Source organism: Intestinibacillus sp. Marseille-P6563 (genome assembly GCF_900604335.1).
Taxonomy (GTDB): Bacteria; Bacillota; Clostridia; order Oscillospirales; family Butyricicoccaceae; genus Butyricicoccus_B.
This window is the reverse complement of record NZ_UWOD01000001.1, coordinates 1,270,836-1,386,178: the sequence shown is the minus strand read 5'-3', so window position 1 is coordinate 1,386,178 and position 115,343 is coordinate 1,270,836. Positions and strand designations below refer to the sequence as shown.

The following is a 115,343-nucleotide window of genomic DNA, read 5'->3' as shown; positions in this document are numbered from 1 at the left end:
TAGCGATTCATTGACCGCCAATACTCATGAACGGCTTGTAATTCTTCTAAAGAATAATCAAAAAGATTTACACGTTTTGCAAGCTTTAATTGGTTTAATAAATTGACTTCCAATAATTGAGAGTCATTTTTATTTAATTCATGATTCAAAACATAGTTTAATACTCGATTATAAACGCTTGCCGATAATTCGTTAATGATCTCTATTTCAAATGTTTTTTCATAAGTAACTGCCATTTCATTTTCACTCCTTTTAAAGTTTGTCAGGTAAATATTTCCGAATATATTCTTCTAAGGCTTTATCCATAACTTCTTTTACGTTTCCGCCATTCTTTGCTGTTTCGATTTTTATAATATGGTGCAAGTCAGCACGAACACGAACCGTCTTATCCCCCATAATATCTTTTTTTGCACTGATTGGTGTATCATTTCGTTTTGCTTTTTGTGCGCCTAAATTTCCCACAACCACTCACTTCTTTCTATTTCTTCTTACTCTTATTTTATCATCAACAATCACAAATCACAAGTGATTTGTGATTAATCACTTGTGATTTGTGATTCTATTCTTTTTCGTTTTCTAATTGAATGATTCGCTCAAGCATTTCAAAAAATACGTTCTCATACATAGATAAAACTTTTTTGTCATAGCCTTTGTGTTCTGTAATGCCGTTTTTAGACCAGGTACTTACTTTATTACTTCGCTTGATAATATTTTGGAAAACCAAGTTATCTTCTTTATGTTGCTTGTACAGTTCTTCCAGGTTTGATTTTATCGTTGTGCTGTCCGTATCAACTAAATAAGGAACAAAACCGATCATATCTAGTCCAGGGTTAAACTGTTCTTGTAAATCAATCAAATAGGAAATATAGTTTTGAATGTTGTTTGTACTTTCTTCTTCTGCTTGTAAAGGGATCATGACGTAATCACTTGCCACGATTGCATTATTTGTATAAACGCTTGGCGTTGGTACAGTATCAATAATAATGAGATCATAGTCACTTTTTAAAGGTGCTAAAAGAGTAGCAAGCAATCTACTTTCATTTTCAAAAGTCCATGAGCGAGTTAATTTTGGCAGTAACATCAAATCAAACGTGCCAGGGATCAAGTCTAAATTATCAGTCAAATGAACAATAGAAGAAGCCAAGTTTCCATTTTTCAGTCCTTCATAAAAATTAACACGTGGCAATTCTACCTTAAATGTTTTTGCTAAGTCTTTTGTCAATGTTGCTTGTAAGTCCTTATCGATCATTAAAACTTTTAAATTAAATTTGTCTGTCAAGTAAGCAAACATAGTCGATAATTTTGACTTTCCAACACCACCTTTAAAATAATTGTTTAAGATAACAATCGCTTCATTTTTACTGTTTAAAATACGTCTTAATTCTTCAAGTATTTTGAGTTCTTCCTTCTCCATAACTACGCCCCATTCTTTTTTTGTATAGTAATATTGTATCATTAGGAATCACAAATCACAAGTGATTTGTGATTAATCACTTGTGATTTGTGATAAGTGATTTGTGATTAATATATAAAAGCCCTCTTTAAAGGGCTTTTATGCTTATTTTGAAAAAGAGATAAAATCAATATATCCCTTTTCTCCGATTTTTACAACGGCATTGTAGGACTTTCTATCTTTCGTTTTGATTCCTTTTACCAGGGTTTCTTTTCCCTCTAGTAATTCTTTTACATTTGTTTTGGTGAGTTTTTTCTTTCTAAAATGTTCAGCTAAAGTGAAGGTACATTCAGGATAATTTGAACAACCATAAAACGATTTTTTTAATACAATATTGTTGCCACACTTAGGACATTTTCCTACAAGGGGTCCCGAGCGCTTAGTGGGAATTTGTACCCCTTATCGATACAAATTCCCCGTAGGCGCTAGGGACCTCTTTAGCTCCTTGGAAGCTGTCAGTAGTATACCTAATAATTTATCTACATTCCCTTTAGTAACGTGTAACTTTCCAAATTTACAAAAGCGACTCATAGAATTATTTCCTCCCGTTAAATAATAGATAACTATTAAAAATAGACAATACTTGCTCATAAGTAACGGTACTTAAATTGTTTACTTTGGCGTGTTTCATTGCTTGATGAAACTGATTTTTAGTAAACAGTTGACGATATTCTCGATTGACCCATTTTGAAACAAAGTACGTATATAGCTTCCAATATTTATCTGGAACATCTGTGGTATGGCGGGTAAGTTTTATTAAGACACTGTTTACTTTTGGTTTAGGATGAAAGCATTCCGCTGGCAGCTTAAGCAATTGCTGAATCGAGACTTGAGTGTGCAAGAGCAACCCTAGTGTTCGGTGAATATCCAAGGTACGCTTGTAGAATCCTTCTTCAACAATCAGATAGATGTCAGACGCATGGCTTTCAAAAACCACTTTTTTAATAATTTGTGTGCTTAAATGGTAAGGAATACTCCCAACAATTTTATACCTCTGTTTGTTAGGGAATTGAAACTGTAGAATATCTTGGTGAATTAAAGTGACACGAGTATTCAGTTTTAATTTTTCTGACGATAAGTTGAATAGATGACTGTCTAATTCAATAGACGTTACCTGTTTACTTATTTTAGCCAGTTTCGTCGTTAAATGCCCTTTACCTGTTCCAATTTCGTAAACGGTATCGGTTTCTTTTAAATTCAATTGTTTTATTATTTGGTTGAGTACTTTTTCACTCGTTAAAAAGTTTTGAGAATATTTTATATTTTTGTTCATGTAATCACTCCTTCTTAATTACAAATTTTTAGCATCTAATTTAACTTCAATTCCTATTATACAAAATTTTAAGATACTGCACTATCAACACACTCTTAAGTTTGCTTCTAAGTCTTATTTCCATAACTTCTTTTACGTTTCCGCCATTCTTTGCTGTTTCGATTTTTATGATATGGTGCAAGTCAGCACGAACACGAACCGTCTTATCTCCCATTATATCTTTTTTTGCACTGATTGGTGTATCATTTCGTTTTTCTTTTTGTGCGCCTAAATTTCCCACAATCACTCACTTCTTTCTATTTCTTCTTATTCTTATTTTATCATCAACAATCACAAATCACTTGTGATTTGTGATAAGTGATTTGTGATTAATATATAAAAGCCCTCTTTAAAGGGCTTTTATGTTTATTTTGAGAAAGATATAAAATCAATATATCCCTTTTCTCCGATTTTTACAACGGCATTGTAGGACTTTCTATCTTTCGTTTTGATTCCTTTTACCAGGGTTTCTTTTCCCTCTAGTAATTCTTTTACATTTGTTTTGGTGAGTTTTTTCTTTCTAAAATGTTCAGCTAAAGTAAACTTACATTCAGGATAATTTGAACAACCATAAAACGATTTTTTTAATACAATATTGTTGCCACACTTAGGACATTTTCCTACAATACTTTTTTCTGCTTCTTTTTCTTTCTGTTCCTGGTAATCAGAAAAATTTAGTTTTTCTATATCGTTAGGTACAGCTTCCAGTAAATGAACAATGAATTTTTTGATATTCGTAATAAAGTTCTCTTGATTGCCTTCTCTTTTACCGATTTTTTTTAAATACGTTTCCCATTTAGCCGTCATTTCAGCACTCGTTAAAAGGTGCTGACTTTCAACTGCCTGGCACAATAATTTTCCTTTTTCAGTTACAACAAGCTTATTCTTAATCACTTGGATATATTCTTTTTGTTTCAAGGCTTCAATAATGCTTGCTCTTGTCGCTTCTGTTCCAATCCCCTCAACTTCTTGTAAAATCTTGATTGCTTCTTCATCATCAACCGTTTTATTCGCCGTTTTCATAGCAGTTAATAATGTACCCTCTGTAAAAGCTTTCGGTGGTTGTGTTTCTTTTTCGGCACTCTTAACGTCAACCTCGGCATGTTCTCCAATGATAACCAAGGGTAACGTTTGAACGTCCTCTTCTTCTTCTTTGGTTTGTTGTTTGAAAAGAATTTTCCAACCTTCTTGCTTTGGTGTCTTGCCTATTGATTGAAAAAGTAAGTCGGCTACTTTGGTTTGTATCTTAGTTTCTTCATACAAATAATCAGGTAGAAACATGGCAACGGTCGTTTTAACGACTAAAGCATATATTTTTCGTTGTAAATCGTCCATTTTCGCTAATGCAGATTCGGTAGGTACTTGTTTTGTTGGGATAATGGCGTGGTGTTCCTGTACCTTACTACCGTCCACATAACGCTTTCTAGGCTCTGTTTGAACCATTTCAAGATCAAGTCCTAAAAAACCGCTATATTTGCCAAAATTCGCTTTTAAATAAGCAAATTCGTTCTCTGTAATAAATGGTGTATCTGTTCTTGGATAACTCAATAATTTTGCTTCATACAGTCCTTGCATAGCTTTTAAAGTTTGGCTCGCTGTCGCTTTATAAAGCTGATTAACTTTTGATTGCAAACTACTTAAAGAAAACAAACTCGGACTATTCGTTTTCTTCTCTTTGGTTTGAACATCAGCAATTATCCCCTCTTGATTGCCTATTTTAGCTTGTTCAGAAGAAACAAAAGCTAAAAGCTCCTCTTGGGTTTTAAAGCGCTGTGTGGGGCTTATAACGCCCTTAAATGACCCTTGGTTTACTTTTATACTAGCTTCCACCTCGAAAAAAGGTTCTTTTCTAAAGTTTTCTATGGCTTCCTGGCGCTGAAAAATAAGATATAAGGTGGGCGTTTGAACACGTCCTAGTGAAAATGTACCTTGTACGCCCTTCTGCTGTAAATTTAACGTATACAAAGGGCTTGCATTCATGCCGATCAACCAATCGGCAATTTGGCGTGTTTGCGCTTCTTGATAAAAGGGATAGTAATTCATTCCTGGTTGCAAATTTTGAAAACCGCTACGGATCACATCTTTTTCTAAACTATTGATCCATAGTCTTTTATACGTTTTATCTTTAGAAAAGGCATTTGCTTTATGAATGATCGACCAGGCAATGTTTTCGCCTTCTCTGTCGCTATCTGTTGCGACAATGATTGTATTTGCTTGTTTTAAAAGTTCAGCAACAATTTTAAACTGCTTTTTTTTATCTGTTGCCACTTCAAAATCGTATCGATCAGGAAAAATCGGCAATGATTTATGTATGTTAGTGTATCACAAAGACACAAGCAAGTCAAGGAAAAGGGCAATGATGATAATGAGTATAAGGCAGGGTACTTTCTGTTTTTGCTTCTCTGCGGGATATGAGATTTCGTAAAATCCGATTTAGATGTTAAGGCTCATGTATAAAAGCGGATAAGGATTGCCCTGTTCGTCAAGGTCTGTCCTTTTATAAACCTGAAAGCCCATGTGTTCATAAAAGCCCTTGGCCTGTGGGTTTTGCTCATTCACAGCCACCCGCTCTACGGCATAGGTTTTAATCCCATATTGGAGCAGGCGCTTTCCGAGCCCCTTTCCTCTTTCTTCCGGGGAAATGAACAGCATTTCCAAGGTGCCGTCCTTGATCCCCATAAAAGCCCCGGGGCAGCCCCTATCATCTTCTGCGATCATCAAATGCGCAATTCCAGCGAGCGCCTGCGGTACATATTCTTTTATCTTTTTGATTTCACTGTCCGACAGAAACAGGTGTGTTGCTCTTACAGAACTTTCCCATACCGTCAGCAGCCGATTTATGAAATCCGCCGTCCTGTTTTTGGTTTCTACTTCAATGAATCTCATTTTTCCTTTTTGCATATCTAATTTCTCATTTTCTTCCCCGCTGCGGGTTTGGATTTTTCAGCAAGTCCGACTTCTGTGCAATCCTTTTCAGCCATTTCTTTTCCTCCTCCGACAGCTTCCCATAGTTCAGTTTGAGCCGCTTGCAGATAAAGGCCATCGCAGCCTGTTCCGGGTCGCTGTTTGGGCTGGCGGCTTCTTCGGCGGTCTGCAAGAAATCTTCCAGAGGATTGTCCTCCGGGACACTGAAAAAATCGTCCTTGTGGGCTTTCCGCAGGTCAAGGGCTATCTTGTTTATATCCTGCTGTATCACATGGCGGCAAAAGCTGTCATCGTCAATGTGGGCGGCGATCAGCTGCCTTAACTGCGGGTCGGTCAGACCGGGATTGTGCTGCTTCATAATAGTTGCGCTCACAGCGTCCACAATGGCGTTTGCCCCCTGTACCTGCTTTGCCGCTATGCCGTTTACATAGATTTCAAGGTCAGCCATGAGCCGGGGAAAATCCGGGTGCGTCGCCAGTTCACACAGGAGGGCATTATCCACCAGCCTGCTTTTCAAAAATTCAATCATATCATCACTCAAACGCAGGTCTGCAAGATCGGCGTTTGGGTGATTTTTTGTTTCAGAACGGCACAGCAGATAATCAACGGACACTTCGTAAAACTTTGCCAGCTGGATAAGGGCATAGTGGCTGATGTCCTTGAACTTGTCCCCCTCATAGCTGCCTAACGCAGACTTGGAGAGATGGGTTTCTTCCGCAAGCTGCTCCAGCGTCAGGCCACGCTCCACACGCAGGTCTTTCAGGCGTTCTTGTATGGATAGTTCCATGTTCTCCCTCCTTGTCTGCTCGACAAACTGGAATTGCCTAAAGCAGTAAAGCAGTACCCCTTACAATTTTTTCTTTTACTGCTGATACAGTATCTTTGACTGAGTGCGTAGTTGTATCAATAACATTTGATTCATAGATTCCTAAATTGGAAAATTGTTCCCACATCGTTTCAACTAATTCAATATTTGTTTCTCTGTCTAACTTTGAGCGTTTGATAGCTCTCTTCATAGTTTCTTCTTTACTTGCTCTTAAAACGATATAGTGTACTTCATAATGCTCTTGAACAATGTTGAGCCACGGCTCTAAAAACCACGGTCCTACAATACCATCTACAATTACATCATATCCACCACGAGCATATCGCTTCGCGGCTTCTAAAAATGCTTCAATGACAATCAAATTTTGCTCATTTGATTCTGGCAAATATGGTGGTATTGCCCCTTTACTCAAATAATGATAAAAGTCATCTGTGTGCATATGCACAGATTTTTCCAAATCCGATTCTTTTGCAACAGTAGATGCCGTTGTAGTTTTCCCCGTCCCCGGCGAACCTGTGATTACAATAATTCTACCTTGATCCATCTATGTGTTACCTCCACAACTTCAAATTTACTGTTCAGTTTCTTCCATTCTACCACAATTCCGAGAGCGTGGAAATGGGGGGATTTTCAGGCAGATTTCCCACCTTTCGGATATACGGGACGGGCGGTCATTTCGGTGTAGACTTAGGTTAGTTCATCGATGGACAGCACCTTGAAAACCGAATGACCGTCCGAAAAGGAATACCCCCGGCTGGGGAAGCACCGCAAGGAGCCGACTTCTGGACACTTTGTCCAGAGGTCACTTTGGGACAAGTTGTCCCGAAGTTATGGTGAGCGTGCCAACGCCGGAACACGCCGCAGGAATGGGGCAGGAAGCCTTTTCGGGGAGAACGGCAGCGGAAAGCAAAACGGAGGGAACGCATGAAAAATAATCCCTACAAAGACTTGCCGCCGCTGGAATGCAGGCCGGACGGTTCCCTTTACCGCATGACCCCGGCGCAGCGGAAACGGGCAAGCGCCCTGATACGCCGGGAGTGCTGTTGCTGTGAGGACGGCAACTGCATTGCCCTTGACGATGGGGACACCTGCACCTGCCCGCAGACGATTTCTTTCTCGGTCTGCTGTAAGTGGTTCCGCTGGGCGGTCTTGCCGCTGGACGGGACGCTGGAAGCGGAAATTTTCCGGGATAAGGACTTGAAACGCTGTGCGGTCTGCGGCGGTGTGTTCGTCCCCAAATCCAACCGGGCAAAATACTGCCCCGGCTGTGCCGCCAGAGTTCACAGGCGGCAGAAAACAGAAAGTGAACGGAAAAGGAGGTCTGCTGTGGACAGTTAGGAGCGAAAAAAGCCTTGATTTATCAGGCTTTGCAAGCCCCAAACCGGGGCAGGTGGTATAAAGTATCGCCCGCCCCGGAAAACGGGCTTCTAACCGTCCACAAAACGAACTATGACAAATACCATCTATATCCACCAGCCGGAAAAGGCGTTCAGCTTCACCCGGCTCCCGAATTTTCTCTTTGAAGCCCCCACATTCAAGCCCCTGTCCAACGAGGCAAAGGTTCTGTACGCCTTTATCCTGCGCCGGACAGAGTTATCCCGCAAGAATGGGTGGGCGGATGACTGCGGACGGATTTTCCTGTATTACCCTATCTGTGAAGTGGTCACACTGCTCCATTGTGGGCGGCAGAAAGCGGTGAATACCCTGCGGGAACTGCAATACGCCGGACTGGTGGAGATCCAGAAGCAGGGCTGTGGAAAACCCAACCGCATTTTCCCAAAATCCTATGAAGCGGTTCCAAACACCGACTTTAAGAAATCCCGTTCTGGTACACCGGAGGACTGAAAACCGTACCCATGAAGTACGGAAATCACTCCTGAGACGTACGAAAACCGGACGGTATATAGAAATACAAAGATAAAAAGACTGATTTATATTCTATCCATTCCAATCCTATCCGAGCTATTTTCTGCGGGATTTTCCCTGTGGAAAACCCCGGATAGGAAAGGAATGGGGAAAGGAGCAGAATGGCACAACACGCAATTTTACGGTTTGAGAAGCACAAGGGCAACCCGGCAAGGCCGCTGGAAGCCCATCACGAAAGACAGAAAGAACAGTATGCCAGCAATCCCGACATTGACACAAGCCGGAGCAAATACAACTTCCATATCGTCAAGCCGGAGGGACGCTATTACCACTTCATTCAGAGCCGGATTGAGCAGGCCGGGTGCCGAACCCGCAAGGACAGCACACGGTTTGTCGATACGCTGGTAACTGCCAGCCCGGAGTTTTTCAAGGGGAAATCCCCAAAGGAGATACAGGCGTTTTTCCAGAGGGCGGCGGACTTCCTCATTGGCCGGGTAGGACGGGAAAATATCGTGTCGGCGGTGGTACACATGGACGAGAAAACGCCCCACCTGCATTTGACCTTTGTTCCGCTGACAAAGGACAACCGCCTGTGTGCAAAGGAGATTATCGGCAACCGGGCAAACCTGACGAAGTGGCAGGACGATTTTCACGCCTATATGGTGGAGAAATATCCTGACTTGGAGCGTGGGGAGAGCGCCAGCAGGACAGGCCGGAAGCATATCCCCACCCGGCTTTTCAAACAGGCGGTTTCCCTCTCCCGGCAGGCAAGAGCCATTGAAGCCACACTGGACGGCATTAACCCGCTGAACGCCGGAAAGAAAAAAGAGGAAGCCCTCTCCATGCTGAAAAAGTGGTTCCCGCAGATGGAGAATTTCTCCGGGCAGTTGAAAAAGTACAAGGTCACAATCAATGACCTGCTGGCGGAGAATGAGAAGTTGGAAGCAAGGGCAAAGGCCAGCGAAAAAGGAAAGATGAAAGATACGATGGAACGGGCAAAGCTGAAAAGCGAACTGGACAATTTACAGCGGCTGGTTGACCGTATCCCGCCGGAAGTGCTGGCGGAGCTGAAACGGCAGCAGCGAACAAGAGGGAGGTAAACGCTATGAACAGAAATTCAAGCTGCATGATGAAAAATAATCATACGGAGGACACTGGATGGTAAAAAGCGAAAGCGACATTATTGATACAATACACACCGGGCAGGTCATTACTGACGAGAACGGCACACAGTATTTTGTATGTGGGAAAAACCGTATCAAAATCTCCGAACATTTTGCCGCTGGCGGTCGTCCGATTGGCGATCTGATTGTGGATGTCGTCCGGCACACGGCGGCAAGGGCAGCTTCTTCGTGACCCATCGTTGATACACGCCCACGCTTATGATATAATTGCCATAGAGCAAAAGTATTGTAAGCGTGGGTTGTTTCTTTAGAAGGAGGATTTTTACGGTGAAACAACCTTACAATACTACCATTTACAACACGGCTCTTTATATGCGGTTAAGCCGTGACGATGAAAGCTATGGTGACAGCGTAAGCATTGAAACGCAGCGGACAATCCTGCAACAGTACGCAAGGGAGCAGGGGCTTCATGTGGTCGGGGAATATGTGGACGATGGGTGGAGTGGGACAAACTTCGAGCGTCCGAGTTTCCAGCGCATGATGGACGATGTGGAAGCCGGAAAAGTAAACTGCATTGTCACCAAAGACCTGTCCCGTTTCGGGCGGGAGCATGTGATGATGGACTACTATCTGGAATTTCTGTTCCCGGAAAAACGGGTGCGGTACATCGCCGTTGCGGAGAATGAGGACACAGAAAAGGGACTGTCCGATTTTGTGCCATTCAAAAACCTGTTCAACGAATGGTTCGCAAAGGACACCAGCCGCAAGGTAAAAACTGCTTTCAAGGCAAAGTTTGCCGCCGGACAGCGTATCAGCGCCTATGCTCCCCTCGGGTACAAGAAGCACCCGGAAATCAAGAACAAGCTGATAATCGACGAGGAAACCCGCTGGATCGTGGAGAAGATTTTTGACCTTGCTATTCACGGCAAAGGGGCGGCCAGCATTACAAGGATATTGATTGCGGAAAAAGTACCGACGCCGGGATTTATCAACTTCCAGCGTGACGGGACTTTCGCCAATATCTATGCTGGCGCACCAGAGGAAAAAGGCTACGCATGGACGATAGCGCAGGTCAAAAGCATTATGAAAGATGAAACCTACATCGGCCATACCATCCACTACCGGGAGACCAATATTTCCTTTAAGAACAAGCGGAGGATACGCAAGCCCCAAAGCGAATGGGTGCGGGTGGAGAACACGCAGGAGCCGATTATCAGCGAACAGGTTTTCCGGCAGGTACAGGAGCAGATCGCAAGCCGCCGGAGGGAGCGCAAGAATGGCACGACACAGATTTTTGCGGGGCTGATAAAGTGTGCGGACTGCGGCTGGTCGCTGGCCTACGGGGAGAACAGACAGAACAGCAAGCCCTATGGCTACTACCATTGTAGCAAGAACGGGCAAGGCACACGCCAATGCTCCATGCACTACATCCGCTATGATGTGCTTTACGCCTATGTCCTCTCCCGTCTGCAATACTGGTCGGCGCTGGTACAGCACGATGAAGAACAGCTTTTGAAACGGCTGCTGAACGCCAATGACAAAGGACAGGCCGCCGCAAGAAAAAAACAGGCTGCTGAACTGAAAAAAGCGGAGAAGCGGAAAGCCGAGGTCGATACCCTGTTTGCCCGGATGTATGAGGACTGGGCGGCGGGGCGTATCACAGAATACAACTTCAATATGCTGTCCGGGAAGTACCAAAGCGAACAGGCGGAACTGGAAGAAAAGATTGAACAGCTTCAATCTGCTATTGCCGCTGAAAGCCAGAGTGCCGCAGACGCAGAAAAATGGATTGCCTTGATGAAAGAGTGCGTCAATCCCACGGAACTCACCGCTGAACTCTTGAACACGCTGATTGAAAAAATCCTTGTCCATGAGGCGGTCAAGAACGAGGACGGAAGCCGGGAACAGGAGGTAGAAATCTTCTACCGCTTCATCGGCAAAATTGATTGAATGACACCAATATCTTTAAGTATGTGATACCGGCAAGGGTTACCCTAACATTGAGTCGCTCAAGTGTATTTCTAAATTCTTTTCTGTGACCATAGATGAACTGCTATCGGGCGAAGAACTGATTACACTTGCCGAAACTGAAAATCGTTCCAACTTGAAAAAAATTTACAGTTTCATTTATGGAATATTAGATATGATGGCGGTTACTTTTATACTTTTGCCGTTGTATGGTAACGGTAACCTTGTTGACGGATATATTTATTCTGTCAATCTACTTTCATTTACAGACACTACCCCAATATATCTTGCAATCTATTGGATTGTTTTTATTGTTTTGATTGCACTTGGGATAGCGAAACTGATGTGTGTTTGTTTTGAAAAGGAATCATGGAGCAACATAATCACAAAATGCTCTCTCGTGCTGAGTACGCTTTTTATCTGCTTCTTCGCTGCGGCAAGACAACCCTATGTAACCGCCCTTATGTTTCTGCTATTTGTTGCTAAAATATTTGTCTGGATAAAGCAAACCCAAACAAAGTAAAATGCCATAAACCCTTTAAAATAGGCTCTGACACGATAAGTGTCGGAGCTTTTTTCGTGCTGACATCTATTGTGTCGGCATTGTGACGGTAGATTTCTTGGCTTCTATGCAATACTCGTGGATAATAAGATTGTGGTCAGCGAAAACAAGAACAGCAACCCACGGAAAGGAGAATCAAATATGGATTATATCATTGAAACAGAAAATCTTACGAAGCGATACGGAACAGCCACCGTTGTCGATAAGGTAAATCTTCATGTGCCAAAGGGCAAAATTTATGGTTTGCTCGGCAGAAACGGAGCAGGCAAAACCACAGCAATGAAAATGATGTTGCAGCTTGCTTTCCCAACGGAGGGAACGGTACGCTTGTTTGGCACAAACTATAAGGAAAATATCCATACCCTTTATAGCAAAGTAGGCTCTATTATCGAAACACCGGGATTTTACAGTAATTTAACAGGGTATGAGAATTTGCAAATTCTCGCTAAACTGCGAGGGGGAGTATCTAAAAGTGGAGTAGAAAAAGCTCTTGAAGTTGTGGGGCTGCATAAGGAGAAAAGAAAAGTCTTTTCCGATTATTCCCTCGGAATGAAGCAACGGCTTGGTATTGCCGCCGCCATTATGCACGAGCCGGAGCTTTTAATACTTGACGAACCGATTAACGGACTTGACCCCATTGGAATAGTTGAAATACGCTCATTTTTATCTGAACTTAGTCACAATCATGGCATTACCATTTTTATCTCAAGCCATGTTTTAAGCGAGATTGAACAGATAGCAGATATTATCGGCGTTATGCACGAGGGGCATTTAGTAGAGGAAGTGAATATATCCGAGCTTCACAAAAGGAATCGAAAATACATTCAATTTGATTTATCTGACAGTGAGATAGCCGGAAAGATTTTAGAAAACCACTACCACATGACGGATTTTACAGTGCAGGACGGTACGGTGAGAATTTATGACTTTAGCCAAAGTGTTGGAGAAATCAATCGAGAATTTGCACGAAATGGACTGCTCGTGACAAGGATAAATGATAGTGAGGAAAACTTAGAGGACTACTTTTCTAAACTGATTGGAGGTGGCGGTATTGCTTAATCTTATTTCTTGTGAATTATTAAAACTAAAGCGTTCAAAAATGGTGCTAATTAGTGTGGCAGGGGTATTATCTACCCCACTTTTGATGTTAATAGAAGCCTTGCAAACACATTTTGATAAGCCGGAGATTATCTTTACCTTGTCTGACATATACAGCGACAGTGTACTGTATATCATGCTGCTGGTAAACATTATGATATATGTGGCAATTGCAGCTTACTTGTTTAGCAGAGAGTACACAGAAAGCACCCTCAAAACCATATTGCCCATACCCATTTCAAGGACAAAACTATTAATTGGAAAATTTTGCACCCTGCTTCTTTGGATTGTTATGCTAACCCTTGTAACATGGGCAGGTATATTTATCGTTTGTGGGCTATATGACGCTGTCTTTACATTGGAGGGATATAGCTTACTAGTGGCAATAGTATGGCTCCCCAAGTTTTTGTTTGGCAGTATCCTATCATCTCCATGTGGTCTATGTTCCGGTTGTGGAGAAGCAGATCCTCTGGTCCAAGAGGTGCAAAGACAAATCACTTGTGGGAACTGTCAAGGAAACGATTATGCAGGTGAGCAGCAGTAAAAAATGGATGTCTAAACCGGCATTGGACGAGCAGGGAGCACCTATTCTCCAGAAGAATGGCAAGCCGGTGCTGCGGAAGTCTTACAGCGTCCTCCAGGATGATTTCTTCCAGGCCATGCGCAATGCCGGATATACGGATGTTGAACGTGGAGAACGGGGCAGTTCCGAGGAGAATTTGACCGTGACACAGTTCAAGGTGGAACGGGAACAGGAGCGATTGGAACAACTCACCGCACAAACGCAACAAAAAGAGCAGCAGGCAACCTCTCTGGAAAAGAAGATTGAGAAAATTCAAAAGCAACAGGTTGCCGTTCAGGAAGTGGAGCAAATAGAACCCCGTACGGTTCCGTTTTCCTCAAAAGTCATGCTAGATCGTTCTGAATATGAAAATCTGGCAGCTGCGGCAAAGAAGTTTTATGTCCAGGAGTGCAAGGAATCCAAGCTGCAAGAAGCTCTGGATGTAGCGATAAAAATGATAAGCGAGTTAAAAGCAAAGGTCGCTGCACTGACCGCAGAGTTGGCAGAGTACAAGTCTATTCGTGGCCAGCTCAACACCGCAGGTTTAGAGCAGCAAAATGAACTGTTGAGGAATAAGCTCCATCGGTACGAAACGGTGATAGAGCGAAATAGCTTGTGGAATTTGTTTCGACCCAATAGAAAAATAGATCACATGAGACAAGAAGAACACCGATAATCTTTTCATTTTCCTTATCTGTATTTTGCATACAGATAAGGAAAATTTTGTTGTAGACAGCGCAGAAAAAAGGTGAATTTTGTTGATTTATCAATGCTGGATTGCTATAATTGTTCTATGTTATAGAACGTAGAACAATTATAGGGAAGGAGGTGCCGAATTGCCCCCAAAAGTGGTCGCTGATAAAGCATCCGAGAGAGCCAAACAGAACCTTGGAACTCTAATTATGAGATGCCGTGGAACGCTCAGCCAATCCCAATTAGCAAAAAGGGTTGGCCTGCCCCGTTCCAACATGAAATATATAGAAGACGGTGTCAATGCCCCGACAGCAGAAGTCTATGAAAAGCTGATTAAGGAGCTGAAGCCGGATTTGCAGACACGCCGGCGTATGGATCGCCTGTATATGGCAATTCGGAAAGTGCCTCCGCCGGATATTTGCCGAACTATCACACAAAACAAGGATTTGGTAGATGCAATGCGGAAGTTGGAAGGTTGTAATCTAACTCCCGACCAGATTGAAAGTGTTGCCACATTGTTTGCGTCTTTTCAAGAGAATAGAGAAGGAGAACCCATAAAATGAGAGATAAGTATTTTTACGAAGTTATGTTTGATGATACGTCCATTGACGTAAGCAAAGAAGTGGGATTGGTCTGGTCCATTGCCAATTCGCTCCGTGGTGCTTATACCTCGGATAAATATAAGGACGTTATTATCCCCATGGTCATCATCCGTCGATTTGAGTGCGCTCTGGAGGCTACCAAAGATGCAGTTGCAGCAAAGCACAAGCAGAACCCCAACTTGCCTGCTGCGCTCCTTTGCCAGGTTTCCAAATATCCTTTTTACAACTATAGTGAATACAACCTCAAACGCCTTCTGGATGACAGCGACAACATTGCATCAAATCTCAAGTCTTACATTGAAGGCTTTTCCGCCAACATCCAGCTAATTCTGGAAAAGCTGCTGAAATTCAGCACCCAGATCGACAAAATGGATAAGAGCAACCGTCTTTACAGCGTGGTGAAAAAGTTCTCTGAACTGGATTTGTACCCCACCCATGTAGACAGCATGAAGATGGGCTACATTTTCGAGGATATTATCCGTCGTTTTTCTGAAAACGCTGAGGCCGGTGATCACTACACGCCCCGTGAAGTAATTCGTCTGATGGTCAATGTACTGCTGGCAGAGGGCTGCAACGACCTGCTGACGGATGAGGGTAAAATTGCCACCGTACTGGATGCTGCCTGTGGTTCGGGCGGTATGCTGTCCACTACCTATGATTTCCTGCGCCGCAAAAATCCCTATGTGGATGTGCGTTTGTTTGGACAGGAAATCAACCCCGAATCCTACGCCATTTGTCTGGCGGATATGCTCATCAAAGGCCAAGATGTGAAAAACATCATGGGTGATGAGGAAGCCAATACCTTGAAAACGGACTGCTTCCCGGATCAGAAGATGCGGCTGGTGATTATGAATCCTCCGTTTGGTACACCCTGGGGCGGCAAAGATGCGCCGGAAGGACAGGAGAAGAAAGTCCGTGAGGAAAACAAGAAGGGCGGACGGTTTGAGCACGGCCTTCCCGGAACCGGTGACGCCCAGCTGCTGTTCATGCAGCACGCCATCAATAAACTGGACGAGAAAAACGGACGTGCAGCGATCATTACCAATGGCTCGCCTCTTTTCTCCGGCGGAACGACCAGCGGTGAAAGTCAAATCCGGCGCTGGATGCTGGAAGAAGATTTGATTGAGGCTATTATTGCCCTGCCTACCCAGCTTTTCTATAACACTGACATCGGCATTTATATCTTTATTCTGTCCCGCAATAAGCGCCCTGACCGCCGTGGAAAGGTGCAGCTGATCAATGCGGTGGATATGTGGAAGCCCCTGCGCAAATCTTTGGGCAAAAAGCGCCGTGAAATCGACCGGGATAGCATGGCAAAAATCACCGAGCTGTACTCCAACTTTGAGGAAAACCAATACTGCAAGATTTTCCCCAACGAGGAGTTTATGTACAAGGAGTATGCGGTTTATCAGCCGTTGCAGCGCCGGGGTGTGCTGGATGCAGAGAGCATCGAGCGGCTGCGGACCAGCAGTTACTTCACCAGTAACTCCAGTATTTTCAATGAGACGGATTTTGAACAGTTGAAAGAGATGAACCCCCGCAGTGCTGCTGACGAAAAGAAATATCAGAAATATCTGGCGGGGCAGCAGTTTGTGGCAGATGTACTGACTATTCTGGAAGCCAACTGCTCTGACCGTGTATTTATGGACTACAGCGAGTTTGAAAAGTATCTGAAATCACTGCTGGGTAAGGTTGAGGGGATGTCTGCCAGCCGTTTGACCGGCATTGCCATGGTGCTGGCGGTGATGGACAAAACCGCCGTGGTACAGAAAGACCGCAAGGGAGAAATTATCAAGGATACTACTACCAAGGACACCGAGATTATCAAGCTCACACAGGAGCCGGAGGAATATTTTCAGCGGGAAGTTTATCCTCACGTGCCAGATGCCATCTGGGCCTATGAATTTGACCCGGAGAAAAAGGAGAGCGCCACAAACAAGGAAAAACTGGGTGCAGAGTTTCCGTTTACTCGATTCTTCTACGAGTACAAGGAGCCGGAAAAGGCAGATGATTTGCTGGCCCAGTTTATGGAACTGGAAAAATCCCTCTCCGAAAAAATTGCAGCCTTGCAAGAAAGTGAGGGAGTGTAATGGCAGAGCAGATGAAACCCAGCAAAATTGATTGGGTTGGAAATATTCCTGTAAGTTGGAACTGTAGCAAAGTCAAATTTTGCTTTTGTTTAGTTAATGGTTCAACTCCGGAAAGCAGTGATTATGATTGCTGGGATGGCGATATAAAATGGATAACACCAGCAGATATGAGTGACACTGGCACAATTTCACACGGAGAACGCTTTTTAACAAAGTATGGATATAATTCCTGCGGCACAACGCTACTACCAGCAGGAAGTATCGTTATTTCATCAAGAGCTCCAATTGGTAAGATAAACCTTACTACCGCAGAGTTATGTACAAATCAAGGTTGCAAATCATTAACACGAACTGGAGATAATAGATACTTCTATTATTTGTTTCTTGCGGGGCAACATGAATTATCCTTGCTTGGTCGTGGTACTACATTTCTTGAATTATCAACATACGATCTCAACGAATTTGGTATTGTGATGCCCGCCGAAGATGAACAGCAAGCTATCGCAGACTATCTTGACAAAGAATGTGCTCAGATTGACAGCATTGCCGCAGATTTGGGAAGGCAGATTGCGCTTTTGCAGCAATACAAAAAATCCCTGATTACCGAAACAGTAACCAAGGGGCTGGACAAGTCTATGCCGATGAAGGATAGTGGGATTGAGTGGCTTGGGAAAATTCCGGCACATTGGAATTTTAAAAGGCTGAAATTTATGCTGGAAAATAGCTCAGATAGTATGAAAGTAGGTCCTTTTGGAAGTGCACTCTCAGGTAGTGATTTCACAGATGAGGGTAAATGGGTATATAATCAACGAGTTGTTCTCGACAATAATTTTTCGGAAAATACTACCTTTGTTTCTGAAGAGAAATTTCAGAAAATGCAAAGCTTTGCTGTATATCCCGGCGATATCCTTATTACCACAAGAGGCACGATTGGAAAAGTTGCTATTGTTCCAGAAGGGGCTAATGAAGGTATCTTGCACCCATGTATTATTAAATTTAGAGTAGACAAAGAAATGATTATACCTGAACTGTTACAGCTTATTTTTAATGAATCAGACTTTGTTAAAGACCAATTTACCCTTATGAGCAATGCAACTACGATAGAAGTCATTTATTCTTATTCATTGAAAGATATTCTTCTACCGGTTATTCCAGCTGATGAGCAGAAGAAGATTTACGGCTATTTATCGAAGAAATGTATAGCAATTGACGGTATAATAGCAGAAAAGCAGAAGACTCTTGCTACAATTACCCAGCACAAAAAATCCCTTATCTACGAATATGTAACAGGCAAAAAACGAGTAAAGGAGGTGCAGTGAGATGGCCATCAAAGCAGGACAATTAAAGGAACGGGCAGATTATCAGGCATACATTCTGGAAATGCTGCGGGAGGAAAACGGCTATCAGGTCCGCCCCTCTACAGCTTACGATCCCGGCTACGGCATGGATGTGGAGCTGCTGTTCTCCTTTTTGCAAGCCACCCAGCCGGATGCATTGACCCGGCTGGAAAAACTCTATGGCGACAAGACCCGCCAGACCATCCTCAACTACATCAACAATGAGGTCAATAAGAAAAGCCGCAGCCTGCTGGATGTACTGAAGCACGGCGTGGAGTTTGATAACGGTGTATCACTGACCCTCATGTATCGCAAGCCTGCCACCACCTTCAACCAAAAGGCTGAGGCGCTGTATCAGCAGAATGTCCTCTCGGTGATGGAGGAGGTCTGGCACAAAGAGGGCGAGCGCATTGACCTTGTGATTTTCCTCAATGGCATTGCCATTTTTACCTTTGAGCTGAAATGCAACACCAGCGGACAGAACTATGAGGATGCGATCCGTCAGTATAAGTTCGAGCGGGATTACAAGACCCGTTTGCTGAAATTCAAGGCGGGCTGTCTGGCTCACTTTGCCATGGACTTGAACGAAGTCTATATGTGCGCCAATCTAAAAGGAAAATCTTCTTTCTTTCTGCCGTTCAACAAAGGCTGCGGCGTTGGGATTCACTCCGGCAAGGGCAACCCACACAACGAAAACGGCATCAATGTTTCTTATATGTGGGAAGACATTCTCAAAAAAGATACGGTGCTGTATCTGATTGATAAAATCATATTCCTGCAAAAGGAGACCAAGAAAGATCCGGATACCGGTAAGCGTGTCACCAAGGAAACGCTGATTTTCCCCCGGTATCACCAATTCAATGCCGTGCGCAAACTGGTGGCAGATGTCGTAGAACACCACAGTGAGAAAAACTATCTGATTGAGCACTCGGCAGGCAGCGGCAAAACCAATACCATTGCATGGTTGGCCCACCGTCTCGCCTCGTTGCACGACAGGGAAGACAAAGTCATTTTTGATACGGTCTGCATTATCACTGACCGTATCGTGGTAGACCGTCAGCTTCAGAATGCCGTACTGTCACTGGAGCACAAGGCCGGTCTGATTAAGGTCATGGATGAAAAATGCACTTCCAAAGATCTTGCGGATGCCCTCAACGGTAACACCAAAATCATTGTAACTACCATCCACAAGTTCATGTACATTCAGGAACTGGTCCAGGAGCTGAAAAGCAAGACTTTTGCCGTAATCATCGACGAGGCCCATTCCTCTACCGCCGGAACTGCCATGGAAGCAGTGACGTATGCTCTTTCGGAGAGCCGCAAACTGAGCGAGGCCACCCCTGTTGATGTGTCGGAAGAAGAAAAATCCATGGGCGATATTATCGAGGACGAAATTGCCCGTAGCGGAAAGCAGCCCAATGTTTCCATGATCGCCTTTACCGCAACCCCGAAGCCGACCACTTTGCAACTGTTCGGCTGTCTGAACGAAGAAGGAAAAAAGGTTGCTTTTGACCTGTATTCCATGAAGCAAGCAATTGAGGAAGGTTTCATTCTGGATGTGCTGCAAAATTATGTGACCTACAAGACCTATTTTGAAATTAATAAGGCCATTGAGGACGATCCAGAATTAGAGACGATTGCCGCAAAACGCAAGATTGCCAAGTATATTGAACTGCATGATACCAACATTGCTCAGAAAGTAGAAATCATTATTGAGCACTTCAAAAACAGAATCATGCAGGAATTGGGCGGAAAAGCAAAGGCCATGGTTATTACTTCGTCACGGCAGGCAGCAGTCAAATACCGGAACGAGTTTGAAACCTATATTTCCAAGCATGGGTACACTGGTATTCGTGCGCTGGTGGCGTTTTCAGGCAAGGTCTCTCTGGACGGCCACGAATACACCGAAGCGGTGATGAACGGTATTAAGGAAGAAGATTTGCCGGAAGTGTTTGACAGCAACAGCTATCAGGTGTTGTTGGTGGCGAATAAGTATCAAACCGGCTTTGACCAGCCAAAGCTATGCGCCATGTATGTGGACAAGCGACTGCGGGGAGTCAATGCTGTGCAGACCCTTTCTCGCTTGAACCGTATTTGTGCACCCTATGATAAGAAAACCTTTGTGCTGGATTTCAAAAATGAATATGAGGATATTCAAGCGTCCTTTGCCCCATTCTATACTGAGACAATTCTAAACGAGACGATCACCCCTTCGGATATCAGAACGGTGGAAGCTCAGGTGGATCAGTATAATTTCCTGGATATTGACGATATTGAGGAATTTAACGGATACCTGTATCAGGATAAACGAACCTCTAAAGAAAAGGCTCGGATGTGGGCTCTGCTAGATAAATCCCTGCAAATCATCAATCACCACCTGGAACTGGAAAAGTTGGAAATTCGCGCAACTATCAAGCGTTTCTTGCGGTTTTACAGTTTCCTGATTCAGGCAACCTGCTTTGAAAGCGTGGATCTGCACAAGAAGTACAATTTCCTTTCATACCTAGTTAAGGAGATCGAAGTGGGCAGCGGTGGAAATGATTTTGACATTGCGGACAAAATCACTGCCTCTAATTTCCGTCAGAAAAAGACTAGGGAAAACACGTACGAGATTGAATCCAAGCCGGAGGTCAGCTTGCCGACACCCAATGAGGTCTTTATGGATGAGGCCGTGAAAAAGAAACTATCCGAGATCATCGACGAGATCAATGCAGCATATAACAAGAACTTTGATGTTGACGTGGCTTCCAAGTCTGCTCTGCAGATGAGAGATATCCTGCTGAAGAACGGACATCTGCGGGATAGTGCACGGAATAACTCGCTAAAAGATTTCCGCTTTGCATATTTTGACGCCGTACAGGACGCCCTGATTGCTGGATATGAGCAGAACCAGGACTTCTTTGCGCTTCTGCTTGATAACGACGAAAAAAAGCGAGAACTGATGCAGGTGTTCTTGGAGGATGTGTATAAGAATTTGAGGGGCTGAAAGATAAAGTACTGACAAAATAAAAAGGTGGGGAGAATAAACTGTAGTAAAGCAGGTATGATTCTTTTGGTAAGAGGAAATATAACTGGTAAAGAAATCACAAGACGCAGACAATGTCGAAACGTTTAAGTTGAATATTTGCAAGAAAATTGCAAATTCGATTGATAAACGGTGTATTTTGTGATATAATTTTTTCAGGGAGGAGGATGTGTGATGTTATTGGAGTTCAGATGTTCTAACCACAAATCAATTAGAGCTGAAGTTCTATTTTCTGCAATAGCAGGCTCAGACAAAACTCATGCAGAAAACATAGAAAAAGTAGCAGATGTTGAGGTTCTGAAGTCGGCTGTTATCTATGGTGCAAATGGTTCTGGCAAAAGCAACTTTATCGATGCCATCGCATTTGTAAGAGGTCTTGTTATCAATAGTATTCATCATCAGCCTGGGCAAGGAATCCGGCAAGTCCCACACAAATTGTCTGGACATGACCAAGAAAGCACCTATAAAATTCAGTTTATTGTAGACAATATTAGGTACGCTTTTGGATTTTCACTAAAAAATATGCTTGTCACAGAAGAATACCTTTATTATTTCCCCAATGGTCGTCAAACCAAAATTTTTGAACGTGTTGGTGAAAAATACACGGCAGGTCGTAGTTTCCTCAACAAATTTAATACTTGCAAAGATGTCCTCAAGCCAAATCGCTTAATGTTGTCCTGCGCTGCAAATTTTAGTTCGGTTGAAGAAGTAACTGTTGCATATCGCTTTTTCAATGACGAGTTGGTAATTTACAGTTCGGTTAACCAAGACAATTGGATGAATTATTCACTGCACCAAATTAATGTTAACGAACAAATAAAGGCAATTGTTCTGAAGCTTTTGGACGCACTTGGCACTGGAATTAAAGATATTCATGTTGATATTAAGAAAGAGGATCTAGATGTTGCGAATCTTCCTCCCTTTTTATCAGACGAATTCAAAAAAATTCTTTTACAGGAAAAAATAGATGCAATTTCTGCTAAGGTTCTGTATGAAGGATTTGAAACGGATTTGATTTCAGAGGAATCCACAGGAATAAAAAAACTTTTTGGAATACTGTGTCCATTTATTGATATTATGGTCAATGGAAAAGTATTGGTTTGCGATGAGCTTGAATCCAACTTGCACGAATCACTTCTTTTTGGACTGGTAAAACAGTTTGTGAATACACGTGGAAGTAAACCTGCACAGTTGATTTTTACGACTCATGAAACCGGGTTGTTGAACTTGGATTTGTTCAGACGAGATCAAATTTGGTTTACAGAAATAAAAACAGAAGACCGTTCTACAGATTTATTTTCACTTACAGAGATTAAAAATGTCCGAAAAGATGAGAACTTTGGAAAAGGTTACATTGCAGGAAAATATGGAGCGATTCCGATGCTAAATCTGAATTTTGCCAGTATAATTTCTTCTGATATGTAAGTGGAGGTGGTGATATGGTATCTAGAGATATTTCACTAACTCCACGTGCGGAAGACACGCGCGATGCACACCCTGTTGTGGTACCTATCCAGTTTTCGTTGTCTGAGATTAAGCAACATTTTATAGAAAGTATGGATGAGGTTAAGGCACAGTTTGATGTCGCAGATGAATTAAATGCTGACGGAAATGAAATTGCTTGTAAAATGGTTTGGCGATCACAAGTCGTTTTGGCTGAGGGATTGCTAGACTTTTACATTCATGAAGTTAGTAAGTATTGTTTGGTTAGAATGTTCTCGGGAGCCTGGCCAAAATCAGAAAAGTACAAATCGTTTCAGATTCCTATGGAAAGAGTAGAGAATGCTATAGCTGCTTTGGAATCAAATGACTGGCTTTTTGAATATTTGAATGAGCGATTTAGCAGAGATGTGTTTTTATCGTGTGAAAGCATGAGAGATCAGTTAAACCTTATCGGTATACCGTTTAATAAAGTGATGGAAGTAGCTTTTCCTAGCGGAAATGAGCAAGAAGCAATAAAGACCGGAAAAGAAGCTATAGCGATGCTATTTCAGCGAAGAAATGAAATAGCACATCAAAATGACAGAAGTCATGCCTCTGCTGAACAAACAGACATTACTAAAGAATTTGTTGAAGATTATATATCAAAGATAGAATCCATCGTCAACGCTATACAGGTAATTGCAGAGGAAACAGATACATAGAGGAATAAGTTGGGCTTAACCGTAGACACGCAAGCATGAGTGGTGCAACATTTTAGCACCACTCATGCTTGCGTGTTATAGGTATGTTCTTTGAAAGTTTGAGGTGACTCCAAGAACAGCAACCAAGTTTCTTTCCCTACTGTTGTCCTGCGTTGCCCTGGGCAGCGATACGCAAGGCACACATAAGGAGCAAAACCTGCTTTTGGTGCGTGATGCACGAGGATAAAATTAGAATCTGGTGTGCAGAAAAACCGCAGTATTAAGCCAAAAACCAGGCGGAAAGCGAAGAAATCACCGGATGTTTGGAAGGGCCAGTACAGAGCTCTTGAAGTTTACCAAGCGCTAATTTTATTCCGGCAATACAAAATCCCTGGAACCGTATGGTTCCAGGGATTTTTTTATATGGAGTCAGAAAGCGAGAGGCTTCTTCAAATTATGTGTAAACCTCCTGAGTGGTGTAGAATAGAAGCATCACACAGGAGGTTATACATATGGCCAGAAAGAATCGCACGCCGGAAGAAAAGGCCCGGCGGGAGAAAATCCGCGAACTGCTGCAGATGGCGAATATCGGCAGCATGGATGACATTCAAAACCTGTTCAAAGAGACCATAGCCGAATTCATGGAGAACGGCCTGGAGGCGGAACTGGATGACGAGCTGGGCTACAGCAAATACGACTACAAGAACAAGAACACAGACAACAGCCGTAATGGCCACAGCAGCAAAAGGCTGCGTACCAGCTTTGGCGAGGTGGATGTGTCGGTTCCTCGGGACCGGAAAGGCGAGTTTGAGCCGCAGGTGCTGAAAAAGAACCAGACCAGCATCAGCCAGGATATCGAGGAAAAGATCCTGTCGATGTATGCCAAGGGGATGACCACCGGAGATATTGAGACCCATATTCAGGATATCTACGGTATTTCGGTCTCGGACAGCACGGTCAGCCGGATCACGGACAAGATCCTGCCTGTGGCCAAAGAGTGGCAGCAGCGGCCTTTGGAGTCCATCTACGCCGTGGTATTTTTGGATGCCATCCACTACCATGTCCGCAGCGAGGGGCAGATCGTAAAGAAAGCGGTGTATATTGCCATAGGCATTGATCTGGATGGCCGGAAAGATGTACTTGGCATGTGGGTAGGCGAAAATGAGAGCGCCAAGTTCTGGGCGACCGTGCTTAACGGCCTGCGGAACCGTGGTGTGGAGGATATTTTCATCGCCTGCACGGATAACCTTGCCGGATTTGATGCGGCCATCCATGCCACCTTTCCTCAAACCGAAATTCAGAACTGCATCATCCATCAGCTGCGCAATTCCAGTAAATATGTGTCCTACAAGGACTTAAAGGCGCTTATGGCTGATCTGAAGGCAGTTTATGCCGCCGTAGATGAGCAGGCAGCACTGGATGCCCTGGATACCTTCGGGGAGCACTGGGACCGGAAATATCCGAAAATCTCCCAGTCCTGGCGGGACAACTGGGCAAACCTGAGCACCTATTTCAAGTACCCTCAGGAGGTGCGGCGGCTGATTTACACCACCAATGCTATTGAGGGCTTCAACCGCCAGCTGCGTAAGGTGACCAAAGCCAAATCCGTCTTTCCCACCGATGACAGCCTGCTGAAAATGCTGTATCTGGCCATGATGGATATCACGAAAAAGTGGACCGGCCGGCGGCAGGACTGGAGTGTGATCCACGCCCAGATGGCTGTCTACTTCGCTGAGCGCATGCCTGAGTAATGCCCGTTCAGATCGATGGCTGAGGGGATATGAATGCCTTCGTCTTGACATCCCCTCTCGCTGGCGTTATGTTGTTAACAAGGCGGCAGCCGTTTTACCCGTCTGCCGCCCATGATAAATTTCGCTCTATTTGCACCACAAATGACCTTTACACAGAATTTGGGATTGCCCTGAATGCGAAGCCTTTTGCTGCAATTTTTCAATTTTTTTGCGGGCACGCAGCGCACGGAAAAATTCCCGCAGCACTTCGGCGCATTCGGCTTCCAAAAGGCCGGGGATGACCTCCGGCTTGTGGTTGTAATCCAGGTCAAACAGATTGGTCAGCGTGCCACAAGAGCCGGCTTTGGGGTCGGGGGCGCCAAAGTATAGGGTTTTGATGCGGCTGTTGATGATCGCCCCCGTGCACATCGGGCAGGGTTCGAGCGTCACATACAAATCACACCGGTGCAGCCGCCAGCCCCCCAATTTCTTGCAAGCCTTGTGGATGGCTTCGAGCTCGGCGTGGCATAGGGCGTCCTTTTTGGTTTCCCGCCGGTTGCGGCCCCGGCCGACGATCTTTCCGTCGCACACGACCACCGCCCCGACCGGCACTTCTCCTTCTGCGGCAGCCTTGTGCGCCAGCCGCAGCGCGGCTTTCATATATTTTTCCTGTTCGGTCATCGGCCGAGCCTCCTCCTGTTGATTGGTTCAGTATAGCATACCCCGTCCGCGAAAACAAGCCGCCCCGCATATCTTCCGGCTTTGGGACATACACAACAATAGACAGGAGGATTGCCATGGAATTGCTCACCCACATCCGCTATGCCCTTTGGGGCCCGTTTACTGTGCTGCTCATCCTGGGCACAGGCGTCTATTTGACCATCCAGACCCGCTTGGTACAGGTTTGGTGTTTGCCGCGCCTGCTGCGCGGACGGACGCAGAGCAAAAGCGGCGGACTCTCGCCCTTACAGGCGCTTTGCACCTCGCTGGGCGGTACGCTGGGGGTGGGCAATCTGGCAGGCGTCGCGATTGCGATCACCCTCGGCGGGCCGGGGGCGGTGTTTTACATGCTGCTGGCCGCCTTTTTCGGCATGGCGACCAAATACGCCGAACTGCTGCTTGCGGTGCGCTTTCAAATATCGGACGGCGCGCCGCTCGGCGGGCCGATGGTCTATCTGACACGCGGCGCCGGTCTGCCACGGCTGGCCAAAGTGTTTGCCGTATGTTGTATCTTTTCCGCGCTGGGGAGCGGTGCGGCCGCCCAGGGCGGCGCGATCGCTGAGGCGGTGGAGGCTGTCTGTCCTGCGCCGCCAGTGCTGATCGGGATTTTGACCGGCATCCTGCTGTTGCCGGTCCTGTATGGGGGCGGGGAACGCATCGCGCGGGCATCCTCGGTCTTGGTACCCGTGATGACGGTCGCCTATCTGACGGCGGGCGCGGCGATTTTATGGATGCACCGCGACCGGCTGCCGGCCGCGTTTGCGGCTATTTTGTCCGGGGCGCTCGAACCGCTGGCCGCAGGCGGTGGGGTACTCGGTCTGCTGACCGCCCATGCCGTATCCGACGGCTTTGCCAAGGGCGTCTTTTCCAACGAAGCCGGGATGGGTTCGGCACCTATTGCACACGGCTGCACCACAGGCGCCAAACCCTGTGAAGAAGGGATGCTGGGTGCGGTGGAAGTGTTTTTGGACACCTTTGTGGTGTGTCTGATGACCGCGCTGGTCATTCTGGTCACGGGTGCAAACGAAAGCGGCCGCATGGGGCTTTCCATGACGGCCGCGGCCTTTTCTGAGCTGTTCGGCCCGCTGGCGGAAGGGTTCATTGCTGTGACCGTGTTATTTTTGGCTGTGTCGACCGTGCTGGGGTGGAGTTTCTACGGACTGGCCTGTCTGCGCTTTCTGCGGGTGCGGCGGGCGCTACGGGCGCTGTATCCGCTGGGCGTTGCCCTTTCAGTGGCTGCGGCTGCCCACTTTCCCTTGACCGATTTGCTCTATCTGTGCGACATTTCGGCAGCCCTGATGGCGTTCCCCAACCTGTATGGCCTGTGGGTGCTGGCGCCGGTCGTGCGGCGGGAAACGAAGGCATTTTTAAAAAAGCCCTAGAGCCGTGCCAGCAGTCTGGCCTTGGCGGCGTCGAATTCTTCCCGGGTCAGGTAACCGCGATCGCACACATTGGCCAGGATTTCAATTTGCTCTGCAATGGTGGGTTCGCGCAGTCCGGGCATGTTTTCAAAGGACTTTTCCGGAATCAGGGTTTGCAGCGCTTGCAGCGAGGCATAGGAGAATTTCATGAGACCGCGGCGGCCTTCCAGCCGCACGAGCAGTTCGATATAGCGGTTATCGTGTTCCACACGTTCGGTGCGGATGGGTTCCGAGCTGACGGCCGCTTCGATGGCCCGGCCATGGGGATTGAGCGAAAACGGATGCTGCCATCCGGCCCAATAGGCCGCGCTGCGGTCCACCGTGACCCCGCCGCCGGACACCTTGGTTTCATAGTCGATGTCGCCCTTGGGCTCAAAGCATTCGATGGCCGAAACCGGCAGCACGCCATAGCGGACCTCGGTCACGCTGGTGTAATAGGCATTGCGGATCTGCTGCAAAAAATGCAGATTGTCGTCTGCCCGCCACACCGAAAGCGGACATTTGTTAGGCAGCAATCCGCCGCCCTGCTCGCAAAACAGCTCGCACGCATCCGCGGGTTCTTCCAAGATGTCATATACGCTGCGCAGCCGGCAAGCAGGCAGATATTTTTGCAAAAAGGCTGCCGTATGCGGCCGGTTGGCGACCGTGAAGCGTACAGGCGTCCCGCCGTCCACGGTCATCGTGAGTGCCACCGGCTGGATGGCATACACGGCAAGCAGCCCTTCCTGCCGGATGGGCTCGCGCTGGGGCTCCTCTTTGCCAAACTGCACCCGGTCCGCGGCGTACGACTGGATAGACGCCTGCCCCAGCGCGTCATCGGGCGCATGGTAATCCAGATCGGGCAGCAGCAGCCAGGCGTCCTCCTGTTTGGCCAGAAGATAGGTTTGCCGCGGAAATTCGGCTGTCGGTTGGTCGATTTGCAGCCGCAGCGTATCCGAAGGCATGCTTTCTTGCAGGCTTTTATAGTGTGCCACCGCGATTTCATAGGCGGTTGGCTCCTCCCGCTCCGGCTCGCGTCCAAACCCAAAGATCATCTTGGATCACCCCTTTTCAAATTTTCTTTATTCTACCATATTTTCGGTAAGTTTTTGAGCGCTTGCTTGAAAAAATATAGAAAAAACCAGGGCCGAAGCCCTGACTTTTTTTAAGTCATCATTTGCCGCCGGCGGGACAGATTCATGGTGCCGTCCTGCATGGTGGCCAGGTGCTCGAGGCACGAGCCGGTACCCAGCGCAACGCACGAGATCGCCTCGTCGGCCACGCGGGTGGGGATGCCGGTCTTGGACGCGATCAGCTTATCAAAGCCCCAGACCATGGCGCCGCCACCGGTCATCACAATGCCGTTGGTCGAAATATCGCCGGTCAGTTCGGGGGGCGTGCGCTCCAAAACCGCGTGGATGGCTTCCACGATGGTCGAGGATACTTCCTCGAACGCGCCCAGAATCTCGTTCGATTCGACCGTAAAGGTGCGCGGCAGGCCGGTCATCAGACAGCGGCCCTTGATCTCCATCGAGGTTTCCTCCGGACGGGGGAACACACAGCCGATCTCTTTTTTGATATCCTCCGCCGTGCGCTCACCGATGAGCACATTGTGCTTGCGGCGGATGTATTTGATGATTGCCTCGTCAAATTTATCGCCTGCGACCTTGATGGAAGTGGATTCCACGATGCCGCCCAGCGAGATCACCGCAATATCGGTCGTGCCGCCGCCAATGTCTACGATCATGTTGCCGTTGGGCTTGGCAATGTCGATGCCTGCGCCGATGGCAGCAGCCACCGGTTCTTCGACCAGAAAGACGCGCTTGGCGCCTGCCTGAGAGCCGGCATCGATCACGGCGCGTTCTTCTACTTCGGTGATGACCGAAGGTACACACATGACCACATTGGGCTTGAACAGGCGGAAGCCCAGCACTTTGCGGATGAATTCTTTAATCATGCGCTCGGTCATTTCGTAGTCGGAAATGACGCCTTCGCGCAGCGGCCGGATGGCGACGATATTGCCCGGTGTGCGGCCGAGCATTTTTTGCGCGTCCTCGCCGACCGAAAGGATCTTACCGGTGGTCTTATCCACCGCGACGACCGAGGGCTCATTTAAAACGATGCCCTTGCCCTTGACATAGACGAGCACCGAGGCAGTGCCCAGGTCAATGCCGACATCACTTGTAAAAAATCGAAACGTACTCATCATCCTTTTCATGCGGCAAGGCACACCGTGATGGCCGCGCCTGCCTTCCAGAAACCTTTCCTTGTTATACGAATCTATTATACCGTATTTACGAACTATTGCAATGGTGAAAAGATAAAAATTCGCTTACAATTTGCATATTTGAAAATCATTTTCTGCGAACAGGCGGAGTTTTTGTCATACTAACCAAAAAGATTGCCTCTGCGCCCGCATCACGCAGAGCCTCGGCACAGGCAGCTGCCGTGGCACCCGTGGTGACGACATCGTCGATCAGCAGGACCCGCCGGCCAGCGACGGTCGCCGCATCCCGTACGGCAAATGCCCCGCGGACATTTTCCATCCGCTTCTCATGCGGCAGCGAGGACTGCACCCGGGTGCGCTTACATTTGCGTAGCGTCCGCACACAGGGCAGACCAAACGATTGGGCAACCAGCCGCGCCACCAGAGCCGACTGATTGTAGCCGCGCCGCATCCACCGGAAAAAGGAAACCGGCACAAACGTGATGCAGTCGGGTTTCCAACCGTCCAGATACCCGTCCAAGCAGTCGCTTACCATGCGGGCAAACCAATCGGCATAGGCGCGTCGGTACTGGAACTTGTACGCGTGCATGGCTTCGCGCACGAAATCTTTATAGACCAGCGGCGCGTCGGCTTCGTCCACACCGAGCACCGAAAAACTCTGATAAAAGTAATATTCGCCATCCTCCAGGCATTGGTCGCACAGAATGTGCTGATGTTCGCGCAAGCTGGCGCCGCAGCGTTTGCACCGTTTGGGGTAGAGCAGGGAAAGCAAACTCATCGGCCATCCTCCAGCAGCATGCGCGCCTTGAGGGCGCTGTACCGGCGGCCGCGCGTGTTGGTATTCACCATGGTTTCCAGCGTTTCCTGCGCGCCGACAATGACCAGCAGCTTCTTAGCCCGCGTGATGGCGGTATAGAGGATGTTGCGCGTGAGCAGACGCCGCGGTACCCCGGCCGACAGCGCGACGATGACGGCTTCAAATTCGCTGCCCTGCGCCTTGTGGACGGTCATCGCATAGGCCAGCTCGAGCTCGTCCAGCATATCGAAGGTATAGGTCGCCAACTTGTCGTCGAATTTGACGATCAGGCATTCCTGGCCGGGGAAAATTTGCAAAATCTCCCCGACGTCGCCATTGAACATCCCGGTGCCTTGTTCGTGGTTGTCCATCCGCTCCCAGACGATGTCATAGTTGTTGCGAATCTGCATGACCCGGTCGCCTTCGCGGAATACGGTATCGCCAAACCGTTTTTCGTTCTTTTCCGGGGTCGCGGGGTTGAGTGCCTCCTGCAACCGGCGGTTGAGTTGAGCGGTCCCGGCGCCCTGCCGCCGGGAGGGGGTCAGCACCTGAATCTGGCTGGGACTGAGCCCATAATACCGGGGCAGACGGTCGCGGCACAGTTCGGTGACCGTTTGCAGAGCTGCTGCCGGGTCGGCCTTTTTCATCATGAAGAAATCGCCGTCCTTGCCCGATGGCACCGGCATCCGCCCCTCGTTGATGGCGTGCGCGTTCATAACAATGTCGCTTTTCTGCGCCTGGCGGAAAATTTCGGTGAGCTGCGTGACGGGCACACAGCCGGAGGTGATGAGGTCGCGCAAAAAGTTGCCCGGCCCGACCGGCGGGAGCTGGTCGGCGTCGCCCACGAGCACCAGCCGCGCCCCGGTGGGCATGGCGGCAAGAAGGGCCTGCATGAGCGAGATATCCACCATGGACACCTCATCGAGTACGACCACGCCGCAATCCAGCGGATTGGTCAAGCAGCGCTGGAAGGCCAGCTTGCCGCCCGGACCATAGCCGGCTTCGAGCAGCCGGTGGATGGTCTTGGCCTCCATGCCGCATAGTTCACTCAGGCGCTTGGCTGCCCGCCCGGTGGGCGCGGCCAGCACGGTTTCCAGCCCCAGCGCTTCGAATACGCGCAGCATGCCGCGCACGGCGGTCGTTTTGCCGGTGCCCGGCCCGCCGGTCAGGATGGACACGCCGCATTTGGCCGCGGTAGCGATGGCCTTTTTTTGCAAGGGCGCATAGGCTACATCGGCATCCTGCTCGAGGGCGTTCAGTAGCTCGTCCAAGTCAAAGTCATAGGTATAGGTCTGGGCGGCCAGTTGCTTTAAACACCCGGCCAGGAAATCTTCGGCTTCGTACATCTGCCGCAGATAGACCGCATCCCGTCCGGCAATGATCTCGCGCACGACCTGACCCCGGGCAGCTAAGCGTTCGATGCTTTCCATGGCGCGCGGCTCCTCGAACACCACATCGTCATCGGACAATAGTGTGCACGCTGCGCCGACCAGCTTTTCCACCGGGATAAAGGTATGCCCGTTATTGAGGTTAAACGTCATGGTATACAGGATGCCCGCGTCCGCGCGCTCCTCGCTCAGGCGCGGCAACCCCAGATTGAGCGCCAGCGCATCGGCCAGTCCAAAATCGATCTCATAATACTCGTCGCACAGAAGATAGGGGTTTTCGGTCAGGGCGTCCATGGCCGCGACGCCAAGCCGCTTGTAAAGTCGGGGCGTCAGCCAGACAGGCAGACCGTTTTCGGTCAGGAAATCCATCAAAAGGCGCATCTCGCTCATCTCGGTGAACTGCCGGCCGATGTCCTGTGCCTTTTTGGTCGTGATGCCGCGGATTTCGGTCAGCTGCGCCGGGTCGTTTTGCAGGATGTCAAAGGTATCCTCTCCGAATTTCTCGGCGATCTTGACCGCCAGCCGCGGGCCGATGCCCTTAATGAGTCCCGACCCCAAATAATCGGCAATGCCGCGCACCGAAACCGGCAGGCGGCGCTCAAACGATTCGGCCGTGAACTGCTCGCCATAGGACGGGTGAGTCGTCCAGCGCCCGCCTAGCGTCAGTTCTTCGCCCAGCCCCAGGCCGGGGATGTAGCCGGTCGCTGTGATCTCCTCGCCATCCGGGGCAATCAGGCGCAGGACGGCATAGCCATTTTCCTCATTCTGAAAAACGATCTGCGACACTGTGCCGCAGACCATTTGATATTCCTGTTGTGCTTCCTGCATAGCCGTCCTCGTCCTTTTTATTTGATGTAGGTCGCCTGGCAGCGTGCGGCCGTGCGTTCGGCCAGATTCGGCCCTTCGCCGTCGCGGGCTTGCTCGAGAAAAAGAATCTCCAGTCCGGGCAGATACAGCCGCCGCGCCTCGCGCGCCGCCAGCAGCAGCCGTTCGCTCTCGGGCAGGCTGCCATCGCCCTTGAGCACCAGCGTAGCGCTCCCTTCTGCGCGCGTATAAGTCGCCATTATTATATCATACACGGCTTTTAAAATGCAAATCAGTCCCACTGCCGCCAGCGTGCCGACGACGCATTCGAGTACATAAGGCATACTGCGTCCCTCCTTGTGTCATGCTATGTCGGAGCCGCAAAAGGGGTGCTTCAAAAAAACTGAAAAATTTTCTTTTTTCCTGTTGACATTTTTCCAAAACCGCGCTATACTAATAAAGCTGCTGATGAACAGCGAAAAACTTCTTCGAGGTGTGGCTCAGCTTGGTAGAGCGCTTCGTTCGGGACGAAGAGGCCGCAGGTTCGAATCCTGTCACCTCGACCATCTAAAACATCCGAATCGGTTTCGATTCGGATGTTTTTTTGTTTTGGCACTAGAAAATCAAAAATTTTACAGTATTGTGATAAAAGTAGGAGGTAAAAAATCCTAAAAAAACAAGATTGCGAAAAAAATCACAATCAAAAGTTGCGTTTTCCTATTTTTTTTCTTACAATAAGAGATAAGCGCGAGCGCAGGCATCGAGGTGTCCGAACAAATGCTGAGGCCACGTGAACAAAGGAATGGGAGTGTCGGCAATGGAATTATCGGAAGCATGGGAAGTATTTGGGAAAAATGCTCCGTTTACGTTTTATTCCCTGCCAGCGCAGCTGCAGCAAAAGGGACAATACATGGAATTAGACGCCAATCAGGTGGTTGTCCATCAGGGAGAATTTCCGGAATACATTTATTTTGTATTGGATGGAGCAATCGCCGGGGTGCGGGAACAAGACAAAGAGAGTGAATACAACTATTTTCGCCTGGAAGCCAACAACGGAGGCATTGGGGTGCTGGAACTGCTGGCGGGCGAAAAGCATTACATGGCAACCATGGTCAGCCTGACCAAAGTTCGTCTGGCCAAGGTTCCGGCTGTATCCGGTCTACATTGAGATCATGAGCGATTTTTCGATGCTGCGCCAGTGCACGACCGTGCTGGCCAAGAGCTTATACAAGCGATTCGGCAGCGAGAACACCCTGCACGATCTGCGGGGGCTCGACCGGGTGCGCTATTATTTGTTTACCTATTATGAAACGTACTATCCGATCCCGGAGAAGGGGACGCTGCTCATTCAGGAGCAGTATCAGGACATTGCCGATAAGATCGGCATGAGCGTGCGAACGGTGGGTCGCAACCTGCAAAAGCTGCGGGAACTGGGCGAAATCAGTTCCTACCGGCGCAATATCTGCATGACCGAGCAGCAGTACGAACAAATGAAACAAAAAATCTGCAAAAAATAAAAAAACGCCCGTTCCAGTTGGAACGGGCGTTTTGGATTTCAGCTTACTTGGATGCCTTAGCTTCCTTAACAGCCTCGATCATCATCGGAACAACCTTGAACAGGTCGCCGCAGATGCCGTAGTCTGCTACGTCGAAGATCGGAGCCGAGTCAGACTTGTTAACGGCTACGATGCACTCGGAATCCTGCATGCCAGCCTTGTGCTGGATCGCACCGGAGATACCCAGAGCAACATACAGCTTCGGATGTACGGTCTTACCAGTCTGGCCAACCTGATGGTCAGCAGACAGCCAGCCAGAGTCGATTGCTGCACGAGAGCCGCCGACTACGCCGCCGAACTCTGCTGCCAGCTGCTCTGCCAGCTTGATGCCGCCTTCTACGTCCTTGGAGATACCACGGCCTACCGATACAACGACGTCAGCGCCGGTCAGGTCAACCAGTTCCTTGGCTTCCTTCACGATCTCGGTTACCTTGGTCTTCAGGTCTGCATCCGACAGGGAAACAGCCAGCTTTTCAACCTTAACAGCGTTTGCCTTTGCTTCGTCGTATGCGCCCTTCTTCAGAACGCCCGGACGAACGGTTGCCATCTGCGGACGGAAACGCGGGCAGATGATAGTTGCCATCAGGTGACCGCCGAATGCCGGACGGGTCATCTTCAGGTTGCGGTCTTCACGATTCAGAGCGTCCAGCTGTGCCTGCGGCAGAGTGGATGCTTCCTTCAGGAATGCAGCGTACTTCTCTACGTCTACGTCCAGATGGGTGCAGTCTGCGGTCAGGCCGGTGTGCAGACGAGCTGCGCAACGCGGGCCCAGGTCACGACCGATGTTGGTTGCCGCGATCAGCATGATCTCCGGCTTCTTGTCCATAACCGTGTCGCAGATGACCTTTGCATATGCATCGGTGGTGTAGGTTTCCAGCAGGTCGTCTTCGCATACCAGAACCTTGTCAGCGCCGTATGCGCCCAGTTCCTTCGCCATGCTGTCGCCTACGCCCTTGCCGCCCAGCAGCAGGCCGCATACTTCCACGCCCATGTCATCGGCCCGCTTGCGTGCCTCCGAGATCAGCTCCAGTACGGTCGGCTGCAGCTTGCCCTGGCGCTGCTCACAAAATACCCATACGCCGGAAAAATCGGCCAGGTTGGTGTTGTTAAATTCAGCCATTGTTCTAAGTTCTCCTTTCGAAATTAGATGATGTGCTTCTTCAGCAGTTCAGCAGCCAGCTCTGCGCAGGTGTTCTTGTCCGCGCCTTCCAGCATGCGGCCCTGGCCCTTCTGCGGCGGGGTGAACGACTTGAAGATGTTGGTGGGAGAACCCTTCAGGCCGATGGTGTCCAGCTCGATCAGCGGATCATCCTTCAGGGTGTTGTAGTCATATACGTCGACCGGCTTGTTGTAGCAGTCGAAGATACCGCCAACCGACATGTAACGGGGCTCGTTGAGCTCCTTGATGCAGGTCAGCAGGCACGGAGTCTGGGTCTCGATGGTCATGTAGCCATCTTCCAGCATACGCTTTACCGTTACCTTTGCGCCGTCCTTCTTGATGTCAGCAGCGTAGGAAATCTGCGGAATGTTCAGCTTTTCAGCGATCTGCGAACCTACCTGAGCGGTGTCGCCGTCGATTGCCTGACGGCCGCACAGTACCAGGTCGTCTGCTTCCAGACCGATCTTCTTGATTGCAGCAGCCAGGATCTGGGAGGTTGCAAAGGTGTCCGAACCGCCGAACTCACGTGCCGATACCAGCACGCCACGGTCTGCACCCATTGCCAGCAGCTCACGCAGCATGCCTTCTGCCGGCGGGGGGCCCATGGTTACAACAACAACTTCACAGCCGGTGTTGTCCTTCAGGGTCAGCGCTGCTTCTACGGCGTTCTTGTCGTCCGGGTTGATGATCGTTGCCATCGATGCACGGTTCAGCGTGCCGTCCGGATTTACCGCTACCTTACCGGAGGTGTCCGGTACCTGCTTTACACAAACGATTACTTTCATGATCTATGTACTCCTCCTGTTCCTTACTTGCCCAGAATGTTGCCGGAGATAACGACGCGCTGGATTTCGGAGGTGCCCTCGTAGATCTCGGTGATCTTTGCGTCGCGCATCATGCGTTCTACCGGATAATCCTTGGTGTAGCCGTAGCCGCCGTGTACCTGAACAGCCTTGGTGGTGATCTTCATAGCAGCCTCGGAAGCGAACAGCTTAGCAGTTGCTGCATCCAGGGTGAACTTCTCGCCTGCGGTCTTCTTGCAAGCAGCCTTGTAGGTCAGCAGACGTGCTGCTTCGATGGCAACATGCATGTCAGCGAATACGAACTGGGTGTTCTGGAACTTGGAGATCGGACGGCCGAACTGCTCACGGGTCTTGGCAAAGTTCATCGCCTCTTCCATGGCGCCTTCGCAGATGCCGAGCGCCTGTGCAGCGATACCGATACGGCCACCGTCCAGGGTCATCATGGCAATCTTGAAGCCCTTGCCTTCCTGGCCGAGCAGGTTTTCCTTCGGAACGATGCAGTCTTCGAAAACGATTTCTGCGGTGGGGGAGCCGTGCAGGCCGAGCTTTTCCTCGTGCTTACCAACCGAGAAGCCCGGGAAGGAGCTCTCTACGATGAAGGCCGAGATGCCCTTGGTGCCCTTGGACTTGTCGGTCATTGCAAAAACAACGAATACGTCAGCAACATAGCCGTTGGTGATAAAGATCTTGGAGCCGTTGAGGACATAGTGGTCGCCTTCGAGCACTGCGGTGCAGGTGCCCTTAGCAGCGTCCGAACCTGCGTCCGGCTCGGTCAGAGCAAATGCGCCAACCTTATGGCCTTCGGTCAGCATGCGCAGGTACTTTTCCTTCTGTGCCTGGGTGCCGTGCTGGATGATCGGGCCGCAGCACAGGCCGTTATGGGTGGCTACGATGTCGCCGGTGGAAGCGCACTGCTTGGACAGCTCTTCGATTGCGATCGAGCCGCACAGGTCGTCTGCGCCAGCGCCGCCGAATTCCTTGGGAACGATCATGCCCATTACACCGAGATCAAACAGCTTCTCGATATTTTCACGGGGATACTCGCAGGTTCGATCGGTCTCTGCTGCGATGGGCTTGACTTCATTTTCGGTGAATTCGCGCACCATCTTCTGGACCATTTCCTGCTCACGGGTCAGATGGAAATCCATGTTCAAGTCTCCTTTTGTCTGAATGAGTTGTGTGTGTATTTGCCGATGCCGGAAGACCGGCTTCTTGCCAAAGGAAAACAGCGGGCCGCGGGGAGCGGCCTGTCCCAGTTACACAAAAAAGCCCGCAGACGATCGCCGGGGCCGCAGCGCCTCCACCATATGGACATCCAAAATGGCAATTGCAGTAAGAGTTGGTGCACTTATGTGTTTTTGTCGTTTGGATGCGTCATGGTTTGGTGTTGTTGGAAGCATGTTTTGTGCACTTTTCTGTTAATTTTGGTGTTTTCGTACTTCAATATACCACACAAGTGCCCATTCGTCAATCATCAAAATCGCCGTATTTTGGGCATGAATTTCGGGAAAGCAATTATTTACGCAGCTAAAACAAAAAAATCACCGAAAATTACCCAAAAACACAATGCAGATGCGCGAAAGTGTGACAGAAAATTTATCCGATTAGACGCGCAAACGGCAGAAATCCGGGGAGGAATGCCGGTTTGACCGGAAAAACCGGTCGAAATGACCAACAGATGATTTGATAAAGCGACCAAAAGATGACCTGACAGGAATGCCAGCGGCGTGAAATAAAATGTGCAAAAGATACCCAGGAAAATGGAGCAAAAGTTTGTCAGGTTTTGCAGGCGCCACGCTTGCATTTGGGAAATTTCGTGCCAAGGCAACAAAGTTTTCTGTCAAAGCGGTGGATTTCATGGAGGAATGCACATTGCAAAAAAAGAATGGCGGCAGTATAATGAACTATAAAAATTCAGAGGCACCTCGTGGGAATTCCCAAAGTGCCAGGAAAGGGGAAAACTATGAATACCATGCAAATCCTTTCGATCGTGGTTTTTCTGGCGGTCATGGTGGCCATTGTGTCTGAAAAGATCCACCGTACCGTCGCAGCGGTCGCCGGCGGCGTGGTGCTGGTCTTTGTGCACATCCTGTCGGTGGATGAAGCGGTCAGTTACATCGACTTCAATACCATCGGCGTGCTCATTGGGATGATGCTGTTTGTTGCCGTAGTGCGCAATTCCGGCCTGTTCGAGTATGTTGCGATCAAGTCGGCCAAGATCGCAAAGGGCAATCCGTGGAAGATCATGCTGTTCTTTACCATCATCACCACTGTGCTGTCCGCGTTCCTGGACAACGTGACCACCGTTTTGCTGGTCGGCCCAATGACGATCGCCATTACGGGCGTCCTGGAACTCAATCCGGTACCGTTCCTGCTGACGCAGATTTTGGCGTCCAACATCGGCGGTACGGCGACGCTGATCGGTGACCCGCCGAACATCATGATCGGTTCGCAGGCAGATCTGAGTTTCGTCGACTTTGCTGTCAACACCGGTCCGGCGGTTGTCATCATCATGGTTGCCGTATGCATATGCTTTTACGCCCTGTATGGTCGCAAGATGCAGGTGGCCCAGGAGAAGATGGCCGGCGTCATGGAACTGGACGAAAATAAGTCCATCAAGGACCATAGCCTGCTCGTCAAGAGCCTGGTTATGATCGTACTGGTTGTTTTGGGCTTTGTGTTCCACAGTTCGCTGGGCGTGGACTCTTGCTTGATCGCCCTGGCGAGTGCTACAATAATGTTGATAATCGGCAAACAGGACACCGAAGAAATCGTACTGGGCGTGGAATGGTCTACCATCCTGTTCTTCACCGGCCTGTTCGTTGTCGTCGGCGGCATGGTGCAGACCGGCGTTATCACCGCGCTGGGCAACGGCCTGGTGGCTGTGACCGGCGGCAATGAGATGCTGCTGATGATCCTCATCCTGTGGGGTTCGGCTCTGTTCTCGTCCGTACTGGACAATATCCCGTTCGTCGCGACCATGATCCCGCTGATTTTGTCCATGCAGGGCGACGGTATGGATGTTACAGCACTGTGGTGGGCCCTGTCGCTGGGCGCCTGCCTGGGCGGTAACGGTACGCTCATCGGTGCGTCGGCCAATGTGGTGCTGTCGGGCATTTCGGCCAAGCATGGTCACCCGATCACCTTTGCAAGATACCTGCGGGTCGGCTTCCCGCTGATGATCCTGTCGGTCGCAATCTCCACCGTGTATCTGTTGGTTCGGTTCCATGGCTAAGGGGTAGAAAGAAGGGTTTTCGATGATTACAAGCAATTTTTATGGCGATTTGATCAATGCGAGCCTGCGTCAGATCGGCGCCTCGTCCATCAAGGAGATCCGCAACGGCATCCTTTACATCATCACATTTGAACTGACCGAAGAAGTCAATGTGGTCTATGTTTTGGATGTAACCAAGCGGGATAAATATTTCCTTCAGCGTGTGGTGCCCTATCCGATGTCGCATGGCCGCTTCTCCAGCCCGGAAGACGTCGTCCGCTTTATCAAGAACGATATCCGGAAATTTACACACGCCAAAAATTCGCAAAACTTCCCGAAGTTCCTGCGTACCGCCGACGAAATGTCGCGGTTTACCCACGCAGCCGAACTGCTTTTCTTGGAGCGCAACGTGTCCAAGGAAGATTTGGAGCGCCTGTCCGCCTGCATGGCCCAGGCGATGGATTTGCTCAAGGACATCCGCGAGCATTCTCCCAAGATCGACTAATAAAAAATCCCTTATGGCATTTATGGACTGCCCCAGATTGTGCGGACAGTACAAAAAAGAGCCCTGGTAGGAAAGATTGAGTTTTAAGCGGAGAGGCGTCGCGTAAGCGGCGCTTCTCCAGTCTTTAGCTGGATGCGCTCATGGTTGTAAAAGTAGATGTAGCGGTCAATCATTTCATTGGCTTGCGAGAAGGTAGCCGGTTTGTGGCGGTAGATGCACTCTGTTTTGAGGATAGAGAAGAAATTTTCCGCCATAGCGTTGTCATAAGGATTTCCACGTCTTGACATAGACGGCGTAATGCCGTATGTTTGAGTTAGCTCAAAATATGCTTGTGAGGCGTACTGAGCACCCTGGTCGCTGTGGAGCTGCAACTCCGCAGCGACCCTCTTTTTCTCTTGCTTCATTGCCAGACGAATGGTGTCCAGAACCAGATTCACCGTTTGTTCCGTTCCGGTTTTGTAAGCCACAATACTGTTGTCATAGAGATCCCGGATCATGGACAGGTACAGTACGCCCTGCCTGGTGTGGATGTAGGAGATGTCCGTTACCCATTTGCTGTTGGGCTTGTCGGCCTGAAACTGCCTGCTTAGCAGATTCTCGTACTTGTGGAGCTGCTGCCCCATCTGCTGCCATTTCCTGCGTCGGCGGATTTCTGAGAGCAGATCATATTTCTTCATAATTCGCAGCACTGTTTTTGGATTACAGAAAATATTCTGGTTCTTCAGCCATAGACACATCCGTCGGTAGCCGTAGGTGCGGAAGCTGCGTTCCCGCTGTTGTCCAATTAGCTCTGCAAGAGCTGCGTCCTTCTCCGGCTTACCAAGGCGATGGACGAAGGCATAGTATCCGCTTCTGGATACTCCAAAGAATTTGCACATAACTGCCACGGGATACTCTGCTCTGTGACGATATATAATGTGATATTTTACCTTTGCCCTCACTTCCTTCCTATGCAGTGCAGAAAATCCCGCAGCAGTTTATTCTCCATACGAAGTCGCTGGATCTCATGTGCCTGCTCGGTTACAATATCTCTTGGTGCGGCATTTGTTCTTGGCCGCCCTTGGGGCCGCGCAAGGATGCCAGCTTCTAACATACGTTCTTTCCTCCGTTCACGCTTAAGTAGACTTTTTATCACCTGCTTATCCTGAAAACCGTAATATTCTGCAACTTCCCGCTGGATTTTCCCCGCTGCCAGCATAGCCTTGATTTCTGGCAACAGCACTTGAATGTGTGTGTATTTTCGTTTCTCCATGACAAAACCCCCTGATGTAGTCTATTTTCCTACATCAGGGGGTTTTTGTCACTGTCCATTTTTACTGGACCGGTTCATTTACGCCATAAGGGATTTTTTTATTCACTGTCTGCCATGCGGTAGCCGACGCCGTTTTCGGTCAGTATGTAGTGCGGTTCGGCCGGATTGGCCTCCAGCTTGCGACGGATGTTGGCCATGTTGACGCGCAGGATCTGATTGTCCTCGCCCTTATACGGACCCCAGATGTCGTGCAGCAGGGTCGTGTAAGTGAGCACCCGGCCGGGCTGACGGGCCAGCCGCTCGACGATCTTGTATTCGTTTTGGGTCAAATGGATCTCCTTGCCTGCAATGGTCACACAGCGGCGCTCGAAATCGATGCGGAAATCCTGGAACTCATAATAGGAAGACACCATCGCCCGTTCGGCGGCCACCTGATTGGCGTGACGGCGTGCCGCGCGGATGCGCGCGAGCAGTTCGCTGGTGCCAAAGGGTTTGGTGATGTAGTCGTCCGCGCCCAGGTCAAAGGCGCGGACCTTTTCTTCCTCTTGGTCGCGGGCCGATACCACTAAAATCGGGGTGCCCGACCATTCGCGCAAACGGCGGATGACTTCAATGCCATCCATGCCCGGCAGTCCGAGATCGAGCAGAATGAGATCGGGACAATGGGAACTGGCCATACTCAGGGCTTGCTGGCCGTTTTCGGCGTTGAGCACCTGATAGCCATTGGCCGTCAACACGGTGGATAAAATACGGGAAATGGTCGCCTCATCTTCGACGACCAGAATCTTTTCACTGTTCGGCATAAGCAGAAACCTCCTCAATGGGTAACGTAAAACTGATGCAGGCGCCGCCGTCGGGCATGTTGCGCGCCGAGATCTCCCCGCCATGGGCCTCGACGATGGTGCAGCAGATGGAAAGGCCGATGCCCAGCCCGCGCGTGGCGTCGCTCGATTCCCGGTCCCGCGCCACAAAGCCTTCAAAGATATTGTCCAGGTCTTCGGGCGGGATACCGCGGCCATGGTCACGCAAGGTGATGCGTACCCGGCCTTCTTCATTTTGTGCGGACAGTTCGACCGCATAATCGCCGCCATGCAGGATGGCGTTATCGATCAGATTGACCAGCACCTGCACGATGAGCATTTCATCCATGGGCACCAGCGCGACCTGATTGGGGATGTGCATTTTGAGCTGGATTTGCGGGTATCGTTTGCGGGCCTTGGCCGCAACTTGAGAAAACACCTCGTCGAGCGGTTCGCAGACCTTGTGCAGCGAAGGGGCGCCGCCCGAGATACGGGTGACCGAAAGCACATTTTCGACCATGCGCAGCAGCCATTCGGCGTCGTCGTGGATGCCGGACAGCAGGTCGCGCCGGCTGGCCGCGTCGATCAGGTCGCCGCTGTCGAGCAGCGCGCCCGATGCGCCCAGGATACCGGTCAGCGGGGTGCGCAGGTCGTGCGAAATGGCGCGCAGCAGATTACCGCGCATCTTTTCTTTTTCGGCTTCAATGAGCATCTTTTGCCGCTCTTCGGTCAGGCGGGTGCGTTCGCGTGCAAATTCCCGCTGTTTTTTGATGCGGCCGCTCAGCGCACTGGTCGCAATGGCCACGGTGAGCATGACCAGAAAGGTGAGGGGATACCCTTTGAGCGTAAAATTAAAATCGGTATATGGATAAGTGAAAAAGTAGTTTACGCAGAGAACGCCGGCCAGTGCGCCCAGGATGCCCCAGAGATATCCGGTGGTATTCAGGGAGATGAGCAGCACCCCTAAAACATACAGTTCCGACGAGTTTCCCATGGTCTGGAAACGGTCGAGCAGGATGGCGTTGATGGCCGTAGCGGTTCCGAGGATGGCGGCCGTTTTGAGTGCGTTGACCGCGATCCGCTGCGGGTTGAGGTGTATGGATTTCATGGATGGGACCTCCTGTCCCCCTTATTATACACGAAAACATTGGGTGCCGTAGGTATTGAGAAATTTTTAACAATATCTTAACAGGAAAGGGGGATAAAATCTGCTATACTAACAAAATACAAGGTGTAAAATTATATACACCGAGAATATCGCGCAAAGAGGTGTTTTCCCATGGAGTCCTATGAGTTCCTGTTGATCATTGCCATCATCCTGCTGGCAACGAAAATACTGGGTTTGTTGTCTGAACGAGTGCATATGCCGCAGGTGGTCGGTGCTTTGGCCGCAGGGATTTTGTTAGGCCCCTCGGTGCTGGGCGTGGTATCGGAAACCGACTTCCTGACCAAGACATCCGAGATCGGTGTCATCCTCTTAATGTTCCTGGCCGGCCTGGATACCGACTTGGGCGAACTGAAAAAGACCGGTCTGGCTTCGTTTGTCATTGCCGTCATCGGTGCGGGCCTGCCGCTCATCGGCGGTACCATCTGCTATGAAGCCTTTTTCCGTGACGTCACCGACCCGATGGACTTCCTGAAAGCGGTCTTTATCGGCGTAGTGCTGACGGCGACTTCGGTATCCATCACCGTAGAAACCCTGCGTGAGATGGGCAAGCTCAAAGGCCGAGTCGGCACCGCTATTTTGGGCGCCGCGGTCATCGACGATATTTTGGGCATCATTGTGCTGACCGTTATCAGCGGCTTTGCAGACCCGACGGTCAATCCCATGCAGGTCTTTGTCCGCATTGGTCTGTTCTTTGTCTTTATCGGCGTGGTAGGCTTCCTGTGCTATAAGGTGTTCAGCAAGATGGATGTCATCTGGTCCCATCACCGGCGCATTGCCATTGCTTCGCTGGCATTCTGCTTTGTGCTGTCCTACATTGCCGAGCAGTTCTTCGGTATTGCCGATATTACGGGCGCGTATTTCGCTGGCCTCATCCTGTGCAATATCATGGAACTGCGTGAATATGTGGCCAAAAAGATCAATATTATGAACTATATGTTCTTTGCCCCCATTTTCTTTGCTTCCATCGGCTTTAAGACCGAACTGAGCGGCATGAATACCGAACTGGCGATTTTTTCGGTGCTCCTGCTGATCATTGCCGTGCTGACCAAGGTGGTCGGGTGCGGACTCGGCGCCCGGTTGTGCGGGTTCAATGGACACGAATCGTTGTCGGTCGGTGTGGGCATGATCTCCCGTGGTGAAGTGGCGCTGATCGTGGCCCAGAAGGGTGCAGCGGTCGGACTCATCAGCACGAGCATGTTCCCGGCCATCGTACTCGTGGTCATTGTCACCACGCTGGTCACTCCAATCCTGCTCAAGATGGTCATGACCCGCGATCCTGTGCCGCCGCAGGGCGCAAAAGCATAAAAAAACAACCCCTGGTTTTTTAAACCAGGGGCTTTTTTTAGGATTCTTCGTCGGCCAGAGCGTGCTGCATCAGCGCAAACTGGCAGTCGACCGGCGGCTCGCCATCGGCGCGTTTGGGCCGTTCGAGTTCGCCGTGTTTGTCATGGATACGGGCCTTGACATTGTCGCGCAGGCACAGATCCAGAATTTCATGCAGACGATCCACACAAGCCGGGTCGGTCACCGGGCAGGCGACCTCCACACGTTTTTCGGTGTTGCGGGTCATCAGGTCGGCCGAGCCAATGAAAATGCGTTCCTCGTCGCCCACACCAAAGCTGAGGATACGCGAGTGTTCCAGGAACCGGCCCACGATCGACCGGATGCGGATGTTTTCGGTCTTGCCCTTGAGGCCGGGTGTCAGGCAGCAGATGCCGCGCACGATCAGGTCAATCGGCACCCCAGCGCAGGATGCGTCAGCCAGACGGTCGATGACATCGCGGTCGGTCAGGGAGTTGAGCTTCATGACGATTCGGCTGGGCGCACCGGCCTGAGCCTTGCAGATTTCCTCATCAATGAGGGACAGGACCGCAGGCTTGAAGATGTGCGGTGCGACCAGCAGTTTGGCGCTGGTTTCCGGCGCAGCGCCCAAAGCCATGTGGGTGAAGAAATCGGTTGCATCTTCACCGATGACCGGGTTGGCCGTGATGAACGACAGGTCGGTATATAAGGTAGCAGTCTTTTCATTGTAGTTGCCGGTACCGATTTGGGTGATATATTGTACGCCCTGATCGATTGTGCGGGTAATCAGGCACAACTTGGAATGCACCTTGAGATCTTCGATGCCATAGATGACCTTGCAGCCTGATTCTTCCAGACGCTCGGCCCATTCGATGTTGTTTTGTTCGTCGAAGCGGGCGCGCAGTTCGACCAGAACGGTCACATCCTTACCGTTTTCGGCGGCATCGCACAAATAGCCGATGAGTTTGGATTTGCGCGCCACGCGATAAATCGTGATTTTGATGGAAACCGTCTGCGGATCGCTAGCCGCTTCCCGGATGAGATGCAGGAAGGGATTCATGCTCTCATAGGGATAATGCAGCAGCACATCGTGTTCCAGGACTTGCGGCAGGATGGGCGCATCGTTTTCGAGCATGGGGCAGGGCTGCGGGGTCCAGGGTTCGTATTTCAGACCCGGTGCAGGCGGCAACATACCTTCCAGGCCATATACATACTCCATGTTCAGCGGCGCTTCACAGTTATACACTTGGTCGAGATCCAGGCCTAGGCGGACGCACAGCTGATGCAGCACCTGGCTGGGCAGCTTGCCGTGATACTCCAAGCGGACCGGCGCCAGACGGGTACGCTTTTTGAGCAGCTTTTTCATGCGCTGCCGGAAGTCGACATCCATTTCGAAGGCTTCGTCATCCGGGCTGATGTCCGCGTTGCGGGTGACTTTGATGATGGCCTTGGACTGCACCCGGAATCCGGTGAACAGGCTGGATACCTTGCCGATCAGGATGTCCTCGACCAAAATATAACGCAACCCATCGCCAGGCAGGCGCAAAAAGCGCGGCAGGGAAGCCGGAATGGGCAGCAGACCTAACAGGCTGCGGTCTTCAAAGTGCAGGCGCACCAGGATATGCAGTTGTCCGCTGGGCAGATGGGGGAACGGATGATGCTGGTCGACCACCTGCGGCGACAAAATCGGCTTGGCCGAAGTGCGGTACCAACGGTCGACAAAGCGCTTTTCCGCGGCGGTGAGGTCTTTGCGGTGCAGGCGCTCGACCCCCATCGCAGCCAGCGACTCTTCCAAATGGGCATAGACCTTGTCGCGCCGCTTGAGCAGCGGGCCGCATACATCAAAAATATGCTCGAGCTGTTCGGCAGCCGTCCAGCCGCATTTGTTATCCGGCAGGTCTTCCTTGGTCACGGCGGCGATGTCTGTGAGCGAACCGACGCGAATCATAAAGAATTCATCCAAATTGGATGTAAAAATCGAAACGAACTTGAGCCGTTCAAACAGAGGGACCGCTTGGTCCTCGGCTTCTTCCAGCACCCGGCGGTTGAATTGCAGCCAGGAAAGTTCACGGCTCTGGGTATAGCTGGTGTCAAAAGAAAAGGGACGAAGTTTCTTTTTCTTGTTTTCGTGTTTTTTTGTCATGGTACTCCCTCCGATTGGACGCACCCGGGCGACCACCCCCTCGGGCCGAAACCGGGCACGGGGAGAGAAAAGACTCCCCCACATCTGTTCATACATCTTTAGTTTAACAGAATGCTCGCAGAATAGCCAAGGGAAAGACGAAAGTTTTTCTGTAAGTTCAGTAAAATCTTTGTAAAATAAAACCGCAGGCGCGGGAAAGTCCAACGCACTGCGGTCCAAGGTGGCCCTCTATGGTACAAGCAGCCGAATGAAACAAACGGCTGGATATCCCCAGGAAAACAACCCTGTAAAAGGGTTCAAAAAAACCACGCCTCGGCGTGGTCTACGCCGGCAATCCCGAATTCGGATGGCCGCTTACTTTTCGCTTTCCCCAACATTTCCTTCTTCGTTAAAGATCAAATCATCGATATCGGGCGGATCGGGTAACTGCGGCCGAATGTAAATGCGCATATCGTGCACCTCCTTTCTATATTCTATGCTAGAGTGTTCTCGATGGTTCCTGGACAGCGGCCGGGCCGCGTCCGAAAACAACCTCGTTTCTCAACCTCGTTTTTTAGTATAGCACAAATCCAGTGCAAAATGAAGGGATATTTTGTAAATAACTGTGAATTTTTTATAAAGTTTTTGAAAAATGCAAGAAAATAAAAAAACAGCAAAGGAGCGATGCTGCACCTTTGCTGTCTTTGTGCTCATAAGGCCCCCGCCTCTGCCGATGCAACCCCATTGCTAACCTGCACGTGAGAGCAGGTGGGTTTCCTATCCCGGGTTTCTGTGCTTCCAACATCCACTTTTGATTCGCGGGAGGCCTGCGCTCCACCAGGGAAGATTTTCGGAATCCCTTATAAGAGATGTGGGTTGAAAAAGGGTTGCTGTCGAACAGGGCAGGGGGATGAAGTCATTCTTCGTCTTCGTACATATCCTCGACCCGCTCCATGACGATGTCGAAGATCTTATCAGCCTCGTCGTCGTCCTCCACGGTCGCGAGGATCTCCTCGCCGTTTTCTTCCACGACCTTGAGGATAACGACCTCAGCTTCTTCGTCCACAGCCAGCTCGGCCGGGATGAAGGCCATGTAGGTCTGGCCATCGACCTCTACGGTGTCGATGTGCTGGAATTCGACTTCGTTGCCGTCCTCATCGGTCAGCACGACATAATCGTTGCCAAATGCTTCGCTCATAGCTAGATCCTCTCTGTGTGCAGATTGCGGCGGTGGCCGCCGTGATTCCTTACAACCAATAGAATAGTACAAAAAATCGGATTTTTCAACACAAATTTCGATGAAATAACCAATTTGTAATCTTCGAAGGAAATCGGTTCTGTGGTTACAAACGATACACTATTCTATGTGGTTTTGTCAAGCGCCATACCTACAATTTTTACGGATGTTTTTGGTGCAGGAATTTTTCGGTTTTTGCTTGACAAGTGCGCAGGAGCGTGATATAGTATCATCTGTACAAAAAAGCAGGGCAAGTCTGCCCTCACCCGCCGCATGCTGCAAACGGGTTCACAAGGTCCGCGCTTTTTTTATGCGCATTTTTTGTGAACGGGTAGTGCAGCTGCCCGGTTTTTTTATGTCTCAACCATTTTCGTGATTACCGTTTAGGAGGTGCTTTCGCATTAGCAGCATGGAACATCAGATCAATGAAGAAATCCGCGATAAGGAAGTCCGTCTGATTGCCGACAACGGCGACCAGCTCGGCATCGTGTCGAGCAAAGAGGCGCTCGAAATCGCAATCGAGAAGGGCATGGATCTGGTCAAGATCGCCCCGCAGGCGCAGCCGCCGGTCTGCCGCATCATGGACTACGGCAAATACCGCTTTGAACAGGCCAAGCGCGAGAAAGAGGCGCGGAAAAACCAGCGTGTCGTGGAGATCAAGGAGATCCGCCTGACCCCGGGCATCGACGTGGGCGACCTCAATACCAAGGTCAAGAATGCCTGCAAATTCCTCAAGGGCGGCGACAAGGTCAAAGTCTCGGTCCGTTTCCGCGGCCGTGAAGTGACCCATTCTTCGCTCGGTCTGGATCTGCTCCAGCGCTTTGCGGAACTCTGCACGGAGGTCGGTACCGTGGAGAAGGCCCCCAAGCTCGAAGGCCGCCAGATGCACATGTTCCTGGCGCCCAAAAAGGATAAGTAAACTATTTTCCCCCGTTTCTGCGGGCCAAGCAAATGAGAGGAGTCAACAATATGCCTAAGATTAAAACGCACAGCGGCGCCAAGAAAAGATTCAAGGTTTCCAAGACCGGTAAGATCAAGCGTGCACACGTAGGCCGCCGCCACATCCTGACCAAGAAGAACACCAAGCGCCTGCGCCATCTCCGCAAGGAAGGCTACGCGGACAGCACCAATGTAGCACAGGTTAAGCGCCTGATCCCCTACATGTAAACAACGTATCGATCATTTGGAGGTATTTATAGATGGCTAGAGTTAAGGGCGCAATGATGACGCGCAAAAGAAGAAAGAAGATCCTCAAGCGTGCAAAGGGCTACTTTGGCGCTAAGTCCACCCATTTTAGAACTGCCAACCAGGCGGTTATGAAGTCCCTGAAGTATGCTTACATCGGCCGTAAGCACAAGAAGCGCGACTTCCGCCGTCTGTGGATCACCCGTATCTCGGCTGCTTGCAAGATGAACGGCATCAATTACAGCCGCTTCATGAACGGCCTGAAGAAGGCTGGCATCGAGATCAACCGCAAGATGCTCGCTGACCTGGCGGTCAACGATCAGGCTGCTTTCGCTTCTCTGACCGAAAAGGCAAAGGCTGCCCTGTAATTTCTCAAAAACGACAAAATCCCGGGGAGGACCATCATCCTGTCCGGGATTTTCTGTGTTTATTTGGTGAAAATCCCGGAGAGAACATTGTAATCCATGAGATGGGGTGTTATAATACCCTTTGTATGGCCGGCCCCGCTCCGGCAAGCAGACACTTTATACGGTATGGGAGAATTTTGAATGATGAAAAATAGTGTAAAACGCATCGTTGCAACCGTGGCCATGACAGCCGTCTGCCTGGGTGCGACCATGCAGATCGGCCTGCCGCAGGTGGCGTATGCGGTCAACGAAGACGCCGATGCACCGGTAATGATCACCATTGACGGGACCGAAGTCCGTCAGGGTGAATATGCCGACTATTTCAGCTACTGCAAGACCATGATCGAGAGCAATTCGGGCATGGGCCCCTATGTCTGGTCGATGTATCCGGACGCTCTGCAGCAGCTGATTGAGGCCACTGACCAAAACTGTTTGTATGCCCGCGTCGTCGTGGACCATTTTAACGAACTGGGCCTGAAGCTCGACCGCGACACAGCATGGAACTACAAGAGCACCATGAACAAGACCAAGACCGAGCTGCAAAAGCAGGGCATGGACTTTGATTCCTGGCTGTCGTCGATGGGCATGGATGAAGAATTTTACAACAACATCTTTGCGCAGGGATACTATCTGGAAGCCCTGGATGAATACTACTTTGGCGTCGGCGGCGAAAAGGCACCTTCGGAAGACGAACTGCGTGCCGAATTCGATAAGTATTACAAGGCCAAGCATATTCTGATTCGCAACACCGATGACGAAGGCAACGAACTGACCGGGGATGCACTGGCTGAAAAGCAGAAGCTGGCACAGGAATTGCAGGACCGCATCAATGCGGGCGAAGATTTTGACGAACTGATGAACGAGTACAGTGAGGATACCGGTCTGCAGTTCTCGCCCGAAGGCTATATCTTCCAGGATGACGGCACCTATGTCGAAGGCTTTGTCAACGGCGTCAAGGCGCTGCAGCCGGGTGAAACTTCCAAGGAACTGGTTGAGTCGGAATTTGGCTGGCACATCATTCGCCGCGAGCCGCTGACCGACGAGGACTATCAGTCCATGCGGCCCGATCTGGTCTATGCACTGACCGGCGAGAGCATCGACGACCTGCTCAACACCTGGATGGAAGAAGCACAGATCGAATACCCGGAAGGGCATGAAAATCTGACCATTGCAGACGTACTGGGCGAAGAAGCTGGTGCGGTTCCGGACATCTCCGAACTGCTGGGCGGCTCGACTTCGTCGGGCGCCGCAAGCTCCTCGGCGGCATCGTCGAGTGCTTCGGCTGCAAGTTCGGCAGAATAAAGATAAAAAGGGCTGGGTTGACCAGCCCTTTTTTGGCATAAAAGGAGGGACGAAATGCAGGACCTTTGTGAAGCTTGTATGTTCAGCGACTACGATGAGGAGTATGAAGAATACACCTGCGCGGCGCTGTGGGAGGAGGATGTCGCAGCGCGGTATCTGGAAGGGCAGTATCGGCAGTGCCCCTATTTCCGGCCGGGCGACGACTATACCGTGGTACGGCATCAAAATTAAGCAAACCGTGGAAGCCTTTTGCAAGAAGGGCCTTCCACGGTTTTTTGTGCTTCAAAGCAGGGGCATATTACAAATTCAGGTTTTTTGTGAAGATTCTGTGACCAACCCCAAAAAATCGGATGGTCCTTCCGCATGAATAAGTGAAGGACAAAATCATGCAGAAAGGATCTGAACTTTGTGAATGCTTATCAAGGCGTATTCCAACGCTACGAAAAAAAATATCTGGTGACCCCAGAACAGTATGAATATCTATCGATGGTCTTGGAGCCGCGTATGGTGCCCGACCGGTTTGCGCAATCGACAATCGGCAATATCTATTATGACACCCCAGATTTCCGGCTCATCCGCCGTTCGCTCGACCGGCCGGCATACAAGGAAAAACTCCGTCTGCGTACCTACCGCACACCGCACGCCGGTACCGAAGCCTTTGTCGAAATCAAAAAGAAATTCGACCACGTTGTCTACAAACGGCGCATTGCCATGCCTTATGCACAGGCTGTGGATTATTTGGCCGGAGGTCCGGCGCCCGAAGTCAGCCAGATCTCCCGCGAGATCGAATGGTTCCGCGGATTTTATGAAGGGCTGCAACCGGCCATGTGCATCTGCTATGACCGTTATGCAGTGTTTGACCGTCACCAGCCCGCTTTGCGCATTACCTTCGATTCGAACATCCGCTGGCGCGACCAGGCGCTCGACCTGGCGCGCGGCCTGGATGGGCAGCCGGTGATGGAGAACGGTTTGCGCCTGATGGAAATCAAAATCCCAGGCGTGACGCCCATCTGGCTGGCACGGGCGCTGTCCGAAGCCGGAATTTTCCCCACCCATTTCTCCAAATATGGGCGGGCTTATCAAATCATGCTGCGCGGGGAGACCGCAACGAAAGGGGGCGTTTTCTGTGCTTGATGCGCTTTGTGGTTCGATTTTGGTATCCGGACTGACCGTACAGAACTTTGCCATTTGTATGGTCGTATCGCTCGCGCTCGGTGCCCTGGTCGCGGCGGTTTATATGTTCCGCAATGCCTATACCCAGTCTATGGCAATCACACTTGCGTTGCTGCCGGTGCTCGTACAGTCGATCATTTTGCTGGTCAACGGCAACATCGGCGCCGGTGTCGCGGTGTCGGGTGCGTTCAGTCTGGTGCGCTTCCGGTCGGCCGCCGGTTCGGCGCGGGATATCACCTGCATTTTCCTCGCCATGACCCTGGGTCTTGCCACCGGCATGGGCTATGTCGGCGTAGCGGCCATCACCGGCGTGGTCGTATGCCTGCTGCTGATGATCTATTCGGTGCTGTCATTCGGCAAGAAGCCGCTCGAAGAAAAGGAACTCAAGATCACCATTCCGGAAAATCTGGATTATACCGGCCTGTTTGATGACCTGTTTTATGAATATACCCGGTCGTCCGAACTGATCTCGGTGCGCACGACCAATATGGGCAGTCTGTATAACCTGCACTACCGCATTACCCTCAAATCCACAGACATCGAAAAACAGCTCATCGATGCCATCCGCTGCCGCAACGGCAATTTGGACATTGTCTGCGGCAAGGTCCCGCAGGTGCGGGAAACCCTATAAAGGAGGAATCACCATGAAACAATTATTATCCGGGCTGGTGGCCGCCAGCATGGCAGTGACCCTGCTGCCCGCGACCGCCTGCGCGGCCGATTATACCGAGTCCAATGCCACGCTGCTGTCGTTTTCCGATGCAGCAGTCACCGCTGCCGGCAAATACGATGGGTATGAGATCGACGGCACCCAGGTTTCCATCACCGAGGCGGGCACCTATGTCTTTTCTGGATCGTGCGCAGACGGTACGATCACCGTCAAGAAGGAAGTCACCGGCGTGACCCTGGTGCTCGATGGTCTGACCCTGTCGTCCTCAACGACTTCGCCAATTACCATCAACAAATCGGCCGAAGCATCGCTGTTGGTGGATGCAGGCAGCCAGAACACGGTCTCGGACAGCGCTTCGGCCAACGATGAAAGCGCGGCCATCAAAGTCAAGACTGGCGGCTCGCTCACCTTGGGCGGCACCGGCACGCTGACCGTCACGGGTAACTATAAAAACGGCATCAAGGGTGCCGCCGAATCGACCATTGCCGTAGACGAACTCGCACTGGACATCACGGCCGTGGATGACGGTTTGTCCTGCGACAATGTATTGACCATTGCGGGCGGCACGCTGGACATCACCGCAGGCGGCGACGCCATCAAGGCTTCGCCCGATGTGGACGATGCGACCGCACCGGATACGGTTTCCAAGGGTGATATCACGATCACCGGCGGTACGTTTGCCCTGGACGCGACCGGGGATGGCATCCAGGCTGACGGCGCGCTGACCGTTTCAGACGGCGCGTTTACCATCACAACAAACGGCGGTCATGAAACCACCTTGGCAGAGGATGCGTCCTCGTGCAAGGGCCTGAAATCCACCGGCAACCTGACCATTACGGGTGGCAGCTTTACGCTGGACACCGCAGACGATGCCCTGCACACGAACAGCGATTTGCAGGTCACGGGCGGTACATTCACGCTGGCGACCGGCGATGACGCGCTGCATGCCGATAACGCGTTGACCATGGGCACGCAGGACGCGGGCACCGGCCTGCCGCAGATCGCCATTACGGACTGCTATGAGGGGCTGGAAGGCACGACCGTGACCATTTATGACGGCGATATCGATGTTACCGCTTCGGACGATGGCGTCAATGCGGCCAACAGTGACATCGGGGAGCGCAGCGACCTGTTTGCCATCAACATCTACGGCGGTGACCTGTATGTGGAAGCTGGGGCAGATGGTCTGGATTCCAACCATGATATCTTGCTGGCAGACGGCACGGTAGAAGTCTATGGCGCCAACACCGGCGGCGATACGGCCATTGATTGCGACGGTACGTTTACCTTGGACGGCGGCACCCTGCTGGGTGCAGGCATGCCCCCCACAGCTGGTACCCAGGCCTATGTGCTCTTTGGCAATGCCTCGAATATGATGGGTGGCGGCGGAATGCACGGCGGTATGGGCGGCGGCACACGGCCGGACGGTACTACCCTGCCAGACAGCACCACGCTGCCGGATGACATGCCTTCGGATTTCACCCCGCCCGAAGCGGGCGAGATGCAGCGTCCGGACGGCACGACCCGTCCGCAGGATGGCGAACGCCCTGAAATGCCGGACGGTGAACGCCCGGGCGGCATGGAGATGGAAGGCGCCTTTTCCATTCAGAGCGGCAGCACGGTGACCATCCAGAACGCTGACGGGCAGACGCTGTACACAGCCACCGCGGTCGGCAGTGTACCGAATGTGATCTTTACTTCGGCCGATGTGACCGAAGGGGAAACCTATACGCTGCTGGTCGATGGGGAAGTCGCAGCCGAAGCAGAAGCCGTTTTGGGTACGGCGACTTCCTCGATGCCTCAGGGACAGCCGACCTCTACCTTTCAGGATGTAAGCGCGGATGACTGGTTTGCTCAGGCGGTCGCTTACGTATCATCGGAGGGCCTGATGAGCGGCGAAAGCACCAACACCTTTGCTCCAAACGCTTCGATGACGCGCGGCATGCTGGCAACTGTTTTATATCGTCTGGCTGGGCAGCCGGAAACCACCGCACAGACGACCTTTGCTGATGTGACAGCGGGTGCGTATTACGCCGATGCGGTCGCATGGGCCGCCGAGCAGAGCGTGATCGCCGGAACGTCGGATACCGCCTTTTCGCCCGAGCAGGCCATCACCCGCGAGCAACTGGCTGCCATGCTGTATCGCTATGCCGGTTCGCCCGCGACCGAAGGCAGCTTGAGCGCTTACACCGATGCGGCGCAGGTTTCGGCCTATGCTGAGGATGCCTTGTGCTGGTGCGTGGAAAACGGCATCCTGACCGGTACAAGCACGGATACCCTGTCGCCGCAGGCGACCGCCACCCGGGCCGAGGTCGCAGCTGTGTTGCAGCGGATGAATCAGGCATAAGTTTGCGCGTTTTACAATCAATTTTACACAAATTGAACACATTCCTTTTCTATAATGGAAGCATTCCAGCGGAAAGGAGGCGGCTCGGATGCAGACGATGCAGCAGGTCGCACGCGCGCAGCAGGACCGCGCATTTTTGGAAGACTTTTTGAAAGAGTCTCAGCCCTTTATCCTGCGGGCCGCCTCCCGGTGCGCGGGCTTTGCAGTGACGCGCAGCGATGATGAATTTTCGGTCGCGCTCTTTGCCTTTTATGAGGCCGTGCGCACCTATGACGCCGAAGCCGGCGCCTTTCCGGCGTGGGCACGGCTGATCATCAGCCGCAGACTGACCGACCATTACCGTGCGGTGCGCCGGTTTTCATCCGAAGTACCGCTGGCGCCCCAGGTGTTTGATGGGGCGGTCGAAAGCGACGACGCCGATGCCGAAGTGCAGCGCGCCGTCGTAGAAAAAATCGCCAACCCAGCGACAGCAACAGCCGCCGAGGAGATCGAGGCGGCCAACGCATTGTTTGCACCCTATGGCTTTTGCTTTTATGATTTGGGCAAATGTTCCCCGCGGGCGGAAAAGACCCGCAAAGGGTGCGCCGCTGTGGTCGCCACACTGCTGCATACCAGCGATCTGTTCCGGCAACTCGAGCGGACACATACCCTGCCGGTGCAGGCGCTGGCGCAGCACAGTGGTGTCAAAAAGAAACTCATTGAACGACACCGGGAATATATCATTGCCGCCGCGCTGCTGTTGCGCGGCGAATTTCCGACCCTGTCTGCCTATTTACAGACCATACGGAAGGAGGTTGCTTCATGCGGGCTGTAATCGTGGAAACGCGTGGCCGTCAGGCGGCAGCGCTGGGGGAAGATGGGATCGTGCATCTGGTCCCGGCCAAAGGCCGCGCCGTGGGCGAGCAGATCATACTGGACACCCGGCCCCGCCGCCGGTGGAAAAAGCCGCTCACGTGGGCAGCCTGCGTGGCGATGCTGTGCGCGATGGCGACCACCGGCGTATATGCAGCATATGAACCTTATACCTATGTCAGTTTGGACACCAACAGTTCGGTCGAATATACGCTCAACCGCTTCGACCAGGTGCTGGATGTGCGGCCGCTGGAAGAAGAATCGGCCGACTTGGCGCGCGCGCTGCGCGAGAATGTGCCCAAGTTCACCCACATCGACCGAGCGATGGTCGACACGGTGGACGCCATGTACCGTGACGGTTCCCTGACCGGCGAGCAGGACGACCAAATGGTGGTCACCATCAGCTCGAAAGAAGAGCGCAAGGGCCATGCGCTTAAGGAGCATCTGGGCAAGGCCTTGAGCACCGAGCGGCCGGATGGCAAACCGCAGCCGCCGTCCACCGTGGTCCAGACGCATGGCGGCCCTCCTCCGAAAAAATAAAAAAACGCCTTCCGGTCCCCTGGGATAAAACAGAGGATCGAAAGGCGTTTCTTTGCTTGAAGAGGTGGTGAAACGGGACAAAAAAGTTGGTCGCCAAAGCGCTCAAAGGGGCCGATGGGCCGCCTCCCGCACAGAGCTTTCCTTGACTGCCTATATGTTAGCATAAGCTAACTCTTTTGTCAACCCAAAAAGTGTACGTTTGAAATTTTATTTTGCCGTGGCGGCGTATTTCTCCACCAGGCTGCGGGCCAGCCCGAGCGGGACTTCGCCCTTGTTCATGCGCAGCGAGATATAGGGCTTGCTGCCCGCGTTGAGCAGCAGGCGGCCCTTGTAGTCTTTGTCGCCGCACAGCACGCTTAGGCGCTGGAAATCGGGGTTTTGGAAGGTGAGCAGCAGGCGACCGTCCTGTTGCTTGATTTCGGTCACGCCGGCGTCGGACGCTTCGGCGCGCAGCAGCGCGATGTCCAGCAGGGCCACCGCTTCGGCCGGCGGTTCGCCATAGCGGTCGATGAGTTCGTCCAAAAGGTCCGAGCGCGCGTCCTCCGAGCGAATGAGCGCAATGCGGCGGTACAGGTCCACGCGCTGGCCGGGGTCAGCCACATAGTCGGCCGGCAGGTTGGCCGACAAGGTCAAATCAGCTGCGCATTCGACACGGGGCGCCGGGGTCTGGCCCTTTTCTTCCAGAACGGCTTCTTCGAGCAGCTTGAGGTAGAGGTCATAACCCACGCTCATCATGTGGCCCGACTGCTCGGGGCCGAGCACATTGCCCGCGCCGCGGATTTCCAAATCGCGCATAGCGATCTTGAAGCCCGAGCCAAACTCGGCAAATTCACGCACCGCGCTCAGCCGCTTTTGCGAGATTTCGCTCAGCGCCTTGCCGCGGCGATAGGTCAGATAAGCGAACGCCCGGCGCGACGAGCGGCCCACCCGACCGCGGATCTGGTGCAGCTGGGCCAGACCCATATGGTCGGCGTTTTCGATGATGAGGGTGTTGGCGTTCGGGATGTCGATACCGGTCTCGATGATGGTCGTGCAGACCAGAATGTCGATTTCGCCGTCGGCCATCTGGGTCATGGTAGCGGATAATTCGCGCTGGGTCATCTTGCCGTGCGCGACGCCGATGCGCGCATCGGGCAGCGCCTTTTGCAGACGGGAAGCCGTGCGGTCGATCGATTCAACGATGTTGTGCAGATAGTAGACCTGTCCGCCGCGCGCCAATTCGCGCCGGATGGCATCCAGAATGAGCGCTTCGTTGTATTCGAGCACATAGGTCTGCACCGGGTGGCGGTCGTGCGGCGGCTCCTCAATGGCCGACATGTCGCGGATACCGGACAGCGCCATGTTGAGCGTGCGCGGGATGGGGGTCGCGGACAGGGTAAGCACATCGATCTGACGGCTCATTTCCTTGAGCGTTTCCTTGTGGGAAACGCCGAAGCGCTGTTCCTCGTCGATAACGAGCAGGCCGAGGTCGTGGAAAGCGATCTTTTTGTTAAACAGCTTGTGCGTACCGATGATCAGGTCGATCATGCCGGTTTGCAGCTGCTCGAGGATTTTTTTCTGCTCTGAGCCGGTCTTATAGCGGCTTAAAAGCTCAATTTTGATGGGATACCCGGCAAAGCGGCTCTTGGCAGTCAGGTAATGCTGCCGGGCCAGCACGGTGGTCGGCACCAGAATGGCCGCCTGCTTGCCGGCCAGGATGCACTTCATCACCGCGCGCAGGGCGACTTCGGTCTTGCCAAAGCCCACGTCGCCGCAGAGCAGGCGGTCCATCGGCCGATCGGATTCCATGTCGGCCTTGATCTCCTGCACGCAGCGCAGCTGGTCGTCGGTTTCTTCATAGGGGAAGGATTCCTCGAATTCCTGCTGCCAGACGTCGTCCGCCGGGAAGGCATAACCCTTGAGCTTGGCGCGCTCGGCATACAGCTTGACCAGCCCTTCGGCCAGCTCCTTGGCAGCTGCCTTGGCGCGGGCGCGTGCCTTGGACCAGTCGGCGCCGCCCAGCTTGTTGAGCTTGGTCTTTTCCGGGTCCGACCCGCCGCCGATGTATTTGGAGATCAGGTCCAGATTGGTCGCCGGGACATAGAGAAAGTCAGTCCCGGCAAAGGCGATCTTGACAAAATCGCGGTCGGCGCCGTCCACGGTCATGCGCTCCATGCCCACAAAGCGGCCGATGCCGTGGTGCTCGTGGACGACCAGGTCGCCGGGCGTCAGGTCGGTGTAGCTCTTGACCCGGTCGCGGTTGGACTTTTTGACCGCGCTTTTGCGTGCCCGGCGGCCCAAGATCTGCCCTTCGGTCAGAACGATCGGCCCCGGCGCGGGGAAGTCAAAACCCGCGCTCAGCGCGCCTTCCATGATGTGCACATGGCCGTTTGCCGGCATCTTGCGGCTCAGCCGCGCCGGGACATCGTGCGCGTCCAGGGCTTCGAACATGCTCTGGCAGCGCATTTCCGACCCGCACAGCACCGCGACCGCCCGGCCGGACGCCGCATACGCGGCAATGTCGGCCGCTGCCATGTCCAGACTGCCGCCGTAGGCGTTCATCTGGGTCAGGGTAAAGCTGACCAGCGTTTGGGGCGCCAGTTCGGGCACCGAATTTAAGAAGGTATCTGCCCGCACGGCGGTCAGGGCGCACAGCCGCTCGGCCAGCTCGGCAAAGTTCAGCGCATACCCGGTCGAAGGCGGCAGTTCGCCGCGCTCGGTCAGCGCTTCGATGTCGCCCGCCAGCCGCTGGACAAAGCCGCGGCTCGCTTCGCGCAGGCGGGGCGTGTCGTCGATGAGGACGATCGTGTTTTCGGGCAGGTAGTCGAGCGCGGTCGCACCGTCAGGATAGAGAAGGGGCAGGTATTTATCCGCCGCTGGGAGCGAACCGGTCTCGCGCAGGCGCTCGATGTCCCGACGCAGGTTTTCTTCCAAATCAGGATGCTTTTTGCGGCGGGTCTTGAGGGCAGCTTCCAGCTTGCGGCACAGGCCCTCGACCCCGCCGTCGCACAGGCCGGGCAGAGCTTCCATGCACGGCAGGCAGGTGAGGGTTTCCACCCGCGCGCCGCGCCGCTGGGAACCGACGTCAAAGTATGCCATCGAGTCGATGTCATCGCCCCAGAACTCGACGCGCACCGGTGCAGCCTGCTGGGGCGGGAACAGGTCGAGGATGCCGCCGCGCACCGAAAACTGACCCGGACCTTCGACCTGGGTGCTGCGCTGATACCCGGCCGCGGTCAGCGCGGCCGTAATTTCGCTGAGCGGGCGGGTTTCGCCTTCAGACAGGATGAACGCCGCCTGTGCAAGCGCCGCGGGCGGGATGCTGGCCTGGGTGAGGGCGGCGACCGACGCAGCCATGAGCGGCGCGCCTTCGGTCAGCTGCCACAGGGCGGCGATGCGGGCTTGTTCATATTGGCGGGAGGACGACTCCACGCCGAGCATAACAAAATCGCGCTCCGGGATGCGCAGCACGTTTTTTTCGGTCAGGGCGGAAAGGTCGTCCGCCAAGCGGCGGGCCGCCGCTTCGTCATCGGTCAGCAGCAGCACCGGGCGGCTGGTGTCATGATGTAGGGCAGCCGCCAGCAGCGCCTTGCCCACTGGCGGCAGGCCGACGGCCATGGCGGGAGCCTTGCCGTCCCGCAGGCCGGTGAGAAGCTGTTCGTATTCGGTTGTATTGCAGATACTGCGCGTGATTTCGTTCATTTCATCACCAGATTTTTCACAAATGCCAAAAGGGCAGATTTTTCAATCTGCCCTATTTTATGCGTGTTGGAGAGAATCAATGCTCACCGCCGTGGCAGTGTGCACAGTCCATATTGCAGCCCAGAAGCGGTTCCGGGTCCTTGCCCATGCGCTTGTAGTAGTCGGCAATGGCCGAACGCAGCGCTTCTTCGGCCAGCACCGAGCAGTGCATCTTGACCGGCGGCAGACCGTCCAGCGCTTCGGCGACCGCCTGGTTGGTCAGCTTGAGCGCGTCTTCGATCGTCTTGCCCTTGACCATTTCGGTAGCCATGGAGCTGGTCGCAATCGCAGCGCCGCAGCCGAAGGTCTTGAACTTGACATCCTCAATAACGCCGTCATCGGACACCTTGAGGTAGATCTTCATAATATCGCCGCACTTGGCGTTGCCGACTTCGCCGACGCCGTTGGCGTCCTCGATCTCGCCGACGTTGCGCGGATGGGTGAAATGGTCATAGACCTTTTCGCTGTATTCCATTGCCATAATCGTTTTGCTCCTTTATTGAAATCTCGTAAACTCAGTGTGCATGCAGTTCGCTGGCCGCGGTCAGGTTGGGCTTGCCGTTTTCCCAAACCGGGCTCATTTCGCGCAGACCGGCGACCACGTCGGTCACGGTGTCGATCAGGTAATCGACATCCTCTTCGGTGTTCTGTTCGCCCAGCGTCAGACGCAGCGAACCGTGCGCGATCTCATGCGGAAGGCCGATGGCCATGAGCACATGGCTGGGGTCGAGCGAGCCGGTCGAGCAGGCCGAACCGGTCGAGCCGCAGATGCCGGCAAAGTCCAGTCGCAAAATCAGGCCTTCGCCCTCAATGGCTTCAAAGACGAACGACGCCGTGCCCGGCAGACGGTTGACCGGGTCGCCCGTGTAGTGAGTGTAGGGAACCTTGTCCATAATGCCCTTGACCAGACGGTCGGTCAGACGGCGAACATAGCCCATCTTCTTGTCCAGATTGTCGCCGCAGGCATCCTCGATGGCCTGGCCCAAACCGACCATACCGGCCACGTTCTCGGTGCCCGAGCACAGGCCGCGCTCCTGGCCGCCGCCGTAGACCAGCGGCTTTAATGCGATGCCCTTCTTGACATACAGCGCGCCGATGCCCTTGGGGCCGCGGAACTTGTGCGCCGACAGGCTGAGCATATCGATGCCCATTTCCTGCACGTCGATGTGCATATGGCCAACGGCCTGTACGGCATCCGTGTGGAACACCGCGCCGTGCGCGTGTGCGATTTCGGCGATGGCCTTGAGGTCCTGGATGGTGCCGATCTCGTTGTTGGCGGCCATGATGGTCACCAGGGCGGTGTCATCAGTGATGGCGCTTTTCAGCTGCTCCAGATCGATGTGGCCTTCTTTATCTACATTCAGGTAAGTGACCGGGAAACCCTCTTTTTCGAGCGCTTCGCAGGTGTAAAGCACCGCGTGATGCTCGATCTTCGAGGTGATGATGTGCCGGCGGCCCTTGGCCGACGGACCCTTGACAAAACCGGTGATGGCCAGGTTGTCCGCCTGCGAGCCGCCGCCAGTAAAGATGATTTCGGACGGGTCGGCTGCGTTCAGGGCGGTTGCGACCTGACGGCGTGCCTGGTTCATCGCGTGCCGTGCCTCATTGCCGATGCGGTAGAGCGAGGACGGGTTGCCGTAAAACTCGGTCAGCCACGGTTTCATAGCGTTATATGCCGATTCGGACAGGGGCGTGGTGGCCGCATTGTCCGCGTAAACAAATTTACTCATGGGAAAATGGTCGCCTCCTTATGGCGTTTTCTACTATCTAAAATATACACCGAAATGGTATGAAATATCAAGCGAAAACATGCACGAAACCGAGGGGCCAAAAAGGTCGAAATTCGGCCATATCGTGCATGTTTGGCCGTTCAGTGCCATACAAAATTAAGTGTACTACAAGTTTATCCAAATTGCAATCGCCGAAACCAGGTTTTTCTGCGCCGAAGGGCGGATTTTTTCAAAAAAGCAGGCAGAAATGGCACTGGAAATGGGAAGAGCCGGCCCAACGCACCAAAGGCGGGGACCGGCTCCAAAGAGGGTAAAAATAGGAGAGATCGAAAAATCAAATACGCGCCGCGGACGCCTCCAGAAAGGCGCGGAACAGGGGATGCGCCCGGTTGGGGCGGGACTTGAACTCCGGATGGAACTGCGCCCCGACGTAAAACGGGTGCTCGGGCAGCTCGACCGTTTCGACCAGTTCACCCGAAGGCGAGGTGCCCGAAACGACCAAGCCGGCCTGTTCCAGTTCGGCGCGGAAGAGATTGTTAAATTCATAGCGGTGCCGATGGCGTTCGCTGATGGCGGCACAGCCATAGGCCTGTGCCAGCCGGGTGCCCGGCTGCACGGCACACGGATACGCGCCCAGGCGCATAGTGCCGCCCTTTTGGCTGACGCCCTGCTGGCTGTCCATCAGGTCAATGACCGGATGGGCGGTGTGCGGGTCAAACTCGGACGAGTTGGCGTCCGTCCAGCCGAGCACACTGCGTGCATAGGCGATCACAGCCACCTGCATGCCCAGGCAAATGCCGAAGTAGGGGATGCCATGCGTGCGCGCATAGGTGGCCGCGCACAGCATGCCTTCCACCCCGCGACCGCCAAAGCCTCCGGGCAGGATGATACCATCGGCCTGGCCGAGCAGTTTGTCGGCCGTGGCGTCGGACAGTTCTTCGGAATCGACCCAGTCGATGTCTACAAAATGGCCGGTCTCGTAGCCGGCGTGCTGGAGTGCTTCGGCGACCGACAGATAGGCGTCGTGCAGGCGGACATATTTGCCCACCAGCGCGATCTTGACATGGCCGCGCCGAGCATCGATGCGGCCGAGCATCTCCATCCAGTCGGACAGATCGGCTTCGGGCGCGTCAAGCGCCAGTTCGCGGCAGACGATGTCGGACAGATGGCTTTCCTCCAGCATGAGCGGCGCGCGGTACAGCACCGGCACCGTCCGGTTTTCGATGACACAGTCGGGCCGCACGTTGCAGAACAGCGAGATTTTGGCCCGGATGTCGTCATCCAGCGGGCGGTCGGTGCGGCAGATGATGAGGTCAGGCTGGATGCCCATGCCGCGCAGCTCCTTGACCGAGTGCTGGGTAGGTTTGCTCTTGGGTTCGTCCGACCCGTCGATGAAGGGCACCAGCGTCACGTGTAAAAACAGGCAGTTGCGGCGACCAGTTTCAGCCGCCACCTGCCGGATGGCTTCCAGGAAGGGTTGGGATTCAATATCGCCGGTCGTGCCGCCGATCTCGGTGATGACCACATCGGCCCCGGTCTTTTTGCCGACCGAGTAGATGAACGATTTGATCTCGCCCGTGATGTGCGGGATGACCTGCACGGTTTCGCCCAGGTATTCGCCCGCGCGCTCTTTGTTGAGCACGTTCCAGTACACCTTGCCGGTGGTCAGGTTGGAAAAGCGGTTTAAGTCCTCGTCGATGAAGCGTTCATAATGGCCGAGGTCGAGGTCGGTCTCGGCGCCGTCCTCGGTGACGAACACTTCGCCGTGCTGAAAGGGGCTCATGGTGCCCGGGTCGACGTTGATATACGGGTCGAGCTTTTGGGCGGCCACTTTGAGGCCCCGGCTTTTGAGCAGCCGGCCGAGCGATGCAGCCGTGATGCCCTTGCCAAGGCCGGACACCACGCCGCCGGTTACAAAGATATATTTGGTCATGAATAAAGGTTCCTTCCTGGGCTTGCAGACAGCCAAAATTTAGGGGGGAGTGGATTCCAGAAGTTCGCGTGCCACGTCCCGCCGGGTCTGGCGGGTGTCCATGGCGCGCTTTTCGATATAGGCGTGCGCCTCGGGTTCGGTCATGCCGCAGCATTCGATCAGCACACATTTGGCGCGGCTGATCAGCCGCAGATCGTCCAGCCGGGTGCGCAGTTTGCGGTTTTCGCGTTCGAGCGCATCGATGCGGTGGTGGGTGGCCAGCGCCAGGCGTGCCGCCCCCAAAAAGCCGGTCCGCTCCAGCGGCTTGGTCAGAACGAGCACACCGGCGTCGGCCACCGCGCCGGGCAAGGTTTCGGCAATGTCCTCCTTGACCAACAGCAGCACCCCTGCACCGGTTTGCGCACACGCATATTGCGCCAAATCCGCGCCCGCTTCATCGGGCAGCGGCGCGCTGACAATCACAAGCCCCCAGTCATTTTCCGCGATACAGCGGCGTGCCTGAGCGCCGCTGGGCGCCCAAACACAGGACAGCTTGCCCAGAAATCCGGTCAAGGCTTTGGATAAGGATACATAGCCTTTTTCGGCTGGGGCAGCAATGAGTACAGGCTCCATGGGTTGGGTTCCCCCTTTTGGTGTCGGTTGTGAAAACGCGGGTTAGTAGCGTTCAAAATAGAGCTTGTAAGCGGCTGCCTGGGGCGTGTGATAGGTCACATATTGGCGGCATTCCTGCCGCTTGGCAGAGAGATAGCTTTCCAGTGTGCGTGCAGGCAGCACTTGGCGCACAAATTCGCTGGCCGCGGCCGCGTCAATCGCTTCCTCCAGCGAACCGGGCAGGGATTCATAGGTCGAAAGTTCGTCTTCGTTTGCCGTAAACAGGTTGATGTTGCAGGGTTCGGGAAGCTTCAGGCCGCGTTCGACGCCATCCATGCCGGCGTGCAGCAGCAGGGTAAAGGCCAGATAGGGATTGAGAGTGCCGTCGGACGCGCGGTATTCCATGCGCCGGTGGCTGCCCTGCGCCGCCGGGATGCGGATGAGGGGCGAACGGTTCTGGTGCGACCAGGTGATGAACCGCGGCGCTTCAAACTCTCCCAGGCGCTCGTAGGAGTTGACCAGGGGATTGAAAAACAGGTTCATCTCGCGCGCATGCGCCAGGATACCAGCGATGAACGATTCCACGGTCTTGGAATGGGCCACGCTCGGGTCGCGGAAGATGTTCTTGCCGCCACGGAAGAGCGACAGGTTGATGTGCAGCCCGCTGCCCGGTTCGCCTGCGAGTGGCTTGGGCAGGAAGGAAGCAAACAGACCGCTCGAGCTGGCAATGGTCTTAACCACCCATTTGAAGGTGACCATATTGTCCGCGGCCTGCAACGCGCCCGAGTATTTGAAATCGATCTCATTTTGGCCGGGGCCTTGCTCGTGGTGGGATGCTTCGGGCTGGATGCCCATTTCTTCGAGCGTCAGGCAGATCTGGCGGCGCACATTTTCCGCGCGGTCGAGGGGTGCCACATCAAAATAGGACGCCGTATCGTGCGGGATGCGGGTGGGCGCGCCGTTTTCATCGAGCATGAACAGATAAAATTCGCACTCAGTGCCCAGCATGCAGGTCAGCTCCTTGTCGTGCATCCGATCGACCGCCTGCCGCAGCAGGTGGCGGCCGTCGCCCTCAAAGGGCTGGCCGTCCGGATACCGGATGTCGCAGAAGAAGCGCACCACGCGCCCGGTCGACGGCCGCCAGGGCAGCACACACAGGGTCGACGGGTCGGGGAACAGCAGCAGATCGCTCGATTCCACATTCATAAACCCGGTCAGGGCAGACGCGTCAAAGCAGATGCCGTCGGAAAAGGCGCGCATCAGTTCGCCCGGTAAAATGGAGATGTTCTTCTGCATGCCGAAGATGTCGCAGAAGGCCAGGCGGATAAACTTGACGTCGTTGTCCTCGATGAACTCCAGAACGTCGCTGATAGAAGTGCTCATAAACAAACCTCCCAAAGGAATTATTCGAACGTATATAATTGTTTATACCCCGCCTCCGGGTTAGGCGTCAAGACATAAAAACGTTCGGACAGAATTTCTTCGGGGGTCGAGCCGAAATGCTGGCAATAAGCGGCCAGATGGGGCATCAGTTCGGCGCGGTCCTCGTCGTTCATTTCGCGCACGAGTACCTGCGGCGGCAGGCCGGACGGCTTTTCGTCGCAGCGCAGGACGATCTTGCCGCCGTGCATGCCCGTGCCGCAGAAGTAGCTGCACGGCAGCGCGCCGTTTGCGCCCCGGCCGAGTACGGCGATCAGCCCGCCGGCCAGGTATTCGCCCAAAAACGAACCGGCGCAGCCGCCCACGATGACCACCGGGAACTTATCCAGATAGGCCTTCATGTGGATGCCGGCACGATAGCCGACATTGCCTTCGATGAGGATACGGCCGCCGCGCATGCCGTAGCCGCAGGCGTCTCCCACGTTACCGTGTACGATGATCTCGCCGTCGTTCATGGTGTCGCCGACTGCCTCCTGGCAGTTGCCGAACACCTCGATGGTCGAGCCGGACAGGTACTGGCCCAGGCCGTTGCCCGGCGTACCGTAGAGTTTGAAAGTCTTATCCGAGCTGCCACAGCCCAGGTAGCGCTGGCCGTAGATCTCGCGCACGGTGATCTCGGCATCGGCGCAGGCGCGGATCTGCTCGTTGAGCCCTTTATAGTATGTGGTGTTTGCCGTGATTACCATGCGCGTGCACCTCCCAGTTTTTTGGCGCGTTCGGTGGAAGAGAAGGCCATCAGCTGCGGTTTTTCGCGGATGAGGTCAAAGTCGATGGACGAAAGCGGGGTGCGCTCCCGGATGAGCGAGGTATAGATGCCCGCACGTTCGATGTCACCCAGCAGGATAAAGCCGACCAGGTGGTCGTCCCGGGTGACGAGCAGCTTGTAGCCGTCCTCGTTGTCGTCCAGATACTGCGTGCCCTCGTACGAGCCCGCGGTGACCATGTGCAGCCCCAAAAAGCCCGAAGCGTTCATGGGGATGGCCTTGTCAAAGGTCGCGTTGCCGCCCGCCATATTGCGGCCCGCCGTTTCGCCCTGCATGTAGGCGCCCGGCAGGATGGCCAGAATGCGGTCGGTATCGCACGAGATGTCGTGCGAGAGCGTGCAGTCGCCGGCCGCGTAGATATCCGGCACCGTGGTCTGCATGTGATCGTCCAGACGGATGCCGCGCTCGACGGTGCAGCCCGCCATTTCGGCAAGGCCGGTGTTGGGACGTACGCCGACCGCAACGACTAGTACGTCAAAGTCGATGCCCAGGCCGCTTTGCAGAATCGCGTGCGTCGGGGTGTCAAACCGGGCAACCGAGTCGCTCAAATGGAACATAACACCCTTGCGCTCGAGATGCTGCTGGATGATGGCCGCCGGGCGTTCGAGCATGACATTGGGCAGGATGCGCGGCGCCATATCGATGACCGTCACCGACTGCGCGCGCTCCAGAATGCCTTCGGCGCACTTGAGGCCAATGAGGCCCGCGCCGACGATCAGCACGCGCTTGTCGTTGGCATTGCCGAGCATGTGGTCAAGATTCTTGGCGTCGTCCAGTGTCATAAAGCTGGTCTGTTCGCGCACCTGGTCCAGGCCTTCCATGGGCGGTACGAACGGCCGCGAGCCGGTGCAGATGCACAGTTTATCATAGGGGAAGGTCTCGCCGCTTTCCAGCGTGACCGTTTTGGCTGCGGCATCCACCGCCTGGACTGTCTGGCCCAGGTGGGGAGTCACGCCGTTTTTCTCGTAAAAGTCGGCTGGACGGTAGCCGAACATCTTTTCTTCGGTCGTTTTGCCTTGCAGCAGGTAGGAGATGAGCGGACGGCCGTAAACCGGATAGGGTTCGGCGGAAATCAGCGTGATCGGACCTGTGCGGTCCACCGCGCGGATGCCTTCAATGGTTCCCACGGCTGCGGTGCCGCCGCCGATGATGACATACTGCATACCGTTCACCTCTCCTCGTAGACAATGGCTTTGTTCGGGCAGCCCTGGACACACATGGGCTGGCCAAACTCGTTTTTCTGACACAGTTCACATTTCTGGATGGCGCCCTGCTCGGAATGGCTGAGCGCGCCGTAGGGGCAGGACAGGATGCACGTGCAGCAGCCGACGCATTTGTCCGAATCGATGTGCACGGCCCCGTTTTCGATGGTCAGCGCACCCGAGATGCAGCCCTTGACGCATAAAGGGTCGTCACAGTGGCGGCAGGATACCGCAAAGGAAATGTTGTTGCGCTCCTCGATCTTGATGCGGGGCGCGATCTTGTGGTCCTTGAGCGCCTTGACCATCGAGGACTTGCCCGAGTTGGCAAAAGCGCAGTAATATTCGCATAAATGGCAGCCAAGGCACCATTTTTCGTTGACATATACCCGTTTCATGTTGCCTCCTTATTCGCCCGCGTGCTTGATACCCAAAATGTCCAGTTCCTTCTGGTTCAGCCCCAGTCCGCGCAGCATCAGGCGGTTGCCGCGCAGCGCTTCGATGGAGTTGATGCCCATGCCGCCCATCATTTCCTTGAGCTCGTGGTCCCAGGCGGTCACCAGGTTGACCAGACGCTTGGAGCCGATGTCGGGGTTTAAGCGCTTGACCAGATCGGGGCGCTGGGTGGCAATGCCCCAGTTGCACTTGCCGGTCTGGCAGGTGCGGCACAGGTGGCAGCCGAGTGCCAGCAGGGCCGAGGTAGCGATGTAGCAGGCGTCGGCGCCCAGGGCAATGGCCTTGAGCAGGTCGCCCGAGTTACGGATGGAGCCGCCCACGACGATGGATACCTGGTCGCGAATGCCCTCGTCGCGCAGCCGCTGGTCGACTGCCGCGAGCGCCAGCTCGATCGGGATACCCACGCTGTCGCGGATGCGGGTGGGCGCAGCGCCCGTGCCGCCGCGGTAGCCGTCAATGCAGATGACGTCTGCGCCCGAGCGGGCCACGCCGGATGCGATGGCCGCAACGTTGTGCACAGCCGCAATCTTGACCATAACCGGCTTTTTGTAATCGGTCGCTTCCTTGAGCGAGAAGACAAGCTGCCGCAGGTCTTCGATCGAGTAAATATCGTGGTGGGGCGCCGGGGAGATGGCGTCCGTGCCGCGGGGGATCATACGGGTCTTGGAGATGTCCGGACCAACCTTCAGGCCGGGTAGATGGCCGCCGATGCCCGGCTTTGCGCCCTGGCCCATCTTGATTTCAATGGCGGCGCCGGCTTCCAGGTAATCTTTATGGACACCGAAACGACCGGATGCAACCTGGACGATGGTGTGCGGGCCGTACTGGTAGAAGTCCTCGTGCAGACCGCCCTCACCGGTGTTGTAGTAGGTGCCGAGCTCGACGGCCGCGCGGGCGAGCGATGCGTGCGCGTTGTAGGAAATCGAACCGTAGCTCATGGCCGAGAACATGATCGGCACGTCGAGCTTGAGCTGAGGCGCCATATTGGGAATCAGGTTGCCGTTTGCGTCGCGCTCGATCTTGCCCGGCTTTTTGCCGAGGAAGGTGCGGGTTTCCATCGGCTCGCGCAGCGGGTCGATGGACGGGTTGGTCACCTGGGAGGCGTTGATGAGGATTTTATCCCAGTAGATCGGGTAGGGTTCCGGGTTGCCCATGGAGCTGAGCAGGACACCGCCCGAACCTGCCTGGCGGTAGACCTCGGAAATGGCCTTGCCCGTCCAGTTGGCGTTCTCTTTAAAGGTATGGTCGGTCTTGACGATCTTGAGCGCCCGAGTCGGGCAGAGCGATACACAGCGGTGGCAGTTGACGCACTTGCTCTCGTCCGAGGTCATGTAGCCAAAATCGACATCGTATTTATGGACTTCGTTTGCGCACTGGCGTTCGCAGGCGCGGCAGGTGATGCAGCGGTCCATGTTACGGACCACCTCATATTGCGGATACAGAAAATCAATAGCCATTACTGCTGCCCCCTATCATTTAAATGGACGATGACCGCTTCGCCGCCGCGCGGCGCCCAGATGCGGTCCAGCTCGGGTTCCACTACGCGGATGGCGCATTCTTCGGACGCGATATAGACCGTTTCGTCCTTTTCGCCGACCACCATCGAGCGCAGCTTCAGACGGTCATTGAGGGCCATCAGGCCGCCGTCAAAGCCCACCAGGATGGAGAACGGGCCGGTGACGAGCAGGGAAGCGAATGCGTTGCGCAAGTAGGTCAGGCGCTCGCGCTCGGCCGGTTCCTTGCTTTCAATGGTCGACCAGAAGGGCGCGGCAATGACATTGGCGATCTCGGGATAGGTCAGCCCCAGCTTGCGGCCCAGGTAATCGATAATATAGGTAATGACCTCGGTGTCGGTCAGCAGGTCGCACGAATAACCGAACATCTCAATAAACCGGCGGTTGGCGTCATAGCTGGAAATTTCGCCGTTGTGGACGACCGTGGTGTCCAGCAGCGCAAACGGATGCGCGCCGCCCCACCAGCCGGGGGTGTTGGTCGGATAGCGGCCATGGCAGGTCCACGAGTAAGCCTCATAGTTTTCCAGCATGTAGTATTCGCCGACATCTTCGGGGTAGCCGTTGGCCTTGAAGACACCGACATTCTTGCCCGAAGAGAAGATGTACGCGCCGTCGATGTTGTGGTTGACATAGATGACGCGGCGGGCGACGAATTCGCGTTCGTCGAGCTGCGAAAACTCGAGAACGGTCGGCAGCGGCTGGACAAAATAGCGGAAGATCATGGGCTCGTCGGTGATGCGGGGGTGCCGGCGGGTCGGGATCTTGGCCATGGAGATGACCTCAAAATTCTTTTTTAAGAAGGCTTCACACGCCTCCTTGGCGCGCTCGTCGTCGAAAAACACGTGGAACGCATAATCATCTTTATATTCCGGATAAATGCCATAGGCGGCAAAACCGCCGCCCAGTCCATTGGAGCGGTCGTGCATGGTAGCGATCGAGCGAATGATGTTTTCACCATTTTCACGTTTGCCGTCCTTATGGAAGATGCCGGAGATGGCGCAGCCGGCCGGGATGCGGACTTGACCTTCTTTCAAAAGCATGGGGATCTCCCTCCTCACAAAAATCACAAGGCAGCTCCGATTTGTAATGAAAAAGGGGCTGCCAAACCGGGCGTCCCTGCCCGGAAAACGAAAAAAGGCGCTCATCCAGAGCGCAGCAGAGAGGGGAAGCCCTCTAGCAGTTCTGCTATCTGGAGGAACGCCTTTGTTCATGGGCTTATTGTACCGCACGGGCGGGCAATGGTCAAGAGGAAAAATGCGAAAATGCAGGAGGAGAATTCATTTCTTGCATTTTTCATAAAACGGGGGAGAAAAAAGGGGGAATGCCTTGTAAAATGCGGCGAAGTTCGGTAAAAATAAAAATTTACCTGGAAAAACGCCTTGACAAAGCTGCAAAACCGGCCTATAATTTGGCTCGTGAACAGCAAAGGCGCTGCGGTCAAAGATTTGACTGCGGCGCTTTTTCTTTTTTCCCCGGCACATCTTGAATACTTAGGAGGAAAAGACAATGCGGAATGTACCCGAATTGTTCGGCAGCATGGTGTTTAACGAAGCTGCCATGAAGGAACGGCTGCCCAAGGAAACCTATAAGGCGCTCAAGCGCACCATGACCGAGGGCACAGCGCTCGACCCCCAGATCGCAGGCGTGGTCGCCAACGCGATGAAGGACTGGGCCATCTCCAAGGGCGCGACGCACTTCACCCACTGGTTCCAGCCCATGACCGGCGTGACGGCTGAAAAGCACGACTCGTTCCTATCCCCGTGCGGCGATGGCGCGGTCATTATGGAGTTTTCGGGCAAGGAGCTCATCAAGGGCGAACCGGATGCGTCTTCGTTCCCGTCGGGCGGTCTGCGTGCGACCTTTGAGGCCCGCGGCTACACGGCCTGGGACCCGACCTCCTATGCGTTTATTAAGGATAACACCTTGTGCATCCCGACGGCGTTCTGCTCCTACACCGGCGAGGTGCTCGATAAAAAGACCCCGCTGCTGCGCTCGATGGACGCCATCAGCAACCAGGCCTGCCGGGTTTTAAAGCTCTTTGGCAAGGATGTCAAGCGTGTGACCACCACGGTCGGCCCCGAGCAGGAATATTTCCTGATCGATAAGAAGCATTATGCGCAGCGTCCGGATTTGATTCTGACCGGCCGCACGCTCTTTGGCGCCAAGGCGCCCAAGGGGCAGGAGATGGAGGATCATTACTTTGGTTCCATCCGTCCGCGCGTCAAGGCCTTTATGGAGGATCTGGACGAGGAACTTTGGAAGCTTGGCATTTATTCCAAGACCGAGCACAACGAAGTCGCACCCTGCCAGCATGAAATGGCGCCCATCTTTACCACCACCAACATCGCCACCGACCACAACCAGCTGACCATGGAGGTCATGAAGCGCGTGGCGGATAAGCATGGCTTTGTCTGCCTGCTGCACGAAAAGCCGTTTGAGGGCGTCAATGGTTCGGGCAAGCACAACAACTGGTCGATCTCCACCGATGCGGGTGAAAACCTGCTCGAGCCGGGCAAGAGCCCGTCGGCCAATGCCCAGTTCCTGCTGTTTTTGACCGCAGTCATCAAGGCAGTGGACGAATACCAGGATCTGCTGCGCATTTCGGTCGCGTCGGCCGGCAATGACCACCGTTTGGGCGCAAACGAAGCGCCGCCGGCGATCATGTCCATGTTCGTCGGCGAGGAACTGGAAGCTATTTTGGATGCCATCGTGTCGGGCGTCGACTACACCGATGCAGCTAAGACCATGATGGACATTGGCGCCGCTGTATTGCCGCCCATCCCCAAGGATACGACCGACCGCAACCGCACCTCGCCCTTTGCCTTTACCGGCAACAAGTTTGAATTCCGTATGCTGGGTTCGGCGCTCAACATTGCCTGCCCCAACATCATGCTCAACACCGCGGTCGCCGAGGAATTGCGCCAGTTCGCCGACGAACTGGAAGCCGCCAGCGATTTCGACGCTGCCCTCGGTACGCTCATCCGCCGCGAGATCAAGGCGCACCGCCGCATCATCTTCAACGGCAACGGCTACGGCGCTGATTGGCCGATCGAAGCCGAAAAGCGTGGGCTGATGAACCTCAAGTCCACCCCGGAAGCGCTGCCGCACTACACTGACGACAAGAACGTCAAGCTGTTCCAGGCGCACGGCGTTTATACGCAGGCCGAGATGCAGTCGCGTGAAGAAATCCTGCTCGAAGAATATGCTAAGACCATCCAGATCGAAGCGCTGACCTCGCTCGAACTGCTGAGCCGCCAGATTATCCCGGCAGTGGTCGCTTACTCGGGCAAGGTGGCCCAGAGTGCGGCGGCCAAGGCATCCATCGGTGTTCAGGCGTCGGCGGAGACCCAGCTGGCACGTGACTTGGCCGAACAGACGGCCGACCTGATGCAAAAGCGCGACGCGCTGGCACAGGCGCTCGAAACCATCCCGGCGGACGTGCAGCAGGCGGCACAGTATTACCACGATACGGTCATTGCTGCCATGGATGCCGCACGTGCGGTGGCCGATGCACTCGAAACCCAGGTGGCAGCATCCGATTGGCCGCTGCCGACCTACGGCGAAATGCTGTTTTATGTTTAACTGATACACAAAGGCGTGTACCTCCCAAGACCAAGGGGGTACACGCCTTTTGAATTTTCAGGGGGGGTTATCTTATGGAACTTGCAAATCTTGCAACTGCGCTCAATACGGGCTGGGTCCTGCTGGGCGCGGCGCTGGTGTTCTTCATGCAGGCCGGCTTTGCCATGGTCGAAACCGGCTTCACCCGCGCGAAGAACGCCGGCAACATCATTATGAAGAACCTGATGGACTTCTGCCTGGGCACGCCGATCTTCTGGATCCTGGGCTTTGGCATCATGTTCGGAGCCGCCAGCCCGTTTTTCGGCGGGTTTGATTTCTTCACCGACGGCGCCGTCGGCGAGGGCTACGACTGGGCGACGCTGATCTTCCAGACCGTGTTCTGCGCGACCGCGGCGACGATCGTATCGGGCGCCATGGCCGAGCGTACCAAGTTTTCGGCGTATTGTGTGTATTCTGCCGTGATTTCGGCGATTATTTACCCGGTTTCCGGGCACTGGATCTGGGGCGGCGGCTGGCTGAGTGAACTCGGCTTCCATGACTTTGCTGGTTCCACAGCGGTTCATATGGTCGGCGGCGTGGCGGCATTCGTCGGCGCTTCCATTCTGGGGCCGCGTATCGGCAAGTATACCAAGGACGGCAAGGCGCGTGCGATTCCGGGCCACTCTCTGACCCTGGGCGCACTCGGCGTATTCATCCTGTGGTTCTGCTGGTTTGGGTTTAACGGCGCTTCGACGGTCGCTTTGGCCGACGGCGCTGCCGAAACCGCAGCCCGTGTCTTTGTGACCACCAACCTCGCGGCTGCGATGGCGACCGTAACGGTTATGTTCATCACCTGGGCGCGGTATAAGAAGCCCGATGTTTCCATGACGCTCAACGGCTCTTTGGCCGGCCTGGTCGCCATTACGGCGGGCTGTGATACGGTCACACCGGCTGGCGCAGCCATCATCGGCATCATTGCCGGTCTGGTTGTTGTTTTTGGCATTGAATTTGTCGACCAGAAGCTCAAGGTCGATGACCCGGTTGGTGCGGTTGGCGTACATGGCTTGTGCGGTGCGACCGGTACCATCATGGTCGGCCTGTTCGGTTACTACGAATACGGCACCAACAATGTCGCACCCGTGGGCCTGTTCTACGGCGGCGGCGCCCATGCCCTGCTTGTGCAGCTTCTTGGTATGGTTTGCGTCATCGCCTGGGTTGCCGTTACCATGACCATTGTGTTCCAGATCATCAAGCACACCATGGGTCTGCGAGTTTCCCGCGAAGAAGAAGTCATGGGTCTGGATAAGCCTGAACACGGTTTGGCATCTGCTTACGCTGACTTTATGCCCGTGCCGCAGGTGCTGGGCACCAAGGCGGGCGAACGCGAAGCCAAGGCCGCCGAAGGCATGCCGGCGCCTGCCGAGCAGGCCGTACCGGTTACCCGCGTATCGACGGATAACGGCGCGAGCGGTATCCACAAGGTGGTCATCCTGGCCAAACAGTCCCGTCTGGAAGCACTCAAGGATACCATGAACGATATCGGTGTCACCGGTATGACGGTCACCAACGTTATGGGCTTTGGCCAGCAGAAGGGCGCAGCCGAATACTACCGCGGCGCCGAACTGGATGTCACCCTGCTGCCCAAGGTCAAGATGGAGATCGTCGTCACGGCTATCCCGGTCGATACGGTTGTGGATGCAGCCAAGAAGGCGCTGTACACCGGTCACATCGGCGACGGCAAGATCTTTGTTTACGACGTTGTGGACGTGGTCAAGGTCCGTACCGGCCAGAGCGGGTACGATGCCTTGCAGGACTAACTTTTGGATAAAAAGGGAATCTCCCATTTTATCATCTTCCCTTTTCACAAACGCAGGCCCCGGACAGATATCCGGGGCCTGTGCTTTCTTTCGGCGAAAACCGCTTGCCGCCTGCGCGGCAGGGGCTTATAATGGAGGAAAAACATCCGCGCCGCATGGCGCGGGATATGGGAGCTTTTGGTATGACCGATCGTTTCGGGCGCGCGATCACCTATGCGCGCCTTTCTTTGACCGAGGCCTGCAATCTGCGGTGCCGCTACTGCATGCCGCCCGGCCGCGCTTCCGCCCGTCCGGCGATGGACGACCGGCAGGTCGAGCATCTGGTGCAGGCGCTGGCAGCGATGGGGGTGCGTAAAATCCGGTTCACCGGCGGCGAACCGCTCGTGCGGCCGGGCGTGCGGCCCCTGCTCGAGCGGGTGTGCCGGCAGCCCGGCATCGACTGGGCCATCACCACCAACGGCACCACCCTTGCGCGGGATGCCGAATGGCTGTGCCGCGCCGGGGTCACGCGAGTCAATATCAGTTTGGATACGCTGGATGCAGCCGATTATCAGGCACTCACGGGCGGGAATGTACAGGACGCCCGGCGCGGAATAGAAGCGGCGCTCGCAGCCGGATTTCGGCAGGTGCGGCTCAACGCTGTGCTGGTGCGCGGGGTGAGCGAAGGACAGATTGCCGTTCTGGCCGACTGGACACGCGACTGGCCGGTCGATGTGCGGTTTATCGAACTGATGCCCATGGGCACCTGTCAGGACTGGGCCAAGGCGCATTTCCTGCCCGCCCGGGCGGTACGAGAGGCATTGCCCGAACTGCAGGAGACCGAGCAGGACGCCCACGCTCCGGCACATTATTTCCGCCTGCCGGGCGCCAAAGGCCGGGTGGGGCTGATTACGCCGCTGAGCGGCCATTTCTGCGCGGCCTGCAACCGCATCCGCATCACCTTTGACGGCAAACTCAAACCCTGTCTGCACTCCAACGAGGAAATCGATTTGCGGCCTGCGCTGGACGACCCGGCCGCGCTGCAAGAACTTCTGCGACAAGGCGTGCAGTGCAAACCGGAACGCCATCACCTGTGCGAAAACCAGTTCATCCGCCGTGACATGTCCCAGATCGGCGGATAACAAAAGACCCCGGCCCGTATGGGCTGGGGTCTTGATGTTTTTAGTTGTAGACCGCATTTTGAACCAGCGTGTTGATGTCGGTATCGTAATACATATCCATGCGCACCAGAATGTCGTCGGCGGCAAACTGACGGCCCTGCACAAGCTGCAGCTTATACCCGGCACGCTTGGCCAGCTGATAGGTTTCTTGGTTGTGGTCGCCGTAAGGATATGCCAAGAAGAGGGTCTTTTTCTTCAGTTCCTGCGACAGGCTGTGATACGCGGTGCTGAACATGCTGGACAGTTCGGCGCTGGGCATGGACGTTGCGCGCTCGTGCAGCAGGTTGTGGCTGTAAATGGACACATAGCCGCTTTCCTCCATTTCACGCGCTTGATCGTAGGTGAAATGGCTGTTCCGTCCGCCGCTCAGGTCCTGCACCACGCAGAAAATATCAGCATGCAACTGCATCTCCTGCAACAGGGGATAGGCGATCTCGTAATTGTTTAAGTACCCGTCGTCAATGGTGACGATGAAATATTTCTTGTCGGGGTCGGCTTCGCCGTTGTAATACTGCTCCAGGGTCAGCGGTTCAAAGCCCAGGGCGAGCAGATCGTTGATGTTCTCGCGGAAGCGCTCGGGCGTGGTATATAAGGTGGGGCTTAAAAGCGCCTCTTCTTCGGTTTCGCAGAAGGCGTGATACATCAGAATGATGGTATTGCCCTGCCGCTCAAAGTAATGGGCGGTTTTATCCAGTTCGACCGCTTCGCGCGCACCGTCGTAGATGGCCTGGATGTCCAGCGCCCGAGCCAGGTCGCGCAGCTTAAAGTAGTTGTAGCCGCCGATCTCATAACCCTGGATGTCGGACGGCGCATCGTTGACCAGCACTTGCTGGCTGGTGGGCGCTGCCGTGACCGTTTCCGGCCAGTTGTCTTCGGGAAGGTCGCGGTCGCCCTCATAGGTGCCCGAGGACGAGATGGAAACCGTGCCGGCGTCTTCGTCGTAGGTGACCGAGTAGTCGAGCATGCGGCCAAAATCGCGCAGGCGGACATAATTATAGCCATCGATGTTGTAGGCGTGCGTCGATTTTTGGGATGAATCGACATAAAAGGTCTGGCTGGCCAGATGGCCTTCGATGGGCGCCTCATCGGCCGCAGCGGCAGACGGGACCAAAAACAGGGCGCACAGCGGCAGAAAAAGAAATTTCCACAGTTTTCTCATAAAATCCCCCTTTGAGCGTAGGTATGGCGGAAATGCAAAAAAGAAAGCAGGCTCCCCGGCGTTTTGGCGTCGACGACCTGCTTTGTGGTGACTTTTCAAAAAAACAAAGGGATATAGATGCACGATTTATGAAAAATTATTCTTGACTTTCGGGTGAAAATAATGGTATAATAAATCGCTTATCGAAATCGATGGAATTTACCTTATAACTACCAACATAATAGCATGATTTCTGTGCAAAAGCAAGCATTCCATTTGAAAAATAACCACGCCACCCGGCGTATCACACAAACACCCCGGACGAACGAAAAGGAGTGATGGGTTCAACATGATGGTCAAAGACGTACAGCATGGCAAAACCACACGAAAGAGCTTCGCGAAGATCGAAGAGATCCTCGAGATGCCCAACCTCATCGAGGTGCAGAAGAAGTCGTATCAGTGGTTTCTGACCGACGGCCTGCGCGAGGTTTTTGAGGATGTGTCCTCGATCACCGACTACACCGGCAACCTGGAGCTTTCCTTCCTCGACTACACGCTCGAGGACGAGCCCAAGTACAGCGTTGAGGAGTGCAAGGCGCGCGATGCCACATACGCCTGCCCGCTCAAGGTGCGCATGCGCCTGCACAACAAGGAGACGGGCGAGATCAAGGAGCAGGAGATCTTCATGGGCGACTTCCCGCGTATGACCGACTCGGGCACCTTTATCATCAACGGCGCCGAACGCGCCATCGTTTCCCAGATCGTCCGTTCGCCGGGCGTATACTACGGCCGCGAGCTCGACAAGACCGATAAGGCGATCTTGTCGGCAACCGTTATCCCGTATCGCGGCGCGTGGCTGGAATACGAAACCGATGTCAACGACGTATTCTATGTCCGCATCGATAAAAACCGCAAAATCCCGATCACCTCGTTCATCCGCGCCATCGGCGTCAAGACCGATGCCGAGATCCTCGAGATGTTCGGCGAAGATGAGCGCATCCTGGCGACCCTGGACCGCGACCCGTCCAAGACCGTCGAAGAAGCGCTGATCGAAATCTATAAGAAGATGCGTCCGGGCGAGCCGCCGTCTGTCGAGTCGGCTACCAGCCTGATGAACGCGATGTTCTTCGACATGCGCCGCTACGACATTTCGGCAGTCGGCCGCTACAAGTACAACAAGAAGCTCAACATTGCCCGCCGCATCGTAGGCCGCAAGATGCTCACCCCGGTCGTTGACCCCATGACCGGCGAGATCCTCGCCGAAGAGGGCGAGATCCTGACCCGCGACAAGGCGCGTCTGATCGCGCAGCGCGGCGTCCATGGCGTCATCGTGGAATCGGCCGAAGGCAAGCCGGTCAAGGTGTTCGGCAACGGCATGGTTGACATCGGCGACTTCTCCGATTACACCGGCTTTACCGCCGAAGAGCTGGGCATCAAGGAAAAGGTCCGCTTCGTGATTTTGAAGGAGATCATCGAGTCGGGCGTTTCGGGCGAGGACATGAAGAAGGCCATCCATGACCGCATGATCGACCTCATCCCGAAGACCATCATCGTCGACGACATGCTGGCCTCCATCTGCTACCTGCTCAACATCGGCAACGGCATCGGCACCACCGACGACATCGACCACCTGGGCAACCGCCGTCTGCGCTGCGTGGGCGAATTGCTCCAGAACCAGTTCCGCATCGGCTTTAGCCGTATGGAGCGCGTCATCCGCGAGCGCATGACCATCCAGGACCTGGACATCGTTACCCCGCAGTCGCTCATCAACATCCGCCCGGTGACCGCGGCCATCAAGGAATTCTTCGGTTCTTCGCCGCTGTCCCAGTTCATGGACCAGAACAACCCGCTGGCCGAACTGACCCACAAGCGCCGTATGTCCGCGCTGGGTCCTGGCGGTCTGTCGCGTGACCGCGCATCCTTCGAAGTGCGCGACGTACACTATTCGCACTATGGTCGTCTGTGCCCGATCGAGACCCCTGAAGGTCCGAACATCGGTCTGATCTCCTACCTGGCGACCTATGCCCGCATCAACGACTTTGGCTTCATCGAAGCGCCCTACCGCATCATCGATAAGGAAAATGGCCGCGTAACCGATGAAGTACAGTATATGACCGCGGACGTCGAGGACGAATACATCGTCTGCCAGGCCACCGAGCCGATCGACGAAAACGGCTACCTTATCAACGACCGTGTCACCTGCCGTATGCGCGACGAGTTCGTCGAAGTTGACCGCAAGGACGTTGACCTGATGGACGTTTCGCCCCGCATGATGGTTTCGGTTGCGACCGCATTCATTCCGTTCCTCGAGCACGACGACGCAAACCGTGCACTCATGGGCGCGAACATGCAGCGTCAGGCTGTGCCGCTCCTCAAGACCGAGGCGCCGGTCGTTGCCACCGGTATGGAATACAAGGCCGCAGTTGACTCGGGCACCATCCCGCTGGCCGAGGGCGACGGCGTTGTTACCCGTTCGACCGCCCGCGAGGTTTCGGTCCTGTACGACAACGGCCAGGAAAAGACCTATCACCTGACCAAGTTCCTGCGTTCCAACCAGTCGACCTGTATCAACATGCGTCCGATCGTCGATTTGGGCGAGCGGGTCAAGTGCGGCGACGTGCTGGCCGACGGCCCGTCGACCGATAAGGGCGAGATCGCGCTCGGTAAGAACGCGCTGATCGGCTTTATGACCTGGGAAGGTTACAACTACGAGGACGCCGTTCTGCTCAACGAACGTCTGGTTCGTGACGACGTGTATACCTCGATTCACATTGAAGAATACGAATCCGAATCCCGTGACACCAAGCTCGGGCCGGAAGAGATCACCCGCGACGTGCCCAACGTCGGTGAAGATGCTCTGCGCGATCTGGACGAGCGCGGCATCATCCGTGTGGGCGCCGAAGTACACGCGGGCGATATCCTGGTCGGTAAGGTTACGCCCAAGGGCGAAACCGAACTGACTGCCGAAGAGCGCCTGCTGCGCGCCATCTTCGGTGAAAAGGCGCGCGAAGTACGTGACACTTCGCTGCGTGCACCGCACGGCGAAAGCGGTATCGTCGTAGACGTCAAGGTCTTTACCCGTGAAAACGGCGACGAACTGTCCCCGGGCGTCAACATGGTTGTTCGTGTCTATATCGCCCAGAAGCGTAAGATTTCGGTCGGCGATAAGATGGCGGGCCGCCATGGTAACAAGGGTGTCGTTTCGCGCATCCTGCCGCAGGAGGATATGCCCTTCCTGGAAGACGGCACGCCGCTCGACATCGTGCTCAACCCCCTGGGCGTACCGAGCCGTATGAACATCGGTCAGGTGCTCGAAGTGCATCTGGGCTTTGCGGCTAAGAAGCTGGGCTGGAAGATCGAGACCCCGGTCTTCGACGGCGCGACCCTGGACGACATCAAGGAAACCCTGGTTGCCGCTGGCGTCAACGAGGACGGTAAGAGCGTCCTGTACGACGGCCGTACCGGCGAACAGTTCCACAACCGCGTTACCGTCGGTTATATGTATTACCTCAAGCTGCACCATCTGGTCGACGATAAGATTCACGCCCGTTCGACCGGTCCGTACTCGCTCGTCACCCAGCAGCCGCTCGGTGGTAAGGCGCAGTTCGGCGGCCAGCGCTTCGGCGAAATGGAAGTTTGGGCGCTCGAAGCATACGGCGCCGCTTACACCCTGCAGGAAATCCTGACCGTCAAGTCGGACGATATTACCGGCCGTGTCAAGACCTACGAGGCCATCGTCAAGGGCCACAACGTGCCGCAGCCGGGCGTACCCGAATCCTTCAAGGTTCTGGTCAAGGAACTGCAGTCGCTCTGCCTGGATATCAAGGTGCTCGACGAAAACATGGAAGTAATCGAACTGGCCGACGATGAGGACGACGAGGAAGAGATCGGCCGTCCGATGGCGGAAGCACCCGCAGTCGGCACCGACGAGGAGTTCAGCGCCGCTGGCTTTGGCATCAATGACGCCGAAGAGGGGGATACCGACCTGGATGCGTTTGACAGTGCGTCGGGCGCAGAGGACGATACCTTCGCCGATGAGGACAACTACGGCGACGGCGACTTTGATATGTAATGCGGATTAGGGAAGGAGCAATCGTATAGCTTATGGGATATAACACATTTAACGCCATTAAAATCGGTCTGGCTTCGCCCGATCTCATCCGCGAGTGGTCGTATGGCGAGGTGAAAAAGCCGGAAACCATCAACTACCGTACCCTCAAGCCCGAAAAGGACGGCCTGTTCTGCGAACGCATCTTTGGGCCGACCAAGGACTGGGAATGCCATTGCGGTAAGTACAAGAAGGTGCGCTACAAGGGCAAGATCTGTGATAAGTGCGGCGTCGAAGTGACCCGCGCCAAGGTCCGCCGTGAGCGTATGGGCCACATCGAGCTGGCTGCCCCGGTGTCGCACATCTGGTACTTTAAGGGCATCCCGTCCCGCATGGGCCTGATTCTGGATATTTCTCCGCGCGTACTCGAAAAGGTGCTGTACTTTGCAGCCTATATCGTCACCGAACCGGGCGATACCCCGCTGATGAAGAAGCAGATCCTCACCGAGATCGAGTACCGCGATATGCGCGAAAAGTATGAGGACGATTTCGAAGCATCCATGGGCGCTGAAGCCATTCAGGCACTGCTCAAGGAGATCGACCTGGAAAAGCTGTCGCAGGAGCTGCGCGCCGAGCTGCGCGACGCTTCCGGCCAGAAGCGCATGCGCATCATCAAGCGCCTGGAGGTCGTGGAATCCTTCCGCACCTCGGGCAACCGCCCGGAGTGGATGATTATGGACGTGGTTCCGGTCATCCCGCCGGAAATCCGGCCCATGGTACAGCTGGACGGCGGCCGCTTCGCGACCTCGGACCTCAATGACCTGTACCGCCGCGTGATTAACCGTAACAACCGTCTGAAGCGTCTGCTCGAACTGGGCGCGCCCGACATCATCGTGCGCAACGAGAAGCGCATGCTCCAGGAAGCCGTCGACGCCCTGATCGACAACGGCCGTCGCGGCCGTCCGGTCACTGGCCCGAACAACCGCGCCCTCAAGTCCCTGTCCGACATGCTGAAGGGTAAGCAGGGCCGCTTCCGTCAGAACCTGCTCGGTAAGCGCGTTGACTACTCCGGCCGTTCGGTTATCGTCGTCGGCCCGGACCTTAAGATCTGGCAGTGCGGTCTGCCCAAGGAAATGGCTCTCGAGCTGTTCAAACCCTTTATCATGAAGCGCCTGGTCGAAGACGGCCTGGCTTCCAATATCAAATCGGCCAAGAAGATGGTCGAGCGCGCCAAGGCCGAGGTCTGGGACGTGCTGGCTGACATCATCAAGGGCCATCCGGTTATGCTGAACCGTGCACCGACGCTGCACCGTCTGGGTATCCAGGCGTTCGAGCCCGTGCTGGTCGAAGGCCGCGCGATTCGTCTGCATCCGCTGGTATGTACGGCATTTAACGCCGACTTCGACGGCGACCAGATGGCCGTGCACGTACCGCTGTCCGCCGAGGCACAGGCCGAGGCTCGACTGCTCATGCTGTCGGCCAACAACCTGTTAAAGCCGCAGGACGGCAAGCCGGTTACCGTTCCGTCGCAGGATATGGTACTCGGTTCCTACTACCTGACCATTGACCGCGATACCGAGCCGGGCACCGGCAAGGTCTTCGCGTCCCCGGACGAAGCCCTGATGGCATACGACCAGGGCATCGTCGGTATCCATGCGCCCATCAAGGTACGCATGACCAAGCAGATCGGTGGCCGCACCGTGTCCAAGCTGGTCGATGCGACCCCGGGCCGCCTGATCTTTAACGAACGCATCCCGCAGGATCTGGGCTTTGTCGATCGTACCGATGAGACCTGCCTGGACCTCGAAATTATGTTCACCTGCGGTAAGAAGGAACTCGGCAAGATTATCGACCGCTGCATCCACGTGCACGACTTCAATAAGACCGCCGAGGTACTCGACTCCATCAAGGCCATGGGCTACAAGTACTCCACTCAGGGCGCGCTGACCGTTGCGGTTGCCGACATGCTGGTGCCGGACGAAAAGGACACCCTGGTGCACGAGTCCGAGCAGAAGGTCGCTCAGATCGACCGCAAGTACAAGCGCGGCTTCATCACCGATGACGAACGCTATCGTCTGGTCGTTGCCGAGTGGGAATCGACCACCAAGAAGGTAACGGGCAAGCTGCAGGAAAACATGAAGGCACAGCGCTACAACCCGATTCACATGATGGCCGATTCGGGCGCGCGTGGTTCGATCAACCAGATTCGTCAGCTGGCCGGTATGCGCGGCCTGATGGCATCCACCTCCGGTAAGACGATCGAAATCCCGATTAAGTCCAACTTCCGTGAAGGTCTGTCGGTACTCGAATACTTCATCTCGGCGCGTGGCGCTCGTAAGGGTCTGGCCGATACTGCGCTTCGTACCGCGGACTCCGGTTACCTGACCCGTCGTCTGGTTGACGTTTCGCAGGATGTCATCATCCGCGAGGAAGACTGCGGCGCAACCAAGGGCATCTGGGTCGAGGACATCAAGGAAGGCAACCAGATCATCGAGACCTTCCGCGAGCGTCTGCTTGGCCGCTTCCCGGTCGACGATGTTCTCCATCCGGAGACCGGCGAACTGCTGGTATCCAAGGACACCATGATGAAGGACGCCGAGGCCGACAAGATCGTAAATGCTGGCATCACCCGTCTGCAGATTCGTTCGGTTCTGGAATGCCGCGCACGCAAGGGCGTTTGCTCGCACTGCTACGGCATGAACCTGGCCGTTGGCACGCCGTGCGGCATGGGCGAAGCGGTTGGTATCATCGCAGCCCAGTCGATCGGTGAACCGGGTACCCAGCTGACCATGCGTACGTTCCACACCGGCGGCGTCGCAGGTTCGGACATCACCCAAGGTCTGCCGCGTGTCGAAGAACTGTTCGAGGCACGCAAGCCCAAGAAGGTGGCGACCCTGGCCGAGATCCCGGGCGTGGTTTCCATCGAGGAATCCAAGCGCACCACCCTCAAGACCATCAACATCGTCAACCCCGAAAACGGCGATATCCGTTCGTATCAGCTGGCTTCTTCGTCGGGCATCCGTGTCGAAGACGGCCAGACCGTCAAGCAGGGTGAGCAGCTCAACGAAGGCGCACTCAGCCCGCACGATATCCTGCGTATCCTGGATCCTCGTGCCGTACACGACTATGAGATCAAGGAAGTTCAGAAGGTATACCGTCAGCAGGGCGTTGATATCAACGATAAGCACATCGAAGTTATCGTGCGCCAGATGATGCGCAAGGTCAAGGTCGAAGACGCAGGCGATGCCAATGTGCTGCCGGGTTCGGTTATGGACCTGCTCGAGTTCGAGGACTTCAACAACGAAGTGCAGAAGCGCATCGATGCAGGCGAGACCGACCTCAAGCTTGCCACTTGCAGCCCGACGCTCATGGGTATCACCAAGGCGTCGCTGGCAACCGAATCCTTCCTGTCCGCGGCATCCTTCCAGGAGACCACCCGCGTGCTGACCGACGCAGCGATCAAGGGTAAGATCGACCCGCTGCTCGGCCTGAAGGAAAACGTTATCATCGGTAAGCTCATCCCGGCAGGCTCCGGTATGCAGGAATACCGCAGCGGCCACTACGAGCAGACCGTGAACCTCGATTAACCCTCACAAAAATGCGAAAATCCCCGGAGAATTTCTCTTCGGGGATTTTTTATCAGGGCGCGGCCCGACCCAAGCGTGGGCGGCAAAATAAAAATTTGTTTTTTCCGGATAAACCGGGAAAAACCGGGCATGCTAAGAGGGACGCCGCGAAAAAGGGCGTCCCTCTTTTGCACTTTTGCAGACTAACAAAAAAAGTGCACAGTTTCCGGGGCTTCGGGCGGGAATTTCTCGATAAAACGGAGAAACAGGAAAAAAAGCTTGACCGGACGGGGGTGAGCCGTTATACTATTATCGTATGCGGTATAGGAGGGAAAACCATGCTTTCTCAGTTAACGGCGGCGGCCAAGGTCGTTGGCGTCAAGCAATCCAGAAAGGCCATCCGCGATGGTAAGGCGGCGCGTGTTTATGTGGCGCTCGACGCGGAACAGCGTGTGCTGCGCCCGATCTGCGATCTGTGCCGCGAAATGAACGTTCCGGTGGAAGAAGTCGCCACCATGGCCGAACTTGGTCTGGCCTGCCAGATCGATGTGGGCGCCGCGGTCGTGACCGTTCTGGCCGAATGATTTTGCTGATGACCGGATGACGGTTTATCATAATAAAAATTTTTGAAGAAGGAGGAAAAAGAATGCCTACTTTTAATCAGCTGGTACGCAAGGGACGTGAGGTATCCAAGTACAAGTCCACGGCTCCGGCGCTGCAGGTTGGCTACAACTCTCAGAAGAAGAAGCAGACCGAGCAGTCCGCACCGCAGAAGCGCGGCGTATGCACCACGGTTAAGACCATGACCCCGAAGAAGCCGAACTCTGCACTTCGTAAGATTGCTCGTGTTCGTCTGACTAACGGTATGGAAGTTTCCGCTTACATCCCGGGTATTGGCCACAACCTGCAGGAGCACTCGGTCGTTATGGTTCGCGGCGGCCGTGTTAAGGACCTTCCTGGTGTGCGTTACCACATCATCCGCGGCACTCTGGATACCCAGGGCGTTGCAAACCGCAAGCAGGCCCGTTCCAAGTACGGTGCGAAGCGTCCGAAGGCTGGCAAGTAATTCACCAGCAAGCGCAGCTTGCGCAAAGACTTTGATTTGAACTTTTACAGTTTCAGCAAAGCAAAACCGGCCGTAAGGCCGGCCCACCGCTTTGTCCTGAGTGTTTTTGAATAGATTTTTAATTTATTGGGAAACCTCGGACAGGCGCAACACAGTGACACTTTTCACTGAGTACCTATGAAATCATCATTATAATGAAGGAGGGAAGTAAAGTGCCAAGAAGAGGAAACGTTCCCAAGAGAGACGTTCTGCCCGATCCGCTCTACAACTCCAAGCTCGTCACCAAGCTGGTCAACTCGATCATGCTCGACGGCAAGAAGGGCGTTGCGCAGAAGGTCGTTTATGGTGCTTTTGACATTGTTCGAGACAAATCCGGTCGTGAACCCCTGGAGGTTTTCGCCGAAGCGATGGAAAACATCATGCCGAGCCTGGAAGTTAAGGCACGCCGCGTAGGCGGTGCAACCTACCAGGTGCCGATGGAAGTTCGTCCGGAGCGCCGTCAGACCCTGGGTCTGCGCTGGCTGACCAAGTACTCCCGCGCACGTTCGGAGAAGACCATGCGTGCACGTCTGGCTGGCGAGATCCTCGATGCAGCCAACAATCTGGGCGGCTCTGTCAAGAAGCGTGAAGATACGCACAAGATGGCAGAGGCGAACAAGGCATTCGCTCACTACCGTTATTAATTGACGGCGGAATTTCTGAAAGGAGAGCAATCAATGCCTAGAGAATATTCCCTGGAAAGAACCAGAAATATCGGCATCATGGCCCACATCGATGCCGGTAAGACCACCACGACCGAACGTATCCTGTACTACACCGGTGTAAACTACAAGATCGGCGATACCCACGACGGTACGGCGACCATGGACTGGATGGAGCAGGAACAGGAACGCGGTATTACGATCACTTCGGCGGCAACCACCTGCCATTGGTCCGGTTCCCGTCAGCAGTATCCGGAACACCGCATCAACATCATCGACACCCCGGGCCACGTAGACTTCACCATCGAAGTTCAGCGCTCCCTGCGCGTACTGGACGGCTCGGTTACCGTATTCTGCGCCAAGGGCGGCGTAGAACCCCAGTCGGAAACCGTTTGGCATCAGGCGGACGACTATCATGTACCGCGTATGGCGTTCGTCAACAAGATGGACATCATGGGCGCTGACTTCTTCAACGTTATCCAGATGATGAAGGATCGCCTGAAGTGTAATGCGGTTCCGATCCAGCTGCCGATCGGTGCAGAAGATACCTTTAAGGGTATCGTTGACCTGATGACCATGCGCGCAGAGGTTTACTACGATGACCTCGGCAAGGACGTCCGCGATGAGGACATCCCGGCTGACATGGTTGAGCAGGCACAGGAATACCATGACGCTATGGTAGAATCGATCGCTGAGCTCGACGAGGACCTCATGATGAAGTACCTCGAGGGCGAAGAGATCACGGTTGATGAGCTCAAGGCTGCACTGCGTAAGGGCGTGTGCAACGTAGAGATCATCCCGGTTCTGTGCGGTACCGCTTACCGCAACAAGGGCGTACAGATGCTTCTGGACGCAGTTGTTGACTATATGCCGGCTCCGACCGACATCCCGCCGATCAAGGGCGTAAATCCGGACACCGAGGAAGAGGACGTTCGTCATTCTTCCGACGAAGAGCCGTTTGCAGCCCTGGCATTTAAGATCATGACCGACCCGTATGTAGGTCGTCTGACCTTCTTCCGTGTATACTCGGGCAGCCTGACCGCTGGTTCCTCGGTTCTCAATGCAACCAAGGGCAACCGCGAGCGTATGGGCCGTATCCTGCAGATGCACGCAAACTCCCGTAAGGACATCGAGATCGTTTACTCGGGCGACATCGCAGCAGCGGTTGGCCTGAAGAACACCACCACCGGTGATACGCTGTGCGACGAAAAGCACCCGATCATCCTGGAGTCCATGAACTTCCCGGAACCGGTTATCCGTGTTGCGATCGAGCCCAAGACCAAGGCGGGCCAGGAGAAGATGGGTATCGCGCTGGCGAAGCTGGCCGAAGAAGACCCGACCTTCCGCACCTGGACCGACGAGGAAACCGGTCAGACCATCATCGCCGGCATGGGCGAACTGCACCTGGAAATCATCGTTGACCGTCTGCTCCGCGAATTCAAGGTCGAAGCAAACGTCGGCGAGCCGCAGGTTGCTTATAAGGAAACCATCCGTCGTTCGGCAGACGTCGACATGAAGTATGCACGTCAGTCCGGCGGTAAGGGCCAGTATGGTCACGTTAAGATCATCGTTGAGCCCAACGAGTCCGGTAAGGGCTACGAGTTCATCAACAAGGTTGTCGGCGGTGCGATTCCGAAGGAATACATCGAGCCGGTTAACCAGGGTATCCAGGGCGCAATGCAGGCCGGTGTTCTGGCCGGCTACCCGGTTGTTGACGTAAAGGTTACCCTGTACGATGGCTCGTTCCACGAAGTCGACTCCTCGGAAATGGCGTTTAAGATCGCCGGCTCCATGGCGTTCAAGGAAGCAATGCGTAAGGCTGATCCGGTTCTGATGGAGCCGATCATGCAGGTCGACGTTATGGTTCCGGAAGACTACATGGGCGACGTAATCGGCGGCCTGAATGCTCGCCGTGGCCAGATTCAGGGCATGGAGCCGCGTGGCGGCGTCCAGGCAATCGGCGCAGCTGTTCCGCTGAGCGAAATGTTCGGTTATGCAACCGCTCTGCGTTCGAGCACCCAGGGCCGTGGCCAGTACACCATGCAGCCGAGCCACTACACTGAGGTTCCGAAGTCGGTACAGGAAAAAATTATCGACGCTCGTACGAAAAATAACGACTAAAATGTTGATTTTTTCATTGGTTTGATTTAGAATAGTCTTACCAATGACTTAAATGGACTAACAAACAAGGAGGCTATCCAAAATGGCAAAGGAAAAATTTGACCGCTCCCTGCCGCACGTAAACATTGGCACCATCGGCCACGTTGACCACGGCAAGACCACTCTGACCGCTGCAATCACCAAGGTTCTGGCGATGGACGGCGCTGCAGAATATCAGGCTTACGACTCGATCGACAAGGCTCCGGAAGAGAAGGAGCGCGGCATTACCATCAACACCGCGCACGTTGAATATCACACCAAGAATCGTCACTACGCGCACGTTGACTGCCCGGGCCATGCTGACTACGTTAAGAACATGATCACCGGTGCTGCTCAGATGGACGGCGCTATCCTGGTTGTATCCGCGGCTGACGGCCCGATGCCCCAGACCCGTGAGCACATCCTGCTGTCCCGTCAGGTAGGCGTTCCCTACATCGTTGTATTCATGAACAAGGCTGACCAGGTTGACGACGAAGAGCTGCTGGATCTGGTAGAAATGGAAATCCGTGAGCTGCTGAGCTCCTACGAGTTCCCGGGCGACGACATCCCGGTAATCCGTGGTTCGGCTCTGCAGGTTCTGACCTGTGAGTCCAACGACCCGAACGCTCCGGAGTACAAGTGCATCCACGAGCTGATGGACGCTGTTGACACCTATATCCCGACCCCGGACCGTGCTGCTGACAAGCCGTTCATCATGCCGGTCGAGGACGTATTCTCCATCACCGGTCGTGGTACCGTTGCTACCGGCCGTGTAGAGCGTGGCGTACTGAAGATGGGCGAAGAAGTTGAAATCGTTGGCCTGATGGACGCTCCGCGCAAGACCGTTGTTACCGGTATCGAAATGTTCCGCAAGCTGCTCGACTACGCAGAAGCTGGCGACAACATCGGTGCTCTGCTCCGCGGTATCCAGAAGACTGAGATCGAGCGTGGCCAGGTTCTGGCTAAGCCGGGCTCCATTCATCCGCACACCAAGTTCAAGGGCCAGGTATACGTTCTGAAGAAGGAAGAAGGCGGCCGTCATACTCCGTTCTTCAACAACTACCGTCCCCAGTTCTACTTCCGTACCACCGACGTAACTGGCGTTATCTCCCTGCCGGAAGGCACTGAGATGTGCATGCCGGGCGACAACGTTGAAATGGACGTTGAACTGATCACCCCGATCGCTATCGAAGAAGGTCTGCGTTTCGCTATCCGTGAGGGTGGCCGTACCGTAGGTTCTGGCGTCGTTGTTAAGATCAACGAGTAATCCTTCGATTTTTCAAAGCCCTCCGGTTTTCCGAAGGGCTTTTTTTACCCAGAAAAAAGGGCCGCAGGTGAATTGCCTGCGGCCCTTTCGCCGTATTTATTGGAAGGTTTCGCCCAGAACACCGTCCCGGTACAGCGCCAGGAGGTTTTCCAGATCTTCGATCTTTTCGCGGAAGGTATCGCCCGCATCGGTATCGGCTACCGTGAGCCGGCGGGGCATGCGCTCCACGATGTGGACGCTTGAGCTCATTTCAGCCAGCGGATGGGTCTCATCGGCCGGGCGGAAGGGCATATGCTCGGCCAGTTCGATGTTGTGGGAATTGAAGATGAGGGTATAACCCGCAATGCCGGTCTTGGACTGGTAGGCCTTGGAGATGCCGCCGTCGATGACAAACAGCCGTCCCCCGGCCTTGACCGGATTTTCGCCGTTCTTGACCGGCACATGGCCATTGACGATGTGTGCATGGCTGGGATTCAGGCCAAAGTCCTCCAAAATCTTGGTGCACTGGGCCGGGTCCTCATAGCAGTGATAATAGGGATTCATCGGCTCGGCTTGCAGCGATTTATCCCCAATGAAGCAGCGCTCAAAGGTGGTCATCCGGTCCTTGCCGAACAGCGGCGATTTGGCGCCGCACCATAAGTACCACATCAGGTCTACGCTGTCCGGGTCGCCGGTATAGTAGGCCTGCCGCACCCGCTGGTCGAGATGGTCGAGCAGCGCCTTGCCCGAATAATGGCCATGGCTAAGTTCCAGGGTGTCAAACTCTCCACTTGTTGTCATGGGGATGCAGCCGTGGTACAGCAGATTATTGTTGGATACCTTGTACATGCCGCCGTGGGTGTAAATATAATCGATGTGGCGGCGCAGCCGGGCGCTGTGCTGGAAGGAAGCCAGGGTATTTTCCACCAGCAATTCTTCGGCTTCGCTCAGACGGTACGGGTCCGCGGGGTCGACGGTGGGAAAGTTGGTGTCCAGCATGGGATACTCGGTGCCGCCGATGGTGATGGCGCCCTTTTTGAAATTGACCTTGTCCAGCAGCAGGCGGCCCTGCATGCCGTATTCGGGATGCCGCTGGATGAGCTGGCCTTCCAGCTTGAACAGGATGATAGCGACCGCCTTGTGCATTTTGGCGGCAAGCTGCGGGTCTACGGGGTCATACTTGTTTTCGTCAAGCACATGGGGCTGGAACCGGGCGCAGGGGTCATCCGGGTAGGTTTCGGCGGCAAACATGGACAGCGGCCGTAGATTGATGCCATAGCCGTCCTCCAGCACGTCAAAGGAGTTATAACTGATGGCGATTTTGAGTACATTGAATAGACAGACGCGGTTGCCGCTCATGGCGCCCATCCAGTTGATGTCATGGTTGCCCCACTGGATGTCCACGTCGTGATATTTCATCAGTTCGTCCAGGATCATATCGGCGCGCGGTCCGCGGTCAAAAATATCGCCGATGATGTGCAGATGGTCGACGGTCATCTGCTGGATGAGGTGGCACAGCGCGGTGATGAGGGGGTCGGACACCTGCGATTTGACCACCGAGGCGATGAGCTCGCGGAAATAGCGGCGCTTATCCGGGTCGGTGTCGTCGGTCTGGAGCAGTTCGTCCAGAATAAACGCATAATTTACGTCCATGGCCTTGTGTACCCGGCTGCGGGTATACTTGGCCGACACATCGCGGCAGACCAGTACCAGCCGTCCGATGGTCAGTTCCGACCATTCGGCAAAGCGGGGACAGGTGCGGCGTTTGCTCGCCAGCATGGCCTCGGGATAGCAGATGAGGGCAGCCAGTTCGGCCCGGTCGGATTCCAGGATGGAGTGGGAGAACAGAGCTTCAATCTTGTCGCGGATGACGCCCGAGCCCGAGCGCAATAGATGGATGAACGCCTCGTGCTCGCCGTGCAGGTCGCTGAAATAATATTCGGTGCCCTTAGGCAGGCAGAGCGTGGCCGTCATGCCGACAATGGCGTTGGACACCGATTCAATGGTAGGATATTGTTCACTGAGCAGCTTGTAATATTGGAAATCTTTCATTTCATGGCTCCTTTTCACGCAATTTTGCGCGGGGACATTGGCTTTGTCAGTCTAATCGTACCATAGCCCCGACCCACTTGCAAGGCATGAAAAAAAGATGAGTTTTCAGCTTGTGCATCCCTGGTAGTTATGTTAAAATAATATCAATGAGGATGCTCCCAGGGGGAGCAGGCGGCGAGTACCGCCTCTTTTCAGATTGGATGATGGAAAGGAAGACAGTTCATATGAAGAAACTCTGGTGTGCGTTCCGCCGTCGGGACGCGGTTGGTGCAAAGATCTGTGTTGCCTTGGCGGAAACGGAAGGCCGCGTCCGTCTGTGCCCGTATGCAAACGAGCCGGAAGCCGTGGAAAAGTGTCCGGATTACGCATTCAATACTCGCCCGGAAGGCGAAGAAGAAGGCATCGAATAAGAGAGCCAGAAAGGCCCTCCGGCGGCCAATGTGCTGCTGGAGGGCAGATTTTTTTGCATCTGTGAAGGGAGGATTCCGATGAACCAAACTACAAAGCGCCGTCTGACCGTGCGTGGGTTTTTGTCCATCTTCGTCGTGTTTACCATTGTGCGCCAGGGCTTTATGCACAACCACGAAGGCGTTTTCATGGGCGTGCTGACCTTGCTGCTGTTCTGTATACCGACGTTTATTGAGCGCAAGACCGGTATCGACCTGCCGCCCGTGCTCGAAGGTATCATCTACTGCTTCATCTTTGCCGCTGAAATTTTGGGCGAAGTCAATTCTTTTTATACCAAGATCCCCTATTGGGACACCATGCTCCACACCATCAACGGCTTTTTGATGGCTGCCATCGGTTTTGCGCTGGTGGATATCTTCAACCGATCGGACCGGTTCTCGATCAAATTGTCTCCTCTGTTTTTGGCCATCGTGGCGTTTTGCTTTTCCATGACCGTGGGCGTCCTTTGGGAGTTCTATGAATTTTTTATGGACAGTCAGTTTGGCATGGACATGCAAAAAGACTGGATCGTCCAGTCGATCAATTCGGTCATGTTCGACCCCAACCACCTGAATATTGTCCATCATGTGGATGTCGATTCGCTGGTGGTCAACGGCGAGGATTGGATCGCAAAATATGGCGGTTATATCGATATTGGACTGATTGACACGATGAAAGATTTGCTTGTAAATTTCATCGGCGCCGTGGTTTTTTCGGTGATCGGATTCTTTTACGTAAAGAGCCGGGGCAAGGGAAAGCTGGCCAGCCAGTTTATCCCGAAAGTGCTCCACACGCAGAAAACACAAGAAAAATAAACAGAAAAAGCTCTCTTTTGTGCAAAAAAGAGAGCTTTTCTTGTTTTACACACTCTTTACAAAGAACTGTGCGCACTCTTTACAATTCTCCGTTACACTAAAACTCGTAAAAGACAAACGGATTCAAAGGAGAACTGAAAATGAAAACAAAAAAACTGTTTGCGCTGCTGACCGCAGCAGCTATGCTGACCGCGATGACCGCTTGCGGCGGCAACAATGATTCGGCTTCTGGCAGCGATGCAGCAGCTTCCGGCGGCAGCGATCTGGGTATGATCTCGGTAGTATCCCGTGAAGATGGTTCGGGCACCCGCGGCGCATTCATCGAACTGATGGGCGTAGAAGAGAAGGACGCGGACGGCAATAAGACCGACATGACCACCGCAGACGCCATCATCACCAACAATACCGAAGTTATGATGAGCACGGTCGCAGGCGATCCGGCATCCATCGGTTACGTATCCCTGGGTTCGCTCAATGACCAGGTCAAGGCGCTGACCGTAGACGGTGCTGAGGCAACCGCAGAGAACGTTAAGAGCGGCACCTATAAGGTTGCTCGTCCGTTCAACATCGCAACCAAGGGCGAACCGACCGGCGTTGCCAAGGACTTCATCAACTTTATCCTGTCGGCAGACGGTCAGAAGATCGTTTCCGAGGATTACATCACCGTTGACGATCAGGCAGCTGCCTTCCAGACCGACGGCTCGACCGGTAAGCTGGTCATCGGCGGTTCCTCTTCGGTCACTCCGCTGATGGAAAAGCTGGTGGAAGCATATAAAGCCATCAACGCTGGCGCAGAGATCGAACTGCAGGCTTCGGATTCGACTTCGGGCATGACCGGTACGATCGAAGGTACCTATGACATCGGTATGGCTTCCCGCGAAATGAAGGAAGAAGAGCTCGCAGAGCTCAAGGGCACGGTAATTGCGATGGACGGCATTGCCGTGATCGTCAACAATGAGAACCCCCTCACGGGGCTGACCAGCGAACAGATCGGCCAGATCTACAAGGGTGAAATCACCGACTGGTCGGAAGTGAGCGAATAAGAAATAACGGGCTCCCACGCGGGACGAGGCAGAAAAACGCCCCGTCCCGCGCGGACTGTCTGAAAAGGTGTTGCTTATGAAAGAAAAAGTCATGCATGTGGTCTTTGCCCTGGCGGCTGTGACCTCGATCGTGGCGGTTGCGCTGATCTGTGTATTCCTGTTTGCCAGCGGCGTACCGGCCATGATGGAAGTCGGTCTGGGCAATTTCCTGGGCGGTACGGTCTGGAAACCGACGGCCGATATCCCCCAGTTCGGCATCCTGCCGATGATTGTGGGCTCGATCTATGTGACCGCGGGCGCGATCGTCATCGGTGTGCCGATCGGGATTTTGACCGCCATCTTCCTGGCGTTTTACTGCCCCAAAAAGTTGTATAAGCCGCTCAAGTCGGCCACCGATCTGCTGGCCGGCATCCCGTCGGTCGTCTATGGCTTCTTTGGCCTGGTCGTACTGGTCCCGTTCATCCGCGAGAACATCGGCGGCCGCGGCCAGTCCATTCTGGCCGCGTCGCTGCTGCTCGGCCTGATGATTCTGCCGACCATCATCGGCGTATCCGAATCGGCGCTGCGCGCGGTACCCAAGCCGTTTTATGAAGGCTCGGTCGCGCTGGGCGCCACCCATGAGGAAGCCATTTTCCGCACCGTGCTGCCGGCGGCCAAGTCGGGCGTCATGGCAGGCGTCATCCTGGGCATCGGCCGCGCAATCGGCGAAACCATGGCCGTCATTATGATCGTCGGTAACCAGCCCCGTCTGCCGTCGTCGATTTTGGACGGCGTGCGTACCCTGACCAGTAATATCGTCATGGAAATGAGCTATGCTTCCGGTCTGCACCGCGAAATGCTCATCGCCACCGGCGTCGTTCTGTTTGTTTTCATTTTGATCATCAACATTCTGTTTTCCATTCTAAAGCGGAGGGACAAGTATGCAGGCTCCTAATCAAACCGCGCCAAAGCGCCGCATCAAGCCCCTGAGCGCAGTGCTCAAGGCTGTGGTGCTCCTTGCCGCTTGTATTACCTTTGCGGCGCTCCTTTTTCTGATTGCGTACATCTTGATCAACGGCATCCCCAACCTGAAACCTTCGCTGTTTGCGCTCGAGTACAATTCGGATAACGTATCGCTGTTCCCGGCGCTCATCAACACACTGGAAATGACCGCGCTGTCGCTGCTCATCGCCGTACCGCTCGGCGTGTTCACGGCCATTTATCTGGTCGAATATGCCGGCCGCGGCAATAAGCTGGTGGGCATTGTCCGCCTGACATCGGAAACCCTGTCCGGTATTCCGTCCATTGTGTACGGTCTGTTCGGTATGCTGTTCTTTGTAGGCACCTTGCAGCTGGGTCTGTCGCTGCTTTCGGGCGCGCTGACCATTTCGATTATGATTTTGCCGCTCATCATCCGCACGACCGAGGAAGCGCTGATTGCGGTGCCCGATATGTACCGCGAAGCTTCCTTCGGCCTGGGTGCTGGCCGCCTGCGCACGGTGTTCCGTGCCGTACTGCCCAGCGCCGTGCCCGGCATCCTGGCGGGTATCATTCTGGCGGTCGGCCGTATCGTCGGCGAAACCGCAGCGCTGATGTACACCGCCGGCACGGTGGCCGAGATCGCTATCGGCAAGGATTTTCTGTTTGACTCCACCCGCACACTGGCCGTGCACATGTATCTGCTTTCGAGCGAAGGCTTCCACACCAACGAAGCGTATGCCACAGCCGTGGTGCTGCTGGCCATTGTGCTGGCCATCAATACGCTGAGCAGCTTTGTTGCCAAGCGTCTGACCAAAAATTAAATCGGTGCTGTACGGAGGAACCTATGAATTATAAAATTACGATTGAGGACGTGAACCTGCACTATGGCTCGTTCCACGCCCTGAAAGATATTCAGCTGAACATCCCCGAAAAGGAGATCACCGCCTTCATCGGGCCGTCCGGCTGCGGCAAATCGACGCTGTTGAAGTCGCTAAACCGCATGAACGACCTGGTGGAAGGCTGCAAAATTACCGGCAAGATCGCGCTCGACGGTCAGGACATCTATGCCAAGTCCACTGACGTCAACGACCTGCGCAAGCGGGTGGGCATGGTGTTCCAGAAGCCCAATCCGTTCCCGATGTCCATTTATGACAACATTGCCTATGGTCCGCGCACCCATGGCATCCGTTCGCGCGGCAAGCTTGACGAGATCGTCGAGCGGAGCCTCAAGCAGGCGGCCATCTGGGATGAGGTCAAGGACCGCCTGAACAAAAACGCCCTGGGCATGTCGGGCGGCCAGCAGCAGCGTTTGTGCATCGCCCGCGCGCTGGCGACCACACCCGATGTGCTGCTCATGGACGAGCCGACGTCGGCGCTCGACCCCATTTCGACCGCTAAGATCGAGGACCTTGTCCTGGAACTGAAAAAAGATTATACTATTGTCATGGTGACCCATAATATGCAGCAGGCGACCCGTGTATCCGATAAGACAGCCTTTTTCCTCTTGGGCGAAGTGGTGGAGATGAACGATACCGACAAGCTGTTTTCGGTGCCGCAGGATAAACGCACCGAGGATTACATTACAGGAAGGTTTGGTTAAAAGGCATGAGAAGTCGTTTTGAAGCCCAGTTGCACGAACTGAACAACGAGATTATCACCATGGGCGCCATGGTCGAATCGGCCATTGCGGCCGCGGCCCGCGCGCTGGAAAACCGCGATGTCGCGCTGGCCACCCAGGTGGCAGGCTCGGACAGCGCGGTCGATACCAAGGAACGCGAGATCGAGCAGCTCTGCCTGAAACTTCTGTTGCAGCAGCAGCCCGTGGCCTCCGACCTGCGCATGATCTCGGCAGCCATGAAAATGATCACCGACATTGAACGCATCGGCGACCAGGCAGCCGATATTGCCGAGCTGACCCTGCTTTTGTGCCAGCAGGAAGGCCTGCTCAGCGCCAAGAAGCTCAAGGACATGGCCCGCGCCACCATCCATATGGTCAGCGGCGCGATCGACGCCTTTGTCCGGCGCGATCTGCATTTGGCGCGTGAAATCTGTGAATATGACGATATTGTAGACCGCCAGTTCGACGAGATCAAGGCCGATCTGGTGGACGCCATCCGGGAAAACCGCGACATTGGCGAGACCGCGATCGATGAGATCATGATTGCCAAGTATTTTGAACGCATTGGCGACCATGCGGTCAACATCGCCGAATGGGTGGATTTTTCCATCACCGGCCACCTCAAACACGAAGGCTGACCGAAGCGGCGTAGGAAAGGAGTTATCGATTGATGCAGACCATTTTTTGCGTGGAAGATGACGCAAACATCCGGGAACTTGTCGTATATGCCCTGCGGGCCAGCGGATTTGCTGCCGAAGGGTTCGACTGCACCGCAGCGCTGTATGAAAAGCTGGAAAAGGGGCTTCCGTCGCTTTTGCTGCTGGATGTCATGCTGCCCGGTGAGGACGGCATCACGGCGCTGACCAACCTGCGCCAGAACGCACGCACGGCGGCGCTGCCCATCATCCTCCTGACCGCCAAAAACGCCGAGTATGACAAGGTCCACGGCTTGGACAGCGGTGCGGACGATTATATTACCAAGCCTTTTGGCGTGATGGAGCTGATTTCCCGTGCGAAAGCAGTGCTGCGCCGGGTGGATAAGACCACGCCCGATGATTTTCTGGCGCTGGGCGCCATCACGCTGGACAGCCGCCGCCGGGTGGTCACCGTGGACGGCAATGAAGTGTCGCTGACCTTCAAGGAATTTGAACTGCTGCATTATCTCATGCAGAATCCGGGGCTGGTGCTGTCGCGCGAAAAGATCATGGCCGCTGTGTGGGGCTTTGATTTTGAGGGCGAGAGCCGCACGGTGGATATGCACATCAAGACCCTGCGCCGCAAACTGGGGGAGGCCGGTACACAGATCGGCACGGTACGCGGTGTGGGCTATAAAATCAGCGGCGAAGAAGCCTGAGGCCATGCGCCCGGGCTTTGCGCCCACATTCTCAGCGCGGCCGCAAGGATGGACGCGCTTTTTTCTGGAGGAGAACCATGAAACGCAAAATCAACCTGTTCATGAGCTTGCTCGCGCTTGCGACCTGCCTTGTGACTTTTGTCGCGACCCTGGTGGTCAGCTACCAGACGGCACTGACGCGCATGGAAACCGAAACCTTCCGACAGGCATCCCTGGTCGCAGCCGGTCTGGAAGAAATCCGCGATCTGCCCGAAGAAAAACGGCAGGAATATCTGGAGGCCATCGGCAAGAGCGACCGTTCGCGCGTGACCCTCATCCGGGCCGGCGGCACCGTGGAGTTTGACTCCAACTACGACTCTTCCCAGATGGAAAACCATCTGGAGCGCCCGGAAGTGCAGGAAGCCTTAGAAAGCGGCGAAGGCGCCAGCGTGCGCACGTCGGCAACCCTTGGCCAGCAGACCTATTATGCGGCCATTGAGCTGTCCACCGGCGAAATCCTACGCCTGTCCAACACGACCGACATCGTCACCAGCGACTTGCAGCGCGCCATCCCGCCGCTGATTCTGATTATTTTGGTGGCCTGCGTGCTGTCCATTTGGCTGGCGCATTACCTGACCCGTCGTCTGGTATCGCCCATTAACAATTTGCAGCTCGATGAGCCCGAAAGCAACAACATTTACGAGGAACTTTCCCCGCTTTTGAGCAAGATCAGCAATCAGAACATCCAAATCGAGCAGCAGATCGATCTGCTGCGCCAGCGCCAGATGGAGTTTGACGCCATCACGTCCAACATGGCCGAAGGCCTGATCGTGTGCGATGAACAGTTGCACATTTTGTCGGTCAACCATGCGGCCGTGCGGCTGCTGGGCGCAGGCGACCGCGACTGGACGGGCGAAAGCCTGGTTGTGTTCAGCCGCGACCCGCAGCTCAACCAGAAGGCCAAGGCAGCGGTGACCGGGGAGAAAATCTCCTATGGCCTGGAAAACGCCGAAGGTTCGCATTTGCAGATCTATTTCAGCCCGGTCGATGGAGAAGGAAAGGCGCGCGGCTGCGTGATGCTGATCGTCGACATCTCCGAGCGGTATGCGGCCGAGCGCAGCCGCCGCGAGTTTACCGGCAACGTATCGCATGAACTCAAGACCCCGCTGACTTCGATCTCGGGCTATGCCGAGATGATTTCCACCGGCCTGGCCCGGCCGGACGATGTGCGCGGCTTTGGGGAAAAGATCCACAAGGAAGCCGGACGGCTGCTCAGCCTAGTGGATGATATCATGAAGCTGTCCCGTCTGGACGAGAGTACCCCAGCCGAGCTGCCGTTCGAATCGGTCGAGCTGTACGGCCTGGTGCAGGAGACCGTCAAGCGGCTCCAGCAGACGGCAGAGAGCAACCAAGTGACACTCGAACTGACCGGCAGCCCGATCACCGTGCGCGGTGTGCGGCAAATGCTGGACGAGGCGACGTTCAACCTGTGCGAAAACGCGATCAAATACAACCGTCCGGGCGGCCATGTACAGATTGCCGTATCTTCTTCGGCCGAAGGCGCGCAGGTGCGCGTGGCCGATGACGGCATCGGCATCGACCCAGAAGATCAGGCGCATATTTTCGAGCGCTTCTACCGCGCTGACAAGAGCCACTCGCAAAAGATCAGCGGCACCGGCCTGGGACTGGCCATCGTCAAGCATGTGTGCGAGATTCACGGCGGCACGGTCGACGTCGAATCCACGCCGGGCAAGGGCAGTGCCTTCACCCTGCACTTCCCCCTCCCGACCGTGTGATACAAAAGCCTGCGGAGACATCCGCGGGCTTTTTTTTTCGCGTTTTTCCCCGGAAACTATTGATTTAAAGGCGAAAATTGGATAAAATAAAGAAAGAATCGCTGTGATTATTCCGCGTTCCAGTTGTGGTGCGCGGTTTTCTTACGAAAGGAGCACCAACCGATGGATAAAAAACCTTACTATATATCCACCGCCATCGCCTACACCTCGGCAAAGCCGCACATCGGCAACACCTATGAGATCGTGCTGGCGGACGCCATTGCGCGCTACAAGCGCATGACCGGCTATGACGTCTACTTCCAGACCGGTACCGACGAGCATGGTCAGAAGATTCAGGACAAGGCCGAAGCCGCAGGTGTGACCCCGCAGGCCTATGTCGACGGCGTGGCGGGCCAGATTCACGAGATCTGGGACCTCATGAACACCACCTATGACAAGTTCGTGCGCACGACCGATCCGATGCACGTGGAAAAGGTGCAGAAGATCTTCAAAAAGCTGTACGACCAGGGCGACATTTACAAGGGCAGCTACAAGGGTAAATATTGCACGCCCTGTGAATCGTTCTGGACCGAGAGCCAGCTGGTCGACGGCTGCTGCCCGGACTGCGGCCGCCCGGTCGTAGACGCCGAAGAAGAAGCCTATTTCTTCAAGATGAGCAAATACGCCGACCGTCTGATGAAGCACATCGAGGGCCACCCGGAGTTTATCCAGCCCGAGAGCCGCAAAAACGAGATGGTCAACAACTTCTTAAAGCCCGGCCTGCAAGACCTGTGCGTATCGCGTACTTCGTTCGACTGGGGCATCCCGGTCACCTTCGACGACAAGCACGTGGTCTACGTCTGGCTGGACGCCTTGACCAACTACATCACCTTCTGCGGATATGACCCGGACGGCAACCACGATGAGCATTACAAGCGCTTCTGGCCGGCCGACGTGCACCTGATCGGTAAGGATATTATCCGTTTCCACACGATTTATTGGCCCATCTTCCTGATGGCGCTGGGCGAGGAGCTCCCGAAGCAGGTCTTTGGCCATCCGTGGCTGCTGGTCGGCGACGGCAAGATGAGCAAGTCGACCGGCAATGTCATCTATGCCGACGATCTGGTTAAGTGGTTCGGCGTGGACGCGGTGCGTTACTATGTGCTGCACGAAATCCCGTTTGCAAACGACGGCGTGATGACTTACGAGATGCTCATGGAGCGCATCAACGCCGACCTCGCGAACGTGCTGGGCAATCTGGTCAATCGCACCATTGCCATGAGCCATAAGTATTTTGACGGCGTGGTCATGCAGCCGGGCGCTTCCGAGCCGGTGGACGAAGAACTCAAGGCAATCGCTCTGGCGCTGCCCGAAAAGGTTGAAAAGCGCATGGCGGGCCTGCATGTGGCCGACGCCATCGACGAGATCTTCACCCTGCTGCGCCGCTCGAACAAGTATATCGACGAAACCATGCCGTGGGCGCTGGCCAAGGACGAGAGCCAGAAGGAGCGTCTGGGCACGGTGCTGTACAACCTGCTCGAATCCATCCGCTTTGCGGCAATCATGATCAAGCCCCATCTGCCCGAAACGGCCGACCGCATTTTTGCACAGCTGAACATCGAAGATAAGGGCGTCGAGTCGCTGGCATCCTTTGGTGCGCTCGAGCCGGGCCATAAGGTCGGCCAGGCCGAAGTGCTGTTTGCCCGCATCGACATCCCGAAGAAGCTGGCCGAGATCACCGGCATCGACCCGGAAGCTGAAAAGAAGGCCAAAAAGGCAGCCAAGGAAGCCGAGAAGGCAGCGAAGAAGGCAGAAAAGGCCAAGAAGAAGGCCGAGATCCCCGAAGGCTGCATTTCGATCGACGAGTTTGCCAAGGTCGAGATGACTGTGTGCAAGGTGCTGGCCTGCGAGAACGTGGAAAAGAGCGAAAAGCTTTTGAAGTTCCAGCTGGACGACGGCTCGGGCACCCCGCGCCAGATCCTGTCCGGTATCGCCAAGTTCTACAAGGCCGAGGACCTGGTCGGCAAGACCCTGGTGGCCTGCACAAACTTGCCGCCGCGCAAGATGATGGGCCAGGAATCGAATGGTATGATCCTGTCTGCCGTGCGTGAGATCGAGGGCGGCGAAGAGCTGCATCTCGTGATGCTGGACGACGCAGTTCCGGCAGGCTGCAAGCTGTGCTGATCGTTCAATGACAGAATACCAGTACGAGTTTGAGCGGGTCGAGCCCGAAGAACAGGGATATTCGCTGCTCGGCGGCATCGGGCTGACGCTGGAGGCGCACCGGGAGATCATTGCACGCCGCGCCGCCGACGGTTGGCGGTTTGCAGGCTGCATTCCGGTGCAGCAGCGCATGGAAGGATTCGTTGAGGCGTTCGACCTGGTTTTTGAGCGTCCCGCCCCATCCGAGAGCGAATAAAAAATATGCGATAAAATGAAAAAAAAGCTTGCATTTTTGTAAGAGCTGTGCTATTATTCATTTATGACTGTAACGCCCAAATTGGAAAGAGGTGAAAGAACCATGAAGCAGGGTATCCATCCCAACTACAAGCAGACGACCATCCGCTGCGCTTGCGGCAACGTAATTGAAACTGGCTCCACCAAGGAGAATATCGTCGTTGACGTGTGCTCGAAGTGTCACCCGTTCTTCACCGGTAAGCAGAAGCTGGTAGACACCGGCGGACGTGTTGACCGCTTCAAGAAGCGTTTCAATCTCGACAAGTAATGTTAAGCCATCGATTGCGTATGCGGTCGGTGGCTTTTCTATTGCAAAAAAGCCGGAACCTTGCGGCTCCGGCTTGGCAAAAATCAGGTAAGGGCGGCTGTGAAATTGGCCAGAATGGCATCGAAATCGGTGCGGCTGACCGTCTGCGAGGGCTGGAACTTCCCGTTTTCCAGCGGCAGTACCCCAGCGTCAGCCAGCTGACAGGCGGCGTCCCGTGCCCAGGCGGCGATGGCGTCTGCATCGGTAGGCGCGGCGGGCTTGGCTGTCAGTTCCTTGCCGCACAGGGCAGCATACCGGGTCAGCACGGCTGCCAGTTCGGCGCGTGTGACCGCACGGTCGGGGGCAAAGACCTCGTTGCTGTCCCCGTACAGCAGACCGGCCGCTTGGGCCCAGCCGATATACGGCGCGGCATAGTGAAAGACCGATACGTCGGCAAAGGGCGGCTGCTGGGTCTGGATGCCTTGTCCGGTCTGGGCAGCGTAGTCCCGTCCCAGGGCGGTGGCCAGCGCGGCGCGGGTCAGAGCGGTCTGGGGTTGTCCGGCGTCGTCTGTCCGGGCCAGGATGGTCTCCACCGCGGTATCCTTTCCGGCCAGATAATCGGCTAGGGTCTGGGGCGCTTCGATGTCGGGCAGCAGCGACTCGGTGCCGTACGGCTTGGCGGCATCCAACATGGAACCTAAATCAAAGAAGTTGTTGGAATACTGGACGGCCAGTCCGGAATTTGGCAGCGTAAAGCTGCTCACTTCGCCAAAATGATCGACGCTGCCGCCGGTCGGCGTGCCGACCAGTGTGGCCCCGGCTGCCTTGAACTCCACGGCATTGATGAGCGCCGAAGAGAAGGTGGAATCGCCGATGAGGGTATACAGCGCAACGCCGTCCTGTTCGTGCTTTTCGGCCAGCAGGTAATACAGCGGCATAATGACCCCATCCGAGCCGCCGCCGTTGTTGCGCAGGTCAACGATCACACGGTCGTAGCCGTTCTGCTCGATCGATTGGCGTACCTGTTCGGCAAAGTCCTCCATGGATAAGGTGGGGTCCTGCTGGCAGGAATTGTACTGGATGTACAGCGTACGTGCGTCCAGCGGTTTCATAAAATAAATCTGGGACGAATCGGCTGCCGTTGCGGGGACCGCGTCCTGCTCCAGGCGGACGACTTCCACAGCTTGCAGCGCCGTGGAATCGATCGCATCCACGACCATGTCGCGGGTGCCGTCCGCGGTGCGTACGGTCAGGCGGATGTCCTCCGGCTGGTCGGTAATGCCGTAATGCTGCAAAATTTCATAGACATAGAAGGTGCCGTAAAACTGGCGGTGCAGATAAGCGGCATTGTCTGAACCCAGCATCGGGGAAAGACGTTCCTCGAGTTGGTCCATCGGAATGCCGTTGACAGCGGTCAATACGCCGCCCAGATAGTCCTGATATGCAGCCGGAAGCCCGGTGATGACTAGCCCTTCGGCCATAGACGAGAGGTTCAGCGGCAGAAAATGAAGCGTTTCGGCAAAGACGCCAATGTTGACCCCTGTGTGCGAATCCCCCACCAGAGCCACCAGTTCGGACAGGGCAATGGCAAAATCAAAATCGCTCATGGTGGCAAGGTTCTGCTCGATCTCGGCGCGCTTGGCGTCAAATTCGGCCTTGGTGTGCTGGGTATATAGATTGGGATGCTTGGATTCCAGCGTTTGCAGCAGCGTGTCCAGATCAGCCAGTCGGCCGGAGGCAATGCTGTCCGCTGCGCTGCTGGTAACTGCCGCCGCGCCATCGACGGCAAAAGCAGCGGGTACCGATCCAGCTGCCAGGGCAGCCGCTAACAAAGCGGCACAAAGTTGGTGTTTGTTCATAGAACATTCCTTCCTTTCCTCATGTTGTATCTTTATTGTATCAAAAAAGGAAAGCTATGGAATGAACAGAATTTGAACAAACCTTTAAGGCCGGTCGCCGGCCGATCTCGAAAAAAAGGAAGTGTTTCGAATATGACGAATACGTACGAGGAAGGCGCACCCGAAAAAGCGATTCTAGTCGGGCTGTCCTGCCATGGATTTGCGCCCGACGAAGATTCCGACGAACGGACTTTAGCCGAACTGGCCGCGCTGCTCGAAACCGCGGGCGGCGAATGCGTGGGCATGGCGCTGCAAAACCGTCCGGCGCCCGATGCGCGCACCTTCATCGGCGAAGGCAAGGCCGAAGAAGTGCGGCAGCTCGCCGAGGCCAATGAAGCGACCCTGATCGTATTTGATAACGATTTATCCCCCTCGCAGCTGAGCAATCTGGAGAAAATCATGGGCCGGACCGTGCTCGACCGTTCGGCGCTGATTCTGGACATTTTTGCCCAGCGCGCCCGCACCGGCGAGGGTAAATTGCAGGTCGAACTGGCGCAGTATCAGTATCTTTTGCCGCGCCTGACCGGCATGTGGACCCACCTGGTGCGCCAGACGGCGGGCGGCGGCAAAAGCCCGATCGGTACGCGCGGTCCGGGTGAAACCCAGCTGGAAACCGACCGCCGGCACATCCGCCGCCGCATCGATAAGCTCAAGCACGACCTGGAACAGGTGCGCCAGGTGCGCGCCGTCCAGCGCCGCCAGCGCAAAAAGACCGAGCTGCCTCTGGTAGCTATTGTCGGCTACACCAATGCGGGCAAATCGACGCTGCTCAACCTGCTGACCGACGCCGGTATCCCGGCCAACGACCGCCTGTTTGATACCCTGGACCCGACCACGCGTAAAAAGCGCATCTCGGACACCCAGGAAATCTTGCTCAGCGACACGGTCGGCTTTATCCGCAAGCTGCCGCACCATCTGGTCAGCGCATTCAAAGCAACGCTGGAAGAACTCCGCTATGCCGACTTGCTGCTGCATGTGGTCGATGTCTCCGACCCCGATTGGCAGCTGCACGCCCAGACGGTCGATAAAGTTATCCGACAGCTGGGCGCCGAACAGATCCCGCGGGTCATCGTGTATAACAAGATCGACCGCTGTGACGAACTGCCGTATGCCGAAGCGGGCAGCGTGATGCTGTCGGCCAAGACCGGGCAGGGCGAAGCCGAACTGCTGCAAGCGATCGAAAAGGCGCTCGGCCGCGGCAAACACCAGATGCGGCTGCTCATTCCGTACAGCGACGGCGCAGCCCTCGACATGCTGCACCGGGAAGCGCAGGTGCTTTCGGTCGAATATGTGGAAAATGGTACGCTGGTGGAAGCGATCATGGATGACAAGACCTGCGGCCGGATGCAGGAATACGCCGTGGAGGAGTAAAAGCCGATGGACGAAAAGGATTATTTTATCCCGTTTGAAGCCTATGCCGAGGATGGATTTGTGGAAAAACGCTCCAAATTCACCGGCCGCCTGTGGCGGGTGGAAACGCCCGAAGAGGCGATGGCTAAAATCAAGCAGATGCGCGAAACCTATTGGGATGCGACCCACCATTGTTCGGCCTATATCCTGCGGGAAGGCAACATCATGCGGTATTCAGACGACGGTGAGCCGCAGGGTACAGCCGGGATGCCGATTTTGGAAGTGCTGCGGCATGAAAACCTGGTCAATGTCTGCTGTGTGGTGACGCGGTACTTTGGCGGTGTGCTGCTCGGGACCGGCGGGCTGGTGCGCGCTTATACCAAGGGCGCACAAATTGCGGTCGCGGCAGCGGGTATCCAGCAGATGAGCATGTTTTCGGTCGTGCTTATCGCCTGTCCCTATAATTTATTGGGTGTCGTGCAGCAGGTGCTGCCCGCCCACGACTGCACGGTGGAGGATACCGACTATGGCGCCGATGTGACGCTGACCGGCTCGGTGCCGGCTGGTACCGAAGAGGCGCTCAACCGCGCTCTGGCCGATGCGACCGCCGGACAGGTCTATGCTGAGGTGATGGAAACCAAATTCATGGGCCGCCGCATCAAATAATCGTATAAATTCCCATCAAACGGCATATCGTAAATACGGGGTGATACTCGTATGATTCAATGGAAACGATTGCTGCTTTGTCTGGCAATCCCGCTGGCCGTGGGCGGCGTATCGGCGTGGCTGACCCAAGGGTCCATGGAAGAATTTGCGGCGCTCAACCAGCCGCCGCTGTCGCCGCCCGGCTGGGTATTCCCAGTGGTGTGGACGATTTTGTTCCTGATGATGGGCGTTGCATCGTATTTGGTGTGCACCTCGGGAGCGGAACGGTCACGCGTCCAGGCAGCTTTGCAAAGTTATGCCCTTCAGTTGGCGTTTAACTTTGTCTGGCCGCTGCTGTTTTTCCGGTGGGGCCTATATGGCGTGGCGTTTTTGTGGCTGATCGTGCTGTGGGTGCTCATTTTGGTGACGCTGACCCGATTTTACCGCATTTCCAAGCCTGCGGGATGGCTGCTCGTGCCGTATGCCTTATGGGTGCTCTTTGCGGGATATTTGAATCTGTCCATCTATTTGCTCAACTGAAACCAAGAGGGACAGGTGCGCGTGCGCGTACCTGTCCCTTTATACGTGAAAAAGTTTTGCAGAAAAATGCAAAAAGGTGTTGACAAAAGGGGAAAGTTGGCGTATATTAACTAAGCTGCTTTTCAAAAGTAGCGACCGCGAAAAGAAAACTTCGGAAACAATGAAAAAAGTTGTTGACAAAGGACTTGAAATGCGGTATACTAAATAAGCTGTCCGAAAGGATAGCGAACCAGCTCGAAAAGTTCCGAAAGAACTGGATAAACTAGATTCGAGGTTGAAAAACTTCGAAAAAAGTTAAAAAAGTTCTTGACAGAGCGAAATGAGCCTGGTATAATAAATAAGCTTTCACTCGAAAGGGTGAAGCGAACATTGCACCTTGCAAATTAAACAACGAAATGCTTACTTTAAATAGTATGTGACGAACCTGAAAATTCGCTTGAGTTTTTACTCTAGTAGAATCCAAACAGAAGTCGGAACTCTGTTTTAAAAGTCAAACCGACACGTCAGACTCTGAAGTCGATTGAATGAGCAATTTGCTCTTTTAATAACATTTTTAGAGAGTTTGATCCTGGCTCAGGATGAACGCTGGCGGCGTGCCTAACACATGCAAGTCGAACGGAGTTATTTTGGAAATCTCTTCGGAGATGGAATTCTTAACTTAGTGGCGGACGGGTGAGTAACGCGTGAGCAATCTGCCTCGGAGTGGGGGATAACAGTCGGAAACGACTGCTAATACCGCATAATGCATCGGGATCGCATGGTTTTGATGCCAAAGGCTTGTCTGCTCTGAGATGAGCTCGCGTCTGATTAGCTAGTTGGCGGGGTAACGGCCCACCAAGGCGACGATCAGTAGCCGGACTGAGAGGTTGAACGGCCACATTGGGACTGAGACACGGCCCAGACTCCTACGGGAGGCAGCAGTGGGGAATATTGCGCAATGGGGGCAACCCTGACGCAGCAACGCCGCGTGATTGAAGAAGGCCTTCGGGTTGTAAAGATCTTTAATTAGGGACGAATTTTGACGGTACCTAAAGAATAAGCTCCGGCTAACTACGTGCCAGCAGCCGCGGTAATACGTAGGGAGCAAGCGTTATCCGGATTTACTGGGTGTAAAGGGCGAGTAGGCGGGCTGGTAAGTTGGAAGTGAAATCCCGGGGCTTAACCCCGGAACTGCTTTCAAAACTGCTGGTCTTGAGTGATGGAGAGGCAGGCGGAATTCCCAGTGTAGCGGTGAAATGCGTAGATATTGGGAGGAACACCAGTGGCGAAGGCGGCCTGCTGGACATTAACTGACGCTGAGGAGCGAAAGCGTGGGGAGCAAACAGGATTAGATACCCTGGTAGTCCACGCCGTAAACGATGGATACTAGGTGTGGGAGGTATTGACCCCTTCCGTGCCGGAGTTAACACAATAAGTATCCCACCTGGGGAGTACGACCGCAAGGTTGAAACTCAAAGGAATTGACGGGGGCCCGCACAAGCAGTGGAGTATGTGGTTTAATTCGAAGCAACGCGAAGAACCTTACCAGGTCTTGACATCCCTCTGACCGCCCTAGAGATAGGGTTTCCCTTCGGGGCAGAGGTGACAGGTGGTGCATGGTTGTCGTCAGCTCGTGTCGTGAGATGTTGGGTTAAGTCCCGCAACGAGCGCAACCCTTACGGTTAGTTGCTACGCAAGAGCACTCTAGCCGGACTGCCGTTGACAAAACGGAGGAAGGTGGGGACGACGTCAAATCATCATGCCCCTTATGACCTGGGCTACACACGTACTACAATGGCAGTCATACAGAGGGAGGCAATACCGCGAGGTGGAGCAAATCCCTAAAAGCTGTCCCAGTTCAGATTGCAGGCTGCAACTCGCCTGCATGAAGTCGGAATTGCTAGTAATCGCGGATCAGCATGCCGCGGTGAATACGTTCCCGGGCCTTGTACACACCGCCCGTCACACCATGAGAGCCGGTAATACCCGAAGTCCGTAGCCTAACCGCAAGGAGGGCGCGGCCGAAGGTAGGACTGGTAATTAGGGTGAAGTCGTAACAAGGTAGCCGTATCGGAAGGTGCGGCTGGATCACCTCCTTTCTAAGGAGACCTGAGATTTGAAATAAAGTCTCATATCCTATGGTCAATCGAGTTCGTACGGCAGATCGTTGTTTAATTTGGAAGGTGTAAGCCTTCGAAAGAAGGAATGTACCTTCAAAAAGTGGAAATTGAGAAGAAAAACGTTCCGGAAGCCCTGCCGAAAATCATTTCGAAGCCCAGCGAAGCGGGTTTGGAATGAAGAGGAGGCGCAAGGAAGCATGTGAAGCTTTCAGATTTATCTGGAAGCGAAACAAAGCGAACTTTGCGACGACGACATGGGGGTGTAGCTCAGCTGGGAGAGCACCTGCCTTGCAAGCAGGGGGTCAGGAGTTCGATCCTCCTCATCTCCACCAAGGGCGAAGGGACGAAAAGACCGACGTCCGTGATAACTATGGGCTTGTAGCTCAGGTGGTTAGAGCGTACGCCTGATAAGCGTAAGGTCGGAGGTTCGAGTCCTCTCAAGCCCACCACTTACTTTCTTGTGAACAAGAAAGTAAGCAAAGAAAACTTCAATTAAGAAGTTTATTTGCACCTTGAAAACTGAACAATAACGAAAGCAATAAGCAACAATAGAGGAAACAATTTGTTATTCCGCTTAAGAAATTAAGCAAAAAATAAATGGTTTTTCTGAATATTGTTGGGATACGATCGAAAGATCGTACTACAAATAGCTAAAATAACCGAGATAATCCTAATTCTTGCAATATAACAGCCATGATCGAAAGATCATGCCGAGAGGTCAAGCTGTAAAGGGCGCAAGGGGAATGCCTTGGCACTGGGAGCCGATGAAGGACGTGACAAGCTGCGATAAGCTACGGGGAGCCGCAAATAGGCTTTGATCCGTGGATTTCCGAATGGGGAAACCCGGCAGAGCAATACTCTGTCAGCGTTAACTGAATCCATAGGTTAACGTGGGGAACCGCCTGAACTGAAACATCTAAGTAGGGCGAGGAAAAGAAATCAACCGAGATTCCGCTAGTAGTGGCGAGCGAACGCGGAAGAGGCCAAACCAGATGGAGCAATCTGTCTGGGGTTTGGACAGCGATATGTAGTCTGTTTTGGTAGCCGAACGCTTTGGGAAGAGCGGCGATACAGGGTGATAGCCCCGTAGGCGAAACTGATAGGACGCTAGCTGGATCCAGAGTACCACAGGACACGTGAAACCCTGTGGGAAGATGGGGGGACCATCCTCCAAGCCTAAATACTACTCAGTGACCGATAGAGGAGCAGTACCGTGAGGGAAAGGTGAAAAGGACCCCGGGAGGGGAGTGAAATAGAACCTGAAACCTTGTGCCTACAAGCACCGAGAGCACGTTCATGTGTGATCGGGTACTTTTTGTAGAACGGTCCGGCGAGTTAATGTAAGTAGCAAGCTTAAGGTATTGGAATACCGGAGGCGCAGCGAGAGCGAGTCTGAATAGGGCGCTTAAGTTACTTGCATTAGACCCGAAACCGGGTGACCTATCCATGAGCAGGCTGAAGCGGTGGTAAGACACCGTGGAGGGCCGCACCCACGTCCGTTGAAAAGGCCGGGGATGACTTGTGGATAGCGGAGAAATTCCAATCGAACTCGGAGATAGCTGGTTCTCCCCGAAATAGCTTTAGGGCTAGCGTTATGATAGATTACCGGAGGTAAAGCACTGAATGGGCTAGGGGCCGCGAGGTTACTGAACCCTATCAAACTCAGAATGCCGGCTAATTGGTTCATGGCAGTCAGACTACGTGAGATAAGTCTCGTGGTCAAAAGGGAAACAGCCCAGATCTACAGCTAAGGTCCCAAATAGATGCTAAGTGGAAAATGATGTGAAACTGCGAAAACAACCAGGATGTTGGCTTAGAAGCAGCCACTCATTTAAAGAGTGCGTAATAGCTCACTGGTCGAGTGGTTTTGCGCAGAAAATGTAACGGGGCTAAGCATCTAACCGAAGCTTAGGCAGACGCAAGTCTGGGTAGGGGAGCGTTGTATGCGGGGTGAAGTCAGAGCGAGAGCACTGGTGGACTTCATACAAGTGAGAATGCCGGAATAAGTAGCGAGAATTATGTGAGAATCATAATGGCCGAAAATCTAAGGTTTCTTGGGGAAGGTTCGTCCGCCCAAGGTTAGTCGGGAGCTAAGGCGAGGCCTAACGGCGTAGTCGATGCACATACGGTAGAAATTCCGTAACCACCGAACTTTAAGCATAAGGGACGCTTTCATTAAGGTGAACCCGGGCGATGGTTGCCCCGGGCGTAAGGGACCGAAATTTAGTAGGGAAGTCACTGGCGTGAGAGACGAGAAAAGCTTATGTGTATACTAAGGTGCCCGTACCGCAAACCGACACAGGTAGATGGGATGAGTATTCTAAGGCCAACGGGAGAAGGGTTGTTAAGGAACTCGGCAAATTGGCCCCGTAACTTCGGGATAAGGGGCGCCTGCGAGAGTAGGCCGCAGTGAAAAGGCCCAAGCGACTGTTTAGCAAAAACACAGCTCTCTGCTAAATCGAAAGATGACGTATAGGGGGTGACGCCTGCCCGGTGCTGGAAGGTTAAGGGGAGTGCTTAGCGCAAGCGAAGGTGCGAACTTAAGCCCCAGTAAACGGCGGCCGTAACTATAACGGTCCTAAGGTAGCGAAATTCCTTGTCAGGTAAGTTCTGACCCGCACGAATGGCGTAACGATTTGGGCACTGTCTCAACAGCCCGCCCGGCGAAATTGTAGTACCGGTGAAGATGCCGGTTTCCCGCAACTAGACGGAAAGACCCCATGGAGCTTCACTGTAGCTTGATATTGGATTTCGGTATTCCATGTACAGGATAGGTGGGAGGCTTGGAAGCACGGGCGCCAGCTTGTGTGGAGCCAACCTTGGGATACCACTCTTGGGATACTGGAATTCTAACCTGCGGCCATGAATCTGGTCGGGGGACACTGTCAGGTGGGCAGTTTGACTGGGGCGGTCGCCTCCTAAAAGGTAACGGAGGCGCTCAAAGGTTCGCTCAGCACGGACGGAAATCGTGCAATGAGTGTAAACGCAAAAGCGAGCCTAACTGCGAGAATGACGGTTCGAGCAGTAACGAAAGTTGGAGTTAGTGATCCGGCGGTATGTGAATGGAAATGCCGTCGCTCAACGGATAAAAGCTACCCTGGGGATAACAGGCTGATCTCCCCCAAGAGTCCACATCGACGGGGAGGTTTGGCACCTCGATGTCGGCTCATCGCATCCTGGGGCTGAATTCGGTCCCAAGGGTTTGGCTGTTCGCCAATTAAAGCGGTACGCGAGCTGGGTTCAGAACGTCGTGAGACAGTTCGGTCCCTATCTGTTGCGGGCGTAGGAATATTGAGAGGAGCTGCCCTTAGTACGAGAGGACCGGGGTGGACGTACCTCTGGTGCACCAGTTGTTCTGCCAAGGGCATAGCTGGGTAGCTAAGTACGGACGAGATAAACGCTGAAGGCATCTAAGCGTGAAACTTCCCTCGAGATAAGTATTCCCATCCTTCGGGAGTAAGGCCCCACGTAGACTATGTGGTTGATAGGTCAGGAGTGGAAGCGTGGTAACACGTGCAGCGGACTGATACTAATAGGCCGAGGGCTTGACCTAAAATGAATTAGGAAAAAGCATCTCGATAAAAAGCGATTGTGAGTAAGTATTGTTCAGTTTTGAAGGTGCAAACCTTTAAAAAACCTTTGTGAAGGAAAGAAAAAAGAAACCGCGCGAAGCGCAAGTGAAGTTTCTTTTGCTCACTTTTCTTTACAAAGAAAAGTGAGTGCGTGTCAATGGTGACGAGGGTACACCTGTTCCCATCCCGAACACAGTAGTTAAGCTCGTTAACGGTGACAATACTTGGCTGGCGACGGCCCGGGAAGATAACTCGGCGCGCACACAAACCGGACAAATTCTTGTCCGGTTTTTTCTTATGCAAATCTAAAGCGGGTGCAGAAATAGCACCCGCTTTTTTTATTCTTCTGTGCGCCAGCAAAAGCGCTCCATGTCTACCCGGCCATCCGGCAGAAAGGCAACGCCATCCGCTTCCAGCAGAGCGCGCTGCATATCACTTCCACCAAAGGCAAAGGCAGGTGAAGTCCGTCCATCCCGGGTGACAACCCGGTAGCAGGGGATACCCTCCGGATCGGGATTGACATGCAACGCATATCCGACCACTCTGGCCCAACGCGGATTGCCTGCCAAACGGGCCACCTGTCCATAGCTGGCGACTTTACCACGTGGGATTTGCCGGACAACCGCATAGATCTGTTCGTAACTGTTCAAGAGGGATAGACCTCCTTTTTTTCTTTATTGTAAAATACAGCAGCCCTGTTTGACAAGGCTGCCGTATCGTTTTTTTAATAGCCGAAGAAGTACTGGAAGGGATCGACATAACCATTGCCGTAGCTTCCGTAGTTCCCATAATTATCTTGTTCCTGCTGCTGTTGCTGTTGTTGCTGCTGCGCCGGATCGGTACCTTCCAGATCATGCGCATCGGTCAGTGTGATGGTAACATTCATCGATTTCTGCTGCGACGGACGGTAAACCGTCAGCGTCAGCTTGTCACCAGCCTGCATATCTTCCTTAATGACATTGATTTCATCCATGGTGGTGATCGTTGTGCCATTGACAGCGGTAATCACGTCACCAGCCTGCAAGCCCTGGGTCGAAGCATCGGCACGCGAATCGATCGAAGCAATTTCGACGCCCTGCGGCAGATTGCGGTACTGTGCCATCTGTTCGCTGATGTTGCGGCCGGTAATGCCGATCGACGGACGACCGGAAATGTAACCGTTCTGAATCAGTTCATCGACGATTTCCTTGGCCGAATTGATCGGGATTGCAAAGCCCAGACCTTCATAATAGCTGATGCCAAGCTTTGCCGAGGTGATACCAACAACCTGACCATACTTGTTGATGAGCGCACCGCCCGAGTTGCCGGGGTTGATGGTAACATTGGTCTGAATCAGGCTCATAACGCGGTCATTGACCGTGATGTCGCGGTTGATCGCCGAAATGATGCCACTGGTCATGGAGTTAGCCAGCTGTACGCCACCGGGCGAGCCGATCGCATACGCATCTTCACCGACCTGCAACTGATCGGAATCGCCAAATTCGGCGGGTGTCAATGTGCTCGTCGGCTCAACCTTGAGCACTGCCAAGTCGGTCTGGTCATCCGAACCGACCACACTGGCCGTCAGCTGGCTGCCATCGGCAAACAGTACCGAGATATTGCTCATCGGTTCGCCGGTGTTTTCATCGGCAATGACATGGGCATTGGTGATGATGTAGCCATCTTCACTCATGACCACACCCGAGCCAGAAGAAGCAACCTGACCGCTCTCATCTGCGCTTTGAATGGCGACAATGGAATCATTGAGCTTTTGATAGATTTCCTCGCCGGACAGCACACCGTCCGCACTCGAAGAGGACGAACCATCCTTCGGGGTGGATGAAATGGTCAGCGTCGGGAGATTTTGATTGGACGACGAAGCGCTGGAAGAATTGGTGCTGCCCAGCTGGCTGCTGCCTAAGAACAGGCCACCGCAGAACAGTGAAATCGCAGCCACAACGCTGCCGGCAATGATGAACGGCTTTTTGGACCGCGGCTTGCGGTTTTTTTTGGCCTGCCGCTTGTTTTCCTGCGCCTGCCATTCCTGATAGGTGTGATAGCTGGCGCTGCCTGCCGCAAAGGGCGGTTCGGTCGTCTGATGGGCCTGATCGTGATAGATCGGCTGGTCGGTATCTGCCGAAGAACGGACCGGCGTTTGATACGGCGTTTGCGGGAAACTGTCCGGCTGTGTGTGTACCGGCTCTGCCGAAGGATTTGCAGCCTGCGGGTTGACGGGCGGCTGTTCGGGTGTCTGCTGCGGTTCGGGGTTTTTCCAAAAATCCGATTCCTGCGGAGTCGAAGGGGTATTGGGATCGCCCGGTTGATTCGGGTTATAATTGGTGTTCATATCGTCAAGCTTCCTTTCTCAAAGATGCGGTTGCATCGGTTGTATTTCCTTTGTTCTGTCCTTATTCTACCGGCTCAATGTGCAGGTTTATTGTCTGCTTTGTGAAGAATTTATGAAGTTCTCCGCCGATTTTTTATCGACTAAGGGCAGGG

96 protein-coding genes, 3 tRNA genes, 3 rRNA genes, 1 other RNA gene and 2 pseudogenes (2 of these 105 cut by a window edge) are annotated in these 115,343 nt (G+C 53.9%); 62 read left to right on the top strand and 43 right to left on the bottom strand.

Translation table 11 applies throughout. From position 1 onward, the window contains the following. The 10 genes from EFB11_RS07215 to EFB11_RS07165 all read right to left on the bottom strand — a co-directional run. Positions 1-236 carry the 5' portion of an antitoxin gene (locus EFB11_RS07215; RefSeq protein WP_000301765.1) on the bottom strand. It extends 37 nt beyond the left edge of the window, so the window shows 236 of its 273 coding nt (coding positions 1-236); its start codon is at positions 234-236; its stop codon lies off the left edge, out of view. Positions 237-252: 16 nt separating this feature from the next. Continuing rightward, a complete protein-coding gene (locus EFB11_RS07210) occupies positions 253-462 on the bottom strand; it encodes a peptide-binding protein (RefSeq protein ID WP_000527317.1) in 210 nt (69 codons plus the stop codon). A 97-nt stretch (positions 463-559) separates the two neighbouring features. Continuing rightward, positions 560-1,414, bottom strand: a complete 855-nt coding sequence (locus tag EFB11_RS07205; protein WP_000409924.1) for a ParA family protein — start codon at positions 1,412-1,414, stop codon at positions 560-562. A gap of 144 nt (positions 1,415-1,558) precedes the next feature. Next, positions 1,559-1,843 carry a topoisomerase C-terminal repeat-containing protein gene (locus tag EFB11_RS07200; protein WP_073459356.1) on the bottom strand — a complete coding sequence of 95 codons (285 nt, stop codon included), beginning with the start codon at positions 1,841-1,843 and terminating at the stop codon, positions 1,559-1,561. Between the two features lie 145 nt (positions 1,844-1,988). Further along, the gene (erm(B), locus tag EFB11_RS07190) at positions 1,989-2,726 is read right to left on the bottom strand and encodes a 23S rRNA (adenine(2058)-N(6))-methyltransferase Erm(B) (protein WP_002292226.1); all 738 of its coding nucleotides are present in this window, start codon (positions 2,724-2,726) and stop codon (positions 1,989-1,991) included. Positions 2,727-2,772: 46 nt separating this feature from the next. Beyond that, entirely contained in the window at positions 2,773-3,006 is a 234-nt protein-coding gene (locus tag EFB11_RS07185; protein WP_000527320.1) for a peptide-binding protein, read from the bottom strand. A gap of 125 nt (positions 3,007-3,131) precedes the next feature. Continuing rightward, positions 3,132-5,033, bottom strand: coding sequence for a type IA DNA topoisomerase (locus tag EFB11_RS07180; RefSeq protein ID WP_438939382.1), 1,902 nt, complete (start codon positions 5,031-5,033; stop codon positions 3,132-3,134). Between the two features lie 165 nt (positions 5,034-5,198). After that, positions 5,199-5,651 carry a GNAT family N-acetyltransferase gene (locus EFB11_RS07175; RefSeq protein ID WP_021391067.1) on the bottom strand — a complete coding sequence of 151 codons (453 nt, stop codon included), beginning with the start codon at positions 5,649-5,651 and terminating at the stop codon, positions 5,199-5,201. 25 nt (positions 5,652-5,676) lie between these two features. Beyond that, entirely contained in the window at positions 5,677-6,477 is an 801-nt protein-coding gene (locus EFB11_RS07170; RefSeq protein WP_021391066.1) for a helix-turn-helix domain-containing protein, read from the bottom strand. A gap of 37 nt (positions 6,478-6,514) precedes the next feature. Continuing rightward, the gene (locus EFB11_RS07165) at positions 6,515-7,060 is read right to left on the bottom strand and encodes an AAA family ATPase (RefSeq protein ID WP_021391068.1); all 546 of its coding nucleotides are present in this window, start codon (positions 7,058-7,060) and stop codon (positions 6,515-6,517) included. A 380-nt stretch (positions 7,061-7,440) separates the two neighbouring features. On the opposite strand from EFB11_RS07165, the gene EFB11_RS07155 reads away from it, so the two are divergent. From EFB11_RS07155 to EFB11_RS07075, 15 genes and pseudogenes are all read left to right on the top strand, one after another. Continuing rightward, positions 7,441-7,854, top strand: coding sequence for a cysteine-rich VLP domain-containing protein (locus EFB11_RS07155; protein ID WP_032548360.1), 414 nt, complete (start codon positions 7,441-7,443; stop codon positions 7,852-7,854). A 111-nt stretch (positions 7,855-7,965) separates the two neighbouring features. After that, positions 7,966-8,361 carry a replication initiator protein A gene (locus EFB11_RS07150; RefSeq protein ID WP_008666017.1) on the top strand — a complete coding sequence of 132 codons (396 nt, stop codon included), beginning with the start codon at positions 7,966-7,968 and terminating at the stop codon, positions 8,359-8,361. A 182-nt stretch (positions 8,362-8,543) separates the two neighbouring features. Continuing rightward, a complete protein-coding gene (mobV, locus tag EFB11_RS07140; RefSeq protein WP_032548363.1) occupies positions 8,544-9,482 on the top strand; it encodes a MobV family relaxase in 939 nt (312 codons plus the stop codon). 58 nt (positions 9,483-9,540) lie between these two features. Continuing rightward, a complete protein-coding gene (locus EFB11_RS07135; RefSeq protein ID WP_032548367.1) occupies positions 9,541-9,738 on the top strand; it encodes a hypothetical protein in 198 nt (65 codons plus the stop codon). A gap of 95 nt (positions 9,739-9,833) precedes the next feature. Continuing rightward, positions 9,834-11,456, top strand: a complete 1,623-nt coding sequence (locus EFB11_RS07130; RefSeq protein WP_021391045.1) for a recombinase family protein — start codon at positions 9,834-9,836, stop codon at positions 11,454-11,456. A gap of 721 nt (positions 11,457-12,177) precedes the next feature. Further along, positions 12,178-13,095: a bacitracin ABC transporter ATP-binding protein BcrA gene (gene bcrA / locus EFB11_RS07120; RefSeq protein WP_002576324.1), complete on the top strand. Its 918-nt coding sequence runs from the start codon at positions 12,178-12,180 to the stop codon at positions 13,093-13,095. Next, positions 13,088-13,558 (top strand): annotated as a pseudogene (bcrB, locus tag EFB11_RS07115) (bacitracin ABC transporter permease BcrB); the annotation flags it as partial. The gene bcrA and the pseudogene bcrB, both read left to right, overlap by 8 nt. After that, positions 13,557-14,372: pseudogene (locus EFB11_RS07110) on the top strand (plasmid recombination protein); the annotation flags it as partial. The pseudogenes bcrB and EFB11_RS07110, both read left to right, overlap by 2 nt. Before the next feature lie 160 nt (positions 14,373-14,532). Beyond that, a complete protein-coding gene (locus EFB11_RS07105; RefSeq protein ID WP_122789564.1) occupies positions 14,533-14,952 on the top strand; it encodes a helix-turn-helix domain-containing protein in 420 nt (139 codons plus the stop codon). Further along, positions 14,949-17,081, top strand: a complete 2,133-nt coding sequence (locus tag EFB11_RS07100) for a type I restriction-modification system subunit M (RefSeq protein ID WP_122789563.1) — start codon at positions 14,949-14,951, stop codon at positions 17,079-17,081. Before EFB11_RS07105 ends, EFB11_RS07100 begins: the two co-directional genes overlap by 4 nt. After that, the gene (locus EFB11_RS07095) at positions 17,081-18,400 is read left to right on the top strand and encodes a restriction endonuclease subunit S (protein ID WP_122789562.1); all 1,320 of its coding nucleotides are present in this window, start codon (positions 17,081-17,083) and stop codon (positions 18,398-18,400) included. Before EFB11_RS07100 ends, EFB11_RS07095 begins: the two co-directional genes overlap by 1 nt. Before the next feature lies 1 nt (position 18,401). Further along, complete coding sequence (locus tag EFB11_RS07090; RefSeq protein WP_122789561.1) at positions 18,402-21,404, top strand: type I restriction endonuclease subunit R; 3,003 nt, start codon at positions 18,402-18,404, stop codon at positions 21,402-21,404. Between the two features lie 213 nt (positions 21,405-21,617). Continuing rightward, complete coding sequence (locus EFB11_RS07085; RefSeq protein WP_122789560.1) at positions 21,618-22,868, top strand: AAA family ATPase; 1,251 nt, start codon at positions 21,618-21,620, stop codon at positions 22,866-22,868. 14 nt (positions 22,869-22,882) lie between these two features. Then, positions 22,883-23,587: a HEPN domain-containing protein gene (locus EFB11_RS07080; protein ID WP_122789559.1), complete on the top strand. Its 705-nt coding sequence runs from the start codon at positions 22,883-22,885 to the stop codon at positions 23,585-23,587. 491 nt (positions 23,588-24,078) lie between these two features. Beyond that, entirely contained in the window at positions 24,079-25,317 is a 1,239-nt protein-coding gene (locus EFB11_RS07075) for an IS256 family transposase (protein ID WP_122789558.1), read from the top strand. Between the two features lie 126 nt (positions 25,318-25,443). Here EFB11_RS07075 and tadA read toward each other — a convergent pair whose 3' ends face one another. Continuing rightward, complete coding sequence (gene tadA / locus EFB11_RS07070; RefSeq protein WP_122789557.1) at positions 25,444-25,977, bottom strand: tRNA adenosine(34) deaminase TadA; 534 nt, start codon at positions 25,975-25,977, stop codon at positions 25,444-25,446. Between the two features lie 116 nt (positions 25,978-26,093). Between tadA and EFB11_RS07065 the strand changes: the two genes are divergently transcribed. Further along, positions 26,094-27,398 (top strand): alanine/glycine:cation symporter family protein, encoded by a 1,305-nt coding sequence (locus EFB11_RS07065; protein ID WP_122789556.1) that lies wholly within the window; start codon positions 26,094-26,096, stop codon positions 27,396-27,398. On the opposite strand, the gene EFB11_RS07060 is transcribed toward EFB11_RS07065, so the two are convergent. The 5 genes from EFB11_RS07060 to EFB11_RS07040 form a co-directional block, all read right to left on the bottom strand. Further along, positions 27,395-28,471: an SHOCT domain-containing protein gene (locus tag EFB11_RS07060; RefSeq protein ID WP_122789555.1), complete on the bottom strand. Its 1,077-nt coding sequence runs from the start codon at positions 28,469-28,471 to the stop codon at positions 27,395-27,397. The two genes, EFB11_RS07065 and EFB11_RS07060, sit on opposite strands and share 4 nt — an antisense overlap. 110 nt (positions 28,472-28,581) lie before the next feature. After that, positions 28,582-29,622, bottom strand: a complete 1,041-nt coding sequence (locus EFB11_RS07055) for a rod shape-determining protein (protein ID WP_122789554.1) — start codon at positions 29,620-29,622, stop codon at positions 28,582-28,584. A gap of 148 nt (positions 29,623-29,770) precedes the next feature. Beyond that, on the bottom strand, positions 29,771-30,421 hold the full coding sequence (locus EFB11_RS07050) for a ComF family protein (protein ID WP_122789553.1): 651 nt from the start codon (positions 30,419-30,421) through the stop codon (positions 29,771-29,773). Then, positions 30,418-32,655: an SF1B family DNA helicase RecD2 gene (gene recD2, locus EFB11_RS07045; protein WP_122789552.1), complete on the bottom strand. Its 2,238-nt coding sequence runs from the start codon at positions 32,653-32,655 to the stop codon at positions 30,418-30,420. The genes EFB11_RS07050 and recD2 overlap by 4 nt, the downstream gene beginning before the upstream one ends. Positions 32,656-32,672: 17 nt before the next feature. Then, a complete protein-coding gene (locus tag EFB11_RS07040) occupies positions 32,673-32,975 on the bottom strand; it encodes a hypothetical protein (RefSeq protein WP_122789551.1) in 303 nt (100 codons plus the stop codon). A 145-nt stretch (positions 32,976-33,120) separates the two neighbouring features. Here EFB11_RS07040 and EFB11_RS07035 point away from each other — a divergent pair. The 3 genes from EFB11_RS07035 (at position 33,121) to EFB11_RS07025 (ending at position 34,148) form a co-directional block, all read left to right on the top strand. Beyond that, a tRNA-Pro gene (locus tag EFB11_RS07035) sits at positions 33,121-33,197 on the top strand. A 251-nt stretch (positions 33,198-33,448) separates the two neighbouring features. Beyond that, positions 33,449-33,799 (top strand): cyclic nucleotide-binding domain-containing protein, encoded by a 351-nt coding sequence (locus EFB11_RS07030; protein ID WP_164706651.1) that lies wholly within the window; start codon positions 33,449-33,451, stop codon positions 33,797-33,799. 4 nt (positions 33,800-33,803) lie between these two features. Further along, a complete protein-coding gene (locus EFB11_RS07025; RefSeq protein ID WP_164706650.1) occupies positions 33,804-34,148 on the top strand; it encodes a Crp/Fnr family transcriptional regulator in 345 nt (114 codons plus the stop codon). A 43-nt stretch (positions 34,149-34,191) separates the two neighbouring features. Here the strand turns inward: EFB11_RS07025 and acrA are convergent, their stop codons facing one another. Genes acrA through EFB11_RS07010 form a run of 3 tightly spaced genes read right to left on the bottom strand, consistent with a single transcriptional unit; the run spans position 34,192 to position 37,297 of the window. Next, positions 34,192-35,307: an acryloyl-CoA reductase electron transfer subunit beta gene (gene acrA, locus EFB11_RS07020; protein WP_122789548.1), complete on the bottom strand. Its 1,116-nt coding sequence runs from the start codon at positions 35,305-35,307 to the stop codon at positions 34,192-34,194. A gap of 23 nt (positions 35,308-35,330) precedes the next feature. After that, positions 35,331-36,131, bottom strand: a complete 801-nt coding sequence (acrB, locus tag EFB11_RS07015) for an acryloyl-CoA reductase electron transfer subunit gamma (RefSeq protein ID WP_122789547.1) — start codon at positions 36,129-36,131, stop codon at positions 35,331-35,333. A 23-nt stretch (positions 36,132-36,154) separates the two neighbouring features. Continuing rightward, a complete protein-coding gene (locus tag EFB11_RS07010; RefSeq protein WP_122789546.1) occupies positions 36,155-37,297 on the bottom strand; it encodes an acyl-CoA dehydrogenase in 1,143 nt (380 codons plus the stop codon). An 815-nt stretch (positions 37,298-38,112) separates the two neighbouring features. Between EFB11_RS07010 and EFB11_RS07005 the strand changes: the two genes are divergently transcribed. Continuing rightward, a complete protein-coding gene (locus EFB11_RS07005; RefSeq protein WP_122789545.1) occupies positions 38,113-39,384 on the top strand; it encodes an ArsB/NhaD family transporter in 1,272 nt (423 codons plus the stop codon). A 22-nt stretch (positions 39,385-39,406) separates the two neighbouring features. Beyond that, the gene (locus EFB11_RS07000) at positions 39,407-39,868 is read left to right on the top strand and encodes a hypothetical protein (RefSeq protein WP_122789544.1); all 462 of its coding nucleotides are present in this window, start codon (positions 39,407-39,409) and stop codon (positions 39,866-39,868) included. An 83-nt stretch (positions 39,869-39,951) separates the two neighbouring features. Here EFB11_RS07000 and EFB11_RS06995 read toward each other — a convergent pair whose 3' ends face one another. The 4 genes from EFB11_RS06995 to EFB11_RS06980 form a co-directional block, all read right to left on the bottom strand. Next, positions 39,952-40,755 carry an IS3 family transposase gene (locus EFB11_RS06995; protein ID WP_243115175.1) on the bottom strand — a complete coding sequence of 268 codons (804 nt, stop codon included), beginning with the start codon at positions 40,753-40,755 and terminating at the stop codon, positions 39,952-39,954. A gap of 50 nt (positions 40,756-40,805) precedes the next feature. Then, positions 40,806-41,120, bottom strand: coding sequence for an imidazolonepropionase (locus EFB11_RS06990; RefSeq protein WP_122789542.1), 315 nt, complete (start codon positions 41,118-41,120; stop codon positions 40,806-40,808). A gap of 98 nt (positions 41,121-41,218) precedes the next feature. Next, positions 41,219-41,923 carry a response regulator transcription factor gene (locus EFB11_RS06985; protein WP_122789541.1) on the bottom strand — a complete coding sequence of 235 codons (705 nt, stop codon included), beginning with the start codon at positions 41,921-41,923 and terminating at the stop codon, positions 41,219-41,221. Continuing rightward, a complete protein-coding gene (locus tag EFB11_RS06980; protein WP_122789540.1) occupies positions 41,910-43,028 on the bottom strand; it encodes a sensor histidine kinase in 1,119 nt (372 codons plus the stop codon). The genes EFB11_RS06985 and EFB11_RS06980 overlap by 14 nt, the downstream gene beginning before the upstream one ends. Positions 43,029-43,199: 171 nt before the next feature. Here EFB11_RS06980 and EFB11_RS06975 point away from each other — a divergent pair, with 171 nt between their 5' ends. Then, entirely contained in the window at positions 43,200-44,393 is a 1,194-nt protein-coding gene (locus tag EFB11_RS06975; RefSeq protein ID WP_122789539.1) for a cation:proton antiporter, read from the top strand. A gap of 37 nt (positions 44,394-44,430) precedes the next feature. On the opposite strand, the gene ppk1 is transcribed toward EFB11_RS06975, so the two are convergent. The 3 genes from ppk1 to EFB11_RS06960 all read right to left on the bottom strand — a co-directional run bounded on the left by ppk1 (position 44,431) and on the right by EFB11_RS06960 (position 47,710). Beyond that, the gene (gene ppk1 / locus EFB11_RS06970; RefSeq protein ID WP_164706649.1) at positions 44,431-46,533 is read right to left on the bottom strand and encodes a polyphosphate kinase 1; all 2,103 of its coding nucleotides are present in this window, start codon (positions 46,531-46,533) and stop codon (positions 44,431-44,433) included. Between the two features lie 693 nt (positions 46,534-47,226). Beyond that, a non-coding RNA gene (gene ssrS / locus EFB11_RS06965) (6S RNA) lies at positions 47,227-47,424 on the bottom strand. A gap of 4 nt (positions 47,425-47,428) precedes the next feature. Then, on the bottom strand, positions 47,429-47,710 hold the full coding sequence (locus EFB11_RS06960; RefSeq protein ID WP_122789537.1) for a DUF1292 domain-containing protein: 282 nt from the start codon (positions 47,708-47,710) through the stop codon (positions 47,429-47,431). A 448-nt stretch (positions 47,711-48,158) separates the two neighbouring features. Between EFB11_RS06960 and infC the strand changes: the two genes are divergently transcribed. The 10 genes from infC (at position 48,159) to EFB11_RS06915 (ending at position 56,225) form a co-directional block, all read left to right on the top strand. Next, complete coding sequence (gene infC, locus EFB11_RS06955) at positions 48,159-48,668, top strand: translation initiation factor IF-3 (protein ID WP_122789536.1); 510 nt, start codon at positions 48,159-48,161, stop codon at positions 48,666-48,668. 50 nt (positions 48,669-48,718) lie between these two features. Then, on the top strand, positions 48,719-48,916 hold the full coding sequence (gene rpmI / locus EFB11_RS06950) for a 50S ribosomal protein L35 (RefSeq protein WP_122789535.1): 198 nt from the start codon (positions 48,719-48,721) through the stop codon (positions 48,914-48,916). Positions 48,917-48,948: 32 nt separating this feature from the next. After that, positions 48,949-49,302, top strand: coding sequence for a 50S ribosomal protein L20 (gene rplT / locus EFB11_RS06945; RefSeq protein WP_122789534.1), 354 nt, complete (start codon positions 48,949-48,951; stop codon positions 49,300-49,302). Between the two features lie 180 nt (positions 49,303-49,482). Beyond that, entirely contained in the window at positions 49,483-50,643 is a 1,161-nt protein-coding gene (locus EFB11_RS06940) for a peptidylprolyl isomerase (protein ID WP_122789533.1), read from the top strand. A 54-nt stretch (positions 50,644-50,697) separates the two neighbouring features. After that, the gene (locus EFB11_RS16815; protein ID WP_164706648.1) at positions 50,698-50,874 is read left to right on the top strand and encodes a DUF6472 family protein; all 177 of its coding nucleotides are present in this window, start codon (positions 50,698-50,700) and stop codon (positions 50,872-50,874) included. 177 nt (positions 50,875-51,051) lie between these two features. After that, positions 51,052-51,777 carry a polyphosphate polymerase domain-containing protein gene (locus EFB11_RS06935; protein WP_122789532.1) on the top strand — a complete coding sequence of 242 codons (726 nt, stop codon included), beginning with the start codon at positions 51,052-51,054 and terminating at the stop codon, positions 51,775-51,777. Continuing rightward, the gene (locus EFB11_RS06930) at positions 51,770-52,447 is read left to right on the top strand and encodes a DUF4956 domain-containing protein (RefSeq protein WP_243115174.1); all 678 of its coding nucleotides are present in this window, start codon (positions 51,770-51,772) and stop codon (positions 52,445-52,447) included. Before EFB11_RS06935 ends, EFB11_RS06930 begins: the two co-directional genes overlap by 8 nt. A gap of 13 nt (positions 52,448-52,460) precedes the next feature. Further along, on the top strand, positions 52,461-54,833 hold the full coding sequence (locus EFB11_RS06925) for a carbohydrate-binding domain-containing protein (RefSeq protein ID WP_164706647.1): 2,373 nt from the start codon (positions 52,461-52,463) through the stop codon (positions 54,831-54,833). 88 nt (positions 54,834-54,921) lie between these two features. Further along, the gene (locus EFB11_RS06920) at positions 54,922-55,647 is read left to right on the top strand and encodes a sigma factor (protein WP_122789529.1); all 726 of its coding nucleotides are present in this window, start codon (positions 54,922-54,924) and stop codon (positions 55,645-55,647) included. Continuing rightward, positions 55,635-56,225, top strand: coding sequence for an anti-sigma-I factor RsgI family protein (locus EFB11_RS06915; protein WP_122789528.1), 591 nt, complete (start codon positions 55,635-55,637; stop codon positions 56,223-56,225). The genes EFB11_RS06920 and EFB11_RS06915 overlap by 13 nt, the downstream gene beginning before the upstream one ends. A 207-nt stretch (positions 56,226-56,432) precedes the next feature. Here the strand turns inward: EFB11_RS06915 and mfd are convergent, their stop codons facing one another. The 11 genes from mfd to EFB11_RS06860 all read right to left on the bottom strand — a co-directional run bounded on the left by mfd (position 56,433) and on the right by EFB11_RS06860 (position 70,612). Then, positions 56,433-59,906 carry a transcription-repair coupling factor gene (gene mfd, locus EFB11_RS06910; RefSeq protein ID WP_122789527.1) on the bottom strand — a complete coding sequence of 1,158 codons (3,474 nt, stop codon included), beginning with the start codon at positions 59,904-59,906 and terminating at the stop codon, positions 56,433-56,435. A gap of 76 nt (positions 59,907-59,982) precedes the next feature. Continuing rightward, entirely contained in the window at positions 59,983-60,420 is a 438-nt protein-coding gene (gene nifU / locus EFB11_RS06905) for a Fe-S cluster assembly scaffold protein NifU (protein ID WP_122789735.1), read from the bottom strand. Between the two features lie 40 nt (positions 60,421-60,460). Beyond that, positions 60,461-61,675, bottom strand: coding sequence for a cysteine desulfurase NifS (nifS, locus tag EFB11_RS06900; protein ID WP_122789526.1), 1,215 nt, complete (start codon positions 61,673-61,675; stop codon positions 60,461-60,463). A gap of 334 nt (positions 61,676-62,009) precedes the next feature. Then, positions 62,010-63,608 carry a CTP synthase gene (locus EFB11_RS06895; protein WP_122789525.1) on the bottom strand — a complete coding sequence of 533 codons (1,599 nt, stop codon included), beginning with the start codon at positions 63,606-63,608 and terminating at the stop codon, positions 62,010-62,012. 39 nt (positions 63,609-63,647) lie between these two features. Further along, on the bottom strand, positions 63,648-64,220 hold the full coding sequence (locus EFB11_RS06890; RefSeq protein WP_122789524.1) for an ANTAR domain-containing response regulator: 573 nt from the start codon (positions 64,218-64,220) through the stop codon (positions 63,648-63,650). Between the two features lie 42 nt (positions 64,221-64,262). Then, positions 64,263-65,582, bottom strand: a complete 1,320-nt coding sequence (locus tag EFB11_RS06885; protein ID WP_122789523.1) for a glutamine synthetase family protein — start codon at positions 65,580-65,582, stop codon at positions 64,263-64,265. Positions 65,583-65,602: 20 nt separating this feature from the next. Continuing rightward, positions 65,603-66,325: a glutamate synthase gene (locus tag EFB11_RS06880; protein WP_122789522.1), complete on the bottom strand. Its 723-nt coding sequence runs from the start codon at positions 66,323-66,325 to the stop codon at positions 65,603-65,605. Next, the gene (locus EFB11_RS06875) at positions 66,319-67,566 is read right to left on the bottom strand and encodes an NAD(P)/FAD-dependent oxidoreductase (RefSeq protein ID WP_122789521.1); all 1,248 of its coding nucleotides are present in this window, start codon (positions 67,564-67,566) and stop codon (positions 66,319-66,321) included. The genes EFB11_RS06880 and EFB11_RS06875 overlap by 7 nt, the downstream gene beginning before the upstream one ends. Before the next feature lie 5 nt (positions 67,567-67,571). Next, positions 67,572-68,000, bottom strand: coding sequence for a 4Fe-4S dicluster domain-containing protein (locus EFB11_RS06870; protein ID WP_122789520.1), 429 nt, complete (start codon positions 67,998-68,000; stop codon positions 67,572-67,574). Between the two features lie 9 nt (positions 68,001-68,009). Continuing rightward, a complete protein-coding gene (locus tag EFB11_RS06865) occupies positions 68,010-69,515 on the bottom strand; it encodes a glutamate synthase-related protein (RefSeq protein ID WP_122789519.1) in 1,506 nt (501 codons plus the stop codon). After that, a complete protein-coding gene (locus EFB11_RS06860; RefSeq protein ID WP_122789518.1) occupies positions 69,515-70,612 on the bottom strand; it encodes a class II glutamine amidotransferase in 1,098 nt (365 codons plus the stop codon). Before EFB11_RS06860 ends, EFB11_RS06865 begins: the two co-directional genes overlap by 1 nt. Before the next feature lie 466 nt (positions 70,613-71,078). On the opposite strand from EFB11_RS06860, the gene EFB11_RS06850 reads away from it, so the two are divergent. The 3 genes from EFB11_RS06850 to moaA all read left to right on the top strand — a co-directional run bounded on the left by EFB11_RS06850 (position 71,079) and on the right by moaA (position 76,071). Then, positions 71,079-73,154: a glutamine synthetase III family protein gene (locus tag EFB11_RS06850; RefSeq protein WP_122789516.1), complete on the top strand. Its 2,076-nt coding sequence runs from the start codon at positions 71,079-71,081 to the stop codon at positions 73,152-73,154. A gap of 74 nt (positions 73,155-73,228) precedes the next feature. Continuing rightward, positions 73,229-74,950 (top strand): ammonium transporter, encoded by a 1,722-nt coding sequence (locus tag EFB11_RS17355; RefSeq protein WP_122789515.1) that lies wholly within the window; start codon positions 73,229-73,231, stop codon positions 74,948-74,950. Positions 74,951-75,081: 131 nt separating this feature from the next. Continuing rightward, on the top strand, positions 75,082-76,071 hold the full coding sequence (gene moaA / locus EFB11_RS06840) for a GTP 3',8-cyclase MoaA (RefSeq protein WP_243115173.1): 990 nt from the start codon (positions 75,082-75,084) through the stop codon (positions 76,069-76,071). A gap of 40 nt (positions 76,072-76,111) precedes the next feature. Here moaA and EFB11_RS06835 read toward each other — a convergent pair whose 3' ends face one another. Continuing rightward, on the bottom strand, positions 76,112-77,269 hold the full coding sequence (locus EFB11_RS06835) for a polysaccharide deacetylase family protein (protein WP_122789514.1): 1,158 nt from the start codon (positions 77,267-77,269) through the stop codon (positions 76,112-76,114). Between the two features lie 331 nt (positions 77,270-77,600). Between EFB11_RS06835 and rpoB the strand changes: the two genes are divergently transcribed. From rpoB to tuf, 7 genes are all read left to right on the top strand, one after another. Continuing rightward, positions 77,601-81,320 (top strand): DNA-directed RNA polymerase subunit beta, encoded by a 3,720-nt coding sequence (gene rpoB / locus EFB11_RS06830; RefSeq protein WP_122789733.1) that lies wholly within the window; start codon positions 77,601-77,603, stop codon positions 81,318-81,320. A 32-nt stretch (positions 81,321-81,352) separates the two neighbouring features. Beyond that, positions 81,353-84,883 carry a DNA-directed RNA polymerase subunit beta' gene (gene rpoC / locus EFB11_RS06825; protein WP_122789513.1) on the top strand — a complete coding sequence of 1,177 codons (3,531 nt, stop codon included), beginning with the start codon at positions 81,353-81,355 and terminating at the stop codon, positions 84,881-84,883. Between the two features lie 317 nt (positions 84,884-85,200). Next, entirely contained in the window at positions 85,201-85,446 is a 246-nt protein-coding gene (locus tag EFB11_RS06820) for a L7Ae/L30e/S12e/Gadd45 family ribosomal protein (protein WP_122789512.1), read from the top strand. A 62-nt stretch (positions 85,447-85,508) separates the two neighbouring features. Continuing rightward, the gene (gene rpsL, locus EFB11_RS06815) at positions 85,509-85,928 is read left to right on the top strand and encodes a 30S ribosomal protein S12 (RefSeq protein WP_122789511.1); all 420 of its coding nucleotides are present in this window, start codon (positions 85,509-85,511) and stop codon (positions 85,926-85,928) included. 212 nt (positions 85,929-86,140) lie between these two features. Next, positions 86,141-86,611, top strand: coding sequence for a 30S ribosomal protein S7 (gene rpsG / locus EFB11_RS06810; protein WP_206424151.1), 471 nt, complete (start codon positions 86,141-86,143; stop codon positions 86,609-86,611). A gap of 33 nt (positions 86,612-86,644) precedes the next feature. Continuing rightward, on the top strand, positions 86,645-88,750 hold the full coding sequence (gene fusA, locus EFB11_RS06805) for an elongation factor G (RefSeq protein WP_122789509.1): 2,106 nt from the start codon (positions 86,645-86,647) through the stop codon (positions 88,748-88,750). An 82-nt stretch (positions 88,751-88,832) separates the two neighbouring features. Continuing rightward, positions 88,833-90,035 (top strand): elongation factor Tu, encoded by a 1,203-nt coding sequence (gene tuf / locus EFB11_RS06800; protein WP_122789508.1) that lies wholly within the window; start codon positions 88,833-88,835, stop codon positions 90,033-90,035. Between the two features lie 96 nt (positions 90,036-90,131). On the opposite strand, the gene EFB11_RS06795 is transcribed toward tuf, so the two are convergent. Further along, positions 90,132-92,066: a fructose-1,6-bisphosphatase gene (locus tag EFB11_RS06795; protein ID WP_122789507.1), complete on the bottom strand. Its 1,935-nt coding sequence runs from the start codon at positions 92,064-92,066 to the stop codon at positions 90,132-90,134. 224 nt (positions 92,067-92,290) lie between these two features. On the opposite strand from EFB11_RS06795, the gene EFB11_RS06790 reads away from it, so the two are divergent. From EFB11_RS06790 to rpmE, 12 genes are all read left to right on the top strand, one after another. Beyond that, positions 92,291-92,476, top strand: coding sequence for a hypothetical protein (locus EFB11_RS06790; protein WP_122789506.1), 186 nt, complete (start codon positions 92,291-92,293; stop codon positions 92,474-92,476). A 78-nt stretch (positions 92,477-92,554) separates the two neighbouring features. Beyond that, positions 92,555-93,328 carry a hypothetical protein gene (locus tag EFB11_RS06785; protein ID WP_122789505.1) on the top strand — a complete coding sequence of 258 codons (774 nt, stop codon included), beginning with the start codon at positions 92,555-92,557 and terminating at the stop codon, positions 93,326-93,328. 140 nt (positions 93,329-93,468) lie between these two features. Next, a complete protein-coding gene (locus EFB11_RS06780; RefSeq protein WP_122789504.1) occupies positions 93,469-94,371 on the top strand; it encodes a substrate-binding domain-containing protein in 903 nt (300 codons plus the stop codon). 76 nt (positions 94,372-94,447) lie between these two features. Further along, on the top strand, positions 94,448-95,305 hold the full coding sequence (gene pstC / locus EFB11_RS06775; protein WP_442906834.1) for a phosphate ABC transporter permease subunit PstC: 858 nt from the start codon (positions 94,448-94,450) through the stop codon (positions 95,303-95,305). Beyond that, positions 95,292-96,152, top strand: coding sequence for a phosphate ABC transporter permease PstA (gene pstA, locus EFB11_RS06770; protein WP_122789502.1), 861 nt, complete (start codon positions 95,292-95,294; stop codon positions 96,150-96,152). The genes pstC and pstA overlap by 14 nt, the downstream gene beginning before the upstream one ends. A gap of 23 nt (positions 96,153-96,175) precedes the next feature. Continuing rightward, positions 96,176-96,931 carry a phosphate ABC transporter ATP-binding protein PstB gene (gene pstB, locus EFB11_RS06765; protein ID WP_122789501.1) on the top strand — a complete coding sequence of 252 codons (756 nt, stop codon included), beginning with the start codon at positions 96,176-96,178 and terminating at the stop codon, positions 96,929-96,931. A 5-nt stretch (positions 96,932-96,936) separates the two neighbouring features. Beyond that, positions 96,937-97,587, top strand: a complete 651-nt coding sequence (gene phoU, locus EFB11_RS06760; RefSeq protein WP_122789500.1) for a phosphate signaling complex protein PhoU — start codon at positions 96,937-96,939, stop codon at positions 97,585-97,587. 32 nt (positions 97,588-97,619) lie between these two features. Further along, positions 97,620-98,303, top strand: coding sequence for a winged helix-turn-helix domain-containing protein (locus tag EFB11_RS06755; RefSeq protein WP_122789499.1), 684 nt, complete (start codon positions 97,620-97,622; stop codon positions 98,301-98,303). 77 nt (positions 98,304-98,380) lie between these two features. Beyond that, the gene (locus EFB11_RS06750; protein ID WP_122789498.1) at positions 98,381-100,078 is read left to right on the top strand and encodes a sensor histidine kinase; all 1,698 of its coding nucleotides are present in this window, start codon (positions 98,381-98,383) and stop codon (positions 100,076-100,078) included. 123 nt (positions 100,079-100,201) lie between these two features. Then, the gene (gene metG, locus EFB11_RS06745; RefSeq protein ID WP_279220532.1) at positions 100,202-102,241 is read left to right on the top strand and encodes a methionine--tRNA ligase; all 2,040 of its coding nucleotides are present in this window, start codon (positions 100,202-100,204) and stop codon (positions 102,239-102,241) included. Between the two features lie 7 nt (positions 102,242-102,248). Further along, a complete protein-coding gene (locus tag EFB11_RS06740) occupies positions 102,249-102,476 on the top strand; it encodes a DUF4177 domain-containing protein (protein ID WP_122789496.1) in 228 nt (75 codons plus the stop codon). 102 nt (positions 102,477-102,578) lie between these two features. Continuing rightward, positions 102,579-102,782 carry a 50S ribosomal protein L31 gene (rpmE, locus tag EFB11_RS06735; RefSeq protein ID WP_122789495.1) on the top strand — a complete coding sequence of 68 codons (204 nt, stop codon included), beginning with the start codon at positions 102,579-102,581 and terminating at the stop codon, positions 102,780-102,782. 83 nt (positions 102,783-102,865) lie between these two features. On the opposite strand, the gene EFB11_RS06730 is transcribed toward rpmE, so the two are convergent. Then, positions 102,866-104,620, bottom strand: coding sequence for an S-layer homology domain-containing protein (locus EFB11_RS06730; protein WP_122789494.1), 1,755 nt, complete (start codon positions 104,618-104,620; stop codon positions 102,866-102,868). 132 nt (positions 104,621-104,752) lie between these two features. On the opposite strand from EFB11_RS06730, the gene hflX reads away from it, so the two are divergent. The 8 genes from hflX (at position 104,753) to rrf (ending at position 113,129) form a co-directional block, all read left to right on the top strand. Next, positions 104,753-106,030 (top strand): GTPase HflX, encoded by a 1,278-nt coding sequence (gene hflX, locus EFB11_RS06725; protein ID WP_122789493.1) that lies wholly within the window; start codon positions 104,753-104,755, stop codon positions 106,028-106,030. Positions 106,031-106,036: 6 nt separating this feature from the next. Continuing rightward, positions 106,037-106,675 carry a YigZ family protein gene (locus EFB11_RS06720; protein WP_122789492.1) on the top strand — a complete coding sequence of 213 codons (639 nt, stop codon included), beginning with the start codon at positions 106,037-106,039 and terminating at the stop codon, positions 106,673-106,675. Between the two features lie 51 nt (positions 106,676-106,726). Continuing rightward, positions 106,727-107,194, top strand: a complete 468-nt coding sequence (locus EFB11_RS06715; protein ID WP_122789491.1) for a TspO/MBR family protein — start codon at positions 106,727-106,729, stop codon at positions 107,192-107,194. Between the two features lie 550 nt (positions 107,195-107,744). Beyond that, positions 107,745-109,272, top strand: a 16S ribosomal RNA gene (locus EFB11_RS06710). 277 nt (positions 109,273-109,549) lie between these two features. Beyond that, positions 109,550-109,625, top strand: a tRNA-Ala gene (locus tag EFB11_RS06705). 40 nt (positions 109,626-109,665) lie between these two features. Then, positions 109,666-109,742: transfer RNA gene (locus EFB11_RS06700), tRNA-Ile, on the top strand. Positions 109,743-110,009: 267 nt separating this feature from the next. Next, positions 110,010-112,846 (top strand): 23S ribosomal RNA (locus EFB11_RS06695). A 166-nt stretch (positions 112,847-113,012) separates the two neighbouring features. Further along, positions 113,013-113,129: ribosomal RNA gene (rrf, locus tag EFB11_RS06690) — 5S ribosomal RNA — on the top strand. The 16S, 23S and 5S rRNA genes sit together here with 2 tRNA genes alongside, the layout of an rRNA operon. Positions 113,130-113,203: 74 nt before the next feature. On the opposite strand, the gene EFB11_RS06685 is transcribed toward rrf, so the two are convergent. From EFB11_RS06685 to EFB11_RS06675, 3 genes are all read right to left on the bottom strand, one after another. Continuing rightward, positions 113,204-113,515: an MGMT family protein gene (locus EFB11_RS06685; protein WP_122789490.1), complete on the bottom strand. Its 312-nt coding sequence runs from the start codon at positions 113,513-113,515 to the stop codon at positions 113,204-113,206. A 74-nt stretch (positions 113,516-113,589) separates the two neighbouring features. Further along, positions 113,590-115,191: a S1C family serine protease gene (locus EFB11_RS06680; protein WP_122789489.1), complete on the bottom strand. Its 1,602-nt coding sequence runs from the start codon at positions 115,189-115,191 to the stop codon at positions 113,590-113,592. Between the two features lie 87 nt (positions 115,192-115,278). Beyond that, a protein-coding gene (locus EFB11_RS06675) for a HAMP domain-containing sensor histidine kinase (protein ID WP_122789488.1) crosses the window boundary here: on the bottom strand, positions 115,279-115,343 show its 3' end. It continues 1,408 nt past the right edge of the window; the window shows 65 of its 1,473 coding nt (coding positions 1,409-1,473); its start codon lies beyond the right edge, outside the window; it ends in the stop codon at positions 115,279-115,281.

What these genes read in the sequence shown, in the direction of transcription:
- EFB11_RS07205 (WP_000409924.1), bottom strand. Translation starts at nt 1,414, where the DNA reads ATGGAGAAGGAAGAACTCAAAATACTTGAAGAATTAAGACGTATTTTA.
- EFB11_RS07175 (WP_021391067.1), bottom strand. Translation starts at nt 5,651, where the DNA reads ATGAGATTCATTGAAGTAGAAACCAAAAACAGGACGGCGGATTTCATA.
- EFB11_RS07170 (WP_021391066.1), bottom strand. Translation starts at nt 6,477, where the DNA reads ATGGAACTATCCATACAAGAACGCCTGAAAGACCTGCGTGTGGAGCGT.
- EFB11_RS07165 (WP_021391068.1), bottom strand. Translation starts at nt 7,060, where the DNA reads ATGGATCAAGGTAGAATTATTGTAATCACAGGTTCGCCGGGGACGGGG.
- EFB11_RS07155 (WP_032548360.1), top strand. Translation starts at nt 7,441, where the DNA reads ATGAAAAATAATCCCTACAAAGACTTGCCGCCGCTGGAATGCAGGCCG.
- EFB11_RS07150 (WP_008666017.1), top strand. Translation starts at nt 7,966, where the DNA reads ATGACAAATACCATCTATATCCACCAGCCGGAAAAGGCGTTCAGCTTC.
- mobV (WP_032548363.1), top strand. Translation starts at nt 8,544, where the DNA reads ATGGCACAACACGCAATTTTACGGTTTGAGAAGCACAAGGGCAACCCG.
- EFB11_RS07135 (WP_032548367.1), top strand. Translation starts at nt 9,541, where the DNA reads ATGGTAAAAAGCGAAAGCGACATTATTGATACAATACACACCGGGCAG.
- bcrA (WP_002576324.1), top strand. Translation starts at nt 12,178, where the DNA reads ATGGATTATATCATTGAAACAGAAAATCTTACGAAGCGATACGGAACA.
- EFB11_RS07100 (WP_122789563.1), top strand. Translation starts at nt 14,949, where the DNA reads ATGAGAGATAAGTATTTTTACGAAGTTATGTTTGATGATACGTCCATT.
- EFB11_RS07095 (WP_122789562.1), top strand. Translation starts at nt 17,081, where the DNA reads ATGGCAGAGCAGATGAAACCCAGCAAAATTGATTGGGTTGGAAATATT.
- EFB11_RS07090 (WP_122789561.1), top strand. Translation starts at nt 18,402, where the DNA reads ATGGCCATCAAAGCAGGACAATTAAAGGAACGGGCAGATTATCAGGCA.
- EFB11_RS07085 (WP_122789560.1), top strand. Translation starts at nt 21,618, where the DNA reads ATGTTATTGGAGTTCAGATGTTCTAACCACAAATCAATTAGAGCTGAA.
- EFB11_RS07080 (WP_122789559.1), top strand. Translation starts at nt 22,883, where the DNA reads ATGGTATCTAGAGATATTTCACTAACTCCACGTGCGGAAGACACGCGC.
- EFB11_RS07075 (WP_122789558.1), top strand. Translation starts at nt 24,079, where the DNA reads ATGGCCAGAAAGAATCGCACGCCGGAAGAAAAGGCCCGGCGGGAGAAA.
- tadA (WP_122789557.1), bottom strand. Translation starts at nt 25,977, where the DNA reads ATGACCGAACAGGAAAAATATATGAAAGCCGCGCTGCGGCTGGCGCAC.
- EFB11_RS07065 (WP_122789556.1), top strand. Translation starts at nt 26,094, where the DNA reads ATGGAATTGCTCACCCACATCCGCTATGCCCTTTGGGGCCCGTTTACT.
- EFB11_RS07060 (WP_122789555.1), bottom strand. Translation starts at nt 28,471, where the DNA reads ATGATCTTTGGGTTTGGACGCGAGCCGGAGCGGGAGGAGCCAACCGCC.
- EFB11_RS07055 (WP_122789554.1), bottom strand. Translation starts at nt 29,622, where the DNA reads ATGAGTACGTTTCGATTTTTTACAAGTGATGTCGGCATTGACCTGGGC.
- EFB11_RS07050 (WP_122789553.1), bottom strand. Translation starts at nt 30,421, where the DNA reads ATGAGTTTGCTTTCCCTGCTCTACCCCAAACGGTGCAAACGCTGCGGC.
- recD2 (WP_122789552.1), bottom strand. Translation starts at nt 32,655, where the DNA reads ATGCAGGAAGCACAACAGGAATATCAAATGGTCTGCGGCACAGTGTCG.
- EFB11_RS07040 (WP_122789551.1), bottom strand. Translation starts at nt 32,975, where the DNA reads ATGCCTTATGTACTCGAATGCGTCGTCGGCACGCTGGCGGCAGTGGGA.
- EFB11_RS07030 (WP_164706651.1), top strand. Translation starts at nt 33,449, where the DNA reads ATGGAATTATCGGAAGCATGGGAAGTATTTGGGAAAAATGCTCCGTTT.
- EFB11_RS07025 (WP_164706650.1), top strand. Translation starts at nt 33,804, where the DNA reads ATGAGCGATTTTTCGATGCTGCGCCAGTGCACGACCGTGCTGGCCAAG.
- acrA (WP_122789548.1), bottom strand. Translation starts at nt 35,307, where the DNA reads ATGGCTGAATTTAACAACACCAACCTGGCCGATTTTTCCGGCGTATGG.
- acrB (WP_122789547.1), bottom strand. Translation starts at nt 36,131, where the DNA reads ATGAAAGTAATCGTTTGTGTAAAGCAGGTACCGGACACCTCCGGTAAG.
- EFB11_RS07010 (WP_122789546.1), bottom strand. Translation starts at nt 37,297, where the DNA reads ATGGATTTCCATCTGACCCGTGAGCAGGAAATGGTCCAGAAGATGGTG.
- EFB11_RS07005 (WP_122789545.1), top strand. Translation starts at nt 38,113, where the DNA reads ATGAATACCATGCAAATCCTTTCGATCGTGGTTTTTCTGGCGGTCATG.
- EFB11_RS07000 (WP_122789544.1), top strand. Translation starts at nt 39,407, where the DNA reads ATGATTACAAGCAATTTTTATGGCGATTTGATCAATGCGAGCCTGCGT.
- EFB11_RS06990 (WP_122789542.1), bottom strand. Translation starts at nt 41,120, where the DNA reads ATGGAGAAACGAAAATACACACACATTCAAGTGCTGTTGCCAGAAATC.
- EFB11_RS06985 (WP_122789541.1), bottom strand. Translation starts at nt 41,923, where the DNA reads ATGCCGAACAGTGAAAAGATTCTGGTCGTCGAAGATGAGGCGACCATT.
- EFB11_RS06980 (WP_122789540.1), bottom strand. Translation starts at nt 43,028, where the DNA reads ATGAAATCCATACACCTCAACCCGCAGCGGATCGCGGTCAACGCACTC.
- EFB11_RS06975 (WP_122789539.1), top strand. Translation starts at nt 43,200, where the DNA reads ATGGAGTCCTATGAGTTCCTGTTGATCATTGCCATCATCCTGCTGGCA.
- ppk1 (WP_164706649.1), bottom strand. Translation starts at nt 46,533, where the DNA reads ATGACAAAAAAACACGAAAACAAGAAAAAGAAACTTCGTCCCTTTTCT.
- EFB11_RS06960 (WP_122789537.1), bottom strand. Translation starts at nt 47,710, where the DNA reads ATGAGCGAAGCATTTGGCAACGATTATGTCGTGCTGACCGATGAGGAC.
- infC (WP_122789536.1), top strand. Translation starts at nt 48,159, where the DNA reads ATGGAACATCAGATCAATGAAGAAATCCGCGATAAGGAAGTCCGTCTG.
- rpmI (WP_122789535.1), top strand. Translation starts at nt 48,719, where the DNA reads ATGCCTAAGATTAAAACGCACAGCGGCGCCAAGAAAAGATTCAAGGTT.
- rplT (WP_122789534.1), top strand. Translation starts at nt 48,949, where the DNA reads ATGGCTAGAGTTAAGGGCGCAATGATGACGCGCAAAAGAAGAAAGAAG.
- EFB11_RS06940 (WP_122789533.1), top strand. Translation starts at nt 49,483, where the DNA reads ATGATGAAAAATAGTGTAAAACGCATCGTTGCAACCGTGGCCATGACA.
- EFB11_RS16815 (WP_164706648.1), top strand. Translation starts at nt 50,698, where the DNA reads ATGCAGGACCTTTGTGAAGCTTGTATGTTCAGCGACTACGATGAGGAG.
- EFB11_RS06925 (WP_164706647.1), top strand. Translation starts at nt 52,461, where the DNA reads ATGAAACAATTATTATCCGGGCTGGTGGCCGCCAGCATGGCAGTGACC.
- EFB11_RS06920 (WP_122789529.1), top strand. Translation starts at nt 54,922, where the DNA reads ATGCAGACGATGCAGCAGGTCGCACGCGCGCAGCAGGACCGCGCATTT.
- EFB11_RS06915 (WP_122789528.1), top strand. Translation starts at nt 55,635, where the DNA reads ATGCGGGCTGTAATCGTGGAAACGCGTGGCCGTCAGGCGGCAGCGCTG.
- mfd (WP_122789527.1), bottom strand. Translation starts at nt 59,906, where the DNA reads ATGAACGAAATCACGCGCAGTATCTGCAATACAACCGAATACGAACAG.
- nifU (WP_122789735.1), bottom strand. Translation starts at nt 60,420, where the DNA reads ATGGAATACAGCGAAAAGGTCTATGACCATTTCACCCATCCGCGCAAC.
- nifS (WP_122789526.1), bottom strand. Translation starts at nt 61,675, where the DNA reads ATGAGTAAATTTGTTTACGCGGACAATGCGGCCACCACGCCCCTGTCC.
- EFB11_RS06895 (WP_122789525.1), bottom strand. Translation starts at nt 63,608, where the DNA reads ATGACCAAATATATCTTTGTAACCGGCGGCGTGGTGTCCGGCCTTGGC.
- EFB11_RS06890 (WP_122789524.1), bottom strand. Translation starts at nt 64,220, where the DNA reads ATGGAGCCTGTACTCATTGCTGCCCCAGCCGAAAAAGGCTATGTATCC.
- EFB11_RS06885 (WP_122789523.1), bottom strand. Translation starts at nt 65,582, where the DNA reads ATGAGCACTTCTATCAGCGACGTTCTGGAGTTCATCGAGGACAACGAC.
- EFB11_RS06880 (WP_122789522.1), bottom strand. Translation starts at nt 66,325, where the DNA reads ATGGTAATCACGGCAAACACCACATACTATAAAGGGCTCAACGAGCAG.
- EFB11_RS06875 (WP_122789521.1), bottom strand. Translation starts at nt 67,566, where the DNA reads ATGCAGTATGTCATCATCGGCGGCGGCACCGCAGCCGTGGGAACCATT.
- EFB11_RS06870 (WP_122789520.1), bottom strand. Translation starts at nt 68,000, where the DNA reads ATGAAACGGGTATATGTCAACGAAAAATGGTGCCTTGGCTGCCATTTA.
- EFB11_RS06865 (WP_122789519.1), bottom strand. Translation starts at nt 69,515, where the DNA reads ATGGCTATTGATTTTCTGTATCCGCAATATGAGGTGGTCCGTAACATG.
- EFB11_RS06860 (WP_122789518.1), bottom strand. Translation starts at nt 70,612, where the DNA reads ATGCTTTTGAAAGAAGGTCAAGTCCGCATCCCGGCCGGCTGCGCCATC.
- EFB11_RS06850 (WP_122789516.1), top strand. Translation starts at nt 71,079, where the DNA reads ATGCGGAATGTACCCGAATTGTTCGGCAGCATGGTGTTTAACGAAGCT.
- EFB11_RS17355 (WP_122789515.1), top strand. Translation starts at nt 73,229, where the DNA reads ATGGAACTTGCAAATCTTGCAACTGCGCTCAATACGGGCTGGGTCCTG.
- moaA (WP_243115173.1), top strand. Translation starts at nt 75,082, where the DNA reads ATGGAGGAAAAACATCCGCGCCGCATGGCGCGGGATATGGGAGCTTTT.
- EFB11_RS06835 (WP_122789514.1), bottom strand. Translation starts at nt 77,269, where the DNA reads ATGAGAAAACTGTGGAAATTTCTTTTTCTGCCGCTGTGCGCCCTGTTT.
- rpoB (WP_122789733.1), top strand. Translation starts at nt 77,601, where the DNA reads ATGGTCAAAGACGTACAGCATGGCAAAACCACACGAAAGAGCTTCGCG.
- rpoC (WP_122789513.1), top strand. Translation starts at nt 81,353, where the DNA reads ATGGGATATAACACATTTAACGCCATTAAAATCGGTCTGGCTTCGCCC.
- EFB11_RS06820 (WP_122789512.1), top strand. Translation starts at nt 85,201, where the DNA reads ATGCTTTCTCAGTTAACGGCGGCGGCCAAGGTCGTTGGCGTCAAGCAA.
- rpsL (WP_122789511.1), top strand. Translation starts at nt 85,509, where the DNA reads ATGCCTACTTTTAATCAGCTGGTACGCAAGGGACGTGAGGTATCCAAG.
- fusA (WP_122789509.1), top strand. Translation starts at nt 86,645, where the DNA reads ATGCCTAGAGAATATTCCCTGGAAAGAACCAGAAATATCGGCATCATG.
- tuf (WP_122789508.1), top strand. Translation starts at nt 88,833, where the DNA reads ATGGCAAAGGAAAAATTTGACCGCTCCCTGCCGCACGTAAACATTGGC.
- EFB11_RS06795 (WP_122789507.1), bottom strand. Translation starts at nt 92,066, where the DNA reads ATGAAAGATTTCCAATATTACAAGCTGCTCAGTGAACAATATCCTACC.
- EFB11_RS06790 (WP_122789506.1), top strand. Translation starts at nt 92,291, where the DNA reads ATGAAGAAACTCTGGTGTGCGTTCCGCCGTCGGGACGCGGTTGGTGCA.
- EFB11_RS06785 (WP_122789505.1), top strand. Translation starts at nt 92,555, where the DNA reads ATGAACCAAACTACAAAGCGCCGTCTGACCGTGCGTGGGTTTTTGTCC.
- EFB11_RS06780 (WP_122789504.1), top strand. Translation starts at nt 93,469, where the DNA reads ATGAAAACAAAAAAACTGTTTGCGCTGCTGACCGCAGCAGCTATGCTG.
- pstC (WP_442906834.1), top strand. Translation starts at nt 94,448, where the DNA reads ATGAAAGAAAAAGTCATGCATGTGGTCTTTGCCCTGGCGGCTGTGACC.
- pstA (WP_122789502.1), top strand. Translation starts at nt 95,292, where the DNA reads ATGCAGGCTCCTAATCAAACCGCGCCAAAGCGCCGCATCAAGCCCCTG.
- pstB (WP_122789501.1), top strand. Translation starts at nt 96,176, where the DNA reads ATGAATTATAAAATTACGATTGAGGACGTGAACCTGCACTATGGCTCG.
- phoU (WP_122789500.1), top strand. Translation starts at nt 96,937, where the DNA reads ATGAGAAGTCGTTTTGAAGCCCAGTTGCACGAACTGAACAACGAGATT.
- EFB11_RS06755 (WP_122789499.1), top strand. Translation starts at nt 97,620, where the DNA reads ATGCAGACCATTTTTTGCGTGGAAGATGACGCAAACATCCGGGAACTT.
- EFB11_RS06750 (WP_122789498.1), top strand. Translation starts at nt 98,381, where the DNA reads ATGAAACGCAAAATCAACCTGTTCATGAGCTTGCTCGCGCTTGCGACC.
- EFB11_RS06740 (WP_122789496.1), top strand. Translation starts at nt 102,249, where the DNA reads ATGACAGAATACCAGTACGAGTTTGAGCGGGTCGAGCCCGAAGAACAG.
- rpmE (WP_122789495.1), top strand. Translation starts at nt 102,579, where the DNA reads ATGAAGCAGGGTATCCATCCCAACTACAAGCAGACGACCATCCGCTGC.
- EFB11_RS06730 (WP_122789494.1), bottom strand. Translation starts at nt 104,620, where the DNA reads ATGAACAAACACCAACTTTGTGCCGCTTTGTTAGCGGCTGCCCTGGCA.
- hflX (WP_122789493.1), top strand. Translation starts at nt 104,753, where the DNA reads ATGACGAATACGTACGAGGAAGGCGCACCCGAAAAAGCGATTCTAGTC.
- EFB11_RS06720 (WP_122789492.1), top strand. Translation starts at nt 106,037, where the DNA reads ATGGACGAAAAGGATTATTTTATCCCGTTTGAAGCCTATGCCGAGGAT.
- EFB11_RS06715 (WP_122789491.1), top strand. Translation starts at nt 106,727, where the DNA reads ATGATTCAATGGAAACGATTGCTGCTTTGTCTGGCAATCCCGCTGGCC.
- EFB11_RS06680 (WP_122789489.1), bottom strand. Translation starts at nt 115,191, where the DNA reads ATGAACACCAATTATAACCCGAATCAACCGGGCGATCCCAATACCCCT.